General features: G+C 67.2%; 90 protein-coding genes, 2 tRNA genes, 4 pseudogenes and 1 CRISPR repeat array (1 of these 97 running past the window's edge). Of the genes and pseudogenes, 44 read left to right on the forward strand and 52 right to left on the reverse strand.

What is annotated here, in order from left to right; all coding sequences use genetic code 11:
- The 3 genes from Ssi02_RS38850 to Ssi02_RS23830 form a co-directional block, all read right to left on the reverse strand.
- On the reverse strand, positions 1-231 hold the 5' portion of the coding sequence (locus tag Ssi02_RS38850) for a helix-turn-helix domain-containing protein (protein ID WP_239129469.1). 891 nt of this gene lie to the left of the window's left edge; the window shows 231 of its 1122 coding nt (coding positions 1-231); the start codon lies at positions 229-231; the stop codon falls past the left edge of the window.
- A gap of 121 nt (positions 232-352) precedes the next feature.
- Positions 353-985, reverse strand: a complete 633-nt coding sequence (locus tag Ssi02_RS23825) for a response regulator (RefSeq protein ID WP_204029329.1) — start codon at positions 983-985, stop codon at positions 353-355.
- 3 nt (positions 986-988) lie between these two features.
- Positions 989-5299, reverse strand: a complete 4311-nt coding sequence (locus Ssi02_RS23830; RefSeq protein WP_204029330.1) for a HAMP domain-containing protein — start codon at positions 5297-5299, stop codon at positions 989-991.
- 120 nt (positions 5300-5419) lie between these two features.
- On the opposite strand from Ssi02_RS23830, the gene Ssi02_RS23835 reads away from it, so the two are divergent.
- Entirely contained in the window at positions 5420-6973 is a 1554-nt protein-coding gene (locus tag Ssi02_RS23835; protein WP_239129471.1) for a PP2C family protein-serine/threonine phosphatase, read from the forward strand.
- 14 nt (positions 6974-6987) lie between these two features.
- On the opposite strand, the gene Ssi02_RS23840 is transcribed toward Ssi02_RS23835, so the two are convergent.
- The 4 genes from Ssi02_RS23840 to Ssi02_RS23855 all read right to left on the reverse strand — a co-directional run bounded on the left by Ssi02_RS23840 (position 6988) and on the right by Ssi02_RS23855 (position 14733).
- Positions 6988-8790: a S9 family peptidase gene (locus Ssi02_RS23840; RefSeq protein WP_445009409.1), complete on the reverse strand. Its 1803-nt coding sequence runs from the start codon at positions 8788-8790 to the stop codon at positions 6988-6990.
- Between the two features lie 160 nt (positions 8791-8950).
- Positions 8951-9811, reverse strand: a complete 861-nt coding sequence (locus tag Ssi02_RS23845; protein ID WP_204029331.1) for a putative RNA methyltransferase — start codon at positions 9809-9811, stop codon at positions 8951-8953.
- Positions 9812-9976: 165 nt separating this feature from the next.
- Positions 9977-10408: a CRISPR direct-repeat array (repeat unit 31 nt; unit sequence GTTGCGACCCCTCGTAGGGATGGATGAGGAC).
- Positions 10409-10572: 164 nt separating this feature from the next.
- The gene (locus Ssi02_RS23850; protein WP_204029332.1) at positions 10573-11712 is read right to left on the reverse strand and encodes an NYN domain-containing protein; all 1140 of its coding nucleotides are present in this window, start codon (positions 11710-11712) and stop codon (positions 10573-10575) included.
- 441 nt (positions 11713-12153) lie between these two features.
- A complete protein-coding gene (locus Ssi02_RS23855) occupies positions 12154-14733 on the reverse strand; it encodes a sigma-70 family RNA polymerase sigma factor (protein WP_204029333.1) in 2580 nt (859 codons plus the stop codon).
- 333 nt (positions 14734-15066) lie between these two features.
- Between Ssi02_RS23855 and pyrE the strand changes: the two genes are divergently transcribed.
- Positions 15067-15600, forward strand: coding sequence for an orotate phosphoribosyltransferase (pyrE, locus tag Ssi02_RS23860; RefSeq protein ID WP_204029335.1), 534 nt, complete (start codon positions 15067-15069; stop codon positions 15598-15600).
- Positions 15601-15772: 172 nt separating this feature from the next.
- Here pyrE and Ssi02_RS23865 read toward each other — a convergent pair whose 3' ends face one another.
- The gene (locus tag Ssi02_RS23865) at positions 15773-16138 is read right to left on the reverse strand and encodes a hypothetical protein (protein ID WP_204029336.1); all 366 of its coding nucleotides are present in this window, start codon (positions 16136-16138) and stop codon (positions 15773-15775) included.
- 325 nt (positions 16139-16463) lie between these two features.
- Between Ssi02_RS23865 and fbaA the strand changes: the two genes are divergently transcribed.
- The 5 genes from fbaA to Ssi02_RS23890 all read left to right on the forward strand — a co-directional run bounded on the left by fbaA (position 16464) and on the right by Ssi02_RS23890 (position 22385).
- A complete protein-coding gene (gene fbaA, locus Ssi02_RS23870; RefSeq protein WP_275410737.1) occupies positions 16464-17567 on the forward strand; it encodes a class II fructose-bisphosphate aldolase in 1104 nt (367 codons plus the stop codon).
- 224 nt (positions 17568-17791) lie between these two features.
- Complete coding sequence (locus tag Ssi02_RS23875) at positions 17792-18211, forward strand: DUF3151 domain-containing protein (protein ID WP_204029340.1); 420 nt, start codon at positions 17792-17794, stop codon at positions 18209-18211.
- Positions 18212-18339: 128 nt separating this feature from the next.
- The gene (locus Ssi02_RS23880; RefSeq protein ID WP_204029342.1) at positions 18340-19623 is read left to right on the forward strand and encodes an adenylosuccinate synthase; all 1284 of its coding nucleotides are present in this window, start codon (positions 18340-18342) and stop codon (positions 19621-19623) included.
- A gap of 222 nt (positions 19624-19845) precedes the next feature.
- Positions 19846-20772: a glycerophosphodiester phosphodiesterase family protein gene (locus Ssi02_RS23885; RefSeq protein WP_204029343.1), complete on the forward strand. Its 927-nt coding sequence runs from the start codon at positions 19846-19848 to the stop codon at positions 20770-20772.
- Positions 20773-21026: 254 nt separating this feature from the next.
- A complete protein-coding gene (locus Ssi02_RS23890) occupies positions 21027-22385 on the forward strand; it encodes an outer membrane protein assembly factor BamB family protein (RefSeq protein ID WP_204029345.1) in 1359 nt (452 codons plus the stop codon).
- Between the two features lie 221 nt (positions 22386-22606).
- Here the strand turns inward: Ssi02_RS23890 and corA are convergent, their stop codons facing one another.
- Positions 22607-23770 (reverse strand): magnesium/cobalt transporter CorA, encoded by a 1164-nt coding sequence (gene corA / locus Ssi02_RS23895; protein ID WP_204029347.1) that lies wholly within the window; start codon positions 23768-23770, stop codon positions 22607-22609.
- Between the two features lie 486 nt (positions 23771-24256).
- Here corA and purD point away from each other — a divergent pair, with 486 nt between their 5' ends.
- From purD to Ssi02_RS23915, 4 genes are all read left to right on the forward strand, one after another.
- Positions 24257-25489 (forward strand): phosphoribosylamine--glycine ligase, encoded by a 1233-nt coding sequence (purD, locus tag Ssi02_RS23900; RefSeq protein ID WP_204029348.1) that lies wholly within the window; start codon positions 24257-24259, stop codon positions 25487-25489.
- Between the two features lie 530 nt (positions 25490-26019).
- Positions 26020-27303, forward strand: coding sequence for a UDP-N-acetylglucosamine 1-carboxyvinyltransferase (gene murA, locus Ssi02_RS23905; RefSeq protein WP_204029356.1), 1284 nt, complete (start codon positions 26020-26022; stop codon positions 27301-27303).
- Positions 27304-27568: 265 nt separating this feature from the next.
- The gene (locus Ssi02_RS23910) at positions 27569-28801 is read left to right on the forward strand and encodes a GTP cyclohydrolase IIa (protein WP_204029563.1); all 1233 of its coding nucleotides are present in this window, start codon (positions 27569-27571) and stop codon (positions 28799-28801) included.
- A gap of 331 nt (positions 28802-29132) precedes the next feature.
- On the forward strand, positions 29133-30095 hold the full coding sequence (locus Ssi02_RS23915) for an EamA family transporter (RefSeq protein ID WP_239129484.1): 963 nt from the start codon (positions 29133-29135) through the stop codon (positions 30093-30095).
- 38 nt (positions 30096-30133) lie between these two features.
- Here Ssi02_RS23915 and hisC read toward each other — a convergent pair whose 3' ends face one another.
- The 6 genes from hisC to Ssi02_RS23945 form a co-directional block, all read right to left on the reverse strand.
- Entirely contained in the window at positions 30134-31198 is a 1065-nt protein-coding gene (gene hisC / locus Ssi02_RS23920) for a histidinol-phosphate transaminase (RefSeq protein WP_204029358.1), read from the reverse strand.
- Positions 31199-31252: 54 nt separating this feature from the next.
- Positions 31253-31918 carry an NUDIX hydrolase gene (locus tag Ssi02_RS23925; protein ID WP_204029360.1) on the reverse strand — a complete coding sequence of 222 codons (666 nt, stop codon included), beginning with the start codon at positions 31916-31918 and terminating at the stop codon, positions 31253-31255.
- A 100-nt stretch (positions 31919-32018) separates the two neighbouring features.
- On the reverse strand, positions 32019-33773 hold the full coding sequence (locus tag Ssi02_RS23930; RefSeq protein WP_239129487.1) for a DUF4434 domain-containing protein: 1755 nt from the start codon (positions 33771-33773) through the stop codon (positions 32019-32021).
- A gap of 90 nt (positions 33774-33863) precedes the next feature.
- A complete protein-coding gene (locus Ssi02_RS23935) occupies positions 33864-34952 on the reverse strand; it encodes a glycosyltransferase (RefSeq protein WP_204029363.1) in 1089 nt (362 codons plus the stop codon).
- Positions 34953-34971: 19 nt separating this feature from the next.
- On the reverse strand, positions 34972-36234 hold the full coding sequence (locus tag Ssi02_RS23940) for a nucleotide sugar dehydrogenase (protein ID WP_204029372.1): 1263 nt from the start codon (positions 36232-36234) through the stop codon (positions 34972-34974).
- A 126-nt stretch (positions 36235-36360) separates the two neighbouring features.
- Positions 36361-37887 (reverse strand): glycosyltransferase family 4 protein, encoded by a 1527-nt coding sequence (locus Ssi02_RS23945; RefSeq protein ID WP_239129490.1) that lies wholly within the window; start codon positions 37885-37887, stop codon positions 36361-36363.
- A gap of 200 nt (positions 37888-38087) precedes the next feature.
- On the opposite strand from Ssi02_RS23945, the gene wecB reads away from it, so the two are divergent.
- The 5 genes from wecB to Ssi02_RS23970 all read left to right on the forward strand — a co-directional run bounded on the left by wecB (position 38088) and on the right by Ssi02_RS23970 (position 46767).
- Positions 38088-39227: a non-hydrolyzing UDP-N-acetylglucosamine 2-epimerase gene (gene wecB, locus Ssi02_RS23950; RefSeq protein ID WP_204029374.1), complete on the forward strand. Its 1140-nt coding sequence runs from the start codon at positions 38088-38090 to the stop codon at positions 39225-39227.
- Between the two features lie 68 nt (positions 39228-39295).
- Entirely contained in the window at positions 39296-41365 is a 2070-nt protein-coding gene (locus tag Ssi02_RS23955; RefSeq protein ID WP_204029376.1) for a glycosyltransferase family protein, read from the forward strand.
- A gap of 305 nt (positions 41366-41670) precedes the next feature.
- Positions 41671-43473, forward strand: coding sequence for an asparagine synthetase B family protein (locus tag Ssi02_RS23960; protein WP_204029378.1), 1803 nt, complete (start codon positions 41671-41673; stop codon positions 43471-43473).
- Between the two features lie 311 nt (positions 43474-43784).
- Complete coding sequence (locus Ssi02_RS23965) at positions 43785-45020, forward strand: WD40 repeat domain-containing protein (RefSeq protein ID WP_204029380.1); 1236 nt, start codon at positions 43785-43787, stop codon at positions 45018-45020.
- A 229-nt stretch (positions 45021-45249) separates the two neighbouring features.
- On the forward strand, positions 45250-46767 hold the full coding sequence (locus Ssi02_RS23970) for a CARDB domain-containing protein (protein WP_204029382.1): 1518 nt from the start codon (positions 45250-45252) through the stop codon (positions 46765-46767).
- A 33-nt stretch (positions 46768-46800) separates the two neighbouring features.
- Here Ssi02_RS23970 and Ssi02_RS23975 read toward each other — a convergent pair whose 3' ends face one another.
- Positions 46801-47802, reverse strand: coding sequence for a hypothetical protein (locus Ssi02_RS23975; RefSeq protein WP_204029384.1), 1002 nt, complete (start codon positions 47800-47802; stop codon positions 46801-46803).
- A gap of 254 nt (positions 47803-48056) precedes the next feature.
- Here Ssi02_RS23975 and Ssi02_RS23980 point away from each other — a divergent pair, with 254 nt between their 5' ends.
- The 4 genes from Ssi02_RS23980 (at position 48057) to Ssi02_RS23995 (ending at position 53497) form a co-directional block, all read left to right on the forward strand.
- On the forward strand, positions 48057-48815 hold the full coding sequence (locus tag Ssi02_RS23980) for a CpXC domain-containing protein (RefSeq protein WP_204029403.1): 759 nt from the start codon (positions 48057-48059) through the stop codon (positions 48813-48815).
- A gap of 167 nt (positions 48816-48982) precedes the next feature.
- Positions 48983-52093 (forward strand): CHAT domain-containing protein, encoded by a 3111-nt coding sequence (locus tag Ssi02_RS23985; protein ID WP_204029415.1) that lies wholly within the window; start codon positions 48983-48985, stop codon positions 52091-52093.
- 197 nt (positions 52094-52290) lie between these two features.
- Entirely contained in the window at positions 52291-52614 is a 324-nt protein-coding gene (locus Ssi02_RS23990) for a hypothetical protein (RefSeq protein WP_204029417.1), read from the forward strand.
- A complete protein-coding gene (locus Ssi02_RS23995; protein WP_204029419.1) occupies positions 52607-53497 on the forward strand; it encodes a hypothetical protein in 891 nt (296 codons plus the stop codon). The genes Ssi02_RS23990 and Ssi02_RS23995 overlap by 8 nt, the downstream gene beginning before the upstream one ends.
- Before the next feature lie 172 nt (positions 53498-53669).
- Here Ssi02_RS23995 and Ssi02_RS24000 read toward each other — a convergent pair whose 3' ends face one another.
- The 3 genes from Ssi02_RS24000 to Ssi02_RS24010 form a co-directional block, all read right to left on the reverse strand.
- Positions 53670-54239, reverse strand: a complete 570-nt coding sequence (locus Ssi02_RS24000) for a hypothetical protein (protein WP_204029421.1) — start codon at positions 54237-54239, stop codon at positions 53670-53672.
- Positions 54240-55161: 922 nt separating this feature from the next.
- The gene (locus Ssi02_RS24005) at positions 55162-56529 is read right to left on the reverse strand and encodes an ApeA N-terminal domain 1-containing protein (protein WP_204029423.1); all 1368 of its coding nucleotides are present in this window, start codon (positions 56527-56529) and stop codon (positions 55162-55164) included.
- A 283-nt stretch (positions 56530-56812) separates the two neighbouring features.
- A complete protein-coding gene (locus Ssi02_RS24010) occupies positions 56813-57397 on the reverse strand; it encodes an HAD family hydrolase (protein ID WP_239129495.1) in 585 nt (194 codons plus the stop codon).
- Positions 57398-57577: 180 nt separating this feature from the next.
- Here Ssi02_RS24010 and Ssi02_RS24015 point away from each other — a divergent pair, with 180 nt between their 5' ends.
- Positions 57578-60880, forward strand: coding sequence for a type ISP restriction/modification enzyme (locus tag Ssi02_RS24015; RefSeq protein WP_204029431.1), 3303 nt, complete (start codon positions 57578-57580; stop codon positions 60878-60880).
- A 451-nt stretch (positions 60881-61331) separates the two neighbouring features.
- On the opposite strand, the gene Ssi02_RS24020 is transcribed toward Ssi02_RS24015, so the two are convergent.
- The gene (locus tag Ssi02_RS24020) at positions 61332-61769 is read right to left on the reverse strand and encodes a GntR family transcriptional regulator (protein WP_239129496.1); all 438 of its coding nucleotides are present in this window, start codon (positions 61767-61769) and stop codon (positions 61332-61334) included.
- Positions 61770-61846: 77 nt separating this feature from the next.
- On the opposite strand from Ssi02_RS24020, the gene Ssi02_RS24025 reads away from it, so the two are divergent.
- From Ssi02_RS24025 to Ssi02_RS24050, 7 genes and pseudogenes are all read left to right on the forward strand, one after another.
- Positions 61847-62107 carry a hypothetical protein gene (locus Ssi02_RS24025; protein ID WP_204029448.1) on the forward strand — a complete coding sequence of 87 codons (261 nt, stop codon included), beginning with the start codon at positions 61847-61849 and terminating at the stop codon, positions 62105-62107.
- Positions 62104-62418: a hypothetical protein gene (locus Ssi02_RS24030; RefSeq protein WP_204029450.1), complete on the forward strand. Its 315-nt coding sequence runs from the start codon at positions 62104-62106 to the stop codon at positions 62416-62418. Before Ssi02_RS24025 ends, Ssi02_RS24030 begins: the two co-directional genes overlap by 4 nt.
- Positions 62415-62540 (forward strand): hypothetical protein, encoded by a 126-nt coding sequence (locus Ssi02_RS39400; protein ID WP_275410738.1) that lies wholly within the window; start codon positions 62415-62417, stop codon positions 62538-62540. Before Ssi02_RS24030 ends, Ssi02_RS39400 begins: the two co-directional genes overlap by 4 nt.
- A 723-nt stretch (positions 62541-63263) precedes the next feature.
- Positions 63264-63434 (forward strand): annotated as a pseudogene (locus Ssi02_RS24035) (transposase); the annotation flags it as partial.
- Between the two features lie 277 nt (positions 63435-63711).
- The gene (locus Ssi02_RS24040; protein WP_307825769.1) at positions 63712-64455 is read left to right on the forward strand and encodes a replication initiator; all 744 of its coding nucleotides are present in this window, start codon (positions 63712-63714) and stop codon (positions 64453-64455) included.
- The gene (locus Ssi02_RS24045; protein WP_204029452.1) at positions 64448-64633 is read left to right on the forward strand and encodes a helix-turn-helix domain-containing protein; all 186 of its coding nucleotides are present in this window, start codon (positions 64448-64450) and stop codon (positions 64631-64633) included. Before Ssi02_RS24040 ends, Ssi02_RS24045 begins: the two co-directional genes overlap by 8 nt.
- 198 nt (positions 64634-64831) lie before the next feature.
- A complete protein-coding gene (locus Ssi02_RS24050) occupies positions 64832-65872 on the forward strand; it encodes a site-specific integrase (RefSeq protein ID WP_204029454.1) in 1041 nt (346 codons plus the stop codon).
- A gap of 126 nt (positions 65873-65998) precedes the next feature.
- On the opposite strand, the gene Ssi02_RS24055 is transcribed toward Ssi02_RS24050, so the two are convergent.
- From Ssi02_RS24055 to Ssi02_RS24080, 6 genes are all read right to left on the reverse strand, one after another.
- On the reverse strand, positions 65999-66805 hold the full coding sequence (locus Ssi02_RS24055) for a hypothetical protein (RefSeq protein WP_204029456.1): 807 nt from the start codon (positions 66803-66805) through the stop codon (positions 65999-66001).
- Between the two features lie 180 nt (positions 66806-66985).
- Positions 66986-67062 (reverse strand) — tRNA-Thr (locus tag Ssi02_RS24060).
- A 118-nt stretch (positions 67063-67180) separates the two neighbouring features.
- On the reverse strand, positions 67181-67753 hold the full coding sequence (locus tag Ssi02_RS24065; protein WP_204029458.1) for a GTP-binding protein: 573 nt from the start codon (positions 67751-67753) through the stop codon (positions 67181-67183).
- Positions 67734-68099: a DUF742 domain-containing protein gene (locus Ssi02_RS24070; RefSeq protein ID WP_204029460.1), complete on the reverse strand. Its 366-nt coding sequence runs from the start codon at positions 68097-68099 to the stop codon at positions 67734-67736. The genes Ssi02_RS24065 and Ssi02_RS24070 overlap by 20 nt, the downstream gene beginning before the upstream one ends.
- Positions 68096-68503, reverse strand: a complete 408-nt coding sequence (locus tag Ssi02_RS24075) for a roadblock/LC7 domain-containing protein (RefSeq protein ID WP_204029462.1) — start codon at positions 68501-68503, stop codon at positions 68096-68098. The genes Ssi02_RS24070 and Ssi02_RS24075 overlap by 4 nt, the downstream gene beginning before the upstream one ends.
- On the reverse strand, positions 68500-70830 hold the full coding sequence (locus Ssi02_RS24080; protein ID WP_204029464.1) for a nitrate- and nitrite sensing domain-containing protein: 2331 nt from the start codon (positions 70828-70830) through the stop codon (positions 68500-68502). Before Ssi02_RS24080 ends, Ssi02_RS24075 begins: the two co-directional genes overlap by 4 nt.
- A 1360-nt stretch (positions 70831-72190) precedes the next feature.
- Between Ssi02_RS24080 and Ssi02_RS24085 the strand changes: the two genes are divergently transcribed.
- Genes Ssi02_RS24085 through Ssi02_RS24095 form a run of 3 tightly spaced genes read left to right on the forward strand, consistent with a single transcriptional unit; the run spans position 72191 to position 74698 of the window.
- Complete coding sequence (locus tag Ssi02_RS24085; RefSeq protein WP_204029466.1) at positions 72191-72913, forward strand: hypothetical protein; 723 nt, start codon at positions 72191-72193, stop codon at positions 72911-72913.
- Between the two features lie 51 nt (positions 72914-72964).
- Positions 72965-73165: an NfeD C-terminal domain-containing protein gene (locus Ssi02_RS24090; protein ID WP_204029468.1), complete on the forward strand. Its 201-nt coding sequence runs from the start codon at positions 72965-72967 to the stop codon at positions 73163-73165.
- A gap of 33 nt (positions 73166-73198) precedes the next feature.
- A complete protein-coding gene (locus Ssi02_RS24095) occupies positions 73199-74698 on the forward strand; it encodes an SPFH domain-containing protein (RefSeq protein WP_204029470.1) in 1500 nt (499 codons plus the stop codon).
- A gap of 4 nt (positions 74699-74702) precedes the next feature.
- Here Ssi02_RS24095 and Ssi02_RS24100 read toward each other — a convergent pair whose 3' ends face one another.
- From Ssi02_RS24100 to Ssi02_RS24110, 4 genes are read right to left on the reverse strand one after another with little or no spacing between them, the layout of a single operon-like run.
- Positions 74703-75713, reverse strand: a complete 1011-nt coding sequence (locus tag Ssi02_RS24100; RefSeq protein WP_204029472.1) for a CDP-alcohol phosphatidyltransferase family protein — start codon at positions 75711-75713, stop codon at positions 74703-74705.
- On the reverse strand, positions 75694-75822 hold the full coding sequence (locus tag Ssi02_RS39405; RefSeq protein ID WP_275410739.1) for a hypothetical protein: 129 nt from the start codon (positions 75820-75822) through the stop codon (positions 75694-75696). Before Ssi02_RS39405 ends, Ssi02_RS24100 begins: the two co-directional genes overlap by 20 nt.
- Positions 75823-75844: 22 nt before the next feature.
- Entirely contained in the window at positions 75845-77137 is a 1293-nt protein-coding gene (locus Ssi02_RS24105) for a CU044_5270 family protein (protein WP_204029474.1), read from the reverse strand.
- On the reverse strand, positions 77130-77732 hold the full coding sequence (locus Ssi02_RS24110; RefSeq protein ID WP_204029476.1) for an RNA polymerase sigma factor: 603 nt from the start codon (positions 77730-77732) through the stop codon (positions 77130-77132). Before Ssi02_RS24110 ends, Ssi02_RS24105 begins: the two co-directional genes overlap by 8 nt.
- A gap of 200 nt (positions 77733-77932) precedes the next feature.
- Here Ssi02_RS24110 and Ssi02_RS24115 point away from each other — a divergent pair, with 200 nt between their 5' ends.
- Positions 77933-78823 (forward strand): hypothetical protein, encoded by an 891-nt coding sequence (locus tag Ssi02_RS24115; protein ID WP_204029478.1) that lies wholly within the window; start codon positions 77933-77935, stop codon positions 78821-78823.
- 2 nt (positions 78824-78825) lie between these two features.
- On the opposite strand, the gene Ssi02_RS24120 is transcribed toward Ssi02_RS24115, so the two are convergent.
- Positions 78826-79566: an SDR family NAD(P)-dependent oxidoreductase gene (locus tag Ssi02_RS24120; protein ID WP_204029480.1), complete on the reverse strand. Its 741-nt coding sequence runs from the start codon at positions 79564-79566 to the stop codon at positions 78826-78828.
- A gap of 87 nt (positions 79567-79653) precedes the next feature.
- Here Ssi02_RS24120 and Ssi02_RS24125 point away from each other — a divergent pair, with 87 nt between their 5' ends.
- Positions 79654-80274: a TetR/AcrR family transcriptional regulator gene (locus Ssi02_RS24125; RefSeq protein WP_204029482.1), complete on the forward strand. Its 621-nt coding sequence runs from the start codon at positions 79654-79656 to the stop codon at positions 80272-80274.
- Here Ssi02_RS24125 and Ssi02_RS24130 read toward each other — a convergent pair.
- Together Ssi02_RS24130 and Ssi02_RS24135 are read right to left on the reverse strand one after the other, a co-directional pair.
- The gene (locus Ssi02_RS24130) at positions 80256-80606 is read right to left on the reverse strand and encodes a fluoride efflux transporter FluC (RefSeq protein ID WP_204029484.1); all 351 of its coding nucleotides are present in this window, start codon (positions 80604-80606) and stop codon (positions 80256-80258) included. The two genes, Ssi02_RS24125 and Ssi02_RS24130, sit on opposite strands and share 19 nt — an antisense overlap.
- Positions 80603-81019, reverse strand: coding sequence for a fluoride efflux transporter FluC (locus tag Ssi02_RS24135; protein ID WP_204029486.1), 417 nt, complete (start codon positions 81017-81019; stop codon positions 80603-80605). The genes Ssi02_RS24130 and Ssi02_RS24135 overlap by 4 nt, the downstream gene beginning before the upstream one ends.
- Before the next feature lie 40 nt (positions 81020-81059).
- On the opposite strand from Ssi02_RS24135, the gene sigJ reads away from it, so the two are divergent.
- The 3 genes from sigJ (at position 81060) to Ssi02_RS24150 (ending at position 83840) form a co-directional block, all read left to right on the forward strand.
- Positions 81060-81911: an RNA polymerase sigma factor SigJ gene (gene sigJ, locus Ssi02_RS24140; protein ID WP_204029488.1), complete on the forward strand. Its 852-nt coding sequence runs from the start codon at positions 81060-81062 to the stop codon at positions 81909-81911.
- A gap of 51 nt (positions 81912-81962) precedes the next feature.
- Positions 81963-83084: an NAD(P)/FAD-dependent oxidoreductase gene (locus Ssi02_RS24145; protein WP_239129498.1), complete on the forward strand. Its 1122-nt coding sequence runs from the start codon at positions 81963-81965 to the stop codon at positions 83082-83084.
- A 171-nt stretch (positions 83085-83255) separates the two neighbouring features.
- Positions 83256-83840, forward strand: coding sequence for a hypothetical protein (locus Ssi02_RS24150; protein ID WP_204029490.1), 585 nt, complete (start codon positions 83256-83258; stop codon positions 83838-83840).
- Positions 83841-83886: 46 nt separating this feature from the next.
- On the opposite strand, the gene Ssi02_RS24155 is transcribed toward Ssi02_RS24150, so the two are convergent.
- The gene (locus Ssi02_RS24155; protein WP_204029492.1) at positions 83887-85023 is read right to left on the reverse strand and encodes a serine hydrolase domain-containing protein; all 1137 of its coding nucleotides are present in this window, start codon (positions 85021-85023) and stop codon (positions 83887-83889) included.
- 198 nt (positions 85024-85221) lie between these two features.
- Between Ssi02_RS24155 and Ssi02_RS24160 the strand changes: the two genes are divergently transcribed.
- The gene (locus Ssi02_RS24160) at positions 85222-85935 is read left to right on the forward strand and encodes a GbsR/MarR family transcriptional regulator (protein ID WP_204029494.1); all 714 of its coding nucleotides are present in this window, start codon (positions 85222-85224) and stop codon (positions 85933-85935) included.
- Between the two features lie 21 nt (positions 85936-85956).
- On the opposite strand, the gene Ssi02_RS38855 is transcribed toward Ssi02_RS24160, so the two are convergent.
- The 3 genes from Ssi02_RS38855 to Ssi02_RS24175 all read right to left on the reverse strand — a co-directional run bounded on the left by Ssi02_RS38855 (position 85957) and on the right by Ssi02_RS24175 (position 87174).
- A complete protein-coding gene (locus tag Ssi02_RS38855) occupies positions 85957-86301 on the reverse strand; it encodes a hypothetical protein (RefSeq protein ID WP_239129499.1) in 345 nt (114 codons plus the stop codon).
- A 365-nt stretch (positions 86302-86666) separates the two neighbouring features.
- Positions 86667-86978, reverse strand: coding sequence for a hypothetical protein (locus Ssi02_RS24170; protein ID WP_204029497.1), 312 nt, complete (start codon positions 86976-86978; stop codon positions 86667-86669).
- Between the two features lies 1 nt (position 86979).
- Entirely contained in the window at positions 86980-87174 is a 195-nt protein-coding gene (locus tag Ssi02_RS24175; RefSeq protein WP_204029499.1) for a hypothetical protein, read from the reverse strand.
- Between the two features lie 441 nt (positions 87175-87615).
- Here Ssi02_RS24175 and Ssi02_RS24180 point away from each other — a divergent pair, with 441 nt between their 5' ends.
- Entirely contained in the window at positions 87616-88188 is a 573-nt protein-coding gene (locus Ssi02_RS24180; protein WP_204029501.1) for a hypothetical protein, read from the forward strand.
- On the opposite strand, the gene Ssi02_RS24185 is transcribed toward Ssi02_RS24180, so the two are convergent.
- Positions 88176-88469 (reverse strand): hypothetical protein, encoded by a 294-nt coding sequence (locus Ssi02_RS24185; RefSeq protein ID WP_204029503.1) that lies wholly within the window; start codon positions 88467-88469, stop codon positions 88176-88178. The genes Ssi02_RS24180 and Ssi02_RS24185 overlap by 13 nt on opposite strands.
- 568 nt (positions 88470-89037) lie before the next feature.
- Here Ssi02_RS24185 and Ssi02_RS24190 point away from each other — a divergent pair.
- Positions 89038-90258, forward strand: a complete 1221-nt coding sequence (locus tag Ssi02_RS24190; protein WP_204029505.1) for an SMI1/KNR4 family protein — start codon at positions 89038-89040, stop codon at positions 90256-90258.
- On the opposite strand, the gene Ssi02_RS24195 is transcribed toward Ssi02_RS24190, so the two are convergent.
- The 8 genes from Ssi02_RS24195 to topA all read right to left on the reverse strand — a co-directional run bounded on the left by Ssi02_RS24195 (position 90251) and on the right by topA (position 102493).
- Positions 90251-91792: an alpha/beta hydrolase gene (locus tag Ssi02_RS24195; protein ID WP_204029507.1), complete on the reverse strand. Its 1542-nt coding sequence runs from the start codon at positions 91790-91792 to the stop codon at positions 90251-90253. The genes Ssi02_RS24190 and Ssi02_RS24195 overlap by 8 nt on opposite strands.
- A complete protein-coding gene (locus Ssi02_RS24200; RefSeq protein WP_204029509.1) occupies positions 91789-92670 on the reverse strand; it encodes a PSP1 domain-containing protein in 882 nt (293 codons plus the stop codon). Before Ssi02_RS24200 ends, Ssi02_RS24195 begins: the two co-directional genes overlap by 4 nt.
- 314 nt (positions 92671-92984) lie before the next feature.
- The gene (locus tag Ssi02_RS24205; protein WP_204029511.1) at positions 92985-94388 is read right to left on the reverse strand and encodes a hypothetical protein; all 1404 of its coding nucleotides are present in this window, start codon (positions 94386-94388) and stop codon (positions 92985-92987) included.
- Complete coding sequence (locus Ssi02_RS24210) at positions 94385-94906, reverse strand: SigE family RNA polymerase sigma factor (protein WP_204029513.1); 522 nt, start codon at positions 94904-94906, stop codon at positions 94385-94387. The genes Ssi02_RS24205 and Ssi02_RS24210 overlap by 4 nt, the downstream gene beginning before the upstream one ends.
- A 37-nt stretch (positions 94907-94943) precedes the next feature.
- Complete coding sequence (locus Ssi02_RS24215) at positions 94944-96119, reverse strand: DNA polymerase III subunit delta' (protein ID WP_204029515.1); 1176 nt, start codon at positions 96117-96119, stop codon at positions 94944-94946.
- 104 nt (positions 96120-96223) lie between these two features.
- On the reverse strand, positions 96224-98290 hold the full coding sequence (gene tmk / locus Ssi02_RS24220; RefSeq protein ID WP_204029517.1) for a dTMP kinase: 2067 nt from the start codon (positions 98288-98290) through the stop codon (positions 96224-96226).
- 197 nt (positions 98291-98487) lie between these two features.
- Complete coding sequence (locus Ssi02_RS24225) at positions 98488-99720, reverse strand: metallophosphoesterase (protein ID WP_239129501.1); 1233 nt, start codon at positions 99718-99720, stop codon at positions 98488-98490.
- A 109-nt stretch (positions 99721-99829) separates the two neighbouring features.
- Positions 99830-102493, reverse strand: a complete 2664-nt coding sequence (topA, locus tag Ssi02_RS24230; protein WP_204029519.1) for a type I DNA topoisomerase — start codon at positions 102491-102493, stop codon at positions 99830-99832.
- A 229-nt stretch (positions 102494-102722) separates the two neighbouring features.
- On the opposite strand from topA, the gene Ssi02_RS24235 reads away from it, so the two are divergent.
- Complete coding sequence (locus tag Ssi02_RS24235) at positions 102723-102908, forward strand: DUF5703 family protein (RefSeq protein WP_204029521.1); 186 nt, start codon at positions 102723-102725, stop codon at positions 102906-102908.
- A 440-nt stretch (positions 102909-103348) separates the two neighbouring features.
- Here the strand turns inward: Ssi02_RS24235 and Ssi02_RS24240 are convergent, their stop codons facing one another.
- From Ssi02_RS24240 to Ssi02_RS24250, 3 genes are all read right to left on the reverse strand, one after another.
- A complete protein-coding gene (locus tag Ssi02_RS24240; RefSeq protein WP_204029523.1) occupies positions 103349-105385 on the reverse strand; it encodes a chaplin family protein in 2037 nt (678 codons plus the stop codon).
- A 358-nt stretch (positions 105386-105743) separates the two neighbouring features.
- Positions 105744-106301 (reverse strand): hypothetical protein, encoded by a 558-nt coding sequence (locus Ssi02_RS24245; RefSeq protein WP_239129510.1) that lies wholly within the window; start codon positions 106299-106301, stop codon positions 105744-105746.
- A gap of 130 nt (positions 106302-106431) precedes the next feature.
- Positions 106432-107739, reverse strand: coding sequence for a M20/M25/M40 family metallo-hydrolase (locus Ssi02_RS24250; RefSeq protein WP_204029524.1), 1308 nt, complete (start codon positions 107737-107739; stop codon positions 106432-106434).
- Between the two features lie 222 nt (positions 107740-107961).
- On the opposite strand from Ssi02_RS24250, the gene Ssi02_RS24255 reads away from it, so the two are divergent.
- Positions 107962-108050 (forward strand) — tRNA-Leu (locus Ssi02_RS24255).
- 107 nt (positions 108051-108157) lie between these two features.
- On the opposite strand, the gene Ssi02_RS24260 is transcribed toward Ssi02_RS24255, so the two are convergent.
- Both Ssi02_RS24260 and Ssi02_RS24265 read right to left on the reverse strand, forming a co-directional pair.
- Positions 108158-108886 carry a tyrosine-type recombinase/integrase gene (locus Ssi02_RS24260; protein ID WP_204029526.1) on the reverse strand — a complete coding sequence of 243 codons (729 nt, stop codon included), beginning with the start codon at positions 108884-108886 and terminating at the stop codon, positions 108158-108160.
- 419 nt (positions 108887-109305) lie between these two features.
- Positions 109306-110152, reverse strand: a pseudogene (locus Ssi02_RS24265) (IS5 family transposase).
- A 39-nt stretch (positions 110153-110191) separates the two neighbouring features.
- On the opposite strand from Ssi02_RS24265, the pseudogene Ssi02_RS39885 reads away from it, so the two are divergent.
- The 3 genes and pseudogenes from Ssi02_RS39885 to Ssi02_RS24280 all read left to right on the forward strand — a co-directional run.
- A pseudogene (locus tag Ssi02_RS39885) lies at positions 110192-110395 on the forward strand (transposase); the annotation flags it as partial.
- A complete protein-coding gene (locus Ssi02_RS24275; RefSeq protein ID WP_204029528.1) occupies positions 110359-111081 on the forward strand; it encodes a transposase in 723 nt (240 codons plus the stop codon). The pseudogene Ssi02_RS39885 and the gene Ssi02_RS24275, both read left to right, overlap by 37 nt.
- A gap of 216 nt (positions 111082-111297) precedes the next feature.
- Positions 111298-112137: pseudogene (locus tag Ssi02_RS24280) on the forward strand (IS5 family transposase).
- Positions 112138-112388: 251 nt separating this feature from the next.
- Here Ssi02_RS24280 and Ssi02_RS24285 read toward each other — a convergent pair.
- Positions 112389-113480, reverse strand: a complete 1092-nt coding sequence (locus tag Ssi02_RS24285; RefSeq protein ID WP_204029530.1) for an IS630 family transposase — start codon at positions 113478-113480, stop codon at positions 112389-112391.
- Positions 113481-113583 lie beyond the last annotated feature (103 nt).

Here is a 113583-nt window from a genome sequence, read left to right on the forward strand (position 1 = left end):
ACGCGCCGCCATGGACGAGACAACGGGATCCGCACCAAGCAGCCAGTCCACCGTGACTCTCCCCAGATCGGCGATCCGCGCCAGATCCAAGGAGGTGAATCGCCGAACCCCGCTCAGCGATTTGGACATCTTCGAGGGGTCCAAGCCCGCCTTGACGGCGAACTCACCTTGCGTGAGACCGCTCTCCGCGATCAGTTGCCGCATACGTTGAAGCGTTGTCTCCCCGGCCATGCCTCAATCCTAGATTCGTGTTGCGAAAATCGCAACGACGGAACCCGGAGTGTCTACCGCGCAAAACGGACTGGCCTCCCCTGGCCGTACGGCTTGCGCCGTACGGCCTGGACTGCGGGGGTCAACCCAGGGCGTCTAGGGCCGCCCGGAGGTGGGCGATGCGGTCGGTGAGGTCGGCGAGTGGGCCCGCGAGGCCGGGGGTGGAGCCGTTGCGTGCGAGGTCGTGCAGGCGGCCCAGCTCTGTTTCCACGGCGGTGAGCCGCCGTGAGAGCTCGGGCAGCAGGGCGGCGGGGCGCTCGCCCGACTGGTCGGGGAGTTCGGCGGCGAGCTGCTCGCGGAGCAGAGCCGCCTGTTCCGCGAGTCGCCGGTTCATGTTGTGAAGCTCGACGAAAACGGAGACCTTGGCCCGCAGCACCCAAGGGTCGAACGGTTTGGTGAGATAGTCGACGGCACCTGCGGCATATCCCCGGAAAGCGTAGTCGGGGGCGCTGTCGACAACGGTCAGAAAGATAATCGGAATATTCCGAGTGCGCTCGCGCCGCTTGATATGGGCGGCTGTTTCAAAGCCATCCATCCCAGGCATGCGAACATCGAGGAGGATCAGCGCGAATTCCGTGCTGAGCAGAGCCTTGAGGGCTTCCTCCCCTGATCGGGCACGCATGGGAACGACGTCGAGAGAGCTGAGAATCGCCTCAAGAGCGATCAGGTTCTCTTCTCTATCGTCGACCAGCAATACCCGGGTGCGGTCTGGCATCGGTCACGGTCCTCCCAGCCTGTCAGCCGATGGGTCCGGTGAGTCTGACACAGCCGACGCTCCTTGCGAACCACCCTGTGCGGCCCGCCCGTTGAAGGATCTTGCCTCATCCTGCTCCGCAGCCGCGACACCGTTTCCCTCGGGCACGTGCTGCTCGAAAGCCCCGGCGGAGCGGCCTCGGCTGAGCCAGCCGCGGAGCCGAGCGATGAGTTTATCGACGTCGACCGGCTTCGGAACATAGTCCGAGGCACCCGAGGCGATGCTCTTTTCCCGGTCGCCGCGCATGACCTTGGCGGTGAGGGCGATGATCGGCAACGCCGCGAACTGCGGCATGCGGCGAATGGCGGAGGTGGTGGCCCAGCCGTCCATCTCGGGCATCATGATGTCCATGAGCACGAGCGCCACGTCTTCGTTGCGTTCGAGCTGCTCGATGCCCTCGCGGCCGTTCTCGGCGTAGACCACGGTGGAACCATGGCGTTCGAGCACGCTGGTGAGCGCGAAGACGTTGCGGATGTCGTCGTCCACGATGAGGATCTTCGCCCCGGTGAGCGGGTCGTCGCCCTGCCAGGCGGTGAGGTCGTCCTCTGTGGTGAAGTCCGGCACCGGGTCGTGCGGCATCGGCAGCTCGGGCATGTGCGTCTCGCCCGGCTCGGCGCTCGGCTCGATCTGCAGCGGTGTGCGCTGGCGCGAGGAGGCGCCGCCGTCGCGGGAGGCCAGCGGCCCGGTGTAGGACGACGGCATGTAGAGGGTGAAGGTGCTGCCGTTGCCCGGGTCGCTGTCCACGTGGATCTCACCGCCGAGCAGGCGGGTGATCTCGCGGCAGATCGACAGGCCAAGGCCGGTCCCGCCGTATTTCCGGCTGGTGGTGCCGTCGGCCTGGCGGAACGCCTCGAAGATGACCTCGAGCTTGTCGGGCGCGATGCCTATGCCGGTGTCGATGATCTCGAACGCCAGCATGCCGCGGGCGCCGCGCAGCGTCTCGTCGTCGTAGTCGACGTCGGGCGAGGCGGGGCTGACGCGGAGCCGCACGCTGCCCTTGGGGGTGAACTTCACGGCGTTGGACAGCAGATTGCGCAGCACCTGCTGGAGCCGTTGCTCGTCGGTGCGGAGCTCTCTCGGCACCCCGCTGTCGACCTGCACGTCGAAGGTGAGTCCCTTGTCCTGTGCGAGCGGCGAGAAGGTCGCCTCGACATAGTCCATGAGTTTCGGCAACGACAGCTGCTGCGGGTGGATGTCCATGCGCCCGGCCTCGACCTTGGACAGGTCGAGAATGTCGTTGATCAACTGCAGCAGCGCCGAGCCGGCGCCGTGGATGGTGCGGGCGAACTCGACCTGCTGCGGGGTCAGGTTGCCTTCGGCGTTCTCGGTGAGGAGTTTCGCCAGCACGAGCAGGCTGTTGAGCGGCGTGCGCAGCTCGTGCGACATGTTGGCGAGGAACTCCGACTTGTAGCGCGAGGACACCGCGAGCTGCTCGGCCCGCTCCTCCAGGGTGCGCCGGGCCTGCTCGATCTGGAAGTTCTGTATTTCGATGGCGCGGTTCTGCTTGGCGAGCAGGGCCGCTTTCTCCTCGAGTTCGGCGTTGGAGCGCCGGAGCTCCTCCTGCTGACGCTGAAGCTCGTCCGAGCGCTCCTGAAGCTCGATCGCGAGCCGCTGGGACTCGTCGAGGAGGTCCTCGGTGCGCGAGTTGGTGATGATGGTGTTCATCGTGACGCCGATGGCGTCGACGAGCTGGGTGAGCAGGTCCATGTGCACTGGTCCGAAACCGCCGAGAGTGGCGAGTTCGAGCACACCGAGCACCTGGTTCTCGAAGAGCACCGGCACCACGACGACCTGCGCGGGGATCGAGCTGGTCAGTCCCGATTCGATGCTGAGGTACGCCGAGGGCACGTCGTCCAGCGTGATCGACTTGCCGTCGAGCGCGGCCTGGCCGACGACGCCCTCCCCCTGGGCGAAACGCGGCCGGGGGCTGCGCCCCACGGGGGCGCCGTAGCCCGCGATCAGGATCAGATCGTGCTCGCCCCCGGGGTCGACGCTGTAGAAGGCGCCGTAGCTCGCCGAGACGAGCGGGGTCAGCTCGCTCATGATCAGCCTGGCGACGGCGATGAGGTCGCGGTGGCCCTGCATGAGGCGGGAGATCCGCGCCAGGTTGGACTTGAGCCAGTCCTGCTCCTGGTTGGCCTTCGTGGTGTTGCGGAGATTGGACACCATCGTGTTGATGTTGTCCTTAAGCACGTTGATCTCGCCGGGAGCGTCGACGGTGATCGATCTGGTGAGGTCGCCCCGGGCGACGGCGCTGGTGACCTCGGCGATGGCGCGCACCTGAGTGGTGAGGTTGCCGGCGAGCTCGTTGACGCTCTCGGTGAGGCGCTTCCACGTGCCCTCGACGCCTTCGACGCGAGCCTGGGCGCCGAGGCGGCCCTCCGAGCCGACCTCTCGGGCGACGCGGGTGACCTCGGAGGCGAAGGAGGAGAGCTGGTCGACCATCGTGTTGATGGTGGTCTTGAGCGCCAGGATCTCGCCCTGGGCGTTCACGTCGATCTTGCGGGTGAGGTCGCCGTTGGCCACGGCGGTCGTGACCTCGGCGATGTTTCGCACCTGATAGGTGAGGTTGTTCGCCATCGAGTTGACGTTGTCGGTGAGGTCCTTCCACACACCGGACACACCGCGCACGCGGGCCTGGCCGCCGAGCTGGCCCTCGGTGCCGACCTCGCGGGCCACGCGGGTCACCTCGTCGGCGAACAGCGACAGCTGGTCCACCATGGTGTTCAAGGTGTCCTTGAGCTGGAGCACCTCGCCCTGGGCGTCCGCGGTGATCTTCTTGGAGAGGTTGCCCTGGGCCACGGCGGTGGAGACCGCGGCGATCTGCCGCACCTGAGTGGTCAGGTTGCCGGCCATGAAGTTGACGTTGTCGGTGAGGTCCTTCCACACACCCGACACACCGCGCACCTGCGCCTGACCGCCGAGCTCGCCCTCGGTGCCGACCTCGCGGGCCACACGGCTCACCTCGGAGGCGAAGGAGGACAACTGGTCCACCATCGTGTTGATGGTGGTCTTGAGCGCCAGGATCTCGCCCTGCGCGTCAACGTCGATCTTGCGGGTCAGGTCGCCGTTGGCGACCGCGGTCGTGACCTCGGCGATGTTACGCACCTGATAGGTGAGGTTGTTCGCCATGAAGTTGACGTTGTCGGTGAGGTCCTTCCACACACCGGACACACCCCGGACGCGGGCCTGGCCGCCGAGCTGCCCCTCGGTGCCGACCTCACGGGCCACACGGGTCACCTCGTCGGCGAACAGCGACAGCTGGTCCACCATGGTGTTCAAGGTGTCCTTGAGCTGGTAGATCTCCCCCTGGGCATCGGCGGTGATCTTCTTCGACAGGTCGCCCTGCGCGACGGCGGTCGCCACGGTGGCGATGGCGCGCACCTGAGTGGTCAGGTTGCCCGCCATGAAGTTGACGTTGTCGGTGAGGTCCTTCCACACGCCCGACACCCCGCGCACCTGCGCCTGGCCGCCGAGCTGCCCCTCGGTGCCCACCTCACGCGCCACACGGGTGACCTCCTCGGCGAACGCCGAGAGCTGGTCGACCATCGTGTTGACGGTGTTCTTCAACTCGAACATCTCGCCCACGGCGTCGACCGTCACCTTGCGGCTCAGATCGCCCCGGGCGACCGCGGTCGTGACGACCGCGATGTCGCGCACCTGGGCCGAGACCCGGCTCGACATGGTGTTGACGGCCTCGGTGAGGTCTCGCCAGCTTCCCGACATGCCGCGCACGTTGGCCCGCCCACCGAGCCGCCCCTCCGTGCCCGCCTCGCGGGCGACCCTGGTCACCTCACTGGTGAAGAGGGCGAGCTGGTCGACCATGCCGTTGATGGCCCGCCCGAGCCTGCGTACCTCTCCTCTGGCCGATCTATGGAGATCGATGCGCTGGGAGAGGTCGCCCTTGGCCACCGCGTCTATCACGTCGGCGGCGCCGCTGAGGGGGTTGGTGAGCGCGTCGATCAAGGAGTTGACCGTGTCCACGCTCTCGGCCCACCCGCCGATGCCGGGGCCGCGGGTGAGCCGCTCGCTGAAGCGGCCCTCCCGGACGATCTCCCTGCGCACCCGCAGCAGCTCGCTGGCCTGGTGCTCACGCCGGTCCGCGACCTCGTTCATGAGGATGCGGATCTCGCTGAGGGTCCCCGAAGGCGCGTGCGGCACGCGGCGCCGGAAGTCCCCGTCGCGCCATGTGATAAGCGTCTCAAGAATCGGGCGAAGCTCGGACTCGGTATAAGTCCTCTCCTGAGCGGGCGACGGGCTCTCAGCCGTGGTCATGGCACCTCCTCCGCCCCCTGCGACCGCTCGGGGGTCCTGCAAGTTTGTCACGAGGGGCACCGCGACGGCCCGTACTCCGGTTTACCCCATGTCAGCAGTAAGTGTGATAGTCAGGGAACGGTGACAGCTCCTAGCCGTGCCGTATTGGCGGCCACGTTTGCCCCCGGCGAGGCCGCGGTGTCGGCCGCTCAACGTTTCACCCACGAGGTCATGACCGCGTGGGCCACCGGTGCGGCGGTGCAGGCCGACGCAGACTCCCTGGTCAGACTACTCGCATCCGGCGCTTGCCATTCCCCCTTCGAGATCGTTTGGGGCCATTACGGCGATGCCGTACGAGTTGAACTACGGCAAAAGGGCTCCACCGAGGCCAAGCTGGGCGAGGAACCACCGGTCCCCGTCGAGGAGTGGGGGATGACCTTCTCCCACCAGACGCGTGTGCAGTGGGCCACACTGGCGCTCCCCCACACGGCGGGCCGTGTCGCCGCCGAATGGACGCAGGCGAGCTCCCGTGAGCCGCTCTGGCTGGGTTTCCTGGCCGACGCGAGCGACCTGCTGGCGGGCACGCTCGACCCGGACATGGTGCCCGCGATCATCGCCCAGATCGTCGTGCCGCGCCTGTCGACGTGGTGCGCCGTCTATACGGTGAACGGCGGCGGCGACGGTTACTCCCGCCCCGCCTACCTATGGCACACCGACGAAGGCATGATCGACGACCTGCGAGAGCAGTTGCAGGGGTTCACGATCCCCTCAAGAGCCGAGCAGGTGCCGGCCTTCGCCCAGATCGGCGACACCCAGGTGCTCATGGTGCCCCTGGTGGCACGTGGCCGGACGCTCGGCCTGATGTGCCTGGGCCACGCCGATCGTTTCCCCGACGACGTCGTGCACTTCGCCCAGGACATCGGCCGCCGGGCCGCCTTCGCCATGGACAACGCCCGCCTCTACTACCAGCAGGCGGCGGCGAACCGGGCCCTGCAACGCAGTCTCCTTCCGCCCGCCGATCCCGATGTGCCGCTGCTGGACTACGGCGTGGTCTACGAGCCGGCCGGTGAGACGAACGAGGTCGGAGGGGACTTCTACGACCTCTTCTCCGCCGCCGGAGAATCATGGCGCTTCGCCATCGGCGACGTCTGCGGCACCGGCCCCGAGGCCGCCGCCGTGACCGGCCTGGCCCGCCACACGCTGCGGCTGCTCGCCCGCGAGGGGTACGGCGTGGCCGCGGTCCTCGGCCGCCTCAACCAGGCGATCATGGAGGAGGGCGAGCGGGCCAGGTTCCTGACCCTCCTCCACGGGGAGATCAGCCCCGCGTCCGGCGGGCTCGACGTCAAGCTCGTGTCGGCCGGGCACCCCGACGCGCTCTGCCTGCGCCGCGACGGCCGGGTCGAGGCGGTGACCACCCCGCAGTCGCTGCTCGGGGTGTTCGACGAGGTCTCCTTCGAGGCCGACGTCATCCGGCTCGACGCCGGCGACCTGCTGCTGGCGGTGACCGACGGGGTGACCGAGCGCAGGAGCGGCGGACGGCTCCTCGACGACGACGGCGGCCTGGCCGCGCTGCTCGCCGAATGCAAGGGCCTGTCCGCTCAGGCGGTCGCCGAGCGTGTGCGCCGTGCCGTACAGGAGTTCGCACCCGAGCCCAGCGCGGACGATCTCGCGATCCTCGTGCTGCGCGCGCGATAGACGAACGGGGAAGATCAGGGGGTGTCGAGGCCGAGGTGCCGTCTGACGAAGTCCAGCTGCACCGACATCTGCGCGATGCGCTCGGCCATGACCAGCGTGCCGTGGCCCGCGTCATAGCGGTAGACCTCATGCGGATGGCCGAGGTCCGCCAGGCCGGCGACGTAGTCGTCGATCTGGCGGATCGGACATAGTGGATCGTTCTCACCGGCCAGAATGAGCACCGGCGCCTCGACCTGGCCGACGTAGGCCGACGGCGAACAATGCGCGTAGAGCTCCGGTAACTCGTCCGGCGGGCCGCCGAAAAGGGCACGGTGATAGGCCCGGGAGTTCTCCGTCTCCTCTTCATATGTCGCCCGATGGTCGGCGATCGGCACCGCCGCGATGCCCGCGGCCCACGCCTTCGGCTGGGTGCCGAGGCCGAGCAGGGTCAGATAGCCGCCCCAGGCCGCCCCCGCCAGCACCAGCCGTTCGGGATCGACCAGCCCGCGGCTGACGACCGCCTCCCGCACCGCGCTGACGTCGGCCAGCTCGATGTGCCCGAGCTCACCCTGCAGCGCGTCACGCCAGGCCACGCCATATCCCGTCGAACCCCGGTAGTTCACCCTGATCACCGCGAACCCACACTCGACCCAGGCGGCGACCTCGGGGTTGAACGCGTCGGCGTCGTGCGCGTGCGGACCGCCGTGCAGCAGGAAGACCGCGGGGTACGGCGCGGCCCCGACCTCCGGCCGGGAGATCAAGGCGTGCACCCGCCCGGCGGGCCCCTCGACGTCGAGATCCTCCACTGGGACCGACGGCGGCGAGGTGGGACCGGCGACGTTGAGCACGAGGAAACCGTTGCTGGACTTCATCACCGGCGGGTGCGCGGCGCTCGACCACGCGAACTCCACCGCCCCGTCGGGCCTGGGCGCCGCGTTCTCGATCACGCCCTGCGGGGTCTCTATCGAGGTGAGCACACCGCCGCCGAGGTCGTAGCGCTGGAGCGTGGTGCGGCCCCGGTTGTGCCGCACGATGAGGACGGCGCGTCCGTCGTCGTACCAGTCCGCGGTGAGCTCGCCGACGTCGCGCAGCCAGATCTCGCGCTGTTCGCCGCTGACAGGGTCCCAGACGAGCGGCTCGCGCCTGCCCCTGCGCTCGTGGAGCGCGAGCATGCGCCGGTCGCCCTCGATCGGGGCGAAACGCAGGCCGATCACACCTTTGCCCTCGCCGTCGTGGAGTTCGCCCACGACGCTGCCGTTTGGGCGGATGACGCGGAGGGCGGGGTGGCGGGCGTCGCCGTTCTCACTGTGGGAGATCGCGATAAGAGACCCGTCGAGCGACATGTCGGCGACGGCTGCCGCTTCGGCGTGCTCGTAGATGAGTTGGCTGGGTTCGCCCGGCCGCACGAGGTAGATCTGGAAACTGCCCACCCGCGCGATGCCCACGGCGGCGGTGCCCGAGGCCGACAGGGCGATGCCCGCCGGGTGGCCGGGGGCCAGGTCCGGGGCGACCGGCTCGTCGGGGCCTCCGCCGTATCGCTGGCGCATCCACACACCGTGCTCGTCGCCGTCCTCGTCGGCGAACCACCAGATCCACTTGCCCGTCGGGTCGATCAGCCCGTGGGCGGTGCCCCGGCTGCGCTTGGTTACCTGCCGGATGCCTCCCGTCGCCCGATCCCAGGCGTAGATCTCCCATGCGCCGGAGGTGTTGCTTCGATACATTGAACGGCTCGGAGCCTGCCGTGCCCACGTGGGCAGCGTCATCCGCGGCGCCCGGAACCTGGCCTGCCAGCGTTCCTCCGCCTTCATATAGCGCGTCCCCTCCTTGTGGGCCCTCACATCGAATCTTGTGCTCACCCAGGGGCCACGGCCCACGACCCCCACCACGCGATCCGGCGGGTCGCCGTCCAGTATGTCGCCTCCGGACAGCAAATGCTTAGGGAATGTGTGGTAATTCCGGGCTAAATACCCCATCGGTAACACCAATCCCACTGAAAGGTCAAGGTAACGTCCTTGATCGAGAGGGTTTCTGGAAGATAGACATGCGGAACGACGCTGCTACCCGGAGAGGATTCGCGAAGTTCTTCGTCTTTGTACGGAGAACCTCCGCATCCGTGTGCCACGCGCTCGGCCCCATCGAAACCACGGCCGCGACGGCCTCGGGCGAGAGGGACAGGTCGAATTCGACAACTTGCCTGTCCGATTCCTCGAAAGCGGAGCCGAGACTCTCCTCGACCCGCCGTTCCTTGTCCTCATCCACGGACAACAACCCGAGCAGGCCGACCAGCGGATCCAAGTGCCGTGAGGTCGGAGTCACGACGATCAGCGAACCATTCGGATGAAGCACACGTGCGAACTCCCGGCCGTTTCGCGGTGCGAACACATTGAGCAGGACATGCGCCGCCGAATCCCGCACAGGGATGGGACGCCAAACATCACCGACAAATGCTCCTATGCGCGGATGGGCCCTCGCCGCCCGCCGCACAGCATGCTTAGAGACGTCCATCGCGATGCCCACCGCGCCCGGAAGGGAATCGAGCACCTTGGCCAAGTAGTAGCCAGTGCCGGCTCCCGCGTCCAGCACGACGCCGGGCTTCTCCGTCACCAGTCCGGCGGACACCTCGGCGAGTGTCTCGGCGAGAGGCGTGAAGTGGCCCGCTCCAAGGAACTCATCACGCGCCGCCACCATTTGGGGCGTGTCCGCTGTTCCTGGGGGGCGTGATCCGGTGAGCAGACTGACGTATCCCTGACGCGCCACATCGAAGCCGTGCCCCTTCCCACACGTCACCGTTCCGCTTCCGAGTGTCAACCCCTGTCCGCACACGGGGCAGACCAGGTGGTTGACAACGTGCTCCAGCATTCACCCATTCTCTCGCCGTCAGGTGAATGATCGCTGTGAACTTCCTGGGAGCGGGTGGAGTTGGGTTGTTTTGTGGCCTAGGTGAGGCCTATGGGGGGCTGGGTTTGTCCCTCGGAGGGGGATAAGGGGCTCCGTGCTCTCGGAGGACAACAGCACCGGGGCGGGGTTGCGCCCCCTCGTAGGGGTGGATGAGTGTGGTGATCATCGGCATGTACACCATGTCACGCGTTATGTTGCGACCCCTCGCAGGGATGGATGAGGACCCGGAAAGGCGCCACGCCGTCGGAACGACGTAGTTGTTGCGACCCCTCGTAGGGATGGATGAGGACGGTTCTGATTGAGCTGGTGCGTGAGGCGCTATGTCAGGTTGCGACCCCTCGTAGGGATGGATGAGGACCTTCAAGGACGTCACGAGATACCGCGCTGGCTACCGGTTGCGACCCCTCGTAGGGATGGATGAGGACCCGTACAACTTCCCGGAGGTGTAGGACGCGAGGCAGTTGCGACCCCTCGTAGGGATGGATGAGGACCGCCGAGATGCTCACCGACGGCGACAACGACTACCAGTTGCGACCCCTCGTAGGGATGGATGAGGACCCCAAGGTAAAGTCCCACGTCAGCCCGCGAACCCCGGCCGCCTGGGTGGCCCGTTTTGCAGCAAACCTCCGGTAGTGCACAAACCCCAAGGGGTTCGCTGCAAACCAGGCCCATCATGTCACGACATGCCCACCAGGCCTCTGCCGTACAAAATCCTGGGAAGCCTACCGCCGAGCGCGCTCGAACGCGTCCCAGAAGCCTCGCCGCAGCGCATGACGCACCTCGTCGTGCAGGAGGAAGTCGATCGGCAACGCCGACCCCTGCAACAACCGGGCCTCAAGGTCGGACGGCATCCGGGGCTTGCGGGCCAGCACCGCCTCCAGCCACAGGGGAGGCGCGTCCCTCGCCACCGACTCCCCGAAGTCGTAACCCTCCTTATGAGCGGACTTGACCGCCTCCGCGAGCGTCGTCGTGGTGGGACCGGGGCCGGGCCCGGGGCCGGGAGGGGCGATGGGGGCCGGCTGGGGGCCGGCGTAGACGGGCTGAGGCTGCGGGTAGCCGCCGGGGCCGGGGGGCGGCATGCCCGGCGGGGGGCCCATCGGCGGGGGCTGAGAGGGGGGCGGAGGGGAGGTGTCGTGCGTGTATTGCGGATAGGGCGCCATGCCGGGGGGCGGGAGTGCCCCGTGGCCGGGGGTGCGGCTGGTCGGCGGGGGTGGCGGGGGCAGGTTGGTGACGGTCGGGAGGGGAGGCTGACCGTTGGGGATGGTGGGCACGGTCGTGATGGCCGGCGGGAGGGCGGCGGGCTGGTGGCCGTTGCCGACGATCGTGTCGGCGCTCATGGCCACGAAAGGCCGCAGGTGGCCGCCGCCGACCTCGATGAGTTCGTCGCACTCGCGGCGAAGCGCCAGCGGGACCGGGTGGTCGCCCTCGCCGACGATCTGCAGCAGGGTGACGCGGACACCGAGGTCCTGGGCGTCGCAGAGCACCTGCGCGAGGTCCTCGTCGGCGGTGACGACGACGGCGTCGCTGATGGCGTTGTTGCGGGCGAGCGTCAGGAGGTCGCGGTGCACCTGCGCGTCGACCCCCTCGCGCCGTCCTGGCCGGATGCGGCTGACTCTGAGCTTGAGCCCTGGTATTTCGTCAAGTGCGTCATGGCCGTCGGCGGCACGCCCCTCGGCCGTCGCGTCATACCAATAACACCGCAGCAGCGGCAGCCCGGTGCGCTCACGTGCGAGGTTGCCCAGCAGTTGAAGCAGACCGAGATAGTCCCAAGACGTGGCCTCTCGGTGGCGCGTGCCGTGCACGGCCATCGCCCCATCGCTCAAGAGATAGCCCGCGTCCACGAACAGCGCGCAGCGATCCACGCGACACCGTCCTTCCTGGAGTGGCACGACACGCCGGCTCGGTATCCCTCAGAGCAGGACGCGCAGACCCGTTCTCAGAGTAGTCAAGGCGCTGGCCTTTTTTCATCAGGTTCGGAGGTCTGGAATCAGGACTGAACCCCACGATGTACGGCGTGTCCTACCCAGATCCAACAACCTAATGAAAAGGGCTTACTGAGCCCCTCAGATCCGCTTTTCCAGCCAGAGCCGTGCCCGGATACAACACATGTGCCCGGCCTGGGGCACGTGTGGTGACATGCCACAGCGCATGCCTCCACCGAGACCATGCACGTAGCAGACTGCCACACATTCCTCACGCCGGGTGTTGACCGAGACCGTACCAGTTTGTCCTGTTAGCCCGCCTGATAAGTGAATCTTTTTCAGACCTGCCCGGCTGAGCAGGCAACGTACTGAAAAAGAAGGTCAGGACCGGGCCCGCACACTGACAGCGGCCACGCCGAACAGCACAACATCCTTCCGCGTGGAGAGCGTCACAACCGGCTTCTTCCCAAACGCTGCCCGGAACCCATCCACATCCACACCAAACGTCAACCGAGTCCCCATCGCCCCGAAGGCCGACCCGTCGAAGGCGTTCCCGGCCCGCCGCTCGCCCCCCTCTGGACGGAGTACGGCACCGCCCGCTTTCACCCGGTCCCCCGCGAGTCCGGCGTCGCCCTCCCACATCACGAGGTCCAGCCGTGCCCGCGCCGCCGTCGGCGAGAGCCCGTCCACCGGCAGGTCCAGGTCAACGCCCGGCCGCACCACCCGCGCGGTGTCCAGTACGGCCACCTGGTTGTACGGCTCTCGCGGATCGGTGGCGATCACCACCAGGCTCCACCCCGCGTAGCGCGCCACCCCGCGCCGCACCTTCGCGTTCGCGGCCCACCACAGGTCGTCGTGGTCCGCCTTGGGCCTACCTCCCACCCGGTCACCCTTGTTCGGTTTGTCGGCGGACTTCAGCCGCCTTGCCTTTCGCACCCGGCCGTCGGACACGGTCTCGGCCCGCCGGGCTTCCGCCGTACCGGATCTCTCCGCGACGAGGCGAGTGACGTCGGCGAACGCCTGGTAGGCGGGACCCGACGGCAGGTCGCGCACAGCGACGTCGTTGGCCCGCAGGCGCGTATAGCGTTTGTGTCCCGGTGGGCGGAACCCGATCGAGGGAGTGGGGCCGGGTTTGGCGGACGCCGACCAGTAGAGCCCCGCCCACACCACTCGCCCGCCTTCGGGAATGGTGAGCCGTGCCGCGCTGGAATTGGTCGTGGTGGGGTCGTCGTCGAAGTCGACGGGTTTCATGCGCCACAGGTCGTTGTCCCGCTTCTCCCCCTGACGCCATCGCATGAGCCGATCGCACCCTTCGTGACGCGGCGGGCAACCCAGCAACGTATTGCCGACCGACCGGGTGACGACCTTTCCGTCCGTGGCGAACCGCGCCGCCGCCCCCATGGCGCGCACACCCGTCCCGGCGGTGGCGGTGACCTCCTCGGCGCCGCCGGTGACCCGCACGGTGGGCCCGGCGCCTTCGGGGGCGTCCCCGGCCACCAGCACCCGCAGGAACACGGCGGTGGACCGGCCGGGGCCGAGCGGGCCACGTGCGCACCTGGCGCCCTCGTCCGTGGGGCGGCACGACCAGCCGTCGACCGTGCCGACGGGTTCCACCACTCCTGCCGCACGGCCTCCGCGCCCGGTAGGGACCAGGCTCACTTTCGGGGGAAGCACGACGATCGCGACAAGCTGCTTGCTCGGCCCCTCGCCGAGGTTGCGCAGCCGGATGCCGACCATGCCCGGCTCTGACCGCACCAGCGCCCCGAGCGGGGCGATCAGGGCGACGACCCGCGCCCGGACCGGGCGTTTGGCGGGGGGCCGGATGCGCCTCGCCGGAGCGGGCGGCGCGGCCCGCCGGACCGCCGGAGGACGGGGTTCGGGTTCCGGCTTGGGCTCGGGCTCCGGCTCCGGCTCCGGCTCCGGCTTGGGCTCCGGCTTGGGCTCCGGCTTGGGCTTGGGTTCGGGCTTCGGCTTGGGCTTGTCGGGCTTCGGCTGAGGCTCGGCGGGCGGAGGCGGCGGGGCCGGGGCGGCTGCGGGGGGCGGGGTGTGCCGCATCTCCCTCTCGCCCGAGACGAGCATGAGCGCGATGAGCACGGCGGCGAGCACGGCCGCCGTGACACCTCCCGCCGCATATTGCTGCTGCCTCGGCAACCGCCGCCACCAGCCGGCCACCCCGCCCGCGCCACTCGCACCCGCACCCGCACCCACCGCGACGACACCGCCCTTGCCGAGCATGCCGAGGTAGCCCGCGAGCACCGGCCCGACGAACAGCGCGCCGATGACGTCGGCGGGGATCGCGCTGTTCTCGTCGCTGAGATCGAGGAACACCGTACGGCAGTCGCCGCAGTCGGCCAGGTGCTCGTCGACCAGCCTGGTGTCGCGTTTGGCGAGGCCGCCCCGGACGTAGGCGCCCATACGTCCGAGCGCGGGGGCGCAGTCTCGCCTGGTGCCCCCGGCGAGGTGCATTTGCAGGTATGCCTGCCGCAGGCCCTCGCGGGCCCGGTAGGCGAGCGCGGCGACGCCGTTGGCGGACAGGCCGAGCAGGGGGGCGATGTCGGCGGGCCGTTCGCTTTCGACCTCGGTGTGCCACAACACGAGCCGCCAGCGCTCCGGCAGCGACAGGAAGGCCCGCGCCACGAGCGACCGCTCAAGCCCGCTGAGCGCGGGGTCCACGAACGGTACCCCGGGATCGAAGGACTCGATCTCCCCGGTGGTGACCTGGCGGCTCGCGCCGCGCGAGCGGTCGTAGACGGTGTGCCGGACGGCAGTCAGCAGATAGGGGCGGAAGGCCGACTCGGGCCCTCCCCCGCGTTTGAGCAGGTCCAGAATCCTGGTGAACGCCTCGGCGACGACGTCCTCGACCTCGGTCTCGGTGCGCACGAGTTGCCAGGCGAGCGCGCGTGCGGAGGCGACGTGGCGCTCGTAGAGCTGCCCATACGCCGTTACGTATCCTGATCGCACTGCTTCGAGTAGATCAGCATCGCTTTGCCGGGATTCAACACTCATAGTGACCTCACGATTACGCGGGGTTGCCCGGCAAATCATTCCGCACCCGACGTCATGAATAAACCGAGGTCACGTCTTTACCGATAACAAGCTCGAATCAGAAAGACACACGCGCACATGGACGAGGACATATAGGGCTTCCCCTGCTCCATCGCGACTCTGTGTGACCGAGCCCTGCCCGCTCACCGGCCCACGACCGGTCCCGGCGCGATCGGCCCGCCGGGAGACGGGTGTCACCGGCCCACTCGGCTCATCGAGCGGATACGGGCCTCCCCTAGGCTGTGCCATATGAGCGATCGAGAGAACCTCCTGGCCGAGATCAAGTCAAAAGGGGTCGTGCACGGCCGGGTCGTGCTGTCCTCGGGCAAGGAGGCCGACTTCTACGTCGACCTGCGCAGGGTGACTCTCGACGGGACGGCGGCGCCGCTGGTCGGCAAGGTGATGCTCGACCTCACCGAGGACCTCGGCTACGACGCGGTGGGCGGCCTCACCCTCGGCGCCGATCCCGTGGCGACCGCGATGTTGCACGCCGCGGCGGCGCGCGGGCGTTCGCTCGACGCGTTCGTGGTGCGCAAGAGCGAGAAGGCGCACGGGTTGCAGCGCCGTGTCGAAGGGCCCGACGTCAAGGGCCGGCGGGTGCTCGCGGTGGAGGACACCTCGACCACCGGCGGCTCGGTGCTCACGGCGGTCGAGGCGCTGCGCGAGGCGGGCGCCGAGGTGGTGGGCGTGGCCACGATCGTCGACCGCGGCGCGGGTGAGCGCCTGGCCGAGACGGGCCTGCCGTACCGCACCGCCTTCACGGTGTCCGACCTGGGGTTGTGACCCGCGATCACTCGGGGCTGTGACGCGAACACCGTCACGGCCTCGCGCTTTTGCGGCTTCGCCGTACAGACCAGGCCTTTCCCTGCGAGCCGGTCGCGCACCCGGGCGGGGTCAGGATGGGCGTTTCCTGAGGCGTTTCCTTCTTCAGCGCCGGTCGCGCACCCGGGCGGGGTCAGGTGTCGCGTCTGACCTGGAAGACCTGGCGCTGGCCGGCTTTGCCGTCCGTGCGGGGCACGCCGTTGACCTCCACGTTGACGCTGCCCGAGTCGTCGAGCACGACGTCCAGCCGGGGTTCGTAATAGTCGATCTGCTCCCCGTCGTGCATGGTGCGGTTCTGCAGAATGTCCCCGCCCGGCACCCGGACCAGGACTTTGCCGCATTCGGCCTGAAGACACTCAAGGCGCAGCGTCGGCGTGCTGGTCGAGGAGGCCGACGTGGCGATGTCCGATATGTCTTCTCCGGCGGGCCCGTCCGACCAGAAGACCGCACGCGCCCCCAGGCCGACCAGCACAAGTACGGCTAGCGCCCCCAGCGTCACCAGGGACGTGCGTAAGGCGCGTAGCCGATAAGACCTGTGCCGTCCCACAATTGGGAGGTTATCTGTTGTGGTTTCGACGGACGAGGGTGGGTTCGCGGCAGAGGAACCTCCCGGCCTGGGCCCTCGGTGCTCAGGAGATGTCCGTCGGAAGGGGTGACGTCCGATCCCGATCGGCCACAGGCCGCCGGAGAGCGCCGACCTGGTGTCCACCGCGATCTCCGATCGGCCGGCGTCCTGCGCCACCGGCGGGGTGGACCGGTCTCCGTGCGCAAAATCACTCTAAGTAATCGCCCCGGAGAGTCGCCAAGATCACGCCCCTGAGGGGATGCTCCCTGCACGCGCGAAGACGCGGCGCGGGATACTGGCGAACGGTAAGTCGTATACCGCCGTCTCCAGGGAGATAACGATGCCTATCGCGACGCCAGAGGTCTATGCCGAAATGCTCGACCGGGCTAAGGCGGGCGGGTTCGCCTACCCGGCGATCAATGTCACGTCGTCGCAGACGCTGAACGCCGCTCTGCGCGGTTTCGCCGAAGCCGAGAGCGACGGCATCATCCAGGTCTCGACGGGTGGCGCTGAATTCCTCTCCGGTACCACCGTCAAGGACATGGTGACGGGTTCTGTGGCGCTGGCGGAATACGCCCGCGTCGTCGCGGCGAAATACCCGGTCACCGTTGCCCTCCACACCGACCACTGTCCCAAGAACAAGCTGGACGGCTTCATGCGTCCGCTGATCGAGATCTCGCGCGAGCGGGTCGCCAAGGGGCAGGACCCGCTGTTCCAGTCCCACATGTGGGACGGCTCCGCCGTACCTCTGGAGGAGAACCTCCAGATCGCCGCCGAGCTGCTGGAGAAGTGCGTCGAAGCCAAGATCATCATGGAAATGGAGATCGGTGTCGTCGGCGGCGAGGAGGACGGCGTCGTCGGCGAGATCAACGAGAAGCTCTACACCACGGCCGAGGACGCGATCGCGACCGCCGAGGCCGTCGGCGTCGGGGACCGCGGGCGCTACATGCTGGCGGCCACGTTCGGCAACGTGCACGGCGTCTACAAGCCGGGCCACGTCAAGCTCCGCCCGAGCGTGCTCAAGGAGATCCAGGACGCCGTCGGGGCCAAGTTCGGCAAGGAGAAGCCGTTCGACCTGGTCTTCCACGGCGGCTCCGGCTCGCTGCTGGAGGAGATCCACGAGGCCATCTCTTACGGCGTGGTCAAGATGAACATCGACACCGACACGCAATACGCCTTCACCCGCCCGATCGCCGCGCACATGTTCACCAACTACGACGGCGTTCTCAAGGTCGACGGCGAGGTCGGCAACAAGAAGCTCTACGACCCGCGTTCGTACGGCAAGGCCGCGGAAACCTCGATGGCGAACCGCATCGTCGAGGCCGCACAGCACCTCAAGTCGGCCGGCACCCGGCTGACCTGACCGGGCACGGCCATCCCGCGACACACCCGGGGTGGCCGTTCCGCGCCGATCGGGCGCATCAATGAGCCATTTCCCTCCCGCGGGGTCGCGACGCCCGTCCGGTCGCGGCCGAGCGGGGGCGGGAGATGGCTCATCGGCGCTCACCTGGGGCCTTTCACAGGCAAGGATGAACGCAAATCGAACCCCTCTGTTATGGACCGGGTGCGGACAGGTAGAAAGGTGCCATGGAAACGCACGAGAACCTTCTCGCCGGGCCGCCGCCGACCTACCTGCCGGAGATGCCCGAGGCCAAGGACGCACTGGTGTCGAGTGCGAAAGCTTCCGACGCCGCGGCCCGTTTTCCCGCCTATCCGGCGGCCTGGGCCACCCTCGCCGAAGAGGCGTTCGCGTCCGGACATGCGGTGACCTCCTATGCCTTCGCCCGCACCGGTTACCACCGCGGGCTCGATCAACTCCGCCGTGCGGGGTGGAAGGGGCACGGTCCGATTCCCTGGGAGCACGAGCCCAATCGGGGTTTCCTGCGGAGCCTCGCCGCTTTGGCGCGTGCGGCTCAGACGATCGGGGAAAAGGAGGAGGCCGAGCGTTGCTTCCAGTTCCTCAAGGACTCAAGCCCGAGCGGCTTCACAGCACTCACGACAACCTGACCTTTGACATCACATCCGCCCAGACGGGATGAGGAATGCCGCTTCGAGGGCGAGTCAGGTAGTCTCTGAACGCAAGAGCCCCTGTCGCGCTTGCGGCGGGGGATTCGTTTTGTGCTGGGAGACATACCATGCCGGCTGTCGTTCTCGTGGGCGCCCAGTGGGGCGATGAGGGCAAGGGCAAGGCCACCGATCTGCTCGGCGGCGATGTCCACTACGTCGTCCGATATCAGGGCGGCAACAACGCGGGCCACACCGTGGTGATCGGCGACCAGAAATACGCGTTGCACCTGCTTCCCACAGGTGTGCTGTCGCCCAATGTCACCCCTGTGATCGGCAACGGCGTGGTGATCGACCCGGGGGTGCTGCTCGGTGAGATCGACGGGCTCAGAGCCCGTGGCATCAGCTGCGAGCGGCTTCTCATCTCCGCCAGCGCGCACTTGATCATGCCTCACCACAAGGCCCTCGACAAGGTCACCGAGCGCTACCTCGGCAAGGCCCGCATCGGCACCACCGGCCGGGGCATCGGCCCGGCCTACGGCGACAAGATCGCCCGCATGGGTGTGCGCGTCCAGGACCTGCTCGACCCGGGCATCCTGCAGAAGAAGATCGAGATGGCCCTGGGCGAGAAGAACCAGGTGCTCACCAAGGTCTACAACCGCCGCGGCATCGACGCCGACAAGGTCCTCGCCGAATACCTCGGCTACGCCGAGCGGCTCAAGCCGCACATCGCCGACACCTCGCTCGTGCTGAGCAAGGCGCTCGACGAAGACAAGGTCGTGCTCCTTGAAGGCGGCCAGGGCACCCTGCTGGACATCGACCACGGCACCTACCCGTTCGTCACGTCCTCCTCGCCGACCTCCGGCGGTGCCTGCGCCGGCGCGGGTGTCCCGCCGAACCGGCTGACCAAGATCATCGGCATCCTCAAGGCCTACACGACCCGGGTGGGTTCGGGCCCTTTCCCGACCGAGCTCGACGACGACATGGGCGAGTGGCTGCGCCAGACCGGCGGCGAGTTCGGCACCACGACCGGCCGCAACCGCCGCTGCGGCTGGTTCGACGCGGTGATCGCCCGCTATGCCGTCCGCATCAACGGCGTCACGGACTTCTTCCTCACCAAGCTCGACGTGCTCTCCGGGCTTGAGCGCATCCCCGTCTGCGTCGCCTACGACGTCGACGGCGTGCGCCACGACGAGATCCCGATGACGCAGACCGACTTCCACCACGCCAAGCCGATCTACGAGGAGCTGCCCGGCTGGCAGGAGGACATCACCGAGGCCAAGACCTTCGACGACCTCCCGCCCAACGCCCAGGCCTACGTCCGCGCCCTGGAGGAGATGAGCGGCGCCCCCATCTCCGCCATCGGCGTCGGCCCCGGCCGGACTCAGACCCTCCAGATCCGCTCGCTCATCTGACCGTCCGAGGCGTACGGCACCGGCCCGCTCAAGGCCGGTGCCGCACCCCGTTGGCGCCTTGTCCACCGCCTGCACGGCCCCGTATTCGCCAGGAAACCGCAGGCCGGCGCCGGTCTCAGGCGGTCCGCCGGTCGGCTGTGCCGTACTCCGCGGGGAGGTGTGGGATGGCGTCACCTGCGAGCCTGCCGGGGATTCGGACAGAGCGGAGGTAGGGTCCCATGTGTGCATGTCGAGATCCACGGTCATCGCGGAGCGAGAGGGCTCCGTCCCGAGAACACGTTGCCCGGGCTGACCCACGCGCTTGAGCTGGGGGTGCACGCGCTGGAGTTCGACCTCGCGGTGAGCGCCGACCGCAGGCTCGTGCTCACGCACGATCTGACGGTGTCCCGGGTGACGAGCGCCGACACGGCCGCCGCCATCCCCGGTGACCCGCTTTTCCCCTACGTGGGCAAGCCCATCAAGGCGCTCACGCTCGCCCAGCTTCGCACGCTTGATGTGGGGGTGCGACTGCCGAAGCACCCCAACGACCGGTTCGCGCTCACTCAGGTGCCGGTGCCCAACACGCGCATGCCCACGCTGGGCGCTGTGCTGGGGCTGGTGGCGGCATATGACGCCGACAACGTGCGGCTGCACGTGGAGCTCAAGTCCAACCCCGAGCGGCCCGACCTATCGGCCGACCCGCGTGAGTTCACCGAGATGGTGATCACGGAGCTGGCGCGGCACGGCCGTCTGAACGGGGCGGCGATCCTCAGCTTCGACTGGCGCATCCTCGGCCACGCGCGAGAGCTCGCACCCGACACCGGGCGGATCGCGCTGATCGAGAAGGCGACGATGAGCTCCCCGTGGCTGGCGGGGCTCGACCTCAGCGACTTCTGCTGTGACATCCCGTCCGCCGCGGTGGCCGCGGGTGCGACGGTGTTGTCGCCCGACCACGTGCTGATAGACGCCGAGTTGATGGACGCCGCACGCCGGGCCGCGCTGCCCGTGGTGGCGTGGACCGTTAACGACCGCAAACGAGCGGCGGAGCTGATCGATCTCGGGGTGAGCGGCGTCGTGACCGATTACCCCGATCGTCTGCGTGCCCTGTGGGCCGATCGCGGCATGCCGCTGCCCTCGCCGATCAACGTCCTCAAGCCTGTGGTGGCCTGACAGTGGCCTCCCCACCTCACGGGCCATACCGACCACCCCATCCCCCTCAAAGCGGATTGTCCCCCGGCAACGCCCCGCCCCCGCATCCCCCCAATCCCACACAAGGTGGGTGGCCACCCACTAATCCCCCGCTCCTGCATCCCCCCAGCCCCACACAAGGCGGCTGGCCACCCACCAATCCCCCGCTCCCGCACGGCCCGCCGTACCCACATCCCCAAGCACCTCCACCCCCGCCAAAACCACCGGGCCGAGGATTGGCAATCCTCCTGGGCTCTCTCGCAGGCGTCCTGATCCTCATCATCGGTGTCGGCGCGGTCGTCCTCCTCAATCAAGAGGGAAGCCGAAGCGAAGCTCCTCCAAGCACAGCCACCCAATCCACGCAGCCTCCCAAGGCCACACCGGCGAGCATCGAGGCCAAGCTCCTGTTCAGTGAGGTCGCCCCCAGGAATCTACGGGGAATCGACTACGACTCCGTTTCGACCGAGGGCAGCTGGGCCACCGCCACGCGCTACATATCCGGCGGCAAGAGCGGGGTGACGGGTTACGACGCGGTCACCGGCGAACAGAAGTGGGTCGTGCCCTTCACCGGCGGCATCTGCAAAGCGTCCGAAGGCATGACCGGCAGCGGCTGGGTGGCCGTGATGTCGAATGACACCTGGCGATGGCAGAGCGCTTGCACGAGGCTGACCGTCATCGACCTCAAGAGCGGACGCAAAGTGTGGGAGAAGAGGATCTCCAGCGAGGTGGCGGGCCACGGCCTGCTGATGACCGTCGCCGTGACCGACGGTGTCATCGCGGTCGGCTGGGAAGACGGATCGATGGGTTTTCAGACCGCCACCGGCGACCGGCTCTGGTCGAAGCCGCCGCCCGGATGTCTCATGGAGGCACACACCTCCGGTCCGCGGTTGCTCAGCCTCTCGATCTGCCGCAACGGCAGGTCCCGGGTGCAGGAGCGTGACCTCCGGTCCGGCAAGACGATCCGCACCTATCGCCTTCCCCCGGGGATTCACAACGCGTGGATCGTCTCCACCGATCCCGTCGTGCTGGGCGTGGCCACCAAGAGCGACCTCCTCGACGCCGACCGACTGGTGATCATGGCGGACAACGGTAAGGTCCAGGCGACCATAGACATCGGCAAGAGATATGTGGCCGGCTGCGGGCAGAACGACGGCACCTGCGCGGCCACCGTGGTCACGAAAGACACTCTTTACATCTCGACCACACAGCCCGACCGGGAGAAACCCAGTGCGATCGTGGCGTTCGACGTCAAGACCGGGAAACGGAAGTGGGCCTCCAAGACGCCGGTCTCCCCGGGACTCGGCACGATGATCCCGCTCCGGACTGAGGGCGAAGACGGCCTGATCGCATACCTGGAGCCGATGTACAAGCACCCCGGCAGAGTCGTGCACATCGCGGCGGACGGCACACAGAAAACACTCCTGATGCTGCCGATGACTTGGGAGGTCCACCAACACGCGTCGGGTCTGTCGGACGCCGAGGCCCGAAGTCTGGTGCGCTACGAGCACGGACGGCTCTACCTCCACGACATCGGACCGTTCGACAACTCCCACCCGAAAGACGAACTGGTGACAATGGCCTTCGGCCCCCCATAAGGACCTCTTGGAGCGCAAAAGCGGTAACGCGCATTTCCTGTCCCACCCCCATACGTTGGTGATCGGTACGGCACAGCCACGTCGAGCACTCGCAAGAAGTGGACACGAATGTCACAACCGCACCAGGGTCCGAGGGAGCACTCACCCCCACAAGGACCACCCAGCCGACGATCGGCGCTCATCCTGGGCTCCCTCGCGGGCAAGGGCCTCGCCGGGTGTGTTCAGCTCTGCCGGGGCTTGGCGCCGAGCCAGCCGTTGCGCCGGAAGTGGCGATAGAGCAGGGAGCACACGACCACCATGACGGTGAGCACGACGGGATAGCCGTAGGGCGACCTGGCCTCCGGCATGTGGTCGAAGTTCATGCCGTAGATGCCGGCGATCATGGTGGGCACCGCCATGATCGCCACCCAGGACGAGATGCGCCGCATGTCCTCGTTGACCAGAGCGTTCGAGCGGGCGAGGGCCGCCTGGAGTATCGAGTTGCACAACTCGTTGGAGAGCTCGACCTGCTCACACACCCGGGCCAGGTGGTCGACGACGTCGCGGAAGTAGTCGCGCATCCCCGAGGGGATCATGCGCCGCTGCGCCAGGCTCGACAGCGGTGCCACGAGCGGCGTGACCGCCCGCTTCATGTCGATCATCTCGCGCTTGAGCTGGTAGATGCGGCCGATGTCGCGCGAGCTGACCGACGCGAACACCGTCGCCTCGACCTCCTCCAACTCCTCCTGCATGAGGTCGGCGACGTGGAGGTAGCGGTCGACGACGTGGTCGGCGATGGCGTGCAGCACACCCGCCGGGCCGCGGTCGAGCAGCTCGGACTTGCTCTCCAGCCGGGCCCGCACCTCGGCGAGGGGGCAGTGCTCGCCGTGGCGGACCGTCACCACGAAGTCGGGGCCGACGAACGCCATGATCTCGCCGGTGCCGATGATCTCGCCCGCGGCGTCCTGGTCGTCGTAGTCGAGGAAGGCGAGGGTCTTGAGCACGACGAACAACGAGTCGCCGTAGCGCTCGACCTTGGGCCGCTGGTGCGCCTTCACGGCGTCCTCGACCGCCAGGGGGTGCAACCGGAACACCTGGGCCAGCCACTCGACCTCAGCCGCCTCGGGCTCGTGCAGCCCGACCCAGACGAAGGCCCGGCCCGCCTCGGCTCCGCCGTCCTGCCACTCGTGGTGGCTGCGGACCAGTGCGAGGGCGTCCACGACGCTCTCGGACTTGATCTTGACGCCGTTGATGTAAGCGCCGTATTCCACGAGCGAGCGGCTCGGCGGAGCCGCGGAGCTGCTCTTGACGATGACCTTGGCCGCCTTGGCGCGGGCGCGGTTGTCGCGGTTGTCAGTGGTGCGGTGGTGACGGTTCATGCGGGTGAACAGGGTGGAGGAGCGCATGGCAATGCCTTCCCGCCCAGCGTCGTTCCCTTACGCGCAAACGAAATCGCCTCAACGCAAAAGCGGGACGGTGTCCGAAAATCCATTAGGAGGACAACGTCAGAAGAGGTGATGCGCGTAGGCCTACAGCCGGGCCGCCGATGCCGATATGGAGTGGCCAAGGGCGCGCACGACGAACGTGCGCCATCGAGTACTGCTGGGATCACCAGACATCCCGGACCACCTCCAATCACCACGAGGCATCAAAAAGCCGCCCAAACTTAGCACAAGGCACGCGGCGCAAGCCATCCTAGCCCTCAGGGCAACGCGCGATCCCCGCTTCCCCCACCGTCCCCAGGTGACGCATGTCACTGTGCCCACCGGCCACCCGCACCGCGACCCGCATCCGCGCAGGCCCCGGGGCCGCGTCCGCCGGAGGCCGGGCCGATTATGCACGGATGTTGTCCACAGCCTGTGGATAAAGACGACTCCGCTAGGCTCAGCCGCGTGCGCGTACTTGTGATTGGTTCCGGAGGGCGCGAGCACGCGCTCTGCCGTTCCCTCAGCCTTGATCCGAAGGTCACCGACCTCCACTGCGCCCCCGGCAACGCGGGCATCGCGGAGGTCGCCGCCCTCCACACCGTCACCCCGACCGACCCCGGCGCGGTCGTCGGCCTGGCCCGGCGTGTCGAGGCCGACCTCGTCGTCATCGGCCCGGAGGCGCCGCTGGTGGCCGGGGTGGCCGACGCCGTGCGCGAGGCGGGCATCCCCTGCTTCGGCCCCTCGGCCCAGCCCGCCATGATCGAGGGCTCCAAGGCCTTCGCCAAGGAGATCATGGTCGCCGCCGGGGTGCCCACGGCCGACGCGCGCACCTGCACGACCTCCGAGGAGGCCGCGGCCGCGCTCGACGAGTTCGGGGCACCGTACGTGGTCAAGGACGACGGCCTGGCCGCCGGCAAGGGCGTCGTCGTGACCTCCGACCGCGACGAGGCGCTGCGGCACGCCGCCGCCTGCGAGCGGGTGGTGGTCGAGGAGTTCCTGGACGGCCCAGAGGTCTCGCTGTTCGCCCTGTGCGACGGCACGACCGCCGTCCCCCTCCAGCCCGCCCAGGACTTCAAGCGCGCCCAGGACGGCGACGCCGGTCCCAACACGGGCGGCATGGGCGCCTACACCCCGCTGCCCTGGGCCCCCGCCGACCTCACCGAGCAGGTCATGCGCGAGGTCGTGCTGCCCACGATCAACGAGCTCGCCCGCCGGGGCACGCCGTACACCGGTGTCCTTTACGCGGGGCTGGCCCTCACCTCCAAGGGGCCGAAGGTGATCGAGTTCAACGCGCGGTTCGGCGACCCGGAGACCCAGGTCGTGCTCGACCGCCTCGCCACGCCCCTGGGCGGCCTCCTGCACGCCTGCGCGACCGGCGCCCTGTCCGGGCACGGCCCGCTCACCTACCGCGAGGGAGCGGCGGTCACCGTGGTCCTGGCGGCCGAGAACTACCCGGGCACGCCGGCCAAGGGCGATGTGATCGAGGGCCTGTCCGAGGAGGTGCCCGGCGCCTATGTCCTGCATGCCGGGACAACCCTCGACGATCAGGGCAACGTGATCTCCGCCGGTGGGCGGGTGCTCAACGCCGTCGGCACGGGACCCGACGTCGCCACGGCGCGCCGTACGGCATATGCCCTGCTGGACAAGATCCGCATGCGTGGCTCGCACCACCGCACCGACATCGCAGCCTCGGTCTGAAGCCGAGTTTCGGTGGTTCTGTCAAGGGGCGGCGTCGACGGCCGCCCCTTGTCGAAGTGCCGGGAACGCAACTGGCACAATTAACGTGGTGAACCCCGAAATAGGTCTAGGTTCGTGAACCTGGCATTCCACATAGGAGTGAACAAAACACCTACAGAACTGGTCACCTCACCCGGGTCGGATGTGACCAGTGAGCGTTCTTCGGAACCGCACCTCACGTGGCCTCGCAGCCACGAGTGGTTCGTCGCCGAGCGTCTGGAGAATGCTCAAGTATGCGTTTTTTTCATCCGGAGCGTGGCTCCTGGACACCGGCCGCGGGGGCGGTCCGGGTCGGCGGGGCCGACGGAGGGGTGGAGAAGGCGACACTCGTCGGACGGGAACCCCCAAGCTGTGCCGTGTTACACCTGTGACCACTGCGGCACCGGCCGAAGCGGCAGAGTCAGCACGTTCTAGCGGCTACTGTGGGCCCCGACAACCCGGCTGCCGCCCAACTTGTCATCTCTCATGTCTGTTCAAGGAGCCTGACGCAAATGGTCAGTTACCGCGTGCGCGGTGGCAACGCACTGCGTGGAACCGCCTTCATCCAGGGCGCGAAGAACGCCGTGCTCCCGATGATCGGAGCGGCCCTGCTGGCGGCCAAGGGCCGCACGGTGCTGCGCAACGTCCCGATCATCGAGGACGTGCGCCGTGCGGTCGAACTCGCCCACACCATCGGCGCCAAGTGCGAGCTGCACGAGGCCGAACGCACCCTTGTGATCGACGCCTCCGAGCTGACCAGCGCGAAGCTGCCCGCGGACATCGCCCGGCGCTTCCGCGGCTCGGTGCTGTTCACCCCGGCGCTGCTCCACCGCCTCGGCGAGGCCGTGGTGGAGGGTGTCGGCGGCTGCAATCTCGGCAGCAGGAACCTCGACTTCCACTACCTCGGCTACAAGCGCCTCGGCGCCGCGGTGGAGGAGAACGAGACCGTCATCCACGTCAAGGCCGCAGGCCTGACCGGGGCGAAGCTTTACCTCGACACCCCCTCGCACACCGGCACCGAGAACCTCATCATGGCGGCCGCGCTGGCCAAGGGCACGACGGTGATCGAGAACGCCGCGCTTGAGCCCGAGGTGCTCGACGTGATCGAGATGCTGACCCGCATGGGGGCGCGCATCAGCGGCGGCGGCACGGGTTTCATCACGGTCGAGGGTGTCGACGAGCTGCGCGCGGTCGAGCACACCGTGATGCCCGACCGCCTGGACGCCGGCGTTTTCGCGATGGCCGCCGCGATCACCGGTGGCGAGGTCAACCTGGTGGGCGCCTCGCTTGAGCACCTCGGCGTGGTGCGGTGGAAGCTTGAGCAGATGGGGGTGGAGTTCGCGACCCACGGCGCGGTGCTCCATGTGCGGCGTGAGCGTCCCCTGCGGCCCATCAACATCATCACGGACACCTATCCGGGCTTCGCGACCGACCTCCAGTCCCCCATGATGACCGTGGCGTGCTTGGCCGACGGCATGAGCTACATCCACGAGCGCATCTTCGACGGCCGGTTCGCGCTGGCCGGCGAGCTCAACAAGATGGGTGCCGACGTCGAGGTCGACGGCAGCCGCGCGATCGTGAAGGGCGCCACGCCGCTCCAGGGGGCCGACGTCACGGCCCACGATCTCCGCTCGGGCATCGCGCTCGTGCTGGCGGGTCTGGCGGCCGAGGGAGAGACCCGGATCGCCTCCGGCTATCTGATCGACAGGGGTCACTCCTATCTCGCCGAGCGCATGCGTGCTCTGGGGGCCGACATCACCCGAGAGATTTTGCCCTCAACCGGCACAGTCTCGTGAGTCACGACAATGCCCGCTGAGCTGCACCGATGAACAATTTGGACTGACATTCACCGTTCCCACGAATGTTTTTCCGGAAATCCGGGCGTGACATTACGGCCCTCACGAGCGATCGTTCCAAAAGAGAGCACTGCATACGGACGGCAGGATGGGACGAACATTGGTCGAACGGGCCGAAGAAACGCCCCGAGTGTCACGCCCGGGCACTCTGACGCCGGATCTCACGATCGGCGTGGTGGGGCCGCATGATCTCGTCGAGAGAGTCATGCTTATGGGTCATGCCGCGGCTCCTTTGCCGTGCCGCCTTGTGGCGGCCGCCTACCGCGATGAGCAGGAGGCGGCCGACAAGGTGACACGCCTGGGTCCGGGCGTGGACGCATGCCTGTTCGCCAGCCCGGTCCCCTATGACCTGGCTCGGCGTTCGGGCGTGCTGACGATGCCCGCCACCTTCGTGCAACTCGGCGGGGCCGCGCTCGTGGCCACGCTGGCGAAGGCGGCAATGGACGAGCGGTTCGACCCCCGGCGCGTCAGCGTCGACGTGGTGAGCCGCCCCGACGTAGAGGAGGCCTACTCCGATCTAGGATTATCCGCGGCGGAGGTGCACACCCGGGAAGAACCCGGAGCAACAGGCACCATTGCCGCCTATCACGAAAGACTCCATCGGCAGGGCACCACCACCGGGGCGCTGACCAGCCTCCCGATGGTGGCTGAGCGGCTGCAGACGGCCGGGGTTCCGGTCATCCGCATCCGGCCCACCTCAGGTGCGGTGCGCACAGCACTGCACACGGCGGCCCTCCTCGGCGCTCATCACCGCCTGGAGGAGTCACAACTGACCGTGGTGCTGGTCGAGGTGCCGACTCTGCGCGAACCCGTGCGCCGGGCCGCGCCACGCTACTGGAGAGACGAGCTCCGCCTGTCACTGCACCGGCTGCTCGTCCAGGAATCCAATCGCATCAACGCAACCGTCTGGCCCATCGACGACCACAGCTATCTGATCACAGCGACCAGAGGCTCGGTCTCGGCGGCCACGGACGGCTTTCGCGTGCTCCCATTCGCGGCCAGAATCCGCGATGAGCTTGGTTTGGCCGTGGAGGTGGGTGTGGGCATGGGTCGCACCACCCACGACGCGGAGAGCCACGCGAGGGCCGCGCTGGCGCGGACGCAGGCGGGCAAACAAGCCCAGGGCTTCGCGGTCGACCGCGAAGGCCGCGCTCTCGTCCCCGCGCCGAGGATGCCCCCCGCCGGCTCGACCCCGTTGAAACCCAAGGGGGTCGAGGTGCTGGCCCGCCTGGCGGCAAAACTGTCCGGCGGGGACACCGTGGTCGACGCGGAGGGGGCGGGACGGATGCTCGGCGTCACGCCGCGCACGGCTCGGCGATTGCTGCGCACGCTGGTTGACGAGGGACTCGCGTGGCCGCTACCGCCGAACCGCACGCCCCAGCCGGGGCGCCCGCGGCAGCTCTACCGGTTGATCATCGAGAAGCTCGGCAGTCGCTGAGCAACCCTCTCGGTGGGCACGCCCACCGGCTCGGGGGGCATGCCCACCGGGGGACACCGGGCCCGAACCGCCACAAGCGGTCCGGGCCCGGTCCTGTTTCCCACTTTCGTACGGCAAAGCCACGTCGACCCAACGCCGCACCGCAAGCGACCTGACGCGCCCGCCCCTGCTCGCCGTACGGCACGGCCCGCTTAGAGCTCCGCACAGACGCAAGGGGGCCGAAGATCGGCCGGCCGGGCAGTGAACACCGGCGCGCTCGGCTGTGCCGTACCTCTCAACGTCTCAAGGTCTGAAACTCGCTAACGAAATGTCGGGCATGCCGGATATCGTCATGACCATGGGGCCAGACACTACTGACACCCCCCGGTCGTGGCAGATCTGGGGTGCGCTCACGATCGTCTACATCGTGTGGGGATCCACCTACCTCGGGATCATGGTGGTGATCGAGACGATCCCCCCGATGCTCGGCGGCGCGATGCGCTTCACCATCGCCGGGTTGCTGCTCGTCGGCTTCCTCCTCCTGCGCCACGGCCGATCCGCGCTGACCATGAACCGCCGCCAGTTCGGCGGTGCGGCCCTGGTCGGCCTCCTGCTGCTGGCGGGGGGCAACGGCATGGTGGCCGTGGCCCAGCAGCACATCTCCAGCGGCATGGCCGCCCTCCTGGTGGCGTCCATCCCGCTGCTGCTCGTGGTGATGCGTGTGATGGCCCGTGACAGGCCGAGCCTGCTGACCACGGTGGGCGTGCTGATCGGCTTCTCCGGGGTGGCGCTGCTCGCCCTCACCGGGGGCACGGGGGACGACGACGGCATCGGCGTCGTGGTCATCCTCTTGGCAAGTGTCTCGTGGGCCCTCGGCTCGTTCCTGTCGGGCCGCATGCCGATGCCGTCCAGTCCCCTCGCCGCCAGCGCCGTGGAGATGGTGGTCGGCGGCCTGGCCATGATCGTCGTCGGTGCGGCGGTCGGCGAACGCCTCGACCTGGCCTCGGTGTCGGGGGCCTCCTGGACGGCGCTGGCCTACCTGATCGGCGCCGGATCACTCATCGCCTACACCTCGTACATCTGGCTGCTGCAGAACGCCCCGATCTCCCTGGTGGCCACCTACGCCTACGTGAACCCCGTGGTGGCCGTGATCCTCGGCATGCTGATCCTCAACGAGACGCTGACCACCCAGATGGTCCTCGGCGGCCTGGTGATCGTCGTCGGCGTCGCCCTCGTGGTCTCCACAGAGCGCACCCGCCGCCGCCCCGCCGCCGCGGCTCCGGTCAAGCGCCAGGAGGAACTCAGCCACTCCTGAGCGGCGTCCCGCCGTGCTGCGGGACGCCCGCCCCGGCCTCAGCCCTTCCTGAACCCCTCGGCGGCCGAGAGGAAGTTGTCGTTGGCCTCCGCCGTACCGATCGAGATGCGCACCCCGTCCGGCGGATAGTGGCGTACGGCGACGCCCACCTCGGCGCACGCCGCGGCGAAGGCCGCGCCCTTCTCGTCGTCCATGCGCAGCCAGACGAAGTTGGCCTCGGTCTGCGGCACCGTCCACCCCTGGGCGATGAGCGTGTCCCGGACCCGTGAGCGCTCCTTCACCACGACCTCGACCCGCTCGCCCAGCTCGGCCTCGGCGGCGAGCGAGGCGACCGCGGCGGCCTGCGCCAGGTGGTTGACCGCGAACGGCGTCATGGTCTTGCGCACGGCGGCGGCCACAGGAGCGTGGCCGATCAGGTAGCCGACCCTCAGCCCGGCCAGGCCGTACGCCTTGGAGAAGGTGCGCAGCACCGCGACGTTGGGACGCTCGCGGTAGTAGCCGATGCCGTCGGGCACCTCGGCGTCGCGGACGTATTCACGGTAGGCCTCGTCCAGCACCACCAGGACGTCCTCGGGCACCTTGTCAAGGAAGGCGGTGAGATCGCTCTCACGGATCGCCGTGCCGGTCGGGTTGTTGGGGTTGCACACGAAGATCATGCGCGTGCGAGGGGTGACGGCGGCCGCCATGGCGTCGAGGTCGTGGTCCTCGCCCACCAGCGGCACCGGCACCGCGGTGGACCCGGAGAGCCCGGCGAGCAGCGGGTATGCCTCGAACGAGCGCCACGCGAAGATCACTTCGGCACTGGCTTCGCCGACGGTCTCGAACAGCTGCTGGGCGACCGACACCGACCCGGCGCCGAGCGCGACGTGCTCCGCCGGCACGTCGTAACGCTCCGCGAGCGCCGCGGTCAGCGCGGCGGCCCCGGGGTCGGGATAGCGGTTGACCTCACGCGCCGCCTTGGCCAACGCGTCCACCACGGACGGCAGGGGGTCGAACGGGGACTCGTTTGAAGAAAGCTTGTAGGAACGGCCGTCGGCGGAAACCACGGCCTTCCCCGGCTTGTAAGCCGGTAGATCGTCCAAGATGGCGCGGAAACGTGGCATGAAGCCAGCTTATTGGCCGCCCAAACTTTTAAACCTTCCCGGCCCCTGGAAACGCTACTCCTTGAGCGACCGCAACATCGGCGGATGGAGCAGCTCGGCCGGACCCCGGCGGTAGAGCTTGGCGGGACGGCCGCCGTCCCGGGTAGTGGTGCCGCCGGTGGGGAGGAGGAACCCCTCGGCCTTGGTGACCTTGCGGTGGAAGTTGCGCGGATCGAGCGGACGGCCCCACACGATCTCATACACGCGCCGCAGATCGGCCACCGTGAACTCGGCCGGGCAGAACGCCGCCCCCAGAGAGGTGTATTCGAGCTTGCCCCGGGCCCGCTCGATGCCGTCGAGCATGATGCGCCGGTGGTCGAAGGCCATGGTGGTGAGCTCCGACACCGCGCGCCAGGCCATGTGGGCCTCGGTGGAGGCGGGCAGGTCGGGGGCGAGGCCGAGGTAGGCGACGCTGACGACACGTTCGCGTGGATCACGCATCGGGTAACCGTATGTCTGGAGTTGCTCCAGATGCACGGGAGCACCGGGAAGGCCGGCGCGCTCGGCGAGCACACGCTCGGCGGCGGCCGGAAGGTCCTCGTCGAGCTGGATGAACCCGCCCGAGAGCGCCCAGCACCCGGGGTAGGGGGGGTGATCCCGCCGCCACACGAGGGCACAGAGCGCCTGAGAACGGACTGTCAGCACGACCAGATCCACGCTGACAGGAACGGTCGGCACCATGTCAGGCACGTTACACGCAAACTCCCCCGCCCATGTCCCGCCCGAGAAGTCGATCAAGACCGCGAAAACCCCAGGTTAGGACAGGGAGCATCAAAGAAGGTCATCCCTGGGCACGGACGTGGAGCGGCGCGGACGACTCCCGCCCGTCGGGCGCCGACACCGTGATGCGCACCCACACGTCCTTGGGCACGGTCTTCCAGTCGAACGGCACCCACGCGACCTGTGTGCCCGTCGGCAGGCCCGGCGAAGGCTCGGCGGAGTGCCAGCCGACCGCGGCGACGTCGGCCTTCTTCGGCTCCTCCAGCCCCTCCCAACGCACGTTCACCGTGGACCCCGCGAGGTTGTAGCCCCGCACCTCGATGCCGTTGCGGATGTCGCGAACCTTGCGGACGGCGTCGACCGCGATGGGCCGGTCCCAGTCGGCGGCGAGCCGGTCGGAGAGCGACGGCGAGCCGCATGTCATGAAGTCGGTCCACATGTAGGAGATGACCTTGGAGACGTATCTCCCGGCCATCGCGACCGCGCCGTCCAGCCGCTCCTTGTCGGTGCGCCCGCGCTGGCCGCCGTTGCCGCACGCCTCGGTGCCCGTGGGTTCGAACGCCTCGATGTTGGCCCAGAGCTGCACGTTGAAGCCCTCGCCCGCCATCTCCGCCCTGGCCTCGGCCATCTCCCGATAGTAGTCGCGGGTCGAGGCGTGGTAGGCGGTGCCGTTCGTGGTCCGGCCGACCACCGGAAGCAGCCGCTCGTCCACGTCCTTCTCGCGCTCGTCTGGCCAGAAAAGGCCGACCTTGCCGGTGCCGCGGCTGTCCTGCGGCGCGATGATGCCCACGCCGGTGCGCGCGAGCGCCCGGAAGCCCACGCCGACCTCCTCGGGCGTGGCACCGAAGTTCACACGTTTGCGCGCGTCGAGGTAGGGACTGACGAGAATCGGCTTGCCCTTGAGCTCCTCCTCCACGATCTTGTGTTGCTCGGCGTAGACCTTCAGCGTCGGATGGTCCTCGGTCATCTCCCGCAATTGCAGCTCGAACGGCTGATAGACGCCGCCGAACGACTCGCGGTCGGCGAGGCGGGCGCCGTAGTCATGCAAGATGCGCCGGGTCAGCATGGTGAGGGTGCCGATGTGCCGGGGGTCGGCGTTGGTGGTCTGGGGCCGGGAGCGCGGGGCCACGGGCAGCGCGGGGAAGACCTTCATGCCGAAGCGGTCGGCGACGTTCAGCAGGATGGTGAGGCTGTCGTCGGGCCGGGCCGCGACCAGGATGAGGTGATAGTCACGGGCCTTGGAGCTGAAGTCGCACGAGGTGTTCTCCGAGCCGTCGGCAAGAGCGACGATCCGGTGGAAGACCGCCCGGTCGGTGGTGATGACCTTCTCCATGCCCGGGCACCGCAACAGATCCTTCCCGAACGCCTCGTCCGTGCGGTAGGCGTAAGTCCAGGAAATACGGTTGTTGAGGTTAGCCTTTCTGAGGTCCTGCTCCGCCGCCTGGAAACACGTGAGCCCGTTCTCCCGGCAGGAGTTGTAGCGCGGATCGACGTCGACGCCGTCCCTGTCGAGCACACGCCCGTCGAGGTCGATGCGCCGCGGCTGGAGCCCGGTGCCGATGCGGATCACCGTGTCGCCGCCGACCTTGTGCATGGCCTCCAGTTGCCGCCGCCACGTGCACTCGTCGGAGCTCGGCACGAGCCAGTAGCCCGTGATGGCATACGGAGTGCGGGTCTTGGTGTCGAACGTCCCGCAGGGGTCGGTGAACTCCTCCGAGGAGGAACTGGAGATGCTCTGGCCGGGATTGGGGGTCTCGCCGGCCTCCGGTGCGCTCACGTCGCCGCTCGGCAACACGATGGCGAGTGCGGCAACCATGGCGAGGATCGCTACCCCGAGGAGAACCGTGATCCAGCGCACTTCGTGGAGATTACCGTTCTGCTGATCAGGTGGACATAAATCGGAGATCTAACCTTTGGCGTCGGCCCAGCTCTCCAGTTGTACGACGAACCGGCGGGCGGAGTTCGGCCAGTGGTGGTTGGCTCGCGCCGCCGCATAACCTCTGGCCCCCTGCCCGCGCCGGCCGGCGTGGTCGTCCCGGAGCATGAGTACGGCTTGCGCCACCGCCTTGGGGTCCTGCCACGGCACGACCATTCCGCTGTCGTAGCGTTCGACCAGCTCGACGGCCCGCGGGGAGGGCGTGGTGATCACGGGGATGCCGTGCGCCATATACTCCACGATCTTGGTGGGCATCGAGTGCCGATAGTTCGGTTCATCGCGTAAGAGGGAAAGGCCGGCCAGAGCGCCGTCAAGCCGCTTCAACGCCTCGTCGTTCGGCATGAAGTCGCGCCACTCCAGCACACCCTCGGCCACCGCCTGATCGAGCAGCGGCCTGCTCTGCGGGTCCGCGTAGCCGATCAGCTCGACCGCCACCCGATACGGCTGAAGCAGCTTGGCCACCTCGACGGCCTCACGCACACCGCGCGCCTCGGACAACCAGCCGAGGTAGACGACTCTGTCGTCGCCCGGCGGGCTGACGCTGTCGGGCACCCACGTCTCGTTGGGCACCACCAGGTGGGCCTCTTTGAAGCGTCCGGCGTAGGCGGTCTCGGCCAGCAGCAGGTGGAAGCTGCGCTCGGCCGCGCCTTCGAGCATCCGCGCCACGAACCGCACAGGCGGCCGAAGGAAGGCCGGCAGCCACGGCTTGAGCGACAACGTCGCGGGGGTGTCCTCGTGGACGTCCCACACGACAGGCGGGCGCCGCCGTACCCCTGCCACCGCGAACAGCAGCTCGGGGTCGTGGATGATGACCATGTCCACGCTGTCGCGCATCCGCTTGAACACCTTGCGCGCGGCCAGCACGGCCGACAACCGCCGGCGTTCGGCGGCGCGCGGCAGATCGACGCCGTTGACCCACGAGCGGGGCACGACACCGCGCGCGGTGTACGGCGCGGCATACGTGACCTCATGCCCGGCGTCCACGAGCGCCCTGATCTGCCGGTGCAGGATCCGGGCGTCCTCGGGGTGATGCACCACCGTCATGACGAGCACGTGCACTGCGCGCAGCCCCCTGTCGTCAGAGCCGCTCGACGCGGCTGCCCTCGGCGAGCACGCCTCGGGTGTCCAGCACGAGCCGGGCTTTGTCTTCGATGACCGACAGATCGAACGCGGCGTGCGGCTGGAGCAGAACCGTGATGTCGGCACCTTCGACCGCCGCGGCCAAGTCTGCCTCGCGAGGAATGTCGGTGCCGTCGACCTGCCACTTGCTGACGTGGGGATCGACGAAGGACAGTTCCGCGCCGAGATCCAGCAAGGCCCTGGCCACAGGCAGGGCCGGGGTCTCACGCTCGTCGGCGATGTCCGGTTTGTAGGTCACGCCGAGCAGCACCACCCGGGCGCCGTTGACCGCCTTGCGCTGCCGGTTGAGCGCCCGCTGGGCGCGGGCCACGACGTAGCCCGGCATACGCTCGTTGATCTCCTGGGCGAGCTCGACGAACCTGAAGGGATAGCCCAGCTTGCGCACGGTGTACGACAGGTAGCTGGGATCGACCGGGATGCAGTGGCCGCCCACGCCGGGTCCTGGCAGGAACTTCTGGAAGCCGAACGGCTTGGTGGCCGCCGCCTCGATGGCCTCCCAGAGGTCGACGCCGAGCTCGTCGCAGAAAATCGCCATCTCGTTGACCAGGGCGATGTTGACGTGCCGGTAGGTGTTCTCCAGGAGCTTGGCCATCTCGGCCTCGCGGGTGCCGCTGACCGGCACGACCTGCTCGACGAAGCGCGCGTAGAACGCGGCGGCCCGGTCGCGGCAGGTGTCGGTGTATCCGCCGACGACCTTGGGGGTGTTGCGCAAGCCGTACTTCGGGTTGCCCGGATCGATGCGCTCGGGCGAGAAGGCGAGGTGGAAGTCGAGCCCCGCGGCGAGGCCGGTCTTCTCCAGCAGCGGCCGCACCACCTCGTCGGTGGTGCCGGGCCAGGTGGTGGACTCAAGCACGACCAGCGTGCCCTTGACCATGTGCGCGGCGACGGTGGCGCTCGCGCCCTCGACCGCGGACAGGTCGGGGCGGTGGTCCTCGTCGAGCGGGGTGGGCACGCAGATCACGATGGTGGCGCTGTCGGCGAGCACCGACGCGTCGAGGGTGGCGCTGAAGCCGTTGGCCAGCATGTGGTCGAGGTCCGCGTCGGTGAGGTCGTCGATGTAGGACCGGCCCGCGTTGAGAGCGTCGACCTTGCGGGGGTCGACGTCGACGCCGACCACCTTCAGACCTGCCGTCGTGGCCTCCTTGGCCAGCGGCATACCGACGTAACCCAGCCCGATGACGGCGAGATCGAAGCCGCTCACGTGAAGACCCTGGGGAGTCGGAAACAACACTTCATGGTCGCAAAGGCTATCTCAAGTCCGTACGAGCCACGCCTAATGTGCCTGAACGCCCAGGAAACCTCTGCTTTACATGTGGTGTTCATCCGACTATTGGATGGTGATCGAACGGTAGATCTCGCGGTAGGTCTCAGCGATTCTGCTCCACGTGCGCTTGGCCGCGACCTCGGCCCGGCCCGCCTCGCCCATCGCCGCCCGCCGCTCGGGATCCTCGCTGAGCTCGGCCAACGCGTCCGCCAGCGCCGCCGGATTGCCCGCGGGCACAAGCAGGCCCGCGCCGTCAGAACCGACCAGCTCCGACAACGCGGGCAGGTCGCTCAGCACGACGGGCTTGCCGAGCGCCATCGCTTCCACCGGCTTCAGCGGGGTGACCAGGCGGCAGACACGGAGGTCCTCACGCGGGCAGACGAAGATGTCGATCGCCGACTGCGCCTGAAGCGCCTCGTCCGGCCCCACCCTGCCGGGCAGGATCGCGACATCGCCGAGCTTGAGGGAGTCCACCTGCCGCAGCAGCGCGGGGCGCTCCACCCCGTCGCCCACGAGCAGGACCTTGACCTTCACCTTCCGTTTGCGGAGCAGCGCCGCCGCCGACAGAAGAGTGGCGAATCCCTCATAAGCCACGATGCTCGACACCGAGCCGATCACGATGTCGTCGGGCTCGATGTTCATCGAACGGCGGAATGCCTCGCCGTCGTAGTCCGCGGTCAGCAGCGAGTCGTCCACGGCGTTCGGCGCCAGGTGGATGCGCTCGCGCGGCACACCGCGGTCGACGATCTCGGCCGCCATCGTCTCGGCGAGCGTCACCACCGCGTCGGCCGACCGCATGAGAAATGCCTCGCGGTCGCGCTGCATAAGGTGCCGCTCGCTGCCGATCCTGGCCGGATCGCGCGAGGCCCAGGTCTCCTCCAGGAACCCGCGCACCTCGTACACGAACGGCGTACCCGTACGCTCACGCACGGCCATCGCCACCGAGCCGTTGCGGTGGTCGGTGGCGGCGTGCAGCACCTGCGGGCGCAGCTTACGCACGAGCTCGGTGACGTCCTCGGCGCCGCGTGTGATGCGCCCCCGGGTCTGGTTGGGGATGTCGCCGTGCGGCAGCAGCCGGTGATACGGCGTGCCGTCGATCAGCTCGCCCGCGGTGGCGTCCGCGTGCCCCTGGAGCATCGGCCAGCCCCAGCTCGTCACCACATGCGGGTCGAGCCCGGCGGCGCGCTGAGCGGTCACGATGCGGTGGGTTCGCACGGTGTAACCGGCCTGGGTGTACGGCAAAGCATTCGTGACGCAGTGCAGTACCCGGCCTTCGATCCGGTCGCCCACGTGCACCGCGGGGGCCGGCGGGATCGGGTTGGTGCCGATCGCCGCCATCTCGCCCTCGTAGAGGGCCATCCTGCGGCGGATGAACGGCCACCGGGCGTGCGGCTTGAGGGTCGCGATCGCCGCGGACATGTGCCCGTCGACGAACTGCGCCTTGGCCTTCTCAAGCGGGCCGTCGGCCATGCGGCGCGCCATCTTGCGCGCGGCCACGCGCGCGCGGCGCGCGACGGGCCAGGCCACCGAGCCCACGATAGGACGCAGCTTTGGCGGCAGCGCTTCGGCTGCGGCCTGGGCGACCCTCATGGGGTCGGATCTCACCCGGGTGATGACAATCCGGGAAACGATGACCGGATGCTGAACGAACCCTCGGAGAAGTCCGCCTATACCGGCACGTGCCGCTTTGGGAGAGACCTTGCGGGAGTCTGGCCGACTGGCATCGGATACCACGCGGTGACCGTACCATAGGCAACGTTTGCCCCACTCCCGCATGAAAGGCGAGGTCAATGAGGGAAAACCCCCTCGTCCTACACGTGCTGGGCGCTAGGCCCAACTTTGTCAAGGCTGCACCGGTCGTGTCTGGCCTTTCCAGCATTGGGATTAGGCAGGGCATTGTTCACACAGGTCAGCACTATGACGCGTTGATGTCGGACGTCTTCTTCGCCGACCTTGGCCTGCCCGAGCCGGTCGCCAACCTGGGGGTCGGATCCGGCAGCCACGCCCGCCAGACCGCCGCCCTGCTCACCGGCCTCGAAGAGGTCGTGCTCGAGCACTCCCCCGACCTCGTCGTGGTCTACGGCGACGTCAACTCGACCCTCGCCGCCATCCTGGTGTGCGCCAAACTCGGGGTGCCGACCGCCCACGTGGAGGCCGGCCTGCGCTCCTTCGACCGCGGCATGCCGGAGGAGGTCAACCGGGTCGTCACCGACGCCCTGTCCGACCTGCTGTTCGCCACCTCCCCCGACGCCCTGTCGCACCTCGCCAACGAGGGCGTCGACCCGGCCCGGGTGCACCTCGTCGGCAACCCAATGATCGACAGCCTGTTCTCCGCCCTCCCCAAGCTCGACCCCGCCCCCGTGCGTGAGCGGCTCGCCCTCCCCGAGAGGTACGGCGTCGCCACCCTGCACCGGCCCGCCAACGTGGACTCCCCCGAGGCCGCCCGCGAACTCGTCGACGCCGTGCTTGAGGTCTCCAACCGGGTGCACATCGTCGTCCCCCTCCACCCGCGCGGACGCACCCGCCTCGCCGAGGCCGGGCTCGTCAGCGGCGAGAACCTCTCGATCGTGGACCCGCTGGGATATGTCGACTTCCTGTCCCTGGTGCGGGGGGCAGCCCTGGTCGTCACCGACTCCGGCGGCGTGCAGGAGGAGACCACCATGCTCGGCGTGCCGTGCCTGACCGTGCGCCCCAACACCGAGCGCCCGGTCACGATCACCCACGGCACGAACCGCCTGGTCACCCCGGCCCTGCTGCCGTCGGCCGCCGACAAGGCCCTCGCCGACGGCGCCGCCACGCCGAGCGGCGACCTGCCCCCGCTGTGGGACGGCAAAGCCGGTCCGCGCATCGCCCGGGTCATCGCCGCCTGGCTCAAGGGGGACAATCTCTCCCCGGCGGCGCAAGCCGTACCACCGATGCGAATCGGATAATTCACCCGTTCTAGGCACGGCGTTCGCCGTACGCTTGCAGACTCCGACCTCGTTAGGGCGACGCACCCATGGCCGACAACGTTGAGAACCCGCAAGAGCCGCTCTACCAGCGGCTTGGTCCCGTCAACTGGCTACCGGAAGAGCGCAAGCTCGTCGAGCGCTACGAAGACCACATCCGGGAACTCGAACGCCGGCTCGCCATCGCCGAGGCCAAAGCCGACTATGCCTCGTGGAAGCTCAAGGCCACCCAGGTCCAGCGGCCCTACCGCGTCGCCGAGGTCCTCGCCGACTCCCGCGACCCCGCCTCCGTCGTGAGTCTCCCCGGCCGCCTCGCCCGCGCCATGCGCACGAACGGCAAAGCCCCCGCTGCCCCAGAACAGGTCGCCAAGGTGGCCGAAGCCGCCCGCACCCGGCCACCCCACGTCAAGGTGCCCACCGCCTCGTGGCCCAAGGGGCCCGTCAACCGGCCGGACCTGAAGGTGGCGGTCATCCTCGACGACTTCTCGCGGATGACCTTCAAATACGAGTGGGACCAGATCGAGTTCGGGTTGAAGGACTGGCCGGAGATCTTCGCCGAGCGCTGCCCGGACATCCTGTTCTGCGAGTCCGCCTGGCACGGCAACCAGGGCCGCTGGCGCTACCAGATGACCGGCACCAACGCCCCGAAACCCGAACTGCGCGCCCTGATCGACTGGTGCAAGGAGGAGGGCATCCCCACGGTCTTCTGGAACAAGGAGGACCCGCCCAACTTCGACTTCTTCATCGACACGGCGAAGCTGTTCGACTACGTGTTCACGTGCGACGGCGACATGGTGCCGAAGTACCGCGAAATTTTGGGACACGACCGGATCGACGTGCTCCAGTTCGCCGCCCAGCCCCGCGTGCACAACCCCATCCAGGCCCGCGAGGGCCGGCTGCACGACGTCGTGTTCGCCGGGATGTACTTCCGCAACAAGCACCCGGAACGCCGCGAGCAGATGGAAACCGTACTCGCCCCCATCCGCGAGCTCGGCCTGCACATCTTCGCCCGCAACGGCGAAGTCGACGAGAAGTACGCCTGGCCCGAGGAGTATCGCCCGCACATCGTGGGCGAACTCCCCTATGACCAGATGCTCGCGGCCTACCGCATGTACAAGGTGTTCCTCAACGTCAACTCGGTGCTCGACTCACCCACCATGTGCGCGCGCCGCGTCTTCGAACTGTCCGCCTGCTCCACCCCCGTGGTCTCCGGCTGGTCCCGCGCCATCCAGGAGACCTTCGGCGGTCTGGTGCCCCTGGTCCAGACCCAGGAAGAGGCGTACAACACCGTCCTGCACCTCATCAACAGCCCCGAAGCCCGCTCCCGCCAAGCCCACCTGGCCATGCGCGAGGTCTTCGACAAACACCTCTTCTCCCACCGCGTCGACCAGGTCCTGCAATTCATGGGCCGGCCCGTCACCCGGCGCTCACGCTCGGTCTCGGTCGTACTCCCCACCAACCGCGCCGGCCAGATCGAACACGCCATCACCCAGGTCGCCCGCCAACGCCACCGCGACCTCCAGCTCGTCCTCGTCCTCCACGGCCTCGACCTCGACCCCGGAGTCGTCACCGACAAGGCCCGCGCCGCCGGCATCCCCGACGTCACGGTCCTCACCGCCGATCCCAGCCTCACCCTTGGCGAAGTCCTCAACCTCGGCATCTCACGTGCCGACGGCGAACTCATCTCCAAGATGGACGACGACAACATCTACGGCGAGCACTACCTGAGCGACCTCATCCGCTCCTTCGACTTCTCCTCGGCCGAGATCGTCGGCAAGGGGGCCCACTACACCTACTTCCCCCACCGCAACACCACCGTCTTCCGGCTGCCCGGCCTGGAACACCGCTACGCCCACCTCATCCAGGGCGCCACCATCGTCGCCAAGTCCGAACTCCTCCGGGCCATCCCCTTCGAACCGGTCAACGCGGGCGAGGACACCCGCCTTGTACGGCGTTGCAAGGCGGACGGCATCAAGATCTACTCCTCGGACAGGTTCAACTTCATCTACATGCGCGGCAGCAACGCGGGCAACCACACTTGGCAGGCCGAGGACCACAAGCTCCTGCGGAACGCCCAGTTCTCGTTTGTAGGCAACCCTGAGGACCATGTGTTGATCTAACTAGGCTTCCCAGGGAGCAGCCAGGTCAAGTGCGGCGAGAAACCGGGCGGTCTTGACCTCCACAAAGACTTCGGCATCGTCATGGATCTCGTGGTCATCCGCTCCCCTTGCCGGGCACATGCGTCGATCCAGCCCAGGAGACCGTACTCGCGGGACTCGTCGCCCCCTCCCTGCAGGCCCTCGGCCACCAAAGCTCGTCAAGGGTTTATCGCCCGGAAACCCTCTAGGATCGGTGCCGGTAGACGACCGTAGCGGCCTGGCTCAAAAATCCGGCCGAGGTCCCGTCGGCTCTCGGGGGCACCATCGTGCGCGTGTTTCTCAGTGTGGTGGCGAAGCGGCAGGACAGCGATATCACCGGCTACCTGAAGACGGCCCGCACGACCATCGACAATGTTCTCCCCGTGCCACGCGACACCATCGACTCAGCCGAATGGTCAGGAAAACACGCCGCCATCCTCGCGTGGTCCAACGAGGGGCAGGACGGCGAGAGACCACCCCTCCTCGCCGCAACGGAACACAGCGCCCTAGGCGTCAGCGGCACGATCGCCCGGCCAAACGACGTCCAGCGACTCGCCCGGACCGACTTACTGGGAGCCGAGGCCTGCGGCCTCGCAGGTTGCTTCTCCGCCATTCGCACAGCCGACTGGGAAGTGCAGGCGGCGACCTCCAGCACGCGAGCCCTGTCGGTCTTCCACGCCGAAACCGACGATGTTCACGTGGTGGGAACCCGCGCCCTACACGTGCACCTGGTCGCGGGCCGCGGCGAAATCACGTGGAACAACACAGCTCTGCAGACGATGATCCGCCAAGGCTATTTTCTCTCCGACGAGACCCCCTACGCGGGAGTCACCGCACTTGGCCCATCCTCATCCATCGTCATCCGCGGCGGTCGCCGGACCATAGAATCCACCCCCCTCCCCGAAGCCCACCCCGCCCCCGCATCCCCCAGGGCCAGACGAGCCGCGATCACACGCCTGGCCGACGCCCTCGTAGCCGCCGTCGAACCCCTGCGCGCGAACCCCACCCCGGTGAACCTCGCCCTCACCGGCGGCCGGGACAGCCGCCTGATGGCCGCCCTCCTCCACGCCGCCAAAGTGCCGTTCCGCGCCACAACCAACGGCCTCGACTCCCACCCCGACGTCATCCTCGCCCGCCAGATCACCGCCCTCCTCCGCATCGACCACAACGTGATCCCTCCCGTTCAAACGGAACGGAGGGACGCCGTGCTCATCCCCCACCCGAGCACCCGCACCTTCGAAGTCCTGCGCACCTGCGAGGGCATGACCTCGGCCTACGAAAGCATCGTGGAATATCTGCCCTACAGCGCCAGACCCACGATGTCCGGCCAGAGCGGCGAGATCCTCCGAGGCGGCTTCCTTTACAGCCAAGGCCAGACAACCGACAAAGCCATGCGCCGCCGCGTGAACGACTTCTTCCTCAAGAACGAGTCCCTGTTCACCGAGGAAGCCAACGAACACGCCCGCGAGCTCGCCACCCCCTGGCTTCGCAGAGCCGAGAAGAACCCCTGGGAGGTGCTAGACCACCTCTACGTCACCTACCGCGTGGGCCGCTGGCACGCCGCCGCAAGAGCAGGATCGCTACGCCGGGGCGACCCGTTCCAACCGTTCCTCGACAACCGCGTCGTCGTCGAAGCCCTTTCCCTGGACCAGCGGTGGCGCCACTCCGAGGAAGTCGTCTACGAACTGATCCGCCGCTTCGCCCCCGGCCTCCACAAGATCGAGGTCGAAGGCAAACCGTGGCGCTTCCTCGCCAACCAACCCCCACCCCGAAGATGGCCCTGGTCCCGCCCTGCAATCCCTTCTCAGAAACCGACCCCCACCAAAAAACCCGGCAACAACTGGAACTGGCGCACAAGCCCAGGACCCAACCTGTCCACGATCCTCCGCGATTTCGTCCTCGAACGCACCGACGCCCTATCGCCCATCGTCCGCGCAGAAGAACTCAAAGCGGTTTTCGAAGCACCATCGGTAAGCCAACCCGCCCTCGCATGGAACCTGTACACGGTCGCCGCCATGCTGACAGGCGCCTTCCCCGGAGAAGCCCCATCCAGCCTGGAGCCGGTTCGCGTGGAGATCCCAAGGCCGTAGACGCGCACCGGCCGGACTCTCCCCGCAGGAGGTGTCGACACGGAGGGCGCTGTTGCCCGATCGCCCAAACGCGAGGCGTTTTCCAGGGGTCCATTTTATGATCTACAGCATCAAATCCAGGTTGTCCGACGCAGCCACGCCGACGACAACATGGGAGAACAGACTTCGCTAGCCATGGAGCTCTGATTTCCGAACACTCACCACCCTCTTGGGTGCCCCTACCCTTCGGGGCACAGATCGTGCCAGCTCTGGGCGGCCCCGGTGCCTCCGTCGGTGCAGTGGCCTGCGGACTCCTAAATGGACGTCCAATCGTGATCACCGACGGCCGCGACGGCGTGGCACGCCTCTGGGATCTCGCCTCCCACCGGCAGATCGGTCCGCCCTTGGAGGAGGAGAAGACATTCTCCTTCGGCGTCGCCCAATCGGTGGCGTACGGAACGCTGAACAATCGCCCTATCGCCGTCAAAGGGGCGGGGGACTTGGCGATATGGGAGCTGACCGGACACGAGCACGCCCAGAAACCTGGCAAACCACGTCACATCCGCTACGGTTCCCCGGGGTCGGTCTACACGGTGGCATGTGCCGTACTCAACGGCCGCTCGGTCGCGGTCACCGGTGCCTACGACAGCAGCGTGCGCATGTGGGACCTGGCAACTGGGACACAGATCGGCAAGCAGTTGTCAGGCCACGGCAGCGTGGTCAGGTCGGTCGCAGCCGGAATGCTGGCCGGCCGAGCGATCGCCGTCAGCAGCAGCGAGGATCACACCATCCGGGTGTGGGACCTAGCCGACGGCACGCAGATCGGCCCGCCCTTAACCGGCCACACCGGACATGTGTGGGCCGTGGACATGGGGCTGCTCAATGGTCGCCCCATCGCCGTCAGCGGCGGCGACGACCACACGGTGCGCGTATGGGACCTGGCTAACGGCAGACAGATCGGAGCACCACTGATCGGCCATACCAACAAAGTCCGGGCGATTGCCTACGGTGCACCCGACGGCCAACCCATCGCCGTCAGCGGCGGCGACCACACGGTGCGCGTATGGGATCTAAGAACTCGCCGCCAAATCGGCCACCCCATGCGCGACAGCCGCGGTCTCTCCATCGGCTCGATCGCCTACATCCTGCACGGCGGCCGACCCCGTGTAGTGGCAGCGGACATCGAAGGTAGGGCACGCATATGGAACCTCGATGCCCACCGCGCAATGGGAACAACCACACCACCGGCCCGCATCGCCCCTGAACTGCCCGACAGATGGACCGATCCCCGCACCGGCGATGTCTATGACCTCACGCAACCCATTATCGACGACGACGATCGCGAATACGTATATGTCGACTGGGATGGCTTCGAGCCACTCGTCAGCCAGCACGACGCGGATCTGCCCCTCAGCATCTCCTATATGCACGCATATTGGGGTCTCACAAGCATCATCACGTCAGCATCGGGCCAGAAAGCTCGCAGGAATTTCCACGGTGACGACGAAGAATATTTCGAGGCGACGACTGGAATGAGTGGGACGACTGAGTCGACCGATAATTCCTAGCACTGTCGCCGAGCACCGGAAATTCCCGACAGGTGCGCCTTGTCTCCCACAGTTGAAGTCTTCACTAACCAAGGTTCCGCATAAAGCAAGATCCCGCCAATTGTCGGCAGGGCGGATCGTGCCGGCGCCTTCTAAATGATCTCGTTCGGGTGAGTCTCCGTGCCACCGACACCGCACCAGCGGTGCCGGCCCCACGGAGCCGGTTTTCGCCCACGAGAGGAACATCACCATGAGGCGCATCCTCCGGATGTGTTACCTGGTCACCGCCCTGACAGCAGTGGCCCTCCCGCTCTCCCCGTCCAACGTGGCGCTGGCGGACAACAAGCCAACGAGGGCGCAAGCCGCACCAAATCCAGCCACCTGCCCAAACCGGGTAGCGCTGATCAACGGCGGTTTCGAGACCCCCGTAGTCGTCGGCGGACCGTGGGCCTCGTTCCCCGACGCCTCCCGGACCGCCCCGAGCAAGGTGCCAGGCTGGCGGACGACGTCCACCGATCACCTGATCGAACTCTGGAGCCGCCGCATGGGCGTCCCACCCAACGAAGGCGACCAGTTCGCCGAGTTGAACGCCACCCAGGTCGCCACCCTTTATCAGGACCACGCCACCACACCAGGCCAGAAACTGTACTGGCGCCTGTCCCACCGCGGCCGCTCCGGCACCGACACGATGGCCCTCGACATCGGCGCCCCAGGCAACCCGGTCCAGCAGACCACTGTGTCCGACGGCACCACAAGGTGGGGCACCTACGCAGGCACCTACACCGTCCCAGCCGGTCAAACCACAACCCGCTTCGCCTTCCGCTCCATCTCCGCAGCCGGCGGGAACGCCGCCATCGGCAACTTCCTCGACGACGTCTTCTTCGGCACCGCCCCCTGCGTCATCCTCACCAAGAGCGCAAGCCCGCAAAGTACGGTAAACGTCGGCGACGTCATCACCTACCGCCTGACCGCCGTCAACCACGGCGGCGACACCGCGGAAAACCTCCAGCTGACCGACTCCATCCCAGCGGGCACCACCTTCGTCCCCGGCTCACTCCAAATCGTCAACGGCCCAAACAACGGCGCCAAAACCGACCAGACCGGCGATGACCAAGCCCACTTCGACCCGGCCACCGGAAAAATCACCTTCGCCCTAGGCGCCGGAGCCACCGCGACAACCGGAGGCCGCCTACTCCACAGCGGCACCCTCCCCGAGGGCACCACCGTGCAATTCCAGGTCAAAGTCAACCGAGCAGCCGCAGGCCGCCAGGTCACCAACAAGGGCACCGTCACCTACGAAAACCGCCTCGGCACCGAGCCTGAGCCCCTGACCTCAACCAGCGACGACACAACCACAGAGGTCAACCCCGCCGTAGACCTCGACGTGGTCAAGTCCGCAGAACAAACCCGAGTCACCGTCGGAGGCACCGTCACCTACCACGTGGCCGTCCGCAACGCCGGCCCCAACGACGCAACCGGCGTAGTGGTCGAAGACGCCCTCCCCACCGGCCTCACCCTGGTGAAAGCCACCCCCTCAGCAGGCACCTACACCGGTGACACCTGGACAGTAGGCAACCTCGCCGCCGGAGCAACAGCAACCTTGACCATCAAGGCCAAGGCCACCAGGGTCGCCGAAACCACGAACACAGCAACCGCCGACAGCAACGAACTAGACCTCGACCCGTCCAACAACACCGACAACACCAAGGTCTGCATAGACCCCGCCCCCGCCTGCCCGTACTGCACTCCGACGAGAACCCAAAAGTAACGAGCCACGATCAGTCGTCCTGCCGTGACCCGCTCACGGCAGGACGATCACACGAGCCGACGGCAGCCATTCGGACGCCGCCGGCACGAGCCGCCGATCATCGTTGAAGGCCATGTACTTCCATACGTCCGAGGCCAGTGGCACCACGGCTTCCGCGTCGCAAGACCACACCTCACCGGTCTGCGGATGCCGCGGCACCAGGGCGATGTCCGCGATCTCGGCAGACAGGCCAGGCCCGGCCAGGACGAGGTGGCGTTCCGGTGGCCCCGGACGGAGCAGACTGTCGATCGCCCGGCGAAACGCCTCTGCGACCGACCCTTCGGGGACGGACACCCGCTTACCACCCGAGACTGCCAGCAGGTGCGCCGATGCCACCGCGACTGCGGCCTCCCAAAGGGGGCTCCAGAAGCCACACGGGTCAACCGATGGCGTGCTCGGCAGTTCTGCCCAGTCGACCACCCGCTGGACATGGCCGTCGACAGCGACCGGACGCACGGCTTCCGGCTCCAGCCACACCACCTGCCAGAACCCGCAATCATCGACACGAGTCGCCACCGGACAGCCGCACCTCGCGCACGCGAGATTGGGGCCGTACTGGCCGTCCAAGCCACAACAGCGGCCGCCTAACCGCTCCGGAATGAAGACGGTTCCGCGGACATCGCCCGGCGCGATCCCGATCCTGTTCAGGGGACCCGAAATGCAGTATGTCAGCAGCCGGACGCCGTCCTCTTCCGGCTTGGGCTCCAATGGTTTCCAAGGCCGGCCGTCTCCCTGGTCCACCACGTACGTTCCCGGCTCCAGAAGACCGGAGAGCAGACCATGGCCGTACTTCTGGCCAGAGTGGTCAGGAAGCACCACCCGCGCCACCCGCGCGGTTATCACGGCGCCACACCCGGCACAGGCGAAAACAACCAAACAGCCCCCCTCATCGAAAACGGCGCGATCATGCTCGCACAATGGCCTGCGTTGTGGGAAAACCCCGACCATGCCGAAGTGCGTGGCCGTGTGACGGTCCATCCGTACCAGCGGGAACAAGTCCCGGCACACCCTGGCACTCCCACAGCGCTGAGTGGAAGCACTCAAAGCACAGGGGCTCAACAAGAAGCGGACAGGAAAGCAGCGGCAAGCCCCCGCACTGTGTCTACAGGCGACAGCGGATCCCCGCAGTTTACGGATGCCCGAAAGTTCGCGCTGTTCCAATCCTTGCCCGCGCGATGCCCTCAAAAAGGTGCACTATCGGTATTGGGGACTTCGACCGGCTTTCGGCTTGATGATCTTGGGATTCTCTCATGTCACAGAAGAGCTTCGCCAGGCTGAGGAGATTGTCGTGCGAACGATGCGGGACGCACAGCACACATGAAGTATGGGAGGTGGTCGACGCCGTCGATCGCCCTGATCTCGTCAAGCGGATAATCACGGGCCGGATAAGACTGGTGAACTGCCCCGGATGTGGGACTGACGCCTCCGTGTCCGCCCTTCTCATGGTGCTGCGGCCACAGCGGTGGCCCCGACCGATGGTCATTCCGGTCCACAGGATTCCGGTTGTCATGGGACAGGAAGCGTACTCGCTGTTGCTGGCCGGCTTGCAGGCGCTCTTCAACCACTATGGCCTTCGGGACGCGGGCGTTCCGTTCGATCCGGACAATCTCCTCATCGTGCCCCTAAAACTGCTTCCTCTCGCCTTTGACCGAGACATCGGCGCCGACCTGGAGGCGGAATCCCGGAACGGCCTGAGGCCGTTGACGCCTCTCGAACACCACTATGCGGAATGGCTCGGAGAACTAAACACACAGGCCTGGAGGACTCATGCGATCGCGCTCCTCTCCGCTCTCTTTGAATGCGAGAGCACCGATGCTCTCCGAAGGCTGATCGAAGAGAATTCGCAGCTTCTCGAAGAGCGTATGGATGATTTGGTCTCCTCGGTGATGGAGGTGCTGCGCGAGGAGAGGCCCGAGTTGCTTCCCCTCGTGGCCAACCGGAGGTTGCTGCTTCGGCAAGTCCGCAGATACGGGATCGAGCGTGTCTTCAGGACGGAGGCTGAGCGGTGAGCGGGCCCGAGCGAGAGCTCAGTGCCTCTTCGGGGGCGGCTCTGCTGGCGATCGCGGGGATCCACAAGCTAGAGCGAGACGAGTTGTGTGAGCTCATCGAACAGGCCTTACTCGAGATGCCCCCGGAGGAGCAGGACCTAGGTCTCGAATGTTCGCATGGAGAGATCGTGAGCCTCAGAGACGTGTTCGCGATAGCGCTGGCGGAGCAGCTCCTGAAGGGCCGGAGGCCGTTCAATGTACGGGAGGCGCTACACCTCTATGGCGAGCTGGGAGGCCTGCGTGAGACCGCGCCCCTGAACTGGGCGGAGGTCCAGCACAACATCGGCATGGCCTACAGGTTGCTGGCGCGGCCCGGGTCCGTCGAAGATCTCGTTCCGGCCAAGGAGGCGCTGGAACGGGCTCTGACGGTTCGCACACCGCAGGCGGACCCGGAAGGCTGGGCGGTCACCGTCGTCTCCTTGGCCGAGTTCTCACTTGAGGCTCCCGCACATGACACGCGGCGTGTTGGTGAGGGCGTGCGGCTGCTCAAAAAGGCTCTCCGCGAGGCGCCGCCGGGGCTGCCCGCCCAGTACCTCGCCCGCTTCCGGTCGGCGCTCGGTTTAGCCTTGCTGCGAGGCGCGGACGGATCTACCGGACAGGACCTGAACCGGGCGATTGACCTGCTGCGGTCGGTCGCATCGACCCCAGCCATGGAGGAAGATCCGGATCTGAGGCGCACAGTGTGGATCAATCTGGGCACAGCTCTGTCGAAGCGGGCGGAACAGCTAGGGGATCCGGCCGACTGGGACTCGGCGATTACGGTCCTGCGCATGGTCTCCGCTGAGATCTCGGCAGATCTGGAGCCGCGGTACTGGGTCGCCGCGAACGGCAATCTCGGGATCGCGTTGCTCCACCGTGTCGGCGCCGACCACGACGCAGATCTGGCTGAGGCGATCGAGGTCTTCCGGGCGGTGTCCGCGCTCTCCGCACGGTCGCGGCTACAAGAGGAGTTCGCCGCATCGCAGAACAACCTGGGCAACGCCCTCCGAGCACGTTTGGCCGGGGATCGGGACGAGGACCTCTCGGAGGCAGCCGAAGCATACCGGTCGGCTCTAAAGATCTGGACGGAGCCGACCCATCCCGTCGAATGGGCGCTCACAAACGCGCGGCTCGCGGATACGCGTTCCGCCCAGGGTGCCTATGCAGAAGCGGTCGAGCTCTTCTCCGGTTCCCTGCGGGTCCTGGATCGCGAGCGGCATCCGTTTGACTGGGCGGGCGTCGCCAACCGCCAGGCTGCGGCCGAGGAGCACCTCGAACGGGGGGACGGCCACGGGCTGCGGACCGCGATCGCGCTCTACGAAAAGGCCGTCCGAACGCTCGGACCGGGTCGATTCACCCATCTGAGCGCGTCGATCCAGAGCAACCTTGGCGACGCTCACCTGCGGATGGCGCAGTTGACCGGCTCGCCTGTCCACGCCGTCAGGGCTGTCGAGTCGTTTCGGGAGGCCCTGCGGCTCTGCCCAGTGGAGGAAGCGCCGCTCGAATGGGCGCAGAGCGCCACCGGGCTGGGACTCTGCCTGGCCGAGCACGGCAGGAGCACCGAGGCCGTCCAGTGGATGCGGAAGGCCCTTCAGGTCCTTGAGACGGGGGGACTCACCTCACACGTCCTCCATACAGCGGAAGCCCTCGGCCACGTTCTCTCGAGGTTTCACCGCTGGAATGAGGCGCGCACCGCCTTCCACACAGCGCTGGTGGCTGCGGAGCGGCGGCTCGCCACCGCGATCCTCAGGAAGTCCAAGGAGAAGGTCCTATCGGATCTGGGCCGTCTCAGCATCATCGCCGCTTACATCACCGTTAAAGCCGGATATCCAGCCGAAGCTGTAGACCTGCTGGAGGCGGGACGCGCACGGCTGCTCGCCGACGCACTAGAGCGCGAGGATCCGGTTTGGGCGGAGACGACCCCCCAGTCTGAGGCCTACCGGGCGGCAACGCTACGACTCGCGGAAGCGGAGGCTGCGTCCGCGAGGCTCCTGCGAGGGGCGCCCCCAGGCGAGGAGAGATTCCTTCGCCGGGCGGAGCAGTCAGTCCGGGCCGAGCTCAGAGAGGCTTCCGCAGCCTTCGAAGCGGCAAGGGCGGCTACGGCGGATACCTCATCCAAAACTCCGCGTCAGCGGCGGAACGAGATCGTGATCTACCTTCTCGCATCGTACATCGAAAGCATCGGGCTGGTGGAGACACCGGACGGCGCCGTCACCGTGATCAGATCCGAGATCCCCACGCTCGCCGAGCTGGAAAAAGCGGTGAGAGGAGCCGACGGCCACCCCGGCATCACCGAGGCACGCGGCGAGGCGCTGGAAGCCCTCCTGCGCGGGATGGGAGGCATCGCCGAGCGGATCAGCCGGACGCTGACCGCGCTGGGAGCATCTTCGGTCACCCTGGTCCCCTGCGGGCCGTTCGCCGCGCTGCCGATCCATGCCTTCTCCTTCGCCGCCTCAGACGGCGAACGATGCCTGCTCGACGACTTTGACGTCGGATACGCCCCCTCGACGACCGTCCTGGACGCGGCGTACCGCGCAGGGGAACGCGCGGTACGCCCGTTCGCGGTGGGCATCGCCGACGAGCACAGCGGTCTGCGCCATACGGGACAGGAAGTCGCCGAACTGCTATCCCGCATGCCCGGACAGGTCATGCCGGAAGGCATCGAGGTGCCGGAAGTACTGGCGCTCATCGCGGACGCCACCCATATCCACTTCGCCTGTCACGGGAGATCGATTGCGGACCGGCCGGTCGACTCCTTCCTAGCGCTTGACAACAGGGTCCGGCTCACCGTGCTGGACCTCCTCACCGCGGGCCCAGGAACGTCGTCGAGCACACGTCTGACCGCGGGTCCGCTCATCGTGGCCTCGGCCTGCGAGACGGCCGTGGCCGACACCCATCACACGCCGGAGGAGTTCGTAGGACTGGCCGCGGGCTTCCTGGCCGCCGGAGCCCGCGGATTCATCGGCACACAGTGGCCGTCGGGCGATCTGACTTCGGCCCTGCTCATGACCTACTTCTACGAGCAGCTCCTGCCCGGCGCCGACGGGTCGCCCGTTCCGGCCAGGACGGCACTGTGCCGCGCCCAACGCTGGCTCAGATCACTCACAGGCGCGGAGCTGGCCGCCTACGCCGCCGCACGGCCCCGCCTGGCCGCCAACTTAGGAGAGTCCTTGGAGCTCGCCCGTGGATACCCAGAGCACCGGTTCTTCGCCAAGGCTCAAGCCTGGGCTCCCTTCGTCTACATCGGAGCGCCGCTGTGAACCGCCACGAGCTCGTGGGTGAGCGGGCGCTCCAGCCGGTGGAGCTCGTCCGAGAGACGGAAGACCGCCCTTTGAGAGGGTCATGGATCGTCGTAGTGGCGGAAGACGGCCGTCCGATCGGTGCGGTGCCGCCTGGGCCCGGCGCCCCTGCGGGCGGTTTCGTTGTCGTCGATGCTGCTATGCCCATCGAGGTGCTGATGAGATCGGCCGCAGTCAAGGGTCTCGACCCGAGATCACCGGTGATCGTCATCGCCGACCGGCAGGTGATCGGAGTCTGGGCGGGACCAGATCTGGCGGCGGCCATCCTCGACGGCGGACGCCGCCTGCTGTCCGATCTCCTCCTCCCCGGCGAGATCGCCATTCCGGAGATCAGCAGGATCTGCCAATACACCGAGGATGACCACGCGTGCGGGCAGGTCACGACTTTCCACGTCAAACCCTTTCAGATGCCCCAATGCACGAACAGTCGCGCCCTGGCGGACCATACCTTCGAGTGGTCACGGGTGGTGGCAGGTGCTTGACAAGACGGCAGGACTACTCGACCGAAGGTTCGTCCTCGCCCTCTTCCTGCCGTCCTTGATTTTCCTCGGGGCCGTCCTCGCTCTGGTGGCCACAGCCGTCGGCCAACACGACTTCCTTCTCTGGTGGAACCGGCTGACGGGCGCGCAGCAGGCCCTTGTGGCCACCGGAGCGACCGCTTTCGTGGTCTTCTTCGCCACCTGCCTCGGCTCCCAGGTCTCCACGCTGATCCGCCTCTGGGAGGGCTACTGGCGCGGCGCGCTTTTGGCACCCGCCGCCAGCCGCCTGTCGAGGAGGCAGGGCAGGCGGCGAGACCGTCTCTCCTATGCCCGTCAATACCGCGAATTCCCGGCCGACCCCTCGCTGGTACTCCCAACCCGACTTGGCAACGCACTCCGCGCCGCTGAGACCTATTCCGGCGACCCCGAACGCTACGGCGCGGACGCAGTCTTCCTCTGGCCACGCCTCTATCTGGTGATCCCCGAGTCCACCAGGAAACGGGTCGACGAATCGAGGGACACCATGGACCAGCAGATCGTGCTCGCGAGCCTTTCGGTGCTGTTCTGCGCCGCGGACCTTGCCGTAGCAGCCCTCCTGCCGGCCGCACTCTGGGCCTCCGCGCTTCTGTGCGGCCTCCTACTGACCACACTGGCTTACCGCGCCGCCGTGGGAGCGGCACTGGCGTTCGGAGAGATCGTACGCAGCTGCTTCGACCTCTACCGCCGCGATCTGATGCAACACCTGGGCTTGGAACCCCCGGCGACCCTGGAAGCCGAACGAGCCCTCTGGGAGGCCCTTCAGCAGCAGCTCTACCGCCGAGGCTCCACCCACCCGGACCTCCTCCGTTTCGCCCCGCTTCCGCCGCCGAACTCCCCGTGCGAATGACCCCCCACCACGCTGAAGCTCACCGCCTCCACATCGGGCACCGACCTTTATGGGCTATCGCCGTACATCCGCGATCAAGGGCAGCGTTCTCAACCGCTGCTCGATGTGAGAGGCCACGAAGGAGGGAAGAGTCGGTTCCCTCTCACCTGCGGCCACGTGTCGGCCATGGCTGTCACGGTGTCCTTGACCAGGCCGACCACCCGGACGGGATCCAGCCTGGTTTGACGATCCAATCGCCTCCCTGCCCGGACATGGGCAGGGCCAGCCCTTTCCCCTCCCAGCACATGGAGAATTTGGCCTGAACTCCAGCCAAGGAGAACCGCACCGTACCGGCGCCCTCGGCGAGGCTTCGCAGGTCCTGCTCCGGCACCACAGCGCCGCCGGACTCCATGACGACACGGACGTTCGGGGCGTCGAGGGGTTCACCGTGCCCCTCGGCAGAGAGACGTCTGGGAAAACGGGACAGGAGACCGAGGAAGTTGAGTTTGCCGTGAACGTTGCCGAGTCGAGTCTGGTATAGATCCGGCCGCCATGGAGAGAGCGGCGCACGCGGCAGGAGCCTGATGAGGTTCTGTGCGCTGCTGAGAGGGTCGGTGTGGATGGCTGCCATGTCATGTCGCAGCGCTGCGGCGCTGAACTCGCGGCGCGGCGCCGCAGCGGCGCCTCGCCAGATCCAGCGGCGGAAAAGCTCTGCCGGTCTGCCGGCGAGAGAGCCGAACCGCACGACAAATCGCACCAGCACAGGGATGCACTGAAGGGGGGCACCGGCTTGATATGAGGGATCTCTGCCACATCGCGGAAAAAGCCGACGACGTGGCTGAGCACCCTCTCAGTTTGCGTGATCGCGACCCGGCGATCGTTTCCGATCCGACTGTAAAACTCTCGACCGGCTATCACATCGCCGGAGGCGGTCAAGCTTTGTACGAGAACCCATTCGGGCAGTCTTCCGAAACCGAATGCTTGAGCATTGGCGCTCAAAGTGTCTAGGTCATCGCGACCCGGAACCTCATTGATGGACTCCAGCACGGCGAGCAGCTCCGCCGAGGTCGACCGCCGATGGGTCCTGTCTATACGCTGAACGATGCTGCGCGGGACATGGATGTCCTCGCCGGGACAATGTAAGTGGGAATCCAGTGGTCACGCAGGGCGCTTACGGCTTGATCAGTCCGGGCGACCTTTTCCGCGCTCAAGTGCGGCCGTGCACGGATCCATGCGCGCACTTGAGTGGGCTGAAGGGCAATCGCCAAGGGGAATGTTCGTCTCCCGGCCTCTGCAGACGCGCTGGAAGGCGGGCAAGCGTAGGCGCCTCCTGCGTGCGAGGTCCACCAACTCGCCCGGCGTGATGCTGACGGCCCGTGGCCGGGTCACTGCACTCACTCCGGTCCCCCTTGCCCCTAGGACACCTGCAGCCAGATGCGCCGAGGCCCCCGCGGTGGTCGCGGGGGCCTCGGCGATGCTGGGAGCCGCCTAAGGGAATCGAACCCTTGACCCCTTCATTACGAGGGAAGGGCGGATGCCTCGTCAACGACGTCTTGGCCTGTTCAGACGGTAGATGCGATCCGGTGATGTGTGATCATGTAAGGCGGTGTTGCTGTATGCCGCTGCTGTACACCACCTTCGTGGACGTGACCACAGCAGGCTCCCGCAGTGATAAATGCGGCACCTCACAAAGCAGCTCGAATCTTCGTTCCGAGCCATTCCAGTTCGGGATGTTTCTCGATCCGATCGAAGACTTCTTCCGGCGCCTTGGCATCTCGCAGCATGCATAGAATAAAGAGCCAGTATAGCGAATTAGACAGGAAGAGCTGTACCGATGGAGTCTGCTTCATCCGCGTGCCTAGGTGGTGAGCGATGTCGTTGCGATCCTTTCTGATCGCCTCCGCCCACACCTCCACGTCTCCGACGAGTTTGGCGAAAAGATTTCCCGCCAAGTCGACACATCGCATAAGCCGGGGTTTGAGATCGCTCCGCGCGTGTCCGAATTTTGTGCGATCGAAAGCTTCTAGGGCAGCCGCACAGTTGAGCAGACGGTCAGAGACAAACATACTCTTCGCGTACTTGCTGGCCATCACTCTCCCGAGTGCTCCTCGATACTGGCTGGCACTCTCTAGCCATCGGCCAACACCATCAATTCCACCAAAATCGGTGTAGGTGAAGAACATTTCGTGGTGAGACAGCTTGCCAGGATTTTTGCTCTTGTCCTTGGAGTTCCAGGAAACAAAGAACTCGATTGGCTCCCTGTGCTGACGGTTCCCGCTCTTCCAAACCACGTCGGGATGCCAGAACCGCATACCGTCGAACTCCGCCGTACGGCCTGTTGCAATGGAAATTAGATCCTGCAGGTCACTGGCGCGTTCCATGAGCGCCGGGATAGGACGGAGTGACGACGCATCCAGACGGAAGAAAAATTTTTGTGAAAGTCCCCGCGTAGCGATCCGATCGCCGTCAATAGCGACCGAGTGCTTTAGCCGCAACGTGTCACCTTCCGGCAGGGAAACGACAGCATCATCCAGAACCCGAGCCTCTAGTTTGATACTCGGAATGTCCGGCGGAAGGTCATCAGTCGGGAACGCTTGCGTCTCCTTGATCCCACTGTCGCAGATCCAGTGGGTGAGGTAGCGCAACTCTACCGATACACCATCAGCGGTCAGCTCTTCGTCTTTCTCGAAATATGCACCCTGGAAGATCTGGTTAACATGGATAGTTTCCGTGCCGCTTTGACCGAGGAGATGTCGGGTCATTCGGGAGCGAAAGCAATCTTCCAGCGTGTATTGCTTACCATCCGCTAGCCCGTGAATACGCGGATAGGTTCCGCTTCTCTCGATCGTGTCCTCAGAGAAGGTAACTACTGTCGTACCATCCGGATTCTGCGATTTGTCCCCTTCCTCCATCATTGATCGGAAAGTTCCGATCAATCGGAGCTCCGCACCAGAGTCCAAATCGAAGCGCAGCCTTCCAGCCACTTTCCGGTCTTCCTGCCCAGGCAGCCACCATTCACCCTCAGCATCGAAGGCGCGGGGGGAGTTACTCACAGGTCATCCTTTCTCGGAGAGTGATCGGCTGGCTGGGACGTTAGCGCACTGAACATCATGATCGAGTACGGCTCGCGTCCGCCAATGGCGTCCGACACGACATCACGGGCTTTCAAAACCAGCTGGCCGGTATAGCGCTCACCATACTTGACCTCGTTCTTACTGCGGGACCATTTGGGCAGAATTTGCAGATTCTCCTAGTCCACGGGCATCCAATATCACCCGATTAGTTACTAATATCCAGCTTTAGCAAGATCAACATTCGCGCCCTTGACCGATTAAGCTACCCACCCCTCACTTGGAGGATCTCCATCGCTTGGAGCACGTCAGCGGCAACATGATCCGCCTTGTATTTGTGCTCCGGCCACGTCCCTCGGTCGATCCAGACCGTACGTAGACCGGCCGCCTGACCCCCTTCAATATCGGCAATCGGATGGTCGCCCACCATCCATCCCCCAACTGCAAGGGGCATGCCGCACCGTCGAGCGGCGATCTCGAATAGGCCGACCTCGGGCTTGCGGATGCCTTCGAGCCCTGAGAGCGCGTAGGCGTCGACGGCTTCGGCCAGCCCCGTCCGCTGGATCTTTCCGAGCTGGTTGTCCGCCGTCCCATTGGTGACGATGCCCACCTTCCACCCGGACGCACGAAGACGCGCCAGCCCTTCCAACACCTCGGGCCTGCAGCGAACGAGGTACGGCATGCGTCGGCGGTAGCGGCTCCACAGCTCTTCAATCGACTCCGAGAGAGCGAAGTGGTCCCGCACCTTGCCGAAGAAGGTCTCACGGTGCGGATAGCCGGCTCGGTTCAGGTCGAGTAGCCAACTGATCGCCTCGTTGCCAAGAGCGTGCTCCCCGGTTATCAAGGTCAAAAAGTGCGAGTCGCTGCATAACGGTGCATCCTACGTGGTCGCCATCTCGGGCAAGAAGAAGATCCACAGTTTCCTCTGATCCCTTCTCAAAGAATCTTGGACCGTGTGAAACTGACATATCGGATCAGGGGCGCCCTACCAACCGATCCGGTTCGACAACTCCGCAGCGAACGGACGTATATGGCCTCGACGACTCCCCCCAAGCCGCTGCTCGAAAAGGCCGTAGAGGCGGTGGCGCGTTTCGGCAAGTCCGCCGCCGTGAAGCTGAATGGCGGCGGCCAGCCCGAGGATCAGCTCCGCTCCCCGCTGGAAAAGCTCTTCGAAGATATGGCCGAAGGACTCGGCGTCTCCGTGACGATGATCGGTGAGACCTCGTTGGCCACTCTGGGGGTACGGCCTGACTACGCCGTCGAGGTGGCCGGTGCGCGGGTGGGCTACATCGAGCTCAAAGCCCCTGGCCGCGGTGTGCCGTCGACCTGGACACCCAACAAGCACGAAAAGCGCCAGTGGGAGAAGCTGCAACTGCTGCCCAACGTCCTCTACACCGACGGAGCGCTGTGGGCGCTGTACCGCAATGGGGAGTTGGTCGGGCAAGTCGCTCGGATGAACGGCGACGTCCGCAAGGCGGCCGGCAAGCTCACTCCCTTGGATAGCGAGTTCGCCCGCGTCATCTCCGACTTCCTGTTATGGAAGCCTGACCCTCCCCGCAGCATCCGCCAGCTCGTACGCGCAGTGGCCGGCCTGTGCAAGCTGCTGCGCACGGAGGTCATCGAAAGCATCGAGCGCGAGGAGCGCGGTGAAGAGGAACGCAAGAGCTTCACCGAGTTGAGCGAAGATTGGCGCAAGCTGCTGTTTCCTGGCCTGACACCCGATGAGTTCGCCGACGCCTACGCCCAGACGGTCACCTTCGCTCTGCTGCTCGCCCGGGTAGACGGCATCTCCTTCGAGGGCCGCACCCTCGGCCAGATTGCCGGCCAGCTCGGTAAGACCCATTCACTCATGGGCAAGGCGCTGGCCGTACTGACCCATGACGCGGTCGAAGGCCGCAGCGTTGTCGCAGAGACGCTCCGGCGGGTCGTCGGCGCGGTGGAATGGGACAAGATCAGCGACGGCTCGGCGGACTCCTATCTCCACCTCTATGAGCGTTTCCTGGACATCTACGACGCCGACCTTCGCCGAGAGAGCGGGTCGTACTACACCCCGAACGAGGTGGTCTTGTTCATGGTCCGCTTCGTTGATGACATCCTGCGAACCAAGTTCGGACGGGAAGGCGGCTTCGCCAATGACGACGTGATGGTCGTCGACCCCGCGATGGGAACGGGGACTTACCTACTCAACATCGTCAGCAACGTCGCCCGGACCGTGGAGGAGGAAGAGGGTAAGGGTGCTGTCCCAGGACAGCTCAAGAAGCTGTTCGGTCGCCTCATCGGGATGGAACGGCAGACCGGGCCGTACGCGGTGGCCGAACTTCGGTTGAACCAGGCGCTCAAGTCCGAGCACGGCGCGGAGATCGCCGAGAAGGACCAGAAGCTCTACGTCGCCGACACCCTGTCGAACCCCTTCGAGGACTCCGAGCTCTCCGGCGTGGTGTACCGGGAAATCGCCAAATCCCGGGAAGAGGCCAACCGGATCAAGCGTGACACTCCGGTTCAGGTGGTCATCGGCAACCCGCCCTACCGCGAGCGTGCCAAGGGCTTCGGTGGCTGGATCGAGCAGGGGGCGGAGAACTCCGGCCACGACGTTCCGCTGAAAGCCTTCAAAGCGGCAGGGCTCGGGAAGTACGAATACGTCCTGTCGAACCTGTATGTGTACTTCTGGCGGTGGGCAACGTGGAAGGTCTTCGACGCCCACCCCGAACAGCCCGCGGGCGTCGTCGCCTTCATCACCACCTCGGGATACACGACCGGCCCCGGCTTCGCCGGCATGCGGGAGTACCTGCGCCGAACCGCTGACGAGGGCTGGATCATCGACCTGTCGCCGGAAGGTCATCAGCCCGACGTCCCCACTCGGGTCTTTCCCGGCGTTCAGCAACCACTCTGCATCGGGGTCTTCGTGCGGTACGGCGAAGGCAACCGGACGACCCCCGCGCTGGTCCACCACGTCAGCCTGTCAGGCCACCGGTCCAAGAAGTTCGCGGCCTTGGAGCAACTGCGCCTCGACAGCTCGGAGTGGGTCAACTGCGCGACCGGCTGGACGGACCGGCTTCAACCACCCGGCGGGGACGACTGGCTCAGTTACCCGGCGCTCGGCGACTTGATGCCCTGGCAGGCACCGGGCATCAAGCCCAACCGGACATGGGTCTACGCCCCATCCCCTGAGGTGCTCCGTACACGATGGAACCGGCTGATCAAAGCCCCGCTCAGCGACAAAGCGATCTTGTTCAAAGAGAGCGACGCCCGGAAGATCGACACCATGTTGGTCCAGCCGGTCACCGGGTTCGCCGAACACAGCGGAAAGATCAAGGACGAGACGAAGCCTTGCCCAGAGCCGATCAGGGTGGGGTACCGGTCCTTCGACCGGCAGTGGGTGATCCCGGACGCGCGTGTCCACCACCGGCCTAGCCCGGACCTCTGGAAAGTGGCCAGTGAATTCCAGGTCTTCGCCACAGAGCAGCATGCCCACCCCATCGAAAGTGGCCCCGGCCTCGTGTTCACGGCGTACGTGCCTGACATGCACCACACCAATGGCCGGGGCGGGCGGGTACTTCCGCTGTACCGAGACCGAGCCGCTGGTGCGGTCAACTTCGCGCCCGGCCTGGTTCGTACTCTCGCTCAACGCCTCGGCCTGCCGGTCTCTGCTCCCGATGTGTTGGCCTACATCGCTGTGGTGACCGCGCACGGCGGCTATACCGCCCGCTTCACCGAGGAACTCCGTACCCCCGGCGTACGCATCCCGCTCACCGCCGACCCGGAACTGTGGGCGCACGCCGTACGGCTCGGCCGACGAGTTCTGTGGCTGCACACCTACGGTGAACGCTTCGCCGACGCCTCCGAGGGCCGCCCTGCTGGGCCTCCGCGTCCTCTGACCGGCTGGGCCAAATCTCAAAGAGTCATCCCAGGCGATGCCGACTCCATGCCGAACGAGATCACCTATGATCCGGACACTCTGACCCTGCACGTCGGCGCCGGAGAGATATCCCCGGTGCGCCCAGAGGTGTGGGCATACGAGGTCTCTGGCATGAAGATCGTCAAGAAGTGGTTCGGTTACCGGAAGCAGAAGCCGGCGGGCCGCAAATCGTCACCGCTCGACGACATCCACACCGAGGAATGGCCGGCTGAGTTCACCACCGAATTGCTCCGGCTCCTTCACGTACTCACCCTCTGCGTAGAACTGGAGCCCGAACAGGCCGACCTACTGGAGCGGATTTGTGCCGGTCCGCTCGTCACCGTGGCCGACCTGGAACAGGGGAACGTGTTCCCTGTCCCCGCCGCTGCCCGTAAGCCTCCGGCCGCTGAGTCCCCCGACACCCCGACCTTGTTGTAAGCGACGACTTCGAGCGGGCTCGGGTGTCTCGGCGGCATGCCGGGCCTGCTGTGACTTGCCGGGGCGCTCGCGCGGATCTCCTGCCCTGCGTGGCTTCTGGCGGTGGCTCGCCTCGTCATTCGATGGCAAGTGGACCCGTACCGCAAGGCCGCCAGGCCTGAGGAACGGAAGCCACGCGGCAGCCCTACGGACAGATCATTCAAGACTTCCGGAAGCTCTCTCACTCTGTGGCTGCCGCTTGGCGACCCTCAGCGCGTGGGCGGCGGCGGCCGCGACCGGCCGAAGAGCCGCAGCGCGGCCGACGACCATCCACGCGCGGCGGGCCGCGAAGCGGATCGCCTTTAAAGCCGTGGAGAAAGTCCTCATCCGGGGCTGCTGCCCTGTGTCTGTCCTACCCCGTGTCCGCCTGGTGATTGGTGCCCACGGGGCAAGGCCATGTAGGGACTTGGCCCTACGCCTCGTTGTTGACCTTGATGATCGTTCGGTCTGCGGGAAGCAGGCGGGTTTCGCCGTTCGGTTCGGTGATGACCAAGATGGGCACGCCTTCGGCTACGCCGAGTTGCTTGCGCTCGGGTTCGGTCGGCATGCGGGCCGCCACCTGGGCGCTTGGGGCTATCTCGACGATGACGGCCTCGCCGGCGTCGCGGACTCGTGAGCCTCGGAGCTCGGTCACGATCAGTCCCTCTCCCCTGAGTACGGCCATGGCTCGGCGGACCGAGTCGCGGGAGATGCCGTGCTCGGCGACGTAGTCATTCTCGGCGGGCAGTCGCTGCCCGGGGCGGAGCTTTCCGTCTTCGATGTCCGTCCGGATCAGGTCGGCGAGCTGCTTGTAGACCGGGCGGTCGGCGCTGGGGTCGATGGCCATGGCATCGAAGCTACGTAGCAGCATACGAGCTTCCGATTGCACGTACATGCGTATGTAACTACATTCGAAGAGACGTGACCCCCTCTTGATGGGCTGGGCCTATGACGCTTGAGGAACTGACGATCCGGTACCCCGATTGGGTGATCTGGCGCGGCGCGGCCGCGGCCGGCCCCGGAGGCTGGTACGCCACCCGGCGCGGCGTCTTCCTCGACAACGAACAGCTCCACGCCGGAATGGCGCTGACGGTCAGCGGCGATGACGCCGCCGGCCTCATCCGGGAACTCCAGGAGCAACAGGAGATCGCCTCTCGGCTGGCCGCAGTGGATCCCGGGGTGACAAGCGCGGCGGGAGATGGGACATGACCGCGCTCCTTCACGATGGTGCGACCGCTGTTGCCATGGCCAAGGAACTCCGTACGGTGCTGGCGGATCACGGGATAGCGTCCGATGTCCACGACGGGTACGGGCTGGCGCTCGTGTCGATCTGGGTCGGCTTCGTCGTCTGGTGCGACGGAGAACGCTTCTGGTGGCGCACCGGGTGGAATCCTCGTCAGTACCGCCCCGTCTACGCCTGGCATCCGGCGATGGAGCCCGCTCGGGCCGCTCATCGGATCGCCCTGCATTACGCGGATTTCCGTAGGAGGGACGCGCAAGCGGGCGGGAGTGTCTCGTGATCGCGCTGGACGGGTGCCTGAGTCCGCATGTGCCGTTGCCGCAGCGGGAGCATGTGCGGCTCGTGTGGCGGCTGCCGAATTCGGCGTTGGAGCGGGTGCGGCCGGTGACCTGGACCTGTTGAAGCCGGGCCACGGTGTACGAGCTGTACGCGGGCGGGGGACGTGCGTTCCTGCGGCGGACGGTCCAACTCGACGGCGGGCACGAGGTTCACTAGACCTCGTCCATGTCGATCGGTGAAGCTCGGGCGACCTGGACGGCGCTGCTGTCTGGTAGAGCCCGTTAGACGGGCGTGGCGGCGTGAAAGGCCCTGGGAGGGGTCATGCCGCCACGCCTGCCAGGAGCCACGGGCAGGCTCCTGGCATCCTCCTCCCCCGCCCCGGGGCCACCTGCCCGTGTCCCGGCTCAGCCCCAAGGGGTCGGCCCTCGCCGGCGGTGTCCGTCCGTCCCCGGCGGACGCCGTCGATGTCGCCTACCCCGAAGAGGTCGGCCTCCGGGAAGGGCTAGGACGTTGCGGCAGTCAGCGGGGCGGGGGAGGAACGGACCTTACGAAGGGAGAAGACGAGAGGTGACAGTCCCACCGATGGGCTATGGGCTCTCCCCTGTCGACTGCTCGCACGCCTCGGTGCGCTGGACGGTCGACCCGCAAGGGATCTGGACGGGTGCCCGGTGCGACGGGTGCGGGACCTGGTGGCGGCTGGACCTGATCCCGCCGGACGTGGCGGCACGGCTCACGGGGGGCATGCCTCCTCGCGAGGCTGCCCGGCCGTTCGCAGCCGGTCGTAGGCGGTCATGATCTCCCGGGCCGCGGCGTCGGCGCTGAGTCGGTCGGTGTGGATGCGCAGATACCGCCGGCGACAACCCCGACCGGCTACGAAGCGAGGCAACCTTCGCCGCCCTATGCGGCGTCAGCCCGATCGAGCACTCCAGCGGCAAATCCCAACGGCGCCGGCTCAACCGCGGCGGCGACCGCGCCGCCAACTCCGCCCTGTGGCTCATCGCGCATGTCCGGCGTCGGGCGACGTGACGCCGTAGCGCGAGGGTGAAGCGCCGCCACAGCTCCGGGGACATGGCGTTGAACAGCACGCTTCCCGCGTAGATGCCTCTATGTCAAGCGGCTGCTGGGGAGGCGGGGTGGGTGGTTGGGGTCAGTGCGTTGATGATGTCGCGGTAGACCTCTCTGACGATGTAGCGCTTGAGTCGGCGCATGATGTCTTTGCGGTCGTTGCCTTGGGCGGCGCGTTTGGCCGCATAAGCGCGGGTTCGGGGGTCGTGGATGAACCGCCGGGCTGACCCTGCGGAAACTACGCGAACAGGCCATGATCTCGTTTGCTAAGGTCGCCGAGTACCAGCGGCGCGGCGTCGTGCACTTCCACGCCGTCATCCGCCTCGAAGGCCCCGACGGACCCACCTCGCCTCCCCCCGCCTGGGCGACCGTCGATGTCCTGGCGGACGCCGTACGGCACGCCGCCTCCGCCGTGGCCGTCACCGTCCCCGCCGCGGGCGACGAACCCGCGAGGGTGCTCCGGTGGGGCGCGCAACTCGACGTCCGCCGGATCGCCATGGGCGGGGACCTCACCGAACAGGCCGTGGCCGGCTACATCGCCAAGTACGCCACCAAGGCCGCCGAATGCACCGGCACCCTGGACCGGCGGATCAATCCCCTCGACGACCTGGACGCGCTCCCCCTGCGGGAGCACGCCCGGCGACTCATCGCCGCGTGCCTGCGCCTGGGCGCTTTGGAGGAGTTGGCCGACCTCCGCCTTGTCCAGTGGGCGCACATGCTCGGCTTCCGCGGCCACTTCTCCACCAAGAGCCGCCGCTACTCCACCACCCTCGGCGACCTCCGCGCCGCACGCGCCGACCACATGCGCGACGAGCAGATCAGCACTGGACGCCTCCCCCTCTTCGAGGAAGACACCGTCCTCGTCATCGCCCATTGGGAGTACGCCGGACAGGGCTACTCCGCGGGAGACGCACTCCTTGCCGCCACTCTCACCGGAAACCCCGTGCCTGACCCGAGGGGCATCCATGAATAGCCCCAAGCTGCTGACCGTCCCGCAGGCCATGGCCGCTCTCCAGGTCAGCCGGTGGACCCTATACCAGCTCATACGCTCCGGCGAACTCGACTCGATCGTGGTCGGCATGCGCTGCCGCCGCATCCCCGAATCCGCCCTCAGCGACTACGTGACCCGACTGTGCGAGGAGGCCGCCTAATGGGCAAGCGCGCGAACGGTGAGGGCTCGGTCTTCCCCTACAAGGACGGCTGGGCGGGCTACGTCTGGGTCACCACGCCGGACGGCAAGAAGACCCGAATAATGGGCCTACGGCAAGACCCGCGAGGAGACACACGAGAAGTGGCTCAAGCTCCACGACCTCGCGAACAAGGGGCCGGTACCGACCAAACACCCCACGATGGCTGCATACCTGACGCGCTGGCTGGCTGAAGTGATCGAACCCAACCGGGAGCCGACCACCTACGCCGGTTACGAGCCTCTGGTCCGGCTCTACCTGATCCCCGGCCTGGGCAGGAAGCGCCTCGACAAGCTCACGGTCCGGGACGTCCAAACCTGGATCAACACGCTGCCGACTCTGTGCACCTGCTGTGACCAGAAGAAGGACCACCGGCGCCCGGAGGATAAGCGGCGGTGCTGCTCCAAGGGGAAGTGCTGCAAGGACTACCCTTCCCGGAGCACGATCGCGAGTATCCGGCGCGTCCTGCGCTCCGCACTCGGCAACGCCATCCGCGAGGAGTTGATCTCCAAGAACGTCGCCGGGCTGACGGTCCTGCCCAACGCGAGCAAGACCAAAAAGGCCAAGAGCCACAGCGTGTGGAACGTCGACGAGGCCCGGCGATTCCTCGAACACGTACAAGAAGCGAAAGAGCCGCTCTACGCCGCCTACGTCCTGATCCTGATTCTCGGCCTGCGGCGGGGCGAGGTGCTCGGACTGACCTGGGACTGTGTCGACCTTGACGGCGAACAGCTCTGGATCTCCCACCAGCTCAACCGCGTCCGCGGGCAGCTCCTTCACCGGGACACGACCAAGACGGAGGACTCGACGGCGTCCCTGCCGCTCCTTGGCCTCTGTGTCTCGGCGCTCCGGGACCGCAAACGAATCCAGCAGGAGGCCCGTCATGACGCCGGAGCGAGGTGGAAGGACTCCAACCTCGTGTTCACCACGAAGAACGGCACCCCGGTCGAGCCACGTAACTTCTACCGGTCCTTCGAACGCTACTGCGAGAAGGCCGGTGTCCCCCGCATCCGGGTTCACGACACCCGGCACACTTGCGCATCGCTCCTGGCCGCCCTCGACGTTCACCCCCGCGTCGCGATGCGCATCCTCCGGCACTCGCAAATCTCGGTGACCATGAACGTCTATACGCAGATCCCGGCACCCGAGACGCGGAAAGCGCTGGATCGGCTGAATCAGAGCATCGGCGAGAGAATGTCATAGCGTGTCCTGATTGCTACACAAAACTACTACCCAGTACGCAAAAGGCCCTTCCGGATTACTCGGGAGGGCCTTCGACGTAGGGGCCACCTAGCGGATCGTGCCCTGACTTCTTGCAGCTAGGGCGCCTCAGTGATGCCTGGTAGCACGCTGCTCGTAGAGGCGGAACCCGTGATCGATGACGGCCACTGCGCCCACGGTAGTCCAGTACAGGTTGGAGATAGAGCCGGTCACCCTTGCTAGGGCAATGCCCTTTTCTCGCTGAATAATCTCCCTGTCCAGCAGACCAAGAGTTCCTGAAAGATCGCCATGGGCAAGGGAGCTACAGCCGCTCCAGATCACATCCACCATGTCCGCTCCCAGCGCCGTGTGATCCCCCGCTGTCCGTACGATGTCGCTGTACTGCGGCATCCGTAGAGCGGCCTTCCCCTCCTTAGCAGGAACGCCAGCAGCAATGACGAGATCTGTCAGCTGCTTCATACGCTCATCCTTCGTGCGGGCCGCTGGCTGCTTCACGACCTCACGAAGCCGCTCCGAGCGCTTCAACTCGCCAGCTTGCAGAGACAGCCGCCGCTTCACCCGTTCCAGTCGGGACGTGGGGCCGATCATCCACACAGCCCGTGCTCCGTTCTCAATAGCACCCCGAATAAGCGACGACTGAGCGTGCGTGTGGATACTGACAGAGGCGCGGTCTTTCTCCATCTCAACGATGAGCGAAGATCGCAAACAGTTGAGATGATCCACTGCGACCGTAAGCGCGTGACGGACGCTGTGTGAGATTTGGTACGGGTCAGTCTTGGCGTCATCACCGGCAAGAGCGCTGCCCGACTGGACATCCCAGAGGGGAGAAGAAGCGCCGGTCAGCTCCTCCCAAGGCTTCGCTCGGTCTAAGAGCTTTAGTAGCTCTTGTAAATCTTGCGCCTCGTCCGCGTTCATGCCTCGCAGCGTACGCGGGGGACCTGGCGCCCAACGACTGAATTTTTCGCCAAATGCACGATCCCCACTGCCTTTCACCTTGTCCACCCCGTCGACCATGGGGAAGATCGGGTTGCTGTACAGCGCTGCTGTACGGACACGACAAAGGCCCTCCGGGATCATCCCGGAGGGCCTTCGACCTGGAGCCGCCTTCGGGATTCGAACCCGAGACCCCTTCATTACGAGTGAAGTGCTCTGGCCGACTGAGCTAAGGCGGCGTGGTCGCAAAGGTTTCCTACGACCGGCTTTAGGATACCAGCCCCCAGCCCCCAGTGGGGCAAGCCGGGAGATCACCGCCCTCAGGCCCCCGAGGTGGGAGAGGCCTGAGGGGGATGGTCAACGGCTGATCGTGAGCTGGCGGAGGGCGTGTTCGACCAGCATGACCAGGACCGACTTGGCCGAGGCGCGCTGGCGGACGTCGCAGAGGAGGACGGGGACCTCGGGGTCCAGGTCCAAGGCGATGCGGACGTCGTCGGCGTCGTACTGGTCGGCGCCTTCGAAGCAGTTGACGGCCACCACGAAGGGGGTGCCGCGCTGTTCGAAGTAGTCGATCGAGGGGAAGCAGTCGGTGAGGCGGCGGGTGTCGGCCAGGACGACCGCGCCCAGGGCACCGTAGCTGAGTTCGTCCCACATGAACCAGAAGCGTTCCTGGCCCGGGGTGCCGAACAGGTAGACGACCAGCCCATCGCGGATGGTGATGCGGCCGAAGTCCATGGCGACCGTGGTGGTGGTCTTGCCTTCGACGCCGTCGGTGTCGTCGACGCCGACGCCTCGGTCGGACAGCACCTCCTCGGTGCGTAGGGGCCGGATCTCACTGATCGCACCGACCAGTGTGGTCTTCCCGACGCCGAAACCCCCAGCGATGAGGATCTTGAGCGCTACGGGTTCGTCAGAGAGCCCGAAGTCCATTGATCACTTCCTTGAGAATGCGCTCGCTTGGTCGTGGCGCCGCTGACGCGGGCGGTGCCACTCTGATGAGACCGTGGTCTCGGAGGTCGCCGAGGAGGACGCGCACGACGCCGACCGGGAGGGTCAGGGAGGCGGCGAGGTCCGCGACCGTGGTCGTGGTTCGCGCCAGGCGCAGGATGCGTTCCTGCTCGGGGCCGAGGGTGGTCTCATCGTTTGGCTCGGCGCGGATGGTGGTCACCTGCGCAATGAGGTCCAGGTCGTCGGCGGAGGACCTGGTGCGCCCACGGGTGAGCGCGAATGGCCGGACCACCGGTCCGGCCGCCTCGTCGAGCCATTCGAATGTCACGGAGCCGTCCGCGGGTTGGTCGAGATGTGCTGGCCGACTCGTTTGACCAGCATGGCCATCTCGTAGGCGATGTGGCCCACATCGGCGTCGGCGTCGGCTAGGACGGCGAGGCAGGTGCCTTGGCCGGCCGCGGTGACGAACAGGAAGGCGGATTCCATTTCAACGATGGTCTGGCGTACTTCGCCACCGTTGAAATGCCGTCCGGCGCCCCTGGCGAGACTCTGAAATCCGGCGGCGACGGCCGACAGGTGTTCTGCGTCCTCACGGCTGAGACCTTTGGAGAACCCGACGGCCAACCCGTCCGTGGACAGGATCACCGCCTGCCGTACCGCCCCCACCCGGGCGGCGAGGTCGTCCAGCAGCCAGTTGAGTTCGCCGGAGTTTGTCGACGAGTGCCCGGTCATTCCTCCCCCTTCTCCCTTGTGGTGTTGTGTGCGTAGTCTGCGGCTTCACGTCCCCGCCGCGCTCCTTGCTGAAAGGCAGAGAATAGGGCGCGGACTTCATCAGGGGAACGCTCTGGGGTAGGTTCACCTGATTTTTCCGTCGGCCCGGCCGGTTGATTCTCTACCGGTTCAGCAGAATCAGCGGATTGGCGAAGTTGTGGGGCCAAGTTTGCCTGCCGTACTCGGCGTGGCAACCCGGCGTGGGTGCCGTGGGGGACGGCGCGGTCGCCGTTGACCACGGCGAGTGAGGCGCCGCCGCGCTTGGCGGTCTTGGGCGCGCCCTCTCGGGGCCGCTCCGAGGCGCCGGTGGCGAGACCGGCGGAGGTGCCGTTGCCGGCGCTCGTGAGGACCGGGCGGCGGCGCTGGGTCAGCTCGGGGATCTCCGGCCCGTCGTCGATCTTCGGGACCTCGGTGATGAGGGCGCGGGGGATGAGCACGATGGCGACGGTGCCACCGTACGGAGAGGACCGCAGCATGACCCGGATCCCATGGCGCGCGGCGAGCCTGCCGACGACGAACAGGCCGAGCCGGTCGCTGTCGGCGAGATCGAACTCGGGTGGAGTGGCGAGACGTTCGTTGATCTGCTCGTAGGCGCCGGGGGCCAGCCCGAGCCCGCGGTCCTCGACTTCTACGGCGAAGCCGTTGGCGACGCTGTCACCCCGGACGTCCACGGCGCTCTTCGGCGGAGAGTAGACCGTGGCGTTTTCCATGAGTTCGGCGATGAGGTGGATGAGGTCGGCCACCGCCGCGCCGTTGACGGCGATGTTGGGCATTTGGGCAATGTTGATCCGCGTGTAGTCCTCGACCTCGGTGGTCGCGGCGCGCAGCACGTCGATGACGGGCACGGGCTGCCGCCAGGCGCGGCCCGGGGCGGCGCCGGACAGGATGATCAGGCCTTCGGCGTTGCGCCGCATGCGGGTGGTCAGGTGGTCGAGCCGGAACAGCTCGTCGAGGCTGTCCGGGTCGTGTGTACGGCGCTGCATGCCGTCGAGCAGCGTGAGCTGCCGGTGGAGGAGTGCCTGTTTGCGGCGGGCGAGGTTGAGGAAGACCTGGCCGACGCCGCGGCGCAGGTTCGCCTGGCCGACGGCGGCCTCGACGGCGGTGCGCTGGACCGAGCTGAAGGCGTTGGCGACGTCGGCGATCTCGGTGGAGCCGCCCGCGGTGATCGCCGGCGCCTCGATCTCGATGTCGACCTCGTCGCCGTTGCGGAGACGTTCGACGAGGAGGGGCAGCCGGTGGTCGGCCAGTTCGACGGCGGCCTTCTGCAGCCCGGCGAGTTCGCGGGCGAGGCGCCTGCCGAAGCGCACCGAGATCAGGATGGAGGCGATCACAGCGACCAGGCCGAGGCCGCCGGCGACGGCGATGCGCGCGACGATGCCGCCCGCGACGCCGCCGGAGCGTTCGGTGAGGGTCTCGGTGGAGGTGACGGCGAGTTCGTCGAGGGTGCGCAGGACGTTCTCGATGGTGGTGGGCCACAGTTCGGAGTCGCCGGGCAGCGCGCCGGTGCCGCTGATCGACGCGATCTTCTGCTCCATCTCGACGAACTGCCGGAACGTCGGGGAGTTGAGCGCCTCCTGGTAGGGGCGTCCGAGCTCGGTGTCAAGCGCGGAAAGTCCGCGGGCGTGGAGGAAGCGGCGGGTTGAGACGTACTCGGTGAAGGCGTCGTGCTCGGCGGGCACCATCTTCTTGTCGACGAGGATGCCCGAAACCAGCGCCTTCTCCCGGGAAATGATCTCTCGCGCGTTGTTCATCGAGGCCAGGGCGTTGGCCTGCTGGAAGAGCGCGAGGTCGGGGATGGCGATGATCTGATCGGCGAGGCGGAAGAGCGCGTCGTGGATCCGGTTGTAGTCCGCCAGCATGTCGAGGCGGTCGCTCTTTCCGCCGTCCATGCTTTCGCGGATGGTGGGGAGTCGCTTGAGTTCGTCCCGCAGGTAGAACAGCGCGGCCCGGGTCTGCGGGTTGATGATCTCGATGCTCTCCGGGGTGAACGCGGTGTCGACGAAGCTCTTGATCGCGTCGTCGGTGCGTTGCCGCTGAGCGCCGAGGCCGGTGGTGAGCTGGCGTGAGCTGATCTCCACGGCGGACTGCATGCGTTCGGCCTGGAGCTCCGTGGTGAGGTTCGCGGAGGCCATGCCGATCGTGTTGTAGAGGGTGTCCGACCTGGAGAGGGCGGCTCCGTCTCCTACCGTCAGATTTAGGACGAACCCCCACAAAGCGCTCAGCGACAGGAGGGGCAGGAGCAGCAGTAAGAAGATCTTGAACCGAATCGACCGGTCTCGAGAACCCATGCCCACTCGTCCCAACCTATGAGTGCGTGGAGGATCACATCGCATCTCACATATCTGTGTAAATGCACCTCCGGAAGATCGCATAGGAGACTAGCATCAATTAAGGTTCTGGCGCATTGGGCCACGTGCAGCTTTAGAGGGATTGCGCCCGGCTTGTCGGGATTTTCGGTCGTGACTCCTGGGGGATTGAGGTCCGGCCACACACTCGGGATGCAGCGGGCTACGGCGGCCGGAAAGGCGTTTCTCCTGCTCCGGGGGCTCCAACCCGGTGAGATCTTGGCAAGGCGACTCCTGACAGACTCGGTCAGGATGGCCATAGGTCACATCTGGGGCTCAATGATGGTGGCTGCCGCACATGCCGGTCACGCCCTGGGCCGCACTGGGTCCCACCTGCCCGGCTGGCGGGGATTTCGGGCTGCTGTGCGCCTCCCTGCCTTGCCTGCTGGAGGCTTCCCAGCCCGGTGCCCGCACTAGGCGGCCAGGGGCCTGCCGAGGGTCATCTGGGGGCGCTTGAGCGGGTCGCCTATATCGGCTCTTCTCATGGTCCGGGCTCCATCGCGTCACATGCCCGGCATCTCCGCATTTCCGCCTGTCGCCGCATCCATCACAGGCGTCACGCCTCCCGTTGGGGCGGGAGAGGCGGGGCGGGTACGGCAAAGCCTGCCCCTCACGGGCCTCCCATTGGGGCGGGAGAGGCGGGGGAGGCGGGGGAGGCGGGGGAGGCGGGGGAGGCGGGGGAGGCGGGTACGGCAAAGCCTGCTCCTCACGGGGCCTCCCGTTCGGGCAGGAGAAGCGGGAGAGGTACGGCAAAGCCCGCCTCTTGGCCGGGCAGGTAGTCGGCCTGGTCTTCGGCGTCGCGGACGTCGGCCGGCGACGGCGCCGGACGCCGCGGGCGCACCCGCACCAGCGGCGGCGGGCGGGGTGACGTGGGCGGCAGCCGTAATCCGCTCTGCGAAGGGGTTTCTCCTCAGGTTTCTCCTCGCGATTCACAGACCTGCCTGGCGCATTCTCCTTCCCAACCTGCATCAGGCCCTTTCGTCGCATATGTCCAGCTAGAAGCCTCGCTAGGCGTCCCAGCGTCAAATATCGCGACACAGGGCCCAGCGGTGCGATAAGCCGCCAATATGGGCCCAGCAAATCAACCACCGCCGACCCGATTGTGCAACATTCCCCTCGGCCTGTTTCTCGATAACCACGAAACCGCATAACGTGCCTCTTGGCGCGCTTCCCGATGTCTCCCAGATGCTTTTCAGGCGTCCGGCCGATGGACAGCCGGTATTAAGGCCGACAGCAAGGTCGGAATCCGGCCCCAAAACCCCTACACGCCACCCAACCAACGAATAAAAAAGGAACCAAACCCGTGAAACTCACCTACAAGACAATCCCCGCACTATGCCTAGTCACCCTCACGGCCACCGCCTGCGCGGCGCATAACGCCGCCCCCGCGAAGCCCGCGAACAGCCCCACAACCTCCGCCGTCGCCCAACCCCCCGTGCCTCCGGCGGTCGCCAAGGCCGCGCGTGCTCTCGGCGCCGGCCTCCTGGCCTCGGTCGACGGGATGAAAAAGGTCTACGGCCCTGAGTCGGGCGCCTTCGGCGGCCTGACGGCCACCCGGCGCGGTCTGGAGGCGATGGCCAAGACCAAGGTGGACAAGCCGGGCTGCGCCACGACGGGGCAGTTGGACGCGCAGGCTCCCGCCGTACGCGACGCGCCGGCGGCGGTGGTCTCCTTCATGTCGAAGTCGCGCACGATCACCGAGGCGCTGATCGAACTCCCGGAGAAGGACGCGGTGAAACGTTTCCCGGGCCTGCAGCCCGGTTGTGAGAAATACACGTTGAGCAGCGGCGATGCGAAGATGACCTACACGACACGCCCGGTTGAGCTGCCCCGGCGCGGGGACCGGGTCAGCGCCTTCCTGACGTCGGTCGAGGGGACGGGGATCGATCTGAAGTTGGGATCGGTGGCGCTGCGCCGCGGGAACGTTGTGATGAGCCTGCTCGTTGTCGGGTCAAAGGTCGACAGAAAGGATTTGCTCGATCAAACAGACAAAGCCTATGCCGCCCTGATCAAGGTGGTGAAGTAGCATCTAAAGCGGTAATGTCGCCTTCGGTTGACGGGGCGACGGGGAGATTCTGTGGTCGGTAAGCAGGGCAGAGTCACGGGGAAGATTGGACCTGGCCTGGTCGGGGAAGTCATGGTCGCCGTCCGCGGGGGAGTCGAGGCGTTCTACGCGCACCCATCGCTCCCCGATGAGGAGATTTCCGTCGGCTCCATCGTGGTCGTCGTCGAATATTACCCGCCGCGCACCGTCTACGTCGCTCGCGCGATCCTCTGATCCCCCCTTATCTCCCCCCATCCGGAGGCTTCCATGTCCCTGGAAATCATTCTCACGATCGGCGCGGTGCTCGTCGCCCTTGTCGTGTTGCTCGTCCTGTTCAAGACGGTTTGGCGGGTAGCCGAGCCAAACGAGGCATTGATCATCTCCGGGCTCGGCGCGCGCGGGCGCAACGAACTGGCCGACAGCCTGGGATTCAAGATCGTCACAGGTAAGGGCACAGCGGTCATGCCCGGCTTTCAGACCGCGAGACGACTCAGACTCGACAGCCGCGCCGCGAACCTGAAGGTCCACTGTGTCACCCAGCAGGGCATCCCCGTGCAAGTGCGCGGCGTGGTGATCTACAAGGTGGGTGACGACCTCTCGTCCATCGCCAACGCCGCGCGCCGTTTCCTCGACCAGCAGGACTCCATGAACGGCGCCATCCACGAGCTCTTCACCGGCCACCTGCGCTCGATCATCGGCAACCTGACGGTCGAGGACCTCATATTGAACCGCGAACGTCTCACCGGTGAGACCCGCAGCAGCGCCGCGGACGAGATGAGCAAACTCGGACTGGTCGTCGACTCTCTACAGATCCAGGAGATCGACGACGAGACCGGCTACATCACCAACCTCGGCAAACCGCACGCCGCCCGAGTCGCCGCCTCCGCCCGCATCGCCGAGGCCCAGCGCGACCAGGAGGCCACCGAGGCCGAGCAGGTGGCCGTGGCCAACAAGGCGATGGCCACGCGCGACGCGCAGATCAAGCAGGCGTCCTACCAGGCCGAGATCGACGAGGCGCAGGCCAGGTCACGCCAGGCCGGCCCGCTGTCGGAGGCGACGGCCCGGCAGGAGGTCGTCGTGCAGGAGACCCGGGCGGCCGAGCTCGAAGCCGCCCTCGCCGAGCAGCGTCTCCAGGCGCAGGTGCGCAAGCCCGCCGACGCCAAGGCGTACGAAACCGTCACGCTCTCCCAGGCGGAACGTGACGCCCGCATCGCCCAGGCCGAGGCGGAGGCCAAGGAGACCGAGCTGCGCGCGGTAGCCCAGGCATCCCAGGTCAAGCAGGCCGCCGCCGCGGACGCCGAGTCCGTGCGGCTGCGCGGTGAGGCCAGCGCCGCCGCCACCAGGGCCACCGGTGAGGGTGAGGCGATGGCCGCCAAGGCGAAGGGACTCGCAGAAGCCGAGGCGGCGCGGGCGAAGGGCCTGGCCGAGGCCGAGGCCGCGAAGGCCAAGGGGCTGGCGGAGGCCGAGGCGATCCACGCCCGCGCCGAGGCTCTCGCGCAGAACCAGGAAGCCGTCATCGCCCAGCAGCTCGCCGAGAACTGGCCGCACATCGTGGCGGCGGGGGCCAAGTCGTTCGGCAACGTCGACCACATGGTCGTGCTGAACGGCGCCCAGGGCATCGAGGAGATGCTCGCCAAGGCCCTCACGCTCGGCGGCACCGGCTTCAACCTGGCCCGCAGCCTCCTGTCCAACGCCGCAGGCGGGCACCCGGAGCCGACGCAGAACGGCACAGCCGCCGACACCGTGACCCCGATCAAACCCGCCTGACGTCTTACGACATCTGCCGCATCCCCTGGCCGGCATCCCCGTTCATCGGGTGGCCGGCCCACTGCGCCTCTTCGGGGGACGTCGGGGCCTCCTCCTGGATCTCCGCGAGAGCACGGCTGAAGTCCCGGGACGACAACCACAGCTTGTACATGATCGCCCCCTCGAAAACGAGCAGGAGTACGGCGGCGCCGATCGTCACCGGGACGATCTGCCCGAGCAGCGGCCCCACGATGAACACCGCCATCTGGAACTCGATGCCGCTGACGAGGTGCGTGCGGACACGGTGGTCGCGCAGCCAGTCACGAACGCGAATGTAGGAGACGAACTTCGAGCGGAACTCCTGCTGCAGATCGACCCCGGCGGCCGTGCGGACGGGCGCCTCCTCGGCCTCGCCGCCGTCGAGCGCGCCGTCGAGCCCGCCGTCCTCGGCTGCGGCGTCCTCGTCGTTGACGTCGCCGGTTGCCGGCGCCCCGAGGGCCCGCTTCAGTTTGCGGCGCATCTGCCGCCGCACCTTCGCCACCTGAAGGGCGTCGACATAACGCAGCATGTCGAGAAAGACGACCGCGATGCCGAGAAGCAGATAGAGCTCCTGGCCGCTCTTTTGATATTGCCCCCACATCAGCGCGACGGTGCAGGTGAGCACCCTGATGCGGTCGAAGACATAATCGAGCCAGCCCCCGAGCACGGTGCCGGTGCCCTTGAGCCGGGCGATCTTCCCGTCGATGCAGTCCAGGACGAAACTCAAGTGGTAGAGCAGAGCCCCGGCGACGAGCCACCGCCAGTCGGCCGCGAGGAAACACGCCGCCGAGCCGAGGCCGAGAACAAATGCCCCCCAGGTGATCTGGTTGGGGGTGACCGAGGTGCGGTTCGCGAGGAAGACGACCAGCCGGCCGGCGAGCGGGTCCACTAAGAACACCGTCCACCAGGCGTCCCGCGCCTTGTAGGTCTCCGACCGCACATCGTGCAGCGTGAATCTCACACCGCTCCGGTCACCCTCAGAAGTCGTCGTCGTCATCTGGGTCATCCATGTCCTCCCCCGGCTCGAACGCGTGCGTATCGTCGCCGTCATGCGGGTCGTCGTAGGCTCCGAAAAGCTCGGCGATCGTTTGAAAAAATGAGTTCAATCGACTCGGCCCCCTTACCGACTCACTGAATGGTCAAATCGGGCTCCTCCGGCGCGGGTTCCTCCTGGCTTTCGGACGGCGACTCCTCTTGCGGCTTCTCCGCGGGTTCCTCCTGCGCGGATTCCGGGAGTTCGGGCTTGTCGTCCGTCCAGCCCATCTCGACGTATGCCTGATAGGAGCCGACCTCGACGGTGCGCCCGTTGGCGAGTTCCCTGATGCCGGTGGTCTCGCTGGAAAGGGGCATCCCGCTTTCCGGGTCGATGACGTAGCGCACGTCGCTGACCTTGCTCTGATCGGACCTCAGCACCTCGTATCTCAGCCCCTGGCCGGTGCGGCCGAGCGGATCGACCACCTCCCCGTCGGCCTTGATACCGGGAAGGGAGGCGAGAATCTGATAGGCGGACGCCCGCACCTCGGGCGACACCGGCAACCCGGAGAGGATCTCCATACAGCTCCGCTGGAGCCGGACCTCCATCTCCGCCGTCTGGTTCAGTCGGGGCCCCTTCGCCGCCTGACCGCGGATTCGCGCCTCAAGGAAGCTCCGCAATCGGGCGGGGTCTCCGGGAAGCGCTTTCACCTCGGCCCAGGTCGTGGGGGTCGCGAGCAGAATCCCGGCCGTGTCAAGCGCGGTCGCCTCCGGCTCCCGGGGACCGCTTTCCCATGTTCCGGCGGGTTCGACGATGCTGCCCTTATCGCCGTCCACCGCCGGATAGTGCCACCGCGTCGGCGAACCGGCGGCACGCCAGGCATACTCGTCGGGCGGCGTCGCCGGCTTGGCGCCGAGATAATGCTCGATCCACCAGCTCCGCTTACCGGTGGTGTCGGTCAGCCACGCCTGCTTTTCCATGCTGAACCGCAGCACATATCGGCGGCTCGGATCAGGGACAAGCGCTCCTGTCACCGTACGGCTGCGCCAATAGACACCCTCGCCCGGCGATTTGGCCACGGCCGTGGCGGCAGCGAGCAGAACCTGCCGGGCCGTCGGGCCCGCCGAGGCCGAAACGGTCGCCTGGGGGGTGAGCAAAAGCAGGCTGTCCGAGGACGTCACCGTGACGGTCAAGAGCAGCGCCGCCGCAGCCCCGGCCGTCAAGGCCCACACGCCTCTCCATCGCGATGTCCGCCGTCGCCGGGTGGCGATCCAACCCGGTGCGGCGGCCTCGGTTTCCCCGGCGAGTTCTCCGGCGATGGCCGACAACAGGCGGGCGCGCCCCGCCTCCGTCGCCTCCGGTAAAGGTCCGGAGGCTTCGAGAAGGCGGCGAATGACCGCCATCTCGTTCTCCGCGGAGGGATCCGCGTGCCTGTCCGCCTCATCCATCGGATCCTCCGATCACAGGGTTCACGCCGCCCAGAGCCCTGCGCAGTTTCCTCCGCACCCGGTTGAGCCGGGAACCGACGGTGCCGAAGGGAATGCCAAGCGTCTGCGCCACCTCCTCATAACTGAGATTCGCGAGCGCGACGAGAAGCAACACGTCGCGGTCGCCGTCTGAAAGACGCCGGAGTTCGGACGCGAGCCGCCCCTGTGCGCTCGCGGCCGTCACCCGCGCCGTAACCCTTTCCTCGTGCCCGTCCTCGGCGACATCGCCGGCCGGCGACCGTTGCAGCGCCTCCAGCCTGCGCGCCTCGCTTCTGCGGTGCTGGGCGAGCAGGTTGGTGGCGATGCCGTAAAGCCACGGCCGCACGTCTCCGCGCGAAGGGTCGAAACTCTGTCGTCTGCGAAACGCCACGAGAAACGTCTCCGCGGCGAGATCGTCGGCGATCTGCGTGCCGAGTCGTCCCGCGGCGTAGCGATGGATCTCACCGAAATAGCGGTCGTAGAGAACCGCGAAAAGGTCGGGGCGACGCCATGACTCTTGGATGAGCTCGGCGTCATCGAGGCTCGTGGGCACATCCGGTGGCGCGGCTTTCCACATGGCGTCCCTTCGTCGGGGTTATACCTGTAGTCCGCCGGAAGGCCGATTCCCCTTCACGCTTTTTTCACGAAATTTCCCCACCGGGCTCGTGCCGTACGGCGAAGCGGCCCCTTGGCCGCCTATGCGGAGAGGAAAGGGCCCTGGTCAACACGTCCGATCCGGACAAGACAGCGGCTTCCCTGGGAGAGCAGGATGGCCGTATGAACATCGACCTTCTCGCCGTGGACGCCTTCATGGCCGGGCACGCGCGAGTGCTGGACCGCCGCCGTTTCGGCCTGATGACGGGCAGGACGGGCTCCGCCGACGTGCTCGCCGCCCTCGACGGCTATCGCAACGCGGACGGCGGCTACGGCTGGGGATTGGAGCCCGACCTCCGTTCGCCGGAAAGTCAGCCGGGTGCAGCGCTGCACGCCTTCGAGGTCTTCGAAGAGGTCGCGCCCGCCACCGCCCCGCAGGCGGCGGCATTGTGCGACTGGCTGGAATCGGTATCCCTGCCCGATGGGGGATTGCCGTTCGCGCTGCCGTTGACGGTCGCCGAGGCGACGGCCCCCTGGTGGCGGGGGGCCGACTCCACGGTTTCCTCCTTGCAGATCACCTCGGTGACGTGCGCCGCCGCCTGGCAGGTGGCCGCACACGACGCCGCGGTCGCCGCGCACCCCTGGCTTGAGCGGGCCACCCGTTATTGCCTCGGCGCGATCGAGGCCATGGACGACAAGCCGCACGCCTATGTGCTGGCTTTCGCGGTGCGGTTCCTGGACGTCGTCCACGATCACATGCCTGAGGCCGCCGCCCCGCTTTTGCGACGGCTCGGCGAATACATTCCCGGCGATGGGCGACTGCCGGTGGAAGGGGGCACCGAGGAGGAGGCGCTCCATCCGCTCGACTTCGCCCCTCACCCCGATCGGCCGGCGCGGCGGTTGTTCACCCCGGAGGTGGTCGCCGCCGACCTCGACAGGCTGGCGGCGCTTCAGCGGGACGACGGCGGATGGGTTGTCGATTACGCGACGATCTCACCGGCGGGCTCGCTGGAGTGGCGCGGGCACACCACCGTCAAGGCGATCGACATTCTCCGCCGCAACGGCAGGCTCTGAATTCAGGCGTTGGCGCCGCCGTCGACGGTGATGGCGGTGCCGGTGATGTAAGCGCCGGCGGGCCCTGCGAGATGGGCGACGGTGGCGGCTATTTCGGCGGGCGCGGCGAAGCGCTTGAGCGGTGTGATGGCGCGTTGCGCGTCGGCGCCGGGGCTGTCGGCGGGATTCATGTCGGTGTCGGTGGAGCCGGGCTGCACAACGACGGCGGTGATTCCGCGAGGACCTAGATCGTGCGCGATGCCTCTGGCGAATCCGACGAGAGCCGCCTTGCTGAGCGCATAAAGGCTGATGCCCGGTTCGACCACCCGATCGGCGAGATTGCTGCCGATGGCGATGATCCTTCCGCCGTCCGGCATGTGGCGCACGGCGGCCTGCACGGCGAGGAACGCCGCGCGCACGTGAATCGCCATGGTGTGCTCATAGTCGTCGAGAGTGAGTTCGTCGATCGTGCCGTAGGTGTAGACACCGGCGTTGTGCACGAGGATGTCGAGGCGGCCGAATTCTGCGGCGGTCTCCTCCACGGCTGCCGTGACGGCGGCGGGATCGGTCAGATCGGCCTTGATCGCGACACCGCGCCGCCCTTCCTGTTTGATCAGCTCGGCCACCTGACCTGCCTGCTCAGGCGAACTGTTGTAGGTAAAGGCCACGTCCGCGCCGTCCTGTGCCAGGCGCTGGGCGATGGCGGCGCCGATTCCCTTGCTGCCGCCGGTGACGAAAGCGGTTTTGCCGTCGAGTGGCTTCACGGTGACCCCTCAGAGATTTATGTAGTGATCGCTACTTAATTGGTAGCATCGTCTCTGAGGGGATGTCAAAAGGATCGAGTGAGGCACATGGCAACTCGGGGTCGTCCGCGAAAGTTCGACCGGGCGGCGGCGCTGCGGACCGCGATGCAGCTCTTCTGGGAGCACGGTTATGAAGGCACGTCGCTCAATCAGCTCACACATGCCATGGGGATCACACCGACCAGCCTCTACGCGGCGTTCGGGTCGAAGGAGGAGCTGTTCCGCGAGGCCGTGGAGCTCTACAACGCCGGGGAGTCACCCATGGATCGTGCCCTGCGCGAGGCGCCGACGGCGAAGAAGGCCGTCGAGAGGATGCTCCGCGACAACGTCGACAACTATGTCGACCCGGCCACGCCCCGAGGCTGTCTCGTGGTGCTGGCGGGCATCAATCTGACCGCCGCCAACGAGGAGATCGGCCGCTATCTCACCACGTGCAGGGAAGACGACCAGGCGAAAATCGTCGCGAGACTCGAACGCGGCGTCGAGGACGGCGATGTGCCGCGGGGAGCGGATCTCCAGGCGATCGCCTTCTACTATCTGACCGTGCTTCAGGGGTTGTCGATCCAGGCCCGGGACGGTGTTTCCCGCGAGACTGGGCAGCGCATCGTGGACAGCGCCATGATGACATGGGACCTCCTTTTACCCGGCGGCTATCTGGCGACGCCGTAGGCCGCCAAGGCTCCGCCGTACGCCGCGACGAGCCCCGCGGCGACACTGCCGCAGGCATTGAGGAGGGCGGCGCGGGTCATGCCGTTCTCGACTAGGCGCAACGTTTCGAAGCCGAAGGTCGAATAGGTGGTGAGGGCGCCGCAGAATCCGCTGCCGGCCAATGCCATCACCCCCGGTGAGGCGGGAAAGGCGGCGAGAAATCCGAGTACGGCGGAGCCCGCCATGTTGGCCGTGAACGTGCCCCACGGGTGCGGCGAGGCGATGGCGCGGTCGATGAGATAACGCAGGGGAGCGCCGACGGCGGCCCCGAGGGCGATCAGCAGGAGTGTCACGGGGTTTCCTCCGCCTCGGCAGCCGGTGGGGGCACAAGTCCGAGGACCGCGGTCGTGACGGCGCCTCCAGCGTAGACGGCGGCGAGGGCCGAGACCAAGGTGATCGCAAGATAGGCGAAGGCGACGAAGGGGCGTCCTTCCCCCAAGGTCTGCTGGATGTCCACGATGTAGGCGGAGAAGGTGGTGAACCCACCAAGCACGCCGACCCCCAGGAAGGGCCGGAGCAATCGCGGCGCCCGGGGCACACCCGCCACGACCGCCATGAGGGCGCCGATCAGCAGGCAACCGGTGACGTTCACCACGAAGGTCGACCAGAGCTGAGGAAGGGCGATGGTCGCGGCGTGACGGGCGAGCGCGCCTATCACGCCTCCCACGGCGATGACCACCAGGGTTGCGGGTTCCAGGGGACGCATCTATAGAGGGGACCACATAGACGCGTAGAGTCAAAAAACTGTGGACGACTTTCAAGACCATCGCCCCCATCTGTGGGGTGTCGCCTACCGGATCGTCGGCACGGTCACCGATGCCGACGACGCCGTGCAGGAGACATGGTTGCGATGGCGGCAGGTCGACCACGCCGGGGTCGAGGATCCGCGCGCCTACCTGACGACGGTGGTGAGCAGGATCTGCTACGACCTGCTGACCTCCGCCAAAGCCAAACGTGAGGCCTATGTCGGGGAATGGCTGCCGGAACCCGTGGTGGATCAGCTCGGGCCGGACGAACAGGTCGCACTTGACGAATCCGTCGGCCTCGCCCTGCTCGCGGTCATGGAGCGGCTCACCCCGGCCGAACGCACATCGCTGGTGCTCCACGACGTCTTCGCTGTGCCGTACGACGAGATCGCCGACATTGTGGGCCGCACGCCCGACGCGGTGCGGCAGCTCGCCTCGCGGGCGCGGCGGCGGGTGCGGGAATACGCCCCGCAGGGCACGGTCGACCGCGCCGAACACCTCAGAGCGGTGGAGGCGTTCGCGGTCGCGGCGACCACGGGTGACCTGCCCGGGCTCGTGGCCGTGCTCGATCCCAAGGTGGTGTGGCGGTCCGACGGCGGCGGGCTGGTCGTCGCGGCGCGAGTGCCGGTCGTGGGGGCCGAGACCGTGGCCCGGCTCATCAGCAAGGCGATCCAGCGGTGGTCCGCGGAGTTCGACACCGAGATGCGCGAGATCAACGGTGCTCCGGGCTTCGTGTTGTGGAACAAGGGCGGAGGTGTGGACAGCGTGTTGTCGTTGGTGGTCGCGGACGGGCGGATCATCGAGATCGGTTTGGTGCGCAATCCCGAAAAACTCCGCCATCTGGCTGTGTGAGCTGACTCACTCTCACATTTCCCACCGTTCCCCAGTCTCTCCTGCATGGAGATGAAACAGCAGCACATCGTGGTCATCGGCGCGGGATACGCGGGGCTGACGGCGGCACTCCGACTGGACCGGCGGCACCGGATCACCCTGATCAACGCGGAGAAGGAGTTCACCCAGCGCATCCGGCTGCACGAATATGTGGCGGGCCGCCCCAGCGTGACCGTGCCCCTGACGGAGCTCACCCGAGGAACCGGCATCACCGTCGTGCAGGCTCGTGTCGGCGCCCTGGACCCAGCGGCGAAACTGGTCCACACCACCGACGGGCGACAATTCTCCTACGACACCCTCGTCTACGCCTTGGGCAGCCGCACCGACCTCAGCGTCCCCGGCACCGCCGATCACGCCTATACCGTGGAGCAGGCCGCAGCCCTCAGGACCCGCCTGACCACCCCCGGCGGCGGCACCCTCGCGGTGGTGGGCGGCGGCCTGACCGGCGTGGAGCTCACCACCGAACTCGCCGAGGCATATCCCGCCTGGCGCATCAGTCTCGTCACCGGCGAACTGTGCGCCGGCCTCTCCCCCAAAGGCCGCGCTCATGTCAGAAAGGCGCTCACCAGCCTCGGTGTCACCATCCACCCCGACACCCACATCACCGCCGTCAAACCCGGCACACTCATCACCGACCGGGGCGACATCGAGGCCGACGTCATCGCCTGGGCGGGCCCCTTCGCCGTGCCCACCCTGGCGGCGGAATCCGGCCTCGCCGTCGACGGCCGCGGCCGTGCGAAGGTAGACGAAACCATGCGCTCGATTTCGCACCCCGATGTCTACATCGTGGGCGACGCGGCAGCCGCACAACTCCCCAACGGCGACGAATCACGCATGTCATGCGCCGTGGGCATTCCCACCGCCGCCCACGCCGCCGACGCCATCAACGCCCGGACCGCCACCCGTACGGCGAAGCCCTTCAGATATGCCTATCTCCTCCAATGCGTCAGCCTGGGGCGCAACAACGGGCTAGTGCAGTTCGTCCACCCCGACGACTCCCCCCGCGACCTCGTCCTCACCGGCAGAACCGCCGCCTGGATCAAGGAGGGAATCTGCCGCTCCACCATGGTGGCCCTCCGCCTGGAACGCCGCCGCCCCGGCTCGACGATCTGGCGCCGGGGCAGAGCCCGCTGACACGGGACATCGCATCGGCAGTCGGCATCCCAGCCCGAACACCACATAATGCGGGCTTGGACTCGCTCGCGAGAGGGAGGCCGGATATCGCTCTCACCGGCGATTACCTCTGAGCCGGAGAAAACCACCATTGGGGACGTACGGCCAACGCGAGTGAGGAGCGTCCCCGCAATGAACCATCGTGTCGCCTTTATCGCGGCCCCACTGTTCACCCTGGCGTACGGAGTGATCCGGATTGTCGACGGGTTCGACGGCAGCCGGGGACCCGGTCTGGCGTGGACGGTCGGCCATCTGGCCTTCCTGGTGGCCTTGGTCATGTTCGCCGTGACCTTTAAGCACATGTGGCAGCTGGCCGGGCGGGACAAGGTGACCACAGTGCTCGCCGTTACGGGGATCACCGGGATCGTGGCGATCTGCCTGCAGTTCGTCATCGACATCGTCGTCGGGTTCATGTCGGTGGACCACGCGGCCATGGGGGTGTTGTTCACCCGGATCCAATCGGTCCCGGGGGTCTCCTTCGCCGTCTATGACGTGGGGCCGTTCCTCTTCTACCTCGGGCAACTCGCCGTCGTTGTACGGCTTGCCACGATGCGAAGGGTGAAGGGCTGGGTGCCGGCGCTTGTCCTGGTCAACATGGCGCTGCCGTTCGTCGACAAGGACCTCATCCCGGTCGGCGCGGTGTTCCTGTTCGTGGCTTTCGCCCACATCGCCGGGCAGGTGAACACGACAAGGCCTGTGCCTGCCCCCGCGCGGTGAGCACTTGCCGTGGGCTCACAGATTGATTTTCGGAAGAAGGCGGGGCTCAGCCCCCCTCGCCGAACACCGCCTTGATGCCGTCGAACATGATGTCCCAGCTCTTCCACTCCATATTGGTGTGAAGAGCAAAGGTGTGCTCACCGTCGGCTGTGCCGACCACGGAGATGTAGGAGCCCCACAGGCTGCCCCCCACGCCACGCAAGGTGATCCCGCCGGCCACCTCGTGGTCGAACTCGAACACACCGAGGCCGTAGCGCGTGTGAGGCATCCAGTGGCCCCCCTCCGTGGAGATCGTCGTCCACATCTTGCGATGCTGCTCCGGGGGCAGCAGGGCACCACTCGCCAAGGCACCGACAAAACGGATCATGTCGCCGGTCGTGGAGACGATGTTGCCGGCGGCCCAGCCACCCGAGGTGTTGAACTCCGTGACGTCCAGGGGCTCAAGACCGGGGTCCTCCATAGCCGACTGCCAGTTCTCCGCAGTGATCTGCGCCGGGTCGAAGCCCTCCTTGTAGAACAGCTTGGAGTAGGAACGCGGGTGCGGCTGGGGATAGTCGATCTCGTCCGGGCGGCGCACGTGAGTGTGAGTCAGGCCAAGCGGCTGGATCACCGTACGGTCGACCTCGTCGGCGTAGCTGTTGCCGGTGACCTCCTCAAGGATCGCGGCGGCGATGTAGAAGCCGCCGTTGGAGTAGGCGAAGGCCGTGCCGGGTTCGAAGATCGGCGGCTGGGACACGGCGAGCGTCAGCAGCTCTTCCTTGGTCGAGATGTCGAAGCGGTGTTTGGCGAAGCCGGAGCGGGTGGCGTAGCGATAGTAGATCTCCGGGGCGAGGCCGGTGACGAACAGGCCGCTGCTGTTGCTTAGCAGGTGCCGGATAGTGATCTTGCTTCCGTCATAGCCGTTGACGTCCAGAACACCTGGCAGCCATTTGTCTACGGTGTCGTCGATGCTCAGTCTGCCCTCGGCCTCCAACCGCAATATCGCGGCGGCGGTGAAGGCCTTGCCGGCGCTTCCGGTGTGCACGTGCTCACCACGCCGGCGTTCGTCTCCCGTCGTGATGTCGGCCACCCCGGACGTACCGAACCATGTCTCGTCCCCGCGGCGGATCTCGGCGACGACACCGGGCACGCCGTACTCATCCACCACACGGTCGAGTAGCTGCTGGACGGCGGAGTAGGTCATCTCGTTCACCCTTGTCTCGAGAACATTTACGGCACATCAAAAATTACGTTGCATACACCGAACGGTCAATCACACTTTCGTGACGCAACTGGCAAATACGCAGCTCACAGGCTGGAAATCATTGCGTCGACCTTGCTTGCTAACGCAATAGCGGCGTTGCGTTAAGCTGTTGCCGACGCACCACAGCTAAGGAAGCCGATGTCTGGACAAAGGCTGACCCAGCAGGACCGTCGGCAGATCGCCGCCGGACTGCGTGACGGGCTGACCTACGCCGCCATAGCCCGCCGTCTTGGGCGGCCGACCTCGACCGTCACCCGCGAGGTGATGCGCAACGGCGGCCCGGGCGGCTACCACGCCGACCGGGCTCATCTGGCAGGCAAACGCCCCGTGCGCCGGCACGGCACCACCCCGGCGACACGGCCGGGGAGCGGCGACCTAGACGGCCGCGACCCGCGCGTCGTGGACGAGGTGGCCGCCCAGAGCGCTGAGCTAATGGTCCGAGCGGGGCTCCCCCTGATGATGGCCAAGGTGATGGCCGCGCTGTTCACCACTGACAGCGGCAGCCTCACCTCGGCCGACCTCGTGCGACGCCTCCGCGTCAGCCCCGCCTCGATATCCAAGGCGGTCGGCTATCTGGAGAGCCAAGAGCTCATCAAACGCGAACGCGACCCCCGCCGCCGAGCCGAACGTTACGTCGTCGACGACACCATATGGCTCCAGGCCATCATGGCCAGCGTCCGCATCAACTATGAGATCGCCACCGCGTGCGAACACGGCGCCCAGAGACTGGGCCCCGGCACCCCCGCGGGCGTCCGCCTTGAGTCCATGGGCCGCTTCCTCTCCCACGTCAGCGACGACTTGGTCCGCTCCACCGAACACTGGCACCGGGTCTGCTTCCCCGATTCACCCTGAACGCCGTACGGCACAGCCCCCTTAAAGAAGCACCGCCAACGTGCCCCACGCCGCCACCCCACCGGCTGCGGTCCCGGCCACGACCTGGGCGGCAGTGTGGTCGCCGACCGACACCCTCGACCACCCGATCAGCCCCACCAGCACGGCCCCCACCAGCAGGACGGGCACTGTGGCCGCCACGTTGGCCACCGTCACCACGCTGCCCGCCGCGACCGCCGTGTGAAAGGAGATCTTCCACACGAGCGTGACCGGACCGATCACCGCCAACGTGGCCAGCATGACGGCCACACAGGCCACCATCACCCTGGGTGCGCCCAGCGCGCTGAGCAGGACAAGCGCGGCCACCACAAGAACAACGAGAACCACGACAAGCTTCGGGCGTTCCGCCCGCGTGGTGACATGCCGATTGCCAAACCAACCGGCCTTCACCCCAACGGCGATGATCCCCGCCGGAACCCCACCACACAACACAGCGGCCAAAACCCCCCACCCCAGACCACCCCACCCGGCGGCGAGCACCCCCACAAGAGGCGGGAGCCCGATAACAAGGTGAGCGGGCGCGAAGACCTCGGTCACATATCGCGCAACCCGACTCTCCCGCCGCTCGACATCCGGTGCGCCCCCAGTCTCCGCAAATGCCACCGCTATCCCCCATAACCAAATTTCCTGAAAAGCCGGGCGCGCAGATCGTCCCAGATCATGCATCGGTCCCGCATCTCACTCAGGTCAGATCACCGGGGAAGGGCTCCATCATCCAGGCCCGACGGCGGTCCGTCGTCAAGCAGGATTCGCAAACTGCGCTCGGAGCTCTTCAGGGGAAGAAGTTCCGGTCGATCTACAAGAAGGACTTTGATGGCATCCAACGCCGCATTTACCGCCAGCCTGCCCTTCTGCTGAATCTGCTGCGGAGTGTCATTGAAGTTATTCGCATGCACGATATTGCTTCGCAGGTGATAAATGTCGCGATAAACATCGCGAGCTTGATCCCGCTCTTCTCCGGCCGGGTGCAGCAGCTTCGCAAGAGAGCCCGAAACCCTGAGCACACTATCCTCGCGACGACCAATACTCGAGTGTGGGCAGCAGGAGTTCACCGTAGCTCTCGACGGCGAGTTGAACGACCGCGTCGAGCAGTTCGTCACCGGAGACGTCACAGCTCGGCAACTCCTTCTGCGTGGACCACATGCGGAGATGGTTGATCGAGGTCGTGCCGACCTCGAGGATATAAAACACGAGGTTCATGGCCGCGATCTCGACGGGTGAGCCCACAGAAGCGGTTCCACCGGCGAGGCTCCGTGCGAGCAAGGACGCGAGAACTCCCGCGACCTCGGCTTGATGATGACAGATTGTCAGCCGGATCTGCCAGAACCCAGTTGACGAAGGGGTCGCCAAGGTTGTGCCGCAGGAAAGCTACAGCCTTATCCACGTCCGATCCGGAGTGGGGACCGTTTCCCGACTCAGGAGTTGCCCCAAAAGAGGCATCACCCGGCTGGCCAGACGGAACCATGATCTCCAGCTCCAAACTATGACAAATATGGCCAACCAGCCCCACACCATGACCCACTCGACACGTCCGACAACTCGGTCGGACAAATGGGGCCCAGACTCGGATGTGGTGGCGGGTCTTTCCCCAGTAGGTTGCCCCGATAAGCACAACGTGACGGTGGAAAGGACATCTTCACCATGGCTCTGGCATGGCACCCCGTCAACACACCTCTGGCCGACCTCATGGGCACGCTCGCCCGTTCTCTCTGGGACGCCGCCTCCCTCTCCACCGTGTTGCCGGATGCCGGGCAACTCACTCCTGTCCACTCGGCCGGATGGGAGATCGACGTCTTCCACGACAAGGCCGACGCGGTGAGCGGCTTCTCCGCCCGCTTCGGTCTCTACTACGAGCCCGACGACGAGGACGACCCGGATCTCGACGACTTCCCCCAGCATCTCCCCTCCCCCCAGTGGCACGTCGACCACTCGGCCACCCGGCAGCAGTTCGACGTCCTCTTCGAGGCGGGCCGGGCGGCCATGGCGGCCCGCCTCGGGGAGCCCGAGGCTGCGGGAATGTTCGACGAAGACGATGACTGGCGTTATGCCGTGTGGCGCGTGGGTGACCGGCTGATCGCGGTCGCCCAGGCGGAGGACTTCGCCTCCCACAGCCTCTACACCGAGGCGTCGATCAGGGTCGTCGACTTCCCTGCCACGTCGAAGGTGCCCACGGCCGACGAGATGTACGACATCCTGGTGAATCAGGTGTCGTAGCTGCCGTCCCACGGCTCATAGAACCCGAGTTGATCGGGATATAACTCGGCGTGCTCCACACCCTCGAAACTCTCGACGACATGCCCAAAGACCACCCCTTCGTGCTCCATCCGGAAGGGCCGGACGGCGATGTCTCCGAACTCAAGACCGGCGAGGTCGTCCAGCCACCCCTTCAGCCGGTCTTGAGCGGCGTCGACGGCCGCGAGGTGTCGGTCGTCGGTCCCTGTGCACTCGATCAGAGACTTCTGATGGTGTCCGTCCGCGTCGAACGTGTGGAGCACGGCGAACCACCTGCTCCTCCACGGGGGCGAGGTAGTCCATCACCACCATGGACCCGCCCCCGTCGAGGGCGGTGGTGAAGGCGATGTCCGGCAGATAGGGGTTGCCGGGCAACCGCTGGCAGAGTGTGAGGAAGGCATCGTAGGCAGGGTCGAAGGGGCAGATCCGGGCGGTGAGGAGGCCGTCCGGGGAGCGTACGGCTATCGCCCAGTCGCCTATGCCGCACGGTGTCCAGCCGCGCGTGATCAGGTCGGCCAATGCCGCACGGTGGGAAAACTTTTTCCAGGGGCGCCCGTCCGCCGAGGTGAATTCCTTTCTCATGAACAGGCCCAGGTCACAACATAGTTCGGATGGAGCACCAACTGTCCCCTGCGATCATTTCATCGCGTGGACGTAAACTGTCCATTCGGCGGTCTGTGGCAAGATGCCCTCGGAATAAACACCGCTGTCTCGACGACTTGAGCCGGCACTTAACTGTAATGCCGCGATTGGGTGACACCTGTGGAGCCTATGAACCCATCCCGCTCTGCGCCAACAGATTCTCCCGCGACCTCGCGGTAGGAGTCCCCGGTGCACTCTTCCCGCGCCGCGCACTGGTGGATCTTCGCCGGGCTCATCAACCTCTGGCAGGTGGCGACGGTCTCGGTCCCCTGGATTCACACCGGCGGTCTTTCACCGGCCCACCGAGTGGTGGACGCCGTCCTCGACACTCTGATCTATGTTTCGCCGCTGCTCATTATGCTGCTGGCCTGGAGGGTCGCGCGGGGCATGAGCCCCAGGGGCCATCTATGGGCGGCGGGCTCTGTGGTGGGATTGTTCGCGGCGGAATGGATGCTGCATGAGGTGGCGCCCCGGCTTCCGATGGCAGTCGCAGGGGCGTCCGGGACCTCCGCGGGGTTGTCGTGGTTCGTCGTCCCGGGACTGGTCATCACCGCGGGGCGTGTGGGGATCGTCGCCGCCTACAGCTCGATAACCGCACGCTCACAACCACGGCAATGGCGACGGCACGTCCTGAGTGTGCCGAGCGCCGTCCTCGCGCTGCTGTTCGTCCCCATAGCGGACGGCCCGGTGAGAACGAAGGACGAGCCGTCTCCCGCCCTTGCCTCCGGATCGTTGATCAACCCCCACTTCGGAACCCAGAGCTGCGACGCCCCAAGACGCGAGCCCCTGCTGAGACTTCCCGACGTGGCGACCACCCGCCGCGTTGAGAAGGCCTGGCGGCGGCTGGAGAGGTGGCTGGCGGAGAACGCCCCGCAGTCCTACGCCGATCTCGCGCCACCGGCGACGCCGCGCGAGATCGCACGGGTGGAGAAGGCGATGATGCTGAGGTTCCCCGACGATCTGAAGGCGTCGCTGATGCGCCACAACGGTGTTCTCCGCGGCGCGGGATCGCTTCTCGGCATGTTGTACTCGCCGATGTCCCTCAGCGAAATCCACTCCAGCTGGCGTGCGCTCTGCGACAGCCTGGCGGTCGCCGAGGCCGAGCTGCTCATCATGAGCGGTGACGACCCCGATTCCGTGGCTCCCGAGGAGTTCTGGTGGCACTGGAGTGTCATCCCGTTCGCCATAGACCCGGCAGGCGACCACCTGGTCCTCAACGGCAAGGGCAGAGTCGGGGAGTTCTTCGAGGACGAGGGACTCGCCTTCACCGACGACGGGGGCCGGCCCTCCTATGCGGCCCTGCTGGAGGCGGTGGTGCGGTCCCTGGAGAAGGGGGAGCCGCTCGACATGTGGGTGCCGACGACGACGCGCCACGGCACCCTCGAATGGAGATACGAAACCGTCAACTGACCTTCGGGCACACCGTGCCCTCGGCCGGCGGCTTGAGCGAGACGAGATAGCGGTCGACGGCGTCGTCCACACAGGTCGAGCCGGTGAAATAGGCCGTGTGGCCGTCGCCGTCATAGCTGAGAAGCACGCCGGAGGTCAGCTGGCGGCTCAGCGCCTTGGCCCAGGCATATGGCGTCGCCGGGTCGCGGTAGGTGCCGATGACCACAATGGGCGGGGCGCCTTTCGCGGTGAGCGTGCCGGTGCGTTTGCCGGCCGGGACCGGCCAATAGGCGCACGGCAACGACCCCCACATGACCTGCCGCCCGAAGTTCGGCGCCTCTTTCGCGGCCTCCTTCGCCGCCTTGGTGAAGTCCGCCAGCGACGTGGGATATGGGCTGTCGACGCAGTTGACCGCCATATTGGACTCGGTCTGATTGGAATAGGTGCCGTCCCCGCGCCGGTCGATCAACACGTCCGCCATGCGCAGCAGCGTCGTGCCGTCGCCGTCGAGGGCCTCGTTGAGGGCCTGGCGGAGAGTGGGCCACGAGCGCCGATCGTAAAGGGGGGTGATGATGCCGAGCATCACCCACGATTCGGTGATGCGGCGTCCGTCGCCGCTGCGGTTGCGCAGGGGCTTGTTGTCGCTGCGGCGCAGCAATTCGGTGACCTCACGCATGGCGCCGTCGACGTCCCTCCCGCGAAACGGGCAGTCGGCGGCCTTGAAGCAGTCCTCGAGGAAGGCGCGATAAGCCGTCTCGAATCCCCTCGCCTGGGTGAGGTTGACTTCGATCGACGACAACGAGGGGTCGACCGCGCCGTCGAGCACCAGCGCCCGGACCCTGGCGGGAAACAGATCCGCGTAGACGGCCCCGATGAGCGTGCCGTACGACTTGCCGAGATAGGTCAGCCCCTTGTCCCCCAGAGCGCTCCGCAAGACATCGAGGTCACGCGCGACATTGACGGTGCCGACGTACGGCAGAAGCCGGGCCGACTCGCTCTCGCACCCGGCCGCGAACCGCCGCGATCCCCGTTCGAACTCACTGACCTCCTCGGGTCCGTCGGGGCTGTTGTCGAGTGACATATAGTCGTCGAGCTCGCGTGCCGACAGGCACCGCACCGGTGCCGACTCCCCCACCCCACGCGGGTCGAATCCGACGACGTCGAAACGTTCACGCACCTCGTCGCTGAGAATGGACCGCGCGGCCCTGGCATATTGCACTCCGGAGCCGCCCGGCCCCCCGGGATTGACGACGACCGACCCGATGCGGTCGGTGCCGGAGGCGGGCAGCCGGATGACGGAGATCTGCAGCTGTTGACCCTCCGGTTTGGCATAGTCGAGCGGCACCTGAAGCTTGGCGCACTCGAAGCCGGCGCCGCAGTCCCGCCATTTGAGTTTCTGCGCGGAGTACGGCGTGGCCACCGTCTTGGCCGGGGTCTTCGCGTCGAGTGCCCGCGTGCACGAGGCCGACGTGAGGACGAGCGCCGCCGCGATGAACGCGGCCGACAACGACCGCCCACGCCACCGCCCACTCCCGCCTGAGGTGAAAAAGGTCATGCCTGTTCTTCTGCCCCCGTGCCGCCCGCGACAGGCGATCCCGTGGGAGAGGCCGCCTTGGCTGTGCCGTACGCCGCGTCGTGTGCCTTGCGCGGCCCGCACACACTCGCCTTGGAGCAGGCGCAGCGCCTGCCGCCGTCGTTGAGCCGCACGATCACGGAGTCGGAGGGCACGTTGTGACCGACCACGGTGCCCGCCCCTTCGGGCGTGTCGACGGCCAGGCCGACGCGGGGGGCCGAGGCGCGGAACTCGACGTATAGGGGATGCTCATATTTGAGGCAGCACATGAGCCTGCCACAGGCGCCGGCGATGCGGAGGGGGTTGACCGGTAGGTCCTGGTCTTTGGCCATGCGGACGGAGACGGGCTCGAAGTCCTTGAGGAAGGTGGCGCAGCACAGGTCGCGGCCGCAGGGCCCGATGCCGCCTTGGAGGCGGGCCTCGTCGCGGGGGCCGATCTGGCGGAGCTCGACGCGGGCGCGGAGGTTGCGGGCGAGGTCGCGGACGAGGGCGCGGAAGTCGACGCGGTGGGGCGCGGAGAAGTAGACGGTGTAGACGTTGTCCTTGTCGAGGTAGTCCACCCCGACCACCTTCATGGGCAACGTGTGGCGTTTGATGAGGCGTTTAGCGACGCTTCGGGCTTCGGCTCTGCGGCGGCGATTGCTCTCGTCTCGGGTGAGGTGTTCGTCCTGTGCGATGCCTGCGCAAATGGGGAGGCCGTCGATCTCCTCACTCACCCATTGGGGGGCCCACACGCATTCGGCAACCTCAGGTCCGGAATCGGTGGGAACCAAAACTTTGTCCCCGACCTTAGGCGTGTGACCTCCCGGATCAAGGTAATAAAGCCGTCCATATCGGGTGAAGCTCACAGCCATGATCATGCCCATTGGCTCGTGCTCGCCTCCTTGGGGCTTTTGGACCCTACCCGCCTTGAGTCACCATACGCGGCCGAAGGCCAGGATCGGCAGAGGCACACGACCGTGCCGGGAATCGCCCCTGTAGAGTCCCGGCACGGGTGCGCCCCTCCACCCCATCCCCCGGCCGCCGCCCGATAGGACGACTGCGGCTCAGAAAGGAAAAAGCCCCATGCTCGGCTCGGTCACTCCGATGCCGGCAACGGCGTTGTGAGCGCCCCCGGATTCACTGCGGTGCACCGGGCGACGCTCACAAGGCGATGACTATTCGCAGCGAAGACCTACCACGCGTTGTCTCCCTCCGACGCGACCGCGCGGTAACCATCCGGGCTGACGACGCCGAATCCCTGCCTTATATGGCGGACAATCATCCAGCTCCCGTCGGCGTTGATGTCGACGACATGGACAGGGCCCTTGTCGGCCGAGTGGAGCACACGGAGCACACGCTGCTCCGCGATGCTGTAATCCAGGACCTCGCCGGGGGACTCAAGCACGCCGGCCCGCCCGTCCGACTTGCTCCCGCCGTAAATCAGCCGTTGCCCGTCCCCGGTGATGCGCACACCGTGCACACCGTTGCCGAGCCGCTCAAGCGAGGTGGGCAGGTCCACCGCCTTCGCCGCACCGGTGTCCTCGCCCTCGGCGGAGGTGTCCAGCACGAAGACCTTCTGGGTGCCGTAGACGATGCCGTGCTGCGTGTGCGGTGCCCCCGGGCTGGCCTCGACGGTGATCGAGGGAGGCTCGGGCCTGTCCTGCAGCGGCGCTTCCACCGTGCCCTCCGGGGGCGACACCGAGGTCCCTCCCGTGCTCTCCGAGGGAGAGTCCGCGGGCTCAGCGCCCTCCTTGGGCACGACTGGGACCGATTCCGCGTTTTGCCCGCTCGATCCCTCCGCCACACCGGACGAGGACTCCGGCACCGTGGAGGGGACAGGGACCGCTTCCGCGGGCGGAACGGTCACGCCCGGCGCGGACAGCGCCGGCTGAACCCGGGGCCCCTCTTGATAGGCGATGTATTTTCCGTCGTGGCTGGCGGAGAGATTGAGCACGGGGCCGTTCTTCACCCGCCACGTGCGCTCCGCTCCGCCGAACTCCCGCATCACAAGGCGCGTGTCCTTCTGGGGCCCGCGGCAGGGAGCAAGTCCGTAGACGACTTTGCCGCCGTCGCCGGTCACCGCGAGATTGGTGACCGCCGTGTCCGCGGGCGCGGTGAAAAGCCGGTCGACCCCCGCGACCTTGCCCGCCTCGTCGAGCGTGATTTTGAAAAACAGCTGGGCGCACTCCCCCGACCTGGCCACCACGACGAACGTGCGGTTGTCCCCCGCTCCCGCCACACGCTCAAACGCCTCCGCCCCCGAGGGAACGGGCACCGTGGCGGTCTCCTTCAGCCCCTCGACGGTGCGGACCCGGAAAGTGGTCTTAGTGAGGTCGGCCAGAAATCTCGGGGTGGTCGCCGTGCCCGCGCTGATCGGCATGGCCGCGTCGGGGCCGTCCCCCTCGACCAGGTTGACGCCGACGACGACCCCCGCCACCAGCACCGACATGACCGATGCCGCCGCGGCGACCGGCACCAGCCACGCCCTGGCACCCGCTTTACGGGTTTCCCGCTTGAGTTCGGGGACCGCGTCCACATATCCGGCCGCGGCCCGGGTCGCATCACGCAACCGATTGACGATTTCGTTTTCGTTCATGGGTGATCCCCCAACAGACGACCGAGCGCGGCTACAGCCCGGTGGGTGGTGGATTTGATGGTTCCGCGGCTGACCCCGAGGGTCTGCGCGGCCTCCTCCTCGGAGAGGTCGGCATAGAAACGGAGCACCAGAACCTCACGCTGCCTGCGCGGCAATCGGTGGAGGGCCGAAAGGACGGCCCTCCGCTCCTCACCGAGCATCGCCGCGGATTCCGCCGACCAGATCGGCGGCTCGTAGGTGCCCGCGAACCACGAGGGCAGTTTTCTGCGCCGCAACACGCTGCGGGCATTGTTGAGCACGGCACTGCGCAGATAGACGAGCGCCTTGTCAGGATCTCGAAGGCCGCCGAAGCGGCGGTGAAGGCCGAGGAACGCCTCCTGCACCACGTCCTCGGCACTTTCCCTGTCCCCGAGCATGACCAGTGCCATCCGCGTCAGCCCAAGCGCATGAGCCGCGTAAAGCGCACTCACCGTCTCGCCCGAGGAGGGCGTCGAGAGGTCCACGATGTCGGCCTGCATGTCCCAGAGACGCGGAAAACCGCTCCGGGTTGCTTTTCTACGGCCGGCGAAGTGACAACGTCATGGCTTCCACGGCCATCTGCGGGTTGACGTTGGCCGCGAGCCGCTCCCGGCACCGCATGATCGCGTCGACGCGTTTGAGCGTCTCCTCCGGGCGCGAGGCCCTGGCGAGCGTGGTGAGATCGTGATGAAGGTCGCCGTTGGCCAGCTCGACCTGGGCCCCCATTTGCACGGCCAGCACGTCGCGATAGAACGCCACAAGGTCGAGCAGGGCGTTGTCGATGACGTCGCGCTTAAGACGGGTCGCCCGGGACTTCTGGCGGTCCTCCAGCTCCTTGAGCGCCCCCGCGCCACCGCGCACCAGGCCCTTGTTGAGGCCCTTGCCCGACGAGCCCTCGCCGTAGATCTTGCGCAGCTCGGCCGTCTCCGCCTCGTTGAGCACGGCGGAGACCGCGGCGGCCTCCTCCTCGGCCGTCTTGACGAGCTTCTCCGCCGCCGCCACACACTCGCCCACGCCGACCAGCGAGCGTGGGATGGACAGCACGGCCTCCCGGCGGCGGCGCGAGTCCTCGTCGAGGGCGAGCCTGCGGGCCCGCTCAATGTGGCCCTGGGCGGCCCTGGCGGCGAACTCCGCCATCTCGGGTGCCACACCGTCCCTCGTCATCAGCACGTGGGCCACGGCGCCGGTGGGCGGCGTGCGCAGGGTGACGATGCGGCAGCGCGACCTGATGGTGATCATCATGTCGTCCGGGGAGGGGGAGCAGAGCAGCCACACGGTGCGGGCCGGCGGCTCCTCGATGGCCTTGAGCAGGGCGTTGGAGGCGCCCTCCGTGGCGCGGTCGGCGTCCTCGAACAGCACGACCCGCCAGCGGCCGAGCGTCGGCGCCCCCGCCGCGCGCAGGATGAGCTGCCGGGTGTCCTTGATGCCGTAGGAGAGGCCCTGGGGACGGACGATCTCCACGTCGGGGTGCGAGCCGATCAGCACCTGATGGCAGAGATCGCAGTGCCCGCACCCGCGGTCGGAGCAGAGCAGGGCTGCGGCGAACGCGCGGGCGGCCTCCTCACGGCCGGAGCCCGGCGGCCCCGTGAACAACCACGCGTGCGTCATGCCCGCCCCGCGGCCCCCGGCCAGCACCTCGGCCGCCGCGGCGGCGGCACGCGACAGCACGGCGGTCGCCCGCTCCTGACCCACCAAATCGTCGAAGAGGCCCACCCTCAGAAGGGTAGGCCCTCCCCCCGAGATCCTTTACCGCATCCGCGCCGACCGGCCGCGCAGCAGGCCGGAAGCCATATCCCGAGGCCGTGTCTTAGAGAGGTTCAGTCGCGGATGGCGGGAATGGTCCCTGTGGCGTCCTCCGACTCCTGAGGCACCGGGTCGGGCAGGATGTCGCGCACCCGGTCCTGAATGAGGCGCGACACCTCCTCCTGCGTCAGGGTGCCGTCGACGACCAGGTAACGCTCGGGGGCGGCCGCCGCCAGGTTGCGGAACTCACGGCGCACCCGCTCGTGGAACTCCAGCGGCTCGGCCTCGATGCGGTCGGCCGGCGAGGCGAACCTCCTGAGCCCGATCGAGGGCGGCACGTCGATGAGCACGGTCAGATCCGGCACCAGATCGCCTGTGGCCCACGAGTTGAGCCTGGCGACATGGGCGGGGTCAAGCTCGCGTCCGGCCCCCTGATAGGCGAGGGAGGAGTCGACGTAGCGATCGCACACGACCAGCGCCCCCCGCCCCAAAGCCGGGCGGATGACCTTCTCCACGTGCTCGGCCCGGTCGGCGGCGTAGAGCAGCGCCTCGGATCGTGCGGAGAGCCCCTGGTGGGCGGCGTCGAGCAGGATCGCCCGGAGCCGCATGCCGACCTTGGTGGAGCCCGGTTCGCGGGTCTGCACCACATCGAAGCCCTGATCACGCAGCCAGATGGCGAGAAGCCTCGACTGAGTGGTCTTGCCGGAGCCTTCGCCGCCCTCAAAGGCGATGAACAGCCCTTGCGGCTCCTCATCCCCGCTTTCCTCCACGAAGCGCTTGCCGCGAAGCGCCGCGAAGAGGTCGACGGCGACGGGCACCCCGGCCCGGTCGTCCGTGCGCCGGAGGGCCACGAAGCCGATCACCACGGTCAGCAGCGCCCCGCCCAGCATGATCAGGCTGGATCCGTCGAAACGGTAGCCGATCGTGGCGCTGATCCGGAGGTTGTGGCTGCCGAGCAGGCCCGCCAGCGGGCTCGCCACGATCACGACGACCAGCAGGACGACGCGCGCCACGGCCTGGATGTAGGAGAAGGTGCGACCCCGGACCGAGTCATCCATCTCCACAGCGATCATCGAATAGCCGGTGATCCACGCGATGCCCGCGCATATGCCGAGCGCGAGCGCGAGCACCACCACGACGGCGAGGTTGTGGATCAGCGCGACGGCCGCGAGCAGCACACCCGCCATGACGATCGACAGGCCGAACAACCTGCGCCGCGACAACTCCCGCAGAATCCTCGGCCCGAAGGACATGCCGAGCGCCACGCCGAGGAACACCGCCCCGAACACCATGCCGTATGCGGCGTCGCCGCCGCCGAGGACGGGCGACGAGGTGTAGATCTTCGCCACGCCGACGACCGTGCCGCCCGCGACGAACGCGCCCACCATGCCGAGGACGAGGGCCCCGACGAGGCGGTGCCCCGCGATGTGGCGGCGGCCGGCCAAGAGGTCGCGAAGAGTGGACGGCGCCGGGCCCGGCGGGCGGAGCTGCGAAATCTGCTTAAGAGTGAAGATCAGGGCGGCGGAGGCCAGGTAGAGGACGGCGTTGACGACGAGGGCGAAGTCGGTCGAGGACGTCGTGAACCCCGGCGACAGAGCGCGCCCGAGGTCGCTCGCGAGGGACAGTAGGGCGAAGAGGGCGGCGGCCACGGGGGCCGAGCCGTATGTCACGAGGAGGATGAGCCGCCCGGCTTCCTCCCGCTGCTCCTCCGGGACAAACCCGGACACTGCGGCCTCCTTGGCCGGCACCCGTAGCAGCGCGGCGCACTCGATCAGCACGGCCGCGACGATGAGCCACGTATAGGTGCCGATCAAGAAGATGGACACGACCAGGGCGGCTCGCAGCAGATCTCCTGCGAACATCGCCACTCGCCGGTCGAGCCGGCCGTCGAGCACCCCCGCCAGCGGGCCGAGCAGGACGGGAGGCAACATCTTGGCCGCGAAGACACCGCCGACGGCCAGGGCTTGGGTCTGGAAACCGGATCCGGCGGTCAGCGCGGCTGCCAGCGCCGTGAGCGCGATGATGTTGAGCCAGTCGCCGAGGCTGCAGAGCGATGTGGCCGTCCACAACCTGCGGAACGGGGCGTTTGCCAGCACGTGCGGGGGCTTGCGTCGCGCGGCGGGTCGGCCAGGGGAGGTCATAATGTCAGCGTATCCAGGTGCTAGCTGGGCTAGAGAGGGCGAGCCAAGGTCTGGTCGCCCGCACGAGGGTAGTGCCTCCGGGCACTGCTCCGCAGGGCACATAGGGGTAATTGCGCCCGCTTTGTGACGAGACGACTTCACAAACCTCGACGGCCGTGGTGGAACTTTTCCGCTGCGCCGACCATGCCCTTCACCCGCTACGCGTTCGGGGCGCGCAACTCCAGCAGACTGATCTCCGGCGGCGCTCCCACCCGGACCGGCGGCCCCCAGAAACCGGCACCGCGGGTGACATACACCTGCGTTCCGTCCACGTTCTCCAATCCCGCCACCACGGGCTGTTGCACAGGGACGATCAGGTTGAACGGCACCAACTGCCCACCATGCGTGTGCCCGGAAAGCTGAAGATCCACCCCACGTGTTGACGCCTGGGCGACCTGCACCGGCTGGTGGGCGAGAAGCACGACGTTGCGTGACGTGTCGCGCCCGCCGAGCGCCTTGTCGAAGTCCGGTCCCTGTCCGCTGGCCCCGCCCGCCAGGTCGTTGACTCCGGCGAGATCCAGGATCGCCCCCTGGTGGGCGATCTCCACGCGTTCGTTCTGCAGGGGCCGCACGTTGAGCTCCCGCAGCTCCTCGATCCACTCACCGGGGCCGTTCTCCAGGTAATACTCGTGGTTGCCGGTCACGAAAAACGTGCCGTAGCGGGATTCGAGCGAGCGCAGCGGCCGGGCCGCGGCCCCGAGTTCGGCCACCGTACCGTCCACCATGTCGCCGACGATCGCCACGACGTCGGCCTCCAGCGAATTGATCATCCGCACGAGCCGCTCCGAGTGGCTCACCCCCGTGATCGGCCCCAGGTGGATGTCGCTCACGACCGCGAGGCGCAAGCCGTTGAGGCGCGGATCGAGTTTGGGCAGGACGACCGGCACCCGTTCGATCACCGGCGGCCCGAGCGCCGACCGCACCCCGAACCCCACCGTCGTCAGCGCTCCCACGCCGGCCACACCGGCCAAGGTGCGCGACAGGAACAACCTGCGGTCCATCCCCTCGCCCCCGGCGGCGGGCGGCGCCGGGTCCGGCTCCGGCGCCACCGGCAGCGGACCGGGCACAAGCGCGGGTACGGCGGAAGCCGCCACCTCGACCGGCACCGGCGCGGCGACCGCCCGACCACGCTGTGCCGTACGGCGAAGCACCAATAGCCCGATAGCCCGTGGAATTTCCAGCAATATCAGGAAAACCACCAGGTAGAACATCACCGCGAGCCACATGAACCCGGGCCAGGCGAGCCAGTGGCCGAATTCAGAACGCGATCCGACCTGGGCGACCACCACAAGCAGGCCGAGCGCGACCGTCACCCACGTGAGCCGTCTTCGCATGCGCCCCGGCCGGGTGGTCGATCGCACCAAGCGGAACCAGAGGTAGAGATGGGTCACCACGACAACCACTACAGCCGTAAGCAAGAACCCAAGGATCAACCGGCACCCCTCTCCCCCGATACCCCATTATGGTAGGGCTCGGGGGATAAGAGGCTTGTGATGCGATCTACGGTTTAGCAGCAGCCTTGGCGGTTTTGGTGGTCTTGGCGCGGGTGGTGCGCTTGGGAGCAGGCCCCTTGGCCCGGCGCTCGGCCAGCAACTCGGCCGCACGCTCGATCGTGATGTCCTCGACCGTGTCACCCTTGCGAAGCGAGGCGTTCGTCTCCCCATCGGTCACGTAAGGACCGAAGCGCCCCTCCTTGACCAGCACCGGCTTCTTCGATTGGGGATCGTCGCCCAGCTCGCGCAGGGGCGCCGCCGCCGCGGCCCGGCCGCGGCCCCGCTGCTTCGGCTGCGCGAAAAGCTCCTTGGCCTGCTCCAGCGTGACCGTGAGCAGGTCTTCCTCGGCCGGCAGCGAACGCGAGTCCTTGCCCTTCTTCACATAGGGCCCGAACTTCCCGTTGAACGCCTGCACCTCCTCGCCCTCCAGCTCGCCGAGGCTCCGCGGCAGGGAAAGCAGCTGAAGCGCCTGCTCCAGCGTCACAGTGTCGATGTCCATCGACTTGAACAACGAACTGGTGCGCGGCTTGACCGTGTCCTTCTTCCTGGTGGACTTCTTCTCCGTGGCCTCCTCCGGAAGGATCTCGGTCACGTAGGGACCGTATCTCCCGGACTTCGCCACGATCTTGTGACCGGTGACCGGATCGGCGCCGAGCTCGCGGTCGCCGGTCGGCTGCTTGAACAGCTCCTCGGCCCGCTCCGCGGTCAGCTCGTCCGGCGCGAGATCCTCGGGCACGTTGACCCGGGCGCCGTCGCGATCCAGATAAGGGCCGTAGCGCCCCACCCGGATCATGATGTCGGTGCCCCTGATCGGGAAGGAGCTGATCTCCTTCGCGTCGATCTCGCCGAGGTCGGTGACCATGTCCTTCAGGCCCTCGTCCTCGTTCTCCCCGAAGTAGAACCGCCGCAGCCAGAGCACCCGGTCGGCCTCGCCCCTCGCGATCGAGTCGAGGCAGTCCTCCATGCGCGCGGTGAACTCGTAGTCGACCAGATTGCCGAAATGCTGCTCCAGCAGGTTGACCACGGCGAACGCGAGGAAGGACGGCACCAGCGCGGTGCCCTTCTTGAACACGTAACCCCGGTCGAGAATCGTGCCGAGAATCGCGGGATAGGTGGACGGGCGGCCGATCTCGCGGTCTTCCAGCTCCTTGGTGAGCGAGGGCTCGGTGTAACGCGCCGGCGGCTTGGTCGTGTGGGTGAGCGGGGTCAGCTCCCGCATCGTCAGCGGATCGCCCTCGGCGAGATTGGGCAGCCGCTTCTCCGCGTCGTCCCGATCGGTCGACGGGTCGTCGGCGCCCTCGACATAGGCCTTGAGGAAGCCGTAGAAGGTGATCGTGCGGCCGCTGGCGCTGAACTCGACCTTCTCCGCCGAGCTCGACGTGCCCGCCACCTTGACCGCGACCGACTCGCCGACCGCGTCCTTCATCTGGGAGGCGACCGTGCGCTGCCAGATGAGCTCGTAAAGCCGGAACATGTCGCCGCTCAGCCCGGTCTCGCCAGGCGTGCGGAACTCCTCGCCGGAGGGGCGGATGGCCTCGTGCGCCTCCTGGGCGTTCTTCACCTTGCTCGTGTAGACGCGGGGCTTGTCCGGCACATAGTCCTTGCCGTAGAGCTTGGTCGCCTGCGAGCGGGCGGCGGTCACCGCGGTCGACGACAGCGTGATGCTGTCGGTTCGCATATAGGTGATGTAGCCGTTCTCGTAGAGCCGCTGCGCCACCTGCATCGTGTATTTCGCGGAGAAACCCAGCTTGCGGCTGGCCTCCTGCAGCATCGTGGTGGTGCGGAAAGGCGCGTAAGGCTTTCTCGTATACGGCTTGCGCTCGACGGACCCGACCTTGAAGGCGGCGTCGGCGAGCCGCCCGGCGAGGGCACGGGCGGCCTGCTCGTCCAAATGGAGCACGTCGGCGTTCTTCAACCGGCCGGTCGAGGCGAAGTCGCGCCCCTGGGCGACCCTGCGCCCGTCCACACCGGTGAGCGTGGCGGTGAACTCGCGCGGAACCTCGTCGCCGCCCTTGTCGAAGAGCGCCGACAGGTCCCAGTAGGTCGCCGCGGTGAACTCCAGCCGCTCCCGCTCCCGCTCCACGACCATGCGCGTCGCCACGGACTGCACCCGGCCGGCCGACAGGCGCGGCTTGACCTTCTTCCACAACACCGGGCTGACCTCGTAGCCGTAAAGGCGGTCGAGGATGCGCCGGGTCTCCTGGGCGTCCACCAGGCGGAGGTTCAAATCGCGGGGATTGGCCACCGCGTCGCGGATGGCCTGCGGCGTGATCTCATGGAAGACCATGCGGTGCACCGGCACCGTGGGCTTCAGAACCTCCTGCAGGTGCCAGGCGATGGCCTCGCCCTCGCGGTCCTCGTCGGTGGCGAGGTAGAGCTCGGCGGCCTCTTTCAAAAGCTGCTTGAGCTTGGCGACCTGAGACTTCTTATCGGGATTCACGATGTAGAGCGGTTCGAACTCATGTTCGACGTTCACGCCAAGCCGCGCCCAGGACTCCCCTTTGAATCTGTCGGGGATGTCGTCGGCTCGTTCCGGAAGATCACGGATGTGACCGATGCTGGACTCCACCGTGAAGCCGCGCCCGAGGTACTCGGCGATCTTCTTCGCCTTCGCAGGCGACTCGACGATCACCAGGCGGGTTCCGCCGGCGTTGCCGTTCTTCGCTGGCACGCTGCTTCCTACCTCGCTCTTCGCTTACGTTCCCCCTGTCGGGCAAGCCCCACCGCACAAGGCCAGGGCCTTGGTGCCTGTGGGCCGACACTGATCCTGACGGTAACCCGTCGCCCGGCTTTCCCTTCCCCTCGGGTTACCCGGTCTCTTCCGGGTACACCCACAAGGACGCAGAATAAGGCCCAGCGACTCCCCACGTCCCCTAGCCCACCCTCGGAGACTAATAGCTGTGCTCAACTACTCCTACATGGATGTCCACATCCCGCGTGGCACCTCCCGCGAGGCGGCTCGGCAGATCCTCACCGAACACGCGGAATATGGAGACTGGGAACTCGACCGGCTTCGGCTGTATCCCGACGGCAGCCGACGGGTACGGCTCCGCCGGAAGATAATACGGGTCACCCGCACCCTCTGACTCCGACAGTCTGCCCGCCCCCGCGGCGTTCGACCCATGGGAGGCATCCACGCCGACACCGGCTTTCCCAATTCACGGTCGATCCTTCACCTGCCCGCACATCTGCGCACCGTCGCGGCGAGACGCGTGTCGCGACCCTGCTCAGCCCGGCACCTAAAGCTTCCCCCCAGGATCGCACGCATGGCTTTGCCCGCCCCGGGCCACGCCCCCGGAACGGGCAAAGCGTCTTTGGCTTTCCGCGAAATACATGCCGCTGAAACCCTCAGATGTCACGTCCAGTTATTTCCCTCACACCTGGCGCGTGGAGGTGGGACGACCGGCCGCCGCCCCACCCGGGGGAATCGTGGTCACCGCCCGGCCGCGTGAAACATGGTCCCCGGCCTGTCGGCCGGAATCACACGGCTTCGCCGTACACCCGCGCCCCTGTCGCCGTATGGGGACTAGCCGCGGGCGGAGCGGAAGCGGCGGGCGACCGAGAGCACCGTCGCCGAGGCGGCGAACATGGCGCCCATCAGCAGGGCCATCAGGGAAGACGAGTTCATGCCGGTCAGACCGGCGGGCTGCTCGGCGCTCATGAGGCCGATGTTGCCGACCGGGGAGGCCGAGGCGACCTGGCCGACGGCGGAGCCGACCGGGGTCGAACGCACGAGGTCGGCGACCGGGCCGGCGGCGGCCAGCGGGCCACCCGCCGTCACCGGCAGGGTCGAGTTGCCGGGCTTGCCAGGCCTGGCGGGCTTGGCGGGCTTGGCCACGACCTTGCCGCCCTTGCCGCTCTTGCCGCCCTTACGGTCCTTGTTGACCTGGGCGCGCACCGGCTCGGTGGACATGCCCGGCATGCTGGGGATCGACGGCATGCCGAGGGACTGCGCCGCACCCTCGGCGCTGGACACCCCCGGCAGCCCGGCGGCCTGCGCCTGCTGGGTCAGGTTGCCGGTGTTCGCCAGTCCGCCCACGACGGGCACCGAGGGAAGCCCCGGAAGCACACCGCCGGGCCGGTTCTGGCCACGCTTGCCCGGCTGCGCGCTCATCGCGCCGATCGAGCGGTGTCCGTGGCCGACCCGCGCACCTCCGAGGCAGCCGGCCGCGGCGTCACCCAGCACGGCGACCGCGTTGCCGCAGACGTTGACCGGCGTGGTGACCGGCGCCAGCACCTGGTTGCCGGCGAGCACGCCGGACTGCCCCGAAGTACGGTTGCCCCCGGCGCCCGCCCCGGCGTTCCTCGATACCGTGGCCCCGCCCACGCAGCGCGAGGCGGCGGCGCCGAGCACACCCGCCGAGACACCGCAGACGTTGACGGGCGCGTTGACCGGGGCCACCGCCTGGTTGCCCGCCAGCACGCCGGAGCGGCCCGAGGTCGTGTTGCCGCCCGCTCCCCTGGCTGTGCCGTTCTTGACCTTCACGACGCCCTCGCACTTGGCGAACGCCCCGCCAAGGATCGCGACCGCGTTGCCGCAGACGTTGACCGGCGCGGTGACCGGCGCCAGCACCTGGTTGCCCGAGCCCACCCCGGAGCGGCCCGAGGTCGTGTTGCCCCCGGCTCCGCCGCCCGCCTGACCGGCCACCGAGGCGCCGCCGACGCAGCCGGCCGGGCCGTTCCCCACCGAGTTGCCGCACACGTTGACCGGAGCGGTGACGGGGGCGATCACCTGGTTGCCGCTGCCCGCCCCGAACCTGCCGTCGGTGTCGTTGCCCGAGGAGCCGTGGGTCTGGTGTGTGCGGTGGTAGCCGTGGTGCGGCGGCTTGCGCGTGACCGTGCTGCTGCCCTTGCAGGACGAGAACGCGCCGCCCAGCAGCGCGGCCGAGTTGCCGCACACGTTGATCGGCGCGGTGACCGGCGCCAGCACCTGGTTGCCGCCGAGCACCGACGACCGGCCCGACGTCGTGTTGCCGCGGCCACGGCCCGTGGCCCCGCCGCCCTTGACCGACGCGCCGCCCGGGCATCCCGCGACCGCGTCACCGAAGATCGCGATGGCGTTGCCGCAGGCGTTGACGGGAGCGGTGATCGGGGCGGTGACCTGGTTGCCGCCGCCCACGCTGCTCGTGCCGTCGGTACGGTTGCCCGACGCGGCCCCGCCCCCCGGCGTGCCCTTCACCGACGCGCCGCCGCGGCAGCTCGCGTTGGAGTTGCCGACCAGCGACAACGCGTTGCCGCAGGCGTTGATCGGGGCGGTGATGGGCGCGTTGATCTGGTTGCCGCCCAGCACGCTGCTGTTGCCCGAGGTCCGGCCGGGGATGCCGCCGGGCTGCCCGTTCTCGACCGAGGCCCCGCCCTGCGAGCGGGCCGTCGAGTCGCCGGCCACACCCACGGCGTTGCCGCTGATGTCGACCGGGATGGATATCGGCAGGTTGACCTGGTTGCCGCCGCCGACTGAGCTGGTGCCGGAGGTGTCGGCGAACGCGACGCCGCCGCCGCTCATGGACATCACGACGACCGCGAGAAGAGCCGCGGGGGCCGATCCTTTAGTCCACGTACGCATAGTTGAAACTCCTTGGTGGATCTTGGGGGTACCTGACGGTTCGCGGTGGAGATCAGGGCATGCGGAAGCCGAGTCCGGCCCGCCGCACAGCGGAGCCCCGGAAAGTCACACGACGCGAGATGGAGATTGACGATCACCCGTGAGCCGGGCTCGATCGGAAACAGGCGCCTTTACGGCACAGCCGGGGAAGGGCGTCCCGGTCAGCGGACCACCACGCGCGCGTGAGGAGCCACGCGGGGCTTGCCGGGGCACGCTTGCCTGAGGCTTGGCTGTCTGGGGTTTGGCTGTCTGGATCACGGTCCTGGAGTGGAACGTGTCCCGCCTGAACAACCGCCGCCCGGACCGGGCAGGAACGGGATCAGTCAGGGGAGAAAGAGGGTTCGTCCGCCGCTGTGCGGACCACGGGCGAGCAGGCGCACACCGGTGGGCGGCGCTGTGCCGTGACACGCGGGTCGATGTCCGACCGCGCGAGATCCCCCGGCCCGAAGGGCCCATGCCCGCCGCCGGCCTGCGGCACGACCCCGTTGAGGCCGACGCCGAACTCGGCGGAGGAGGGTGCGGGGAAACCGGGGCGCGACTGGCCCGTGAGCCCGTCGACATGTCGCCCGGCCATGGCCTCGGCGTTGTCCGGCGCCTCGGCGTTGTCGTCGCTCACCGGCGGGAAACCATCACCAAGTGATCCGGTGAGACGATCCGACGTTTGTGTATGGAAAGAGGGGAGACCACCCGCGTCCGCCGCGGCGTGAGCGGCGCCCGACGCGCCGAACACCAGGGCGAGCAACCACCCGGCGACCAGCAACCCGCCGACCGCCAGCGCACGCTTGAGCCTGTGAGCACTGAGCTCGGGCATCAGGGCGGTCACGGGCACGCGCCGCGCGCCAAGGGACGGAACCGCCCCAAGTCGCCACACAGGCATGCGTGCCACGTGAACCTCCCGAACGGAGATCGGCCCCACCGCAGCGGGCCCGGCCTCACGACCTCACCTCTCAACGGAAAGTGACAGTATCACTACGGCAGGTGATCGTCATGGCAAATCCGCAAAGGATTCAGCACTGATCCAGGAACCGGTCAAGCACCCTGACCCCGAACTTCAGCGAATCCACCGGCACCCGCTCGTCCACCCCGTGGAACATGCCCGAGAAGTCCAGATCGGCCGGCAACTTCAGCGGCGCGAACCCGAACCCGCGGATCCCCAGCCGGCTGAACGCCTTCAGATCCGTGCCCCCCGACAGGGTGTACGGCACAGCCCGCCCACCCGGGTCCTCGGCCTCAAGCGACGCCGCCATGGCCCGCACCAGCGGCCCCTCGAACGACGTCTCCACCGCGATGTCGTGGTAGACGAACTCCCTGGCCACGTTGGGCCCGAGCAACTCGTCGACCGTCGCGAAGAATTCCTCCTCGTAACCCGGCAAGAACCGCCCGTCCACATGCGCCGTGGCCGTCTGCGGGATCACGTTGGCCTTGTAGCCCGCCGACAACATCGTCGGGTTGACCGTGTTGCGGAGCACCGCCCCGATCATCCGCGCCAGCGGCCCGAGCTTGGCCACCGTCGCCTCGGCGTCCTCCGGGTCGAACTCCACGCTAAGAGCCGCCGACGCCTCCTCCAGGAACGCCCTGACCGTGGGCGTCAGCCGTACCGGCCACTCGTGGCGCCCGAGCCGCCCCACCGCCTCGGCGAGCTCCGTGACGGCGTTGTCGTCGTTCAACATCGAGCCGTGGCCCGCCCGCCCCTTGGCGGTGAGCTTCATCCAGGCGATGCCCTTCTCGGCCGCCTCGATCAGATAGAGCCGCCGCGCCTCGTCGATCGAGACACTGAACCCCCCGACCTCCCCGATCGCCTCCGTGCAGCCCTCAAACAGCCCCGCGTATTCCTCGGTCAGCCAGTGCGCACCATAAGTGCCCCCGGCCTCCTCGTCCGCCGTGAACGCGAGCACGACGTCACGCGCCGGTCTCCGCCCCTCACTGAGGCGCTGCCGGACGACCGCGAGGATCATCGCGTCCATGTCCTTCATGTCGACCGCGCCGCGACCCCACACACACCCCTCGGCGACCTCACCCGAGAGCGGATGATGCCGCCAGTCCCCCGCGTTGAACGGCACCACATCCAGATGCCCGTGCACCAGCAGCGCGTCCCGCCCCGGATCCGTCCCCTCGATCCGCGCGACCACATTGGCCCGGCGGGAGTCCCTCTCGAGAATCCGCGGCGACAACCCCACCTCGGCCAGCTTCTCCGCGACGTATTCCGCCGCCGCCCGCTCCCCCGGCCCGGCGTTGTCGCCCGCGTTCGTCGAATCGATCCGGATCAGGTCGCTGCACAGCTCAACGACCTCGTCCTCACCCTTGAGTACGCCCATCCCCGGCTCCCTACCTCGTACGGCATGCGCCCCCATCCTCCCGCCGCCCCCCACCTCCGCGACACCTCCCCCACCCAAATCCCCTGCCGTCTTCCCCCACTGTCCCCACCCGTCCCACCACCCTCCCGGTGCCCACGGTGAATTCAGGTATGAAGCACCCCTCAGAGTTTGCTAACCTGGTTCCGCCGACGAGGGAAGACGTTCCAACGTGCAGGCACCAAAGTCCGGGTGGCGGAATAGGCAGACGCGCTAGCTTGAGGTGCTAGTGCCCTTTGCGGGGCATGGGGGTTCAAGTCCCCCCTCGGACACCAGTACAGCCCCGATTCAGTGCAGGTCACAGGGTCGGGGCTTCTTCATGTCTGGCCCCAAATCGGCCCCGTGATACTTCCCTGATACTTCCGGCCCGATGATCGTGGTTTTACGCCTCGGCGACGAGCGCCGCGAACTGATCCGCCGCCGCCCGCTGGTTGCCCGGCATCACGTGCGCGTAGACCGTGAGCGTCACCGTGGGCGAGGCGTGGCCAAGCCGCTCGGACACGACCTTGACCGGCACGCCGCCCGCCAGGAGCAGCGTGGCGTGCGTGTGCCGCAGGTCGTGCAACCGGATCTCCGGCGGCGGCTCGACCCCCGCCTTCTCCAGAGCCCGCCGGCACCGGTCGAGGTGCTGCTTGAAGGTACGCGAGAACCGCTCCGGGTGTAGCCACTCCCCCTCTGGGGTGCCGAACACGAGGGCATCGTCGCGAGCAAGCGCCAGGGCCAGGCTTCCGCGCTCCCGCTTCAGCGCCTTCAGCACGGCCGTGGTGGCGCCGTCGAGGTCGACCACACGCGGCTTGGCCGTCTTCGTGTTGCCCTCCTTCAGGTGCGTACCCTGCCCCTTCACGCGCACCACCCCGACCGACCGGCGGATGCTGGCCGTGCCCGCGTCCAAATCGAGGTCTCGCCAGCGCAGCGCCAGCAGCTCGCCGCGGCGCATCCCCGTCATCGCCAGCACGTACCACGCCGCATAGTGGCCGCTATGGTCGCGCGCCCAGCCGAGGAACGCGCGGAGCTGGCCGGCCGTCCACGGGTGCATCTCCGGAGGCTTGGCTTCCTTCGCCGTGGGTGGTTTCGTCTTGTCCGCCGGGTTCTTGCCGAGTAAGGGCGTCAACGGCGAGCATCTCCGCGATGTTGCGACCCCTCGGAGGGACGATGAGGACTGCAAGCTCAGCGGGACAGTCGGGTTTCGTCCATGTTGGGACCCCTCGGAGGGGCGATGAGGACCATGCAACCTCGGTCTTGACCTCGTTGTGGCCGGTGTGTTGGGACCCCTCGGAGGGCGATGAGGACCCGGGCGGCCGAGGCAGTTGGCGACGCTGTCCCAACCCGACCAGGGCGGCCGCCCCGACGCCACCGTGATCGTCTTCATCGCCCTACGAGGGGTTACGACTTGAGGCCCTTGCGGGTCACATCATGCGTTGCCCCGTCTTCATCGCCCCTACGAGGGGTTACGACTCGGCAAGTTAGGTCAATTCGGCATCGGCAGCCTTAGAGGGCGTCCGAAAAGCGAAGTTCACGATTAATTGCCGGTTATGCGTCTCGCCAGGTTGGAGTGGTTTCGTCGGTGATGCGCCGGGCAACGTTGTCGATCGACGTGATGCGAATCATGGCGGCAGCGTGGTTGGGCCGGGTTTCGTAGTCGCGGGCGAGCCGGCGGTGAAGCATCATCCAGCCCAGGGTGCGCTTAACAACCCAGTGCCTTTTCACAACATGGAAGCCGGGCCGGTCGGAGCGGCGCGGGACGACCTCGACATCGATGCCCAGGGCTGCGCCGTGCTCGACGGCGGCGTTCTTGAACCCGCTGTCCACCCACGCCTTGCTGATCGTCGGAAAGGTGGTGTGCGCCTGACTGAGCAGCGTCCCGCCGACGGCGTTGTCCGGCAGCTCGGCCGCGGCGACGGTGACCGCCAAGGGTAAGCCCAGAGTATCGGTGAGGATGCCGCGCTTACGTCCGGCGATCTTCTTTGCGGCGTCGAGCCCTGGGTATCGAGCGGGACGTTTGCGGAGGTCTTGACGCTCTGGCTGTCGATGACGCACGCGCTCGGCTCGGCCCTGCGGCGCTCGCGGGTGCGGGCGATACCGGTCAGTTCCATGCCGAGTTGCTCGAAGACGCCTCCCTTGGTCCAGGCGGAGAAGTAGTAGTAGACGGTGGTGCGAGGCGGGAAGTCGTGCGGGCGGTACTTCCAGGCGATGCCGCTGCGGTTGACGTACAGGATCGCGTCGAAGATGTCGCGAAGTCTCGTGGGGGATCGGGGACGTTCACGCCGGCTTGGGAGCGGGCTTGAAGGCGGGCGTCGCACCAGGCGGACAAGGTCGGCTCGATCAGTGCCCAGCGGGCGTCGGAGAGGTCGGACGGATAGGGGCGGCGGGGGGTCACGGCACTGTGGTAGCAGACTCTGGAGCCGCAGACTGATCGTTGGGGACTTGGGCGTTTCCGTCCCATCATGAGATCAGACGGAAAGCGGGTCATCCGTCGGACGAAGCGTTCGAGCCGCTGCTACCACCGCCCCGCCCCGGCGGGCGACCGGAGAAGCACCCCCGCCGGGACGTCGTCGACGCGATCTTGTACCTCGTGCGCACCGGATGCGCCCGGCGGCAGCCGCCCTTCGACTTCCCGCCCTGGCAGACGGTGTACCGGTCCTTCGCACGCTGGGAGGATGCCAAGGTCACCCAGAAGATCCTCGCGACCTTGCGCCGAAGAGTCCGCAAAGCGCAAAGCGCGCCGAGGAGCCATCGGCCGGCGTCATCGACTCCCAGAGCGTCAAAGGCGCCGATACCGTCCCGCGTCCCACACGGGGCTACGACGCGAACAAGAAGATCAATGGACGGAAGCGGTTCATCGTCACCGACACCCTCGGCCTCCTGCTGGCGGCGTGTGCGATGGCGGCCTCGGTGCAGGACCGCGACGGTGCCAAGACCACGCGGCTGAGCCTGTACCTGATGACACCGGTGCGGTTCGTGTTCGCCGACGCGGGGTTCGCGGGTGCCCTGGTCGGGTGGACCCGGCGGATTCTGTCCAGCACGCTGCACATCGTGCGCAAAGCACCTGGCCGGAGCGGGTTCGCGGTCATCGCGCGCCGTTGGGTGGCCGAGCGTACTCTGGTGTGGCTGACCGCGCACCGCCGCCTGGCCCGTGGCTACGAGCGCACCCCCGCGACCGCTGAGGCGATGATCCTCTGGGCTGCGATCAGCGGCATGGCCCGCCGCCTCACTCGCGGACACGCTGAGTCGACAGCAGGCGTGGAGCTTCGATTTGATCTAACCCTTCTCAAACACTCACGTGAGTGTTTGATCCTTATTTATTGAGCTATCGCCTGGCTCGCCTGTCCGACCACGCTCGCCCGTATACGTGATTTCGACCGATATCCGCGCAGCTGCGTCCGGCGAGCCGGTCAGTCCGTGCCCGTCTCGCGCTGAAGAATCCTGTCTCATCCCATGACCTGGGGATCTGTCCTTACCCGAGGGTGAGAACCCCCTCCACAGGGCTGGGCGGCCGACCCGGACGTGCGATACGCCCGGGACATGGCCGAGCGGCGCCCCTACCCCAGCGACCTGTCCGACGCCCGATGGGAGCTCATCGAACCCGTCCTCAGCGCCTGGCGCGCCGAACGCCGGAGGAAGGGCCTGGACATCGGCCGCCCATGCGAGCACGACCTGCGCGACGTGATGAACGCCGTCCTGTACGTCGACCGCACCGGCATCCCCTGGCGCTACCTGCCGCACGAGTACCCGCCCTGGCAGACCGTCTACGGCTACTTCGCCCACTGGCAGAAAGACGGCGTCCTCGCCCAGCTCAACGGCCTGCTGCGACGCCTGGCGCGCATCGCGGCGGGCCGCACGCCCGACCCCGGCGCCTGCGTCGTCGACGCCCAGAGGGTCTAGACCTCGGCCAACGCCCCCGCCGCCACCCAGGGCTACGACGCGGGCAAGAAGATCGCCGGACGCAAGCGCAGCATCGTCACCGATACCCTCGGTCTACTGGTCGCAGTCCTGGTCACCGCGGCCGGCGTCTCCGACGGCGCCGCCGGCCTGCCCTTGCTCACCCAGGTCGCCGCCACGCATCCGACCGTCACCAAGGCCTGGGCCGGCAGTGCCTACCGCACCAAGGTCATCGAAGGGGCCGCCAAGCTCGGCATCGATGGCGAGGCCGTCCGCCGAGACCCCGCCACCAGGGGATTCACCGCCCTGCCGCGACGCTGGGTCGTAGAACGCACCCTCGGATGGCTGATGTTCCACCGCCGCCTGGCCCGCGACTACGACGCGCTTCCCGCGCGCTCCGAGGCCATGATCCATTTAGCAATGATCGATCTCATGAGCAGGCGTCTCACCGGTGAGAACACCACGACCTGGCGCGGCGCCTGAACCTGGACCAGATGCACTTCCCAGGATCAAACACCCACTTAGAGGGCATCCAAGGGGGAATTAGCACGGTTTCGAGGCATGCGTCCACTGCCCGAAGTACGCCGATTGAGTAAAGCACGAGGAATGAACCCGGGGTGTCGAAGCCGGCAGGCCTGCACTTTGTCCGACCGATGTCCCGCTTCCCGTCCGATCTCAAGTTTGGGGCGGAAACGCCTGGATCCAAGGACGCGGGCGTGCGGCTCCCGGGTCTGCTAGTGTCCTGCGCCTGAAATTCGTCGGCAATATCGGGCGAGGGATTCGAGAATCTCCTCTGCGGTCTTCTTCCACACGAACGGGCGCGGGTTGGCGTTCCACTGATCGATCCAGTCGCGGATGTCCTTCTCCAGCGCCCGCACGCTTTTGTGGACTCCGCGCCTGATCAGCTGGTCGGTCAGGAATCCGAACCAGCGCTCGACCTGGTTGATCCAGGAGGAGCCGGTCGGGGTGAAGTGCATGTGGAACCGGGGGTGGCGCGACAGCCACGCCTTGACGGCCGGAGTCTTGTGGGTGCCGTAGTTGTCGCAGATCAGGTGGATGTCCAGCTCGGCGGGTACCGTCTTGTCGATCGTGATCAGGAACTTCTTGAACTCGGCGGCCCGGTGCTGGCGGTGCAGTTCGCCGATGACGGTCCCGTCGGCGACGTTGAACGCGGCGAACAGGCTGGTGATCCCGTTGCGGACGTAGTCGTGGGTCCGCCGCTCGGGCATGCCCGGCATCATCGGCAGCACCGGCTGCGAGCGGTCCAGCGCCTGGATCTGCGACTTCTCGTCCACGCACAGCACCACGGCACGCTCGGGCGGGTTGCAGTACAGGCCGACCACATCGACGACCTTCTCCACGAACAGCGGATCCGTCGACAGCTTGAAGGTGCCGGCCTGATGGGGTCTGAGGCCGAAATCGCGCCAGATCCGCCCGATCGTGGACCTGGACAGCCCGCTCCGCTCGGCCATCGAGGCCCGCGACCAGTGCGTGGCCCCCTTGGGTGTGTTCTCCAAGGTGGCCACCACGACCTGCTCGACCTGGTCCAGCGTGATCGAGGGCGGTCGGCCCGGGCGCTGCTCGTCCATCCGCCCGTCCAGTCGCAGCTTGACGAAACGGGTCCGCCACTTGGAGACCGTGTCGCGGTGTATCCGCAGCGCCGCTGCGATCTCGATGTTGTCCATGCCGTCCGCACACGCCAGCACGATCTTCGATCGCATCGCCAGCACCTGCGAGGACTTGCTCCTTCGTGCCCAGCGCTCCAGAGTGGCCCGCTCATCGGCAGAGAGTGTCACAGGAGTCTTCGGTCGTCCCGTCCGCGCCATGGAAGCCACTCTAGACTTAGCTGACGAATTTCAGGCGCAGGACACTAGCACAGTGCCATGGCCCCCCGCCGCCCCTACCCGTCCGACCTGTCCGACGCCCGCC

The organism is Sinosporangium siamense (assembly GCF_016863435.1).
GTDB classification, from domain to species: domain Bacteria; phylum Actinomycetota; class Actinomycetes; order Streptosporangiales; family Streptosporangiaceae; genus Sinosporangium; species Sinosporangium siamense.

What these genes read in the sequence shown, in the direction of transcription:
- Ssi02_RS23825 (WP_204029329.1), bottom strand. Translation starts at nt 985, where the DNA reads ATGCCAGACCGCACCCGGGTATTGCTGGTCGACGATAGAGAAGAGAAC.
- Ssi02_RS23830 (WP_204029330.1), bottom strand. Translation starts at nt 5,299, where the DNA reads ATGACCACGGCTGAGAGCCCGTCGCCCGCTCAGGAGAGGACTTATACC.
- Ssi02_RS23845 (WP_204029331.1), bottom strand. Translation starts at nt 9,811, where the DNA reads ATGCTGGAGCACGTTGTCAACCACCTGGTCTGCCCCGTGTGCGGACAG.
- pyrE (WP_204029335.1), top strand. Translation starts at nt 15,067, where the DNA reads ATGAGCGATCGAGAGAACCTCCTGGCCGAGATCAAGTCAAAAGGGGTC.
- fbaA (WP_275410737.1), top strand. Translation starts at nt 16,464, where the DNA reads ATGCTCCCTGCACGCGCGAAGACGCGGCGCGGGATACTGGCGAACGGT.
- Ssi02_RS23875 (WP_204029340.1), top strand. Translation starts at nt 17,792, where the DNA reads ATGGAAACGCACGAGAACCTTCTCGCCGGGCCGCCGCCGACCTACCTG.
- Ssi02_RS23880 (WP_204029342.1), top strand. Translation starts at nt 18,340, where the DNA reads ATGCCGGCTGTCGTTCTCGTGGGCGCCCAGTGGGGCGATGAGGGCAAG.
- corA (WP_204029347.1), bottom strand. Translation starts at nt 23,770, where the DNA reads ATGCGCTCCTCCACCCTGTTCACCCGCATGAACCGTCACCACCGCACC.
- murA (WP_204029356.1), top strand. Translation starts at nt 26,020, where the DNA reads ATGGTCAGTTACCGCGTGCGCGGTGGCAACGCACTGCGTGGAACCGCC.
- Ssi02_RS23910 (WP_204029563.1), top strand. Translation starts at nt 27,569, where the DNA reads ATGCTTATGGGTCATGCCGCGGCTCCTTTGCCGTGCCGCCTTGTGGCG.
- Ssi02_RS23915 (WP_239129484.1), top strand. Translation starts at nt 29,133, where the DNA reads ATGACCATGGGGCCAGACACTACTGACACCCCCCGGTCGTGGCAGATC.
- hisC (WP_204029358.1), bottom strand. Translation starts at nt 31,198, where the DNA reads ATGCCACGTTTCCGCGCCATCTTGGACGATCTACCGGCTTACAAGCCG.
- Ssi02_RS23925 (WP_204029360.1), bottom strand. Translation starts at nt 31,918, where the DNA reads ATGGTGCCGACCGTTCCTGTCAGCGTGGATCTGGTCGTGCTGACAGTC.
- Ssi02_RS23930 (WP_239129487.1), bottom strand. Translation starts at nt 33,773, where the DNA reads ATGGTTGCCGCACTCGCCATCGTGTTGCCGAGCGGCGACGTGAGCGCA.
- Ssi02_RS23945 (WP_239129490.1), bottom strand. Translation starts at nt 37,887, where the DNA reads ATGAGGGTCGCCCAGGCCGCAGCCGAAGCGCTGCCGCCAAAGCTGCGT.
- wecB (WP_204029374.1), top strand. Translation starts at nt 38,088, where the DNA reads ATGAGGGAAAACCCCCTCGTCCTACACGTGCTGGGCGCTAGGCCCAAC.
- Ssi02_RS23955 (WP_204029376.1), top strand. Translation starts at nt 39,296, where the DNA reads ATGGCCGACAACGTTGAGAACCCGCAAGAGCCGCTCTACCAGCGGCTT.
- Ssi02_RS23970 (WP_204029382.1), top strand. Translation starts at nt 45,250, where the DNA reads ATGAGGCGCATCCTCCGGATGTGTTACCTGGTCACCGCCCTGACAGCA.
- Ssi02_RS23980 (WP_204029403.1), top strand. Translation starts at nt 48,057, where the DNA reads ATGTCACAGAAGAGCTTCGCCAGGCTGAGGAGATTGTCGTGCGAACGA.
- Ssi02_RS23990 (WP_204029417.1), top strand. Translation starts at nt 52,291, where the DNA reads ATGAGATCGGCCGCAGTCAAGGGTCTCGACCCGAGATCACCGGTGATC.
- Ssi02_RS24015 (WP_204029431.1), top strand. Translation starts at nt 57,578, where the DNA reads ATGGCCTCGACGACTCCCCCCAAGCCGCTGCTCGAAAAGGCCGTAGAG.
- Ssi02_RS24020 (WP_239129496.1), bottom strand. Translation starts at nt 61,769, where the DNA reads ATGCTGCTACGTAGCTTCGATGCCATGGCCATCGACCCCAGCGCCGAC.
- Ssi02_RS24025 (WP_204029448.1), top strand. Translation starts at nt 61,847, where the DNA reads ATGACGCTTGAGGAACTGACGATCCGGTACCCCGATTGGGTGATCTGG.
- Ssi02_RS24030 (WP_204029450.1), top strand. Translation starts at nt 62,104, where the DNA reads ATGACCGCGCTCCTTCACGATGGTGCGACCGCTGTTGCCATGGCCAAG.
- Ssi02_RS24045 (WP_204029452.1), top strand. Translation starts at nt 64,448, where the DNA reads ATGAATAGCCCCAAGCTGCTGACCGTCCCGCAGGCCATGGCCGCTCTC.
- Ssi02_RS24050 (WP_204029454.1), top strand. Translation starts at nt 64,832, where the DNA reads ATGGCTGCATACCTGACGCGCTGGCTGGCTGAAGTGATCGAACCCAAC.
- Ssi02_RS24055 (WP_204029456.1), bottom strand. Translation starts at nt 66,805, where the DNA reads ATGAACGCGGACGAGGCGCAAGATTTACAAGAGCTACTAAAGCTCTTA.
- Ssi02_RS24065 (WP_204029458.1), bottom strand. Translation starts at nt 67,753, where the DNA reads ATGGACTTCGGGCTCTCTGACGAACCCGTAGCGCTCAAGATCCTCATC.
- Ssi02_RS24075 (WP_204029462.1), bottom strand. Translation starts at nt 68,503, where the DNA reads ATGACCGGGCACTCGTCGACAAACTCCGGCGAACTCAACTGGCTGCTG.
- Ssi02_RS24080 (WP_204029464.1), bottom strand. Translation starts at nt 70,830, where the DNA reads ATGGGTTCTCGAGACCGGTCGATTCGGTTCAAGATCTTCTTACTGCTG.
- Ssi02_RS24095 (WP_204029470.1), top strand. Translation starts at nt 73,199, where the DNA reads ATGTCCCTGGAAATCATTCTCACGATCGGCGCGGTGCTCGTCGCCCTT.
- Ssi02_RS24100 (WP_204029472.1), bottom strand. Translation starts at nt 75,713, where the DNA reads ATGACGACGACGACTTCTGAGGGTGACCGGAGCGGTGTGAGATTCACG.
- Ssi02_RS24105 (WP_204029474.1), bottom strand. Translation starts at nt 77,137, where the DNA reads ATGGATGAGGCGGACAGGCACGCGGATCCCTCCGCGGAGAACGAGATG.
- Ssi02_RS24110 (WP_204029476.1), bottom strand. Translation starts at nt 77,732, where the DNA reads ATGTGGAAAGCCGCGCCACCGGATGTGCCCACGAGCCTCGATGACGCC.
- Ssi02_RS24115 (WP_204029478.1), top strand. Translation starts at nt 77,933, where the DNA reads ATGAACATCGACCTTCTCGCCGTGGACGCCTTCATGGCCGGGCACGCG.
- Ssi02_RS24125 (WP_204029482.1), top strand. Translation starts at nt 79,654, where the DNA reads ATGGCAACTCGGGGTCGTCCGCGAAAGTTCGACCGGGCGGCGGCGCTG.
- Ssi02_RS24135 (WP_204029486.1), bottom strand. Translation starts at nt 81,019, where the DNA reads ATGCGTCCCCTGGAACCCGCAACCCTGGTGGTCATCGCCGTGGGAGGC.
- Ssi02_RS24145 (WP_239129498.1), top strand. Translation starts at nt 81,963, where the DNA reads ATGAAACAGCAGCACATCGTGGTCATCGGCGCGGGATACGCGGGGCTG.
- Ssi02_RS24150 (WP_204029490.1), top strand. Translation starts at nt 83,256, where the DNA reads ATGAACCATCGTGTCGCCTTTATCGCGGCCCCACTGTTCACCCTGGCG.
- Ssi02_RS24155 (WP_204029492.1), bottom strand. Translation starts at nt 85,023, where the DNA reads ATGACCTACTCCGCCGTCCAGCAGCTACTCGACCGTGTGGTGGATGAG.
- Ssi02_RS24160 (WP_204029494.1), top strand. Translation starts at nt 85,222, where the DNA reads ATGTCTGGACAAAGGCTGACCCAGCAGGACCGTCGGCAGATCGCCGCC.
- Ssi02_RS24175 (WP_204029499.1), bottom strand. Translation starts at nt 87,174, where the DNA reads ATGAACCTCGTGTTTTATATCCTCGAGGTCGGCACGACCTCGATCAAC.
- Ssi02_RS24180 (WP_204029501.1), top strand. Translation starts at nt 87,616, where the DNA reads ATGGCTCTGGCATGGCACCCCGTCAACACACCTCTGGCCGACCTCATG.
- Ssi02_RS24195 (WP_204029507.1), bottom strand. Translation starts at nt 91,792, where the DNA reads ATGACCTTTTTCACCTCAGGCGGGAGTGGGCGGTGGCGTGGGCGGTCG.
- Ssi02_RS24200 (WP_204029509.1), bottom strand. Translation starts at nt 92,670, where the DNA reads ATGATCATGGCTGTGAGCTTCACCCGATATGGACGGCTTTATTACCTT.
- Ssi02_RS24205 (WP_204029511.1), bottom strand. Translation starts at nt 94,388, where the DNA reads ATGAACGAAAACGAAATCGTCAATCGGTTGCGTGATGCGACCCGGGCC.
- Ssi02_RS24210 (WP_204029513.1), bottom strand. Translation starts at nt 94,906, where the DNA reads ATGCAGGCCGACATCGTGGACCTCTCGACGCCCTCCTCGGGCGAGACG.
- tmk (WP_204029517.1), bottom strand. Translation starts at nt 98,290, where the DNA reads ATGACCTCCCCTGGCCGACCCGCCGCGCGACGCAAGCCCCCGCACGTG.
- Ssi02_RS24240 (WP_204029523.1), bottom strand. Translation starts at nt 105,385, where the DNA reads ATGCGTACGTGGACTAAAGGATCGGCCCCCGCGGCTCTTCTCGCGGTC.
- Ssi02_RS24245 (WP_239129510.1), bottom strand. Translation starts at nt 106,301, where the DNA reads ATGCCTGTGTGGCGACTTGGGGCGGTTCCGTCCCTTGGCGCGCGGCGC.
- Ssi02_RS24250 (WP_204029524.1), bottom strand. Translation starts at nt 107,739, where the DNA reads ATGGGCGTACTCAAGGGTGAGGACGAGGTCGTTGAGCTGTGCAGCGAC.
- Ssi02_RS24275 (WP_204029528.1), top strand. Translation starts at nt 110,359, where the DNA reads ATGCGCCCGGCGGCAGCCGCCCTTCGACTTCCCGCCCTGGCAGACGGT.
- Ssi02_RS24285 (WP_204029530.1), bottom strand. Translation starts at nt 113,480, where the DNA reads ATGGCGCGGACGGGACGACCGAAGACTCCTGTGACACTCTCTGCCGAT.